Origin of the sequence: Frankia torreyi, assembly GCF_000948395.1 — a bacterium.
In the GTDB taxonomy this organism is placed as follows: Bacteria; Actinomycetota; Actinomycetes; order Frankiales; family Frankiaceae; genus Frankia; species Frankia torreyi.
In genome coordinates, this window is the sequence record NZ_JYFN01000007.1 from 1 (window position 1) to 115,343 (window position 115,343).

General features: G+C 73.4%; 84 protein-coding genes and 6 pseudogenes (1 of these 90 running past the window's edge). 36 read left to right on the top strand and 54 right to left on the bottom strand.

Features of this window, described 5'->3' with window-relative positions:
* Window positions 1-90: 90 nt before the first annotated feature.
* The 7 genes and pseudogenes from FF36_RS06230 to FF36_RS06250 form a co-directional block, all read right to left on the bottom strand.
* Window positions 91-1,047 (bottom strand): Rossmann-fold NAD(P)-binding domain-containing protein, encoded by a 957-nt coding sequence (locus FF36_RS06230; RefSeq protein ID WP_199865334.1) that lies wholly within the window; start codon window positions 1,045-1,047, stop codon window positions 91-93.
* A gap of 224 nt (window positions 1,048-1,271) precedes the next feature.
* Window positions 1,272-1,538: ATP-dependent Clp protease proteolytic subunit (locus FF36_RS37250; RefSeq protein WP_242422340.1), on the bottom strand; the 267-nt coding region annotated here is incomplete at its 5' end.
* Window positions 1,539-1,540: 2 nt separating this feature from the next.
* Window positions 1,541-1,836, bottom strand: a pseudogene (locus FF36_RS37255) (ATP-dependent Clp protease proteolytic subunit); the annotation flags it as partial.
* Window positions 1,837-1,838: 2 nt separating this feature from the next.
* Window positions 1,839-1,898 (bottom strand): annotated as a pseudogene (locus tag FF36_RS39885) (hypothetical protein); the annotation flags it as partial.
* On the bottom strand, window positions 1,895-2,605 hold the full coding sequence (locus tag FF36_RS06240) for an ATP-dependent Clp protease proteolytic subunit (RefSeq protein WP_052680980.1): 711 nt from the start codon (window positions 2,603-2,605) through the stop codon (window positions 1,895-1,897). The gene FF36_RS06240 and the pseudogene FF36_RS39885, both read right to left, overlap by 4 nt.
* 212 nt (window positions 2,606-2,817) lie before the next feature.
* Window positions 2,818-3,375 (bottom strand): MerR family transcriptional regulator, encoded by a 558-nt coding sequence (locus FF36_RS06245; protein WP_044884036.1) that lies wholly within the window; start codon window positions 3,373-3,375, stop codon window positions 2,818-2,820.
* Window positions 3,376-3,751: 376 nt separating this feature from the next.
* Entirely contained in the window at window positions 3,752-4,186 is a 435-nt protein-coding gene (locus tag FF36_RS06250) for a MerR family transcriptional regulator (protein WP_041940731.1), read from the bottom strand.
* A 367-nt stretch (window positions 4,187-4,553) separates the two neighbouring features.
* Here FF36_RS06250 and mce point away from each other — a divergent pair, with 367 nt between their 5' ends.
* Both mce and FF36_RS06260 read left to right on the top strand, forming a co-directional pair.
* Window positions 4,554-4,979 (top strand): methylmalonyl-CoA epimerase, encoded by a 426-nt coding sequence (gene mce, locus FF36_RS06255; protein ID WP_044884037.1) that lies wholly within the window; start codon window positions 4,554-4,556, stop codon window positions 4,977-4,979.
* 35 nt (window positions 4,980-5,014) lie between these two features.
* Window positions 5,015-5,692, top strand: a complete 678-nt coding sequence (locus tag FF36_RS06260) for an SDR family oxidoreductase (protein WP_044884038.1) — start codon at window positions 5,015-5,017, stop codon at window positions 5,690-5,692.
* A 137-nt stretch (window positions 5,693-5,829) separates the two neighbouring features.
* Here the strand turns inward: FF36_RS06260 and FF36_RS06265 are convergent, their stop codons facing one another.
* The 3 genes from FF36_RS06265 to FF36_RS06275 all read right to left on the bottom strand — a co-directional run bounded on the left by FF36_RS06265 (window position 5,830) and on the right by FF36_RS06275 (window position 9,521).
* Window positions 5,830-6,291 carry an LppP/LprE family lipoprotein gene (locus FF36_RS06265; RefSeq protein ID WP_313949807.1) on the bottom strand — a complete coding sequence of 154 codons (462 nt, stop codon included), beginning with the start codon at window positions 6,289-6,291 and terminating at the stop codon, window positions 5,830-5,832.
* Between the two features lie 285 nt (window positions 6,292-6,576).
* Entirely contained in the window at window positions 6,577-8,169 is a 1,593-nt protein-coding gene (locus FF36_RS06270) for an aldehyde dehydrogenase family protein (RefSeq protein ID WP_052680992.1), read from the bottom strand.
* 158 nt (window positions 8,170-8,327) lie between these two features.
* The gene (locus FF36_RS06275) at window positions 8,328-9,521 is read right to left on the bottom strand and encodes a thiamine pyrophosphate-dependent dehydrogenase E1 component subunit alpha (RefSeq protein WP_242422341.1); all 1,194 of its coding nucleotides are present in this window, start codon (window positions 9,519-9,521) and stop codon (window positions 8,328-8,330) included.
* A gap of 434 nt (window positions 9,522-9,955) precedes the next feature.
* Between FF36_RS06275 and FF36_RS06280 the strand changes: the two genes are divergently transcribed.
* The 4 genes from FF36_RS06280 to FF36_RS37260 all read left to right on the top strand — a co-directional run bounded on the left by FF36_RS06280 (window position 9,956) and on the right by FF36_RS37260 (window position 13,767).
* Window positions 9,956-10,471, top strand: coding sequence for a hypothetical protein (locus tag FF36_RS06280; protein ID WP_199865335.1), 516 nt, complete (start codon window positions 9,956-9,958; stop codon window positions 10,469-10,471).
* A gap of 375 nt (window positions 10,472-10,846) precedes the next feature.
* Entirely contained in the window at window positions 10,847-12,061 is a 1,215-nt protein-coding gene (locus FF36_RS06285; RefSeq protein WP_044884040.1) for an RtcB family protein, read from the top strand.
* A gap of 365 nt (window positions 12,062-12,426) precedes the next feature.
* Window positions 12,427-13,655 (top strand): multicopper oxidase family protein (locus tag FF36_RS06290; protein ID WP_242422352.1); only part of this gene is annotated, 1,229 nt, incomplete at its 3' end.
* 1 nt (window position 13,656) lies between these two features.
* Window positions 13,657-13,767, top strand: a complete 111-nt coding sequence (locus FF36_RS37260; RefSeq protein WP_242422354.1) for a multicopper oxidase domain-containing protein — start codon at window positions 13,657-13,659, stop codon at window positions 13,765-13,767.
* Between the two features lie 307 nt (window positions 13,768-14,074).
* On the opposite strand, the gene FF36_RS06295 is transcribed toward FF36_RS37260, so the two are convergent.
* The 5 genes from FF36_RS06295 to FF36_RS06320 form a co-directional block, all read right to left on the bottom strand.
* Window positions 14,075-14,338, bottom strand: coding sequence for a UBP-type zinc finger domain-containing protein (locus tag FF36_RS06295; protein ID WP_044884041.1), 264 nt, complete (start codon window positions 14,336-14,338; stop codon window positions 14,075-14,077).
* 163 nt (window positions 14,339-14,501) lie between these two features.
* Window positions 14,502-15,230, bottom strand: a complete 729-nt coding sequence (locus tag FF36_RS06300; protein ID WP_044884042.1) for a 2OG-Fe(II) oxygenase — start codon at window positions 15,228-15,230, stop codon at window positions 14,502-14,504.
* Window positions 15,227-15,793, bottom strand: coding sequence for a methylated-DNA--[protein]-cysteine S-methyltransferase (locus FF36_RS06305; RefSeq protein ID WP_044884138.1), 567 nt, complete (start codon window positions 15,791-15,793; stop codon window positions 15,227-15,229). Before FF36_RS06305 ends, FF36_RS06300 begins: the two co-directional genes overlap by 4 nt.
* Window positions 15,794-15,848: 55 nt before the next feature.
* Window positions 15,849-17,450 carry an AlkA N-terminal domain-containing protein gene (locus FF36_RS06310; protein WP_082121713.1) on the bottom strand — a complete coding sequence of 534 codons (1,602 nt, stop codon included), beginning with the start codon at window positions 17,448-17,450 and terminating at the stop codon, window positions 15,849-15,851.
* Between the two features lie 749 nt (window positions 17,451-18,199).
* On the bottom strand, window positions 18,200-19,129 hold the full coding sequence (locus tag FF36_RS06320; protein ID WP_044884044.1) for an NAD-dependent protein deacetylase: 930 nt from the start codon (window positions 19,127-19,129) through the stop codon (window positions 18,200-18,202).
* A gap of 186 nt (window positions 19,130-19,315) precedes the next feature.
* On the opposite strand from FF36_RS06320, the gene FF36_RS31405 reads away from it, so the two are divergent.
* A complete protein-coding gene (locus FF36_RS31405; RefSeq protein ID WP_236705828.1) occupies window positions 19,316-19,654 on the top strand; it encodes a HypC/HybG/HupF family hydrogenase formation chaperone in 339 nt (112 codons plus the stop codon).
* Window positions 19,655-19,675: 21 nt separating this feature from the next.
* On the top strand, window positions 19,676-20,701 hold the full coding sequence (locus FF36_RS06330) for a hypothetical protein (protein ID WP_044884045.1): 1,026 nt from the start codon (window positions 19,676-19,678) through the stop codon (window positions 20,699-20,701).
* A 52-nt stretch (window positions 20,702-20,753) separates the two neighbouring features.
* Here FF36_RS06330 and FF36_RS06335 read toward each other — a convergent pair whose 3' ends face one another.
* Window positions 20,754-21,944: a YihY/virulence factor BrkB family protein gene (locus FF36_RS06335; protein ID WP_236705827.1), complete on the bottom strand. Its 1,191-nt coding sequence runs from the start codon at window positions 21,942-21,944 to the stop codon at window positions 20,754-20,756.
* A gap of 335 nt (window positions 21,945-22,279) precedes the next feature.
* Here FF36_RS06335 and FF36_RS06340 point away from each other — a divergent pair, with 335 nt between their 5' ends.
* Window positions 22,280-23,071: a hypothetical protein gene (locus FF36_RS06340; protein WP_044884046.1), complete on the top strand. Its 792-nt coding sequence runs from the start codon at window positions 22,280-22,282 to the stop codon at window positions 23,069-23,071.
* Window positions 23,072-23,175: 104 nt separating this feature from the next.
* On the opposite strand, the gene FF36_RS06345 is transcribed toward FF36_RS06340, so the two are convergent.
* The 7 genes from FF36_RS06345 to FF36_RS06375 form a co-directional block, all read right to left on the bottom strand.
* Window positions 23,176-24,651, bottom strand: a complete 1,476-nt coding sequence (locus FF36_RS06345) for an NAD(P)/FAD-dependent oxidoreductase (protein WP_370657255.1) — start codon at window positions 24,649-24,651, stop codon at window positions 23,176-23,178.
* 408 nt (window positions 24,652-25,059) lie between these two features.
* Window positions 25,060-25,329, bottom strand: coding sequence for a nuclear transport factor 2 family protein (locus FF36_RS06350; protein ID WP_044884142.1), 270 nt, complete (start codon window positions 25,327-25,329; stop codon window positions 25,060-25,062).
* 100 nt (window positions 25,330-25,429) lie between these two features.
* Complete coding sequence (locus tag FF36_RS06355) at window positions 25,430-30,340, bottom strand: FtsK/SpoIIIE domain-containing protein (protein ID WP_044884048.1); 4,911 nt, start codon at window positions 30,338-30,340, stop codon at window positions 25,430-25,432.
* An 857-nt stretch (window positions 30,341-31,197) separates the two neighbouring features.
* Window positions 31,198-31,548 carry a hypothetical protein gene (locus tag FF36_RS06360; protein WP_044884143.1) on the bottom strand — a complete coding sequence of 117 codons (351 nt, stop codon included), beginning with the start codon at window positions 31,546-31,548 and terminating at the stop codon, window positions 31,198-31,200.
* Complete coding sequence (locus FF36_RS06365; RefSeq protein WP_044884049.1) at window positions 31,541-36,622, bottom strand: DUF6531 domain-containing protein; 5,082 nt, start codon at window positions 36,620-36,622, stop codon at window positions 31,541-31,543. Before FF36_RS06365 ends, FF36_RS06360 begins: the two co-directional genes overlap by 8 nt.
* Before the next feature lie 380 nt (window positions 36,623-37,002).
* Window positions 37,003-37,161 carry a hypothetical protein gene (locus FF36_RS06370; protein WP_157871703.1) on the bottom strand — a complete coding sequence of 53 codons (159 nt, stop codon included), beginning with the start codon at window positions 37,159-37,161 and terminating at the stop codon, window positions 37,003-37,005.
* 150 nt (window positions 37,162-37,311) lie between these two features.
* Window positions 37,312-42,228: a DUF6531 domain-containing protein gene (locus FF36_RS06375; RefSeq protein WP_044884051.1), complete on the bottom strand. Its 4,917-nt coding sequence runs from the start codon at window positions 42,226-42,228 to the stop codon at window positions 37,312-37,314.
* 163 nt (window positions 42,229-42,391) lie between these two features.
* Here FF36_RS06375 and FF36_RS06380 point away from each other — a divergent pair, with 163 nt between their 5' ends.
* Window positions 42,392-42,844 (top strand): hypothetical protein, encoded by a 453-nt coding sequence (locus FF36_RS06380; protein ID WP_044884052.1) that lies wholly within the window; start codon window positions 42,392-42,394, stop codon window positions 42,842-42,844.
* A 121-nt stretch (window positions 42,845-42,965) separates the two neighbouring features.
* Here FF36_RS06380 and FF36_RS06385 read toward each other — a convergent pair whose 3' ends face one another.
* On the bottom strand, window positions 42,966-43,244 hold the full coding sequence (locus FF36_RS06385; protein WP_044884053.1) for a hypothetical protein: 279 nt from the start codon (window positions 43,242-43,244) through the stop codon (window positions 42,966-42,968).
* A gap of 480 nt (window positions 43,245-43,724) precedes the next feature.
* On the opposite strand from FF36_RS06385, the gene FF36_RS31410 reads away from it, so the two are divergent.
* The 6 genes from FF36_RS31410 (at window position 43,725) to nhaA (ending at window position 52,031) form a co-directional block, all read left to right on the top strand.
* Window positions 43,725-44,966, top strand: a complete 1,242-nt coding sequence (locus FF36_RS31410) for a hypothetical protein (protein ID WP_052680981.1) — start codon at window positions 43,725-43,727, stop codon at window positions 44,964-44,966.
* Between the two features lie 67 nt (window positions 44,967-45,033).
* Window positions 45,034-45,864 (top strand): vWA domain-containing protein, encoded by an 831-nt coding sequence (locus FF36_RS06395; protein WP_044884054.1) that lies wholly within the window; start codon window positions 45,034-45,036, stop codon window positions 45,862-45,864.
* The gene (locus FF36_RS31415; RefSeq protein ID WP_052680982.1) at window positions 45,861-46,661 is read left to right on the top strand and encodes a hypothetical protein; all 801 of its coding nucleotides are present in this window, start codon (window positions 45,861-45,863) and stop codon (window positions 46,659-46,661) included. The genes FF36_RS06395 and FF36_RS31415 overlap by 4 nt, the downstream gene beginning before the upstream one ends.
* Before the next feature lie 180 nt (window positions 46,662-46,841).
* Window positions 46,842-47,540: a copper resistance CopC family protein gene (locus FF36_RS06405; protein ID WP_044884055.1), complete on the top strand. Its 699-nt coding sequence runs from the start codon at window positions 46,842-46,844 to the stop codon at window positions 47,538-47,540.
* Between the two features lie 2 nt (window positions 47,541-47,542).
* Window positions 47,543-49,987: a bifunctional copper resistance protein CopD/cytochrome c oxidase assembly protein gene (locus tag FF36_RS06410; protein ID WP_063897472.1), complete on the top strand. Its 2,445-nt coding sequence runs from the start codon at window positions 47,543-47,545 to the stop codon at window positions 49,985-49,987.
* Window positions 49,988-50,684: 697 nt separating this feature from the next.
* Complete coding sequence (nhaA, locus tag FF36_RS06415; protein ID WP_236705824.1) at window positions 50,685-52,031, top strand: Na+/H+ antiporter NhaA; 1,347 nt, start codon at window positions 50,685-50,687, stop codon at window positions 52,029-52,031.
* A gap of 67 nt (window positions 52,032-52,098) precedes the next feature.
* Here the strand turns inward: nhaA and FF36_RS06420 are convergent, their stop codons facing one another.
* Both FF36_RS06420 and FF36_RS06425 read right to left on the bottom strand, forming a co-directional pair.
* On the bottom strand, window positions 52,099-54,888 hold the full coding sequence (locus tag FF36_RS06420; RefSeq protein ID WP_044884148.1) for a cation-translocating P-type ATPase: 2,790 nt from the start codon (window positions 54,886-54,888) through the stop codon (window positions 52,099-52,101).
* Between the two features lie 353 nt (window positions 54,889-55,241).
* Complete coding sequence (locus FF36_RS06425; RefSeq protein ID WP_044884056.1) at window positions 55,242-56,120, bottom strand: undecaprenyl-diphosphate phosphatase; 879 nt, start codon at window positions 56,118-56,120, stop codon at window positions 55,242-55,244.
* A gap of 620 nt (window positions 56,121-56,740) precedes the next feature.
* Between FF36_RS06425 and FF36_RS39890 the strand changes: the two genes are divergently transcribed.
* A complete protein-coding gene (locus tag FF36_RS39890) occupies window positions 56,741-56,869 on the top strand; it encodes a hypothetical protein (protein WP_255354284.1) in 129 nt (42 codons plus the stop codon).
* Window positions 56,870-57,331: 462 nt separating this feature from the next.
* Here the strand turns inward: FF36_RS39890 and FF36_RS06435 are convergent, their stop codons facing one another.
* Window positions 57,332-62,479 (bottom strand): cation-translocating P-type ATPase, encoded by a 5,148-nt coding sequence (locus tag FF36_RS06435; RefSeq protein ID WP_044884149.1) that lies wholly within the window; start codon window positions 62,477-62,479, stop codon window positions 57,332-57,334.
* A gap of 10 nt (window positions 62,480-62,489) precedes the next feature.
* A complete protein-coding gene (locus FF36_RS32420; protein WP_242418269.1) occupies window positions 62,490-63,056 on the bottom strand; it encodes a hypothetical protein in 567 nt (188 codons plus the stop codon).
* A gap of 19 nt (window positions 63,057-63,075) precedes the next feature.
* Between FF36_RS32420 and FF36_RS33990 the strand changes: the two genes are divergently transcribed.
* Window positions 63,076-64,317, top strand: a complete 1,242-nt coding sequence (locus tag FF36_RS33990; protein WP_110431422.1) for a hypothetical protein — start codon at window positions 63,076-63,078, stop codon at window positions 64,315-64,317.
* Here the strand turns inward: FF36_RS33990 and mftR are convergent.
* Window positions 64,217-64,828, bottom strand: a complete 612-nt coding sequence (gene mftR, locus FF36_RS06445) for a mycofactocin system transcriptional regulator (protein ID WP_236705820.1) — start codon at window positions 64,826-64,828, stop codon at window positions 64,217-64,219. The two genes, FF36_RS33990 and mftR, sit on opposite strands and share 101 nt — an antisense overlap.
* Window positions 64,829-65,025: 197 nt before the next feature.
* On the opposite strand from mftR, the gene FF36_RS37265 reads away from it, so the two are divergent.
* Both FF36_RS37265 and FF36_RS41425 read left to right on the top strand, forming a co-directional pair.
* Window positions 65,026-65,916, top strand: an 891-nt coding sequence (locus FF36_RS37265; protein ID WP_479686778.1) for an oxidoreductase, incomplete at its 3' end; no start/stop codon positions are given.
* Window position 65,917: 1 nt separating this feature from the next.
* Window positions 65,918-69,210, top strand: a pseudogene (locus tag FF36_RS41425) (mycofactocin system FadH/OYE family oxidoreductase 2); the annotation flags it as partial.
* Between the two features lie 27 nt (window positions 69,211-69,237).
* Here FF36_RS41425 and FF36_RS06460 read toward each other — a convergent pair.
* Both FF36_RS06460 and FF36_RS32430 read right to left on the bottom strand, forming a co-directional pair.
* The gene (locus FF36_RS06460; RefSeq protein ID WP_044884060.1) at window positions 69,238-70,515 is read right to left on the bottom strand and encodes an FAD-dependent monooxygenase; all 1,278 of its coding nucleotides are present in this window, start codon (window positions 70,513-70,515) and stop codon (window positions 69,238-69,240) included.
* Window positions 70,516-70,757: 242 nt separating this feature from the next.
* Window positions 70,758-70,970, bottom strand: a complete 213-nt coding sequence (locus FF36_RS32430) for a keywimysin-related RiPP (RefSeq protein ID WP_082121717.1) — start codon at window positions 70,968-70,970, stop codon at window positions 70,758-70,760.
* 623 nt (window positions 70,971-71,593) lie between these two features.
* Between FF36_RS32430 and FF36_RS06465 the strand changes: the two genes are divergently transcribed.
* Window positions 71,594-72,799, top strand: a complete 1,206-nt coding sequence (locus tag FF36_RS06465; RefSeq protein ID WP_044884061.1) for an aminotransferase-like domain-containing protein — start codon at window positions 71,594-71,596, stop codon at window positions 72,797-72,799.
* 83 nt (window positions 72,800-72,882) lie between these two features.
* Here the strand turns inward: FF36_RS06465 and ddaH are convergent, their stop codons facing one another.
* Window positions 72,883-73,710 carry a dimethylargininase gene (ddaH, locus tag FF36_RS06470; RefSeq protein ID WP_044884062.1) on the bottom strand — a complete coding sequence of 276 codons (828 nt, stop codon included), beginning with the start codon at window positions 73,708-73,710 and terminating at the stop codon, window positions 72,883-72,885.
* A gap of 271 nt (window positions 73,711-73,981) precedes the next feature.
* Between ddaH and FF36_RS06475 the strand changes: the two genes are divergently transcribed.
* The 4 genes from FF36_RS06475 to FF36_RS06490 all read left to right on the top strand — a co-directional run bounded on the left by FF36_RS06475 (window position 73,982) and on the right by FF36_RS06490 (window position 79,276).
* Complete coding sequence (locus tag FF36_RS06475) at window positions 73,982-74,962, top strand: siderophore-interacting protein (RefSeq protein WP_044884063.1); 981 nt, start codon at window positions 73,982-73,984, stop codon at window positions 74,960-74,962.
* Entirely contained in the window at window positions 74,959-75,921 is a 963-nt protein-coding gene (locus FF36_RS06480; RefSeq protein WP_242418266.1) for an ABC transporter ATP-binding protein, read from the top strand. Before FF36_RS06475 ends, FF36_RS06480 begins: the two co-directional genes overlap by 4 nt.
* 187 nt (window positions 75,922-76,108) lie before the next feature.
* On the top strand, window positions 76,109-76,366 hold the full coding sequence (locus FF36_RS06485; RefSeq protein ID WP_041940742.1) for a GlsB/YeaQ/YmgE family stress response membrane protein: 258 nt from the start codon (window positions 76,109-76,111) through the stop codon (window positions 76,364-76,366).
* A 573-nt stretch (window positions 76,367-76,939) separates the two neighbouring features.
* Window positions 76,940-79,276, top strand: coding sequence for a serine/threonine-protein kinase (locus FF36_RS06490; protein ID WP_044884064.1), 2,337 nt, complete (start codon window positions 76,940-76,942; stop codon window positions 79,274-79,276).
* A gap of 61 nt (window positions 79,277-79,337) precedes the next feature.
* Here FF36_RS06490 and FF36_RS06495 read toward each other — a convergent pair whose 3' ends face one another.
* Both FF36_RS06495 and FF36_RS06500 read right to left on the bottom strand, forming a co-directional pair.
* Window positions 79,338-80,414, bottom strand: coding sequence for a glutamate ABC transporter substrate-binding protein (locus FF36_RS06495; protein WP_236705815.1), 1,077 nt, complete (start codon window positions 80,412-80,414; stop codon window positions 79,338-79,340).
* Window positions 80,411-82,267 carry a hypothetical protein gene (locus tag FF36_RS06500; RefSeq protein ID WP_236705814.1) on the bottom strand — a complete coding sequence of 619 codons (1,857 nt, stop codon included), beginning with the start codon at window positions 82,265-82,267 and terminating at the stop codon, window positions 80,411-80,413. Before FF36_RS06500 ends, FF36_RS06495 begins: the two co-directional genes overlap by 4 nt.
* Window positions 82,268-82,481: 214 nt before the next feature.
* Between FF36_RS06500 and FF36_RS06505 the strand changes: the two genes are divergently transcribed.
* The gene (locus FF36_RS06505) at window positions 82,482-83,141 is read left to right on the top strand and encodes an HD domain-containing protein (RefSeq protein WP_082121718.1); all 660 of its coding nucleotides are present in this window, start codon (window positions 82,482-82,484) and stop codon (window positions 83,139-83,141) included.
* Window positions 83,142-83,228: 87 nt separating this feature from the next.
* Here FF36_RS06505 and FF36_RS06510 read toward each other — a convergent pair whose 3' ends face one another.
* From FF36_RS06510 to FF36_RS06535, 5 genes are all read right to left on the bottom strand, one after another.
* Window positions 83,229-84,410: a TAXI family TRAP transporter solute-binding subunit gene (locus FF36_RS06510; RefSeq protein WP_236705813.1), complete on the bottom strand. Its 1,182-nt coding sequence runs from the start codon at window positions 84,408-84,410 to the stop codon at window positions 83,229-83,231.
* A gap of 289 nt (window positions 84,411-84,699) precedes the next feature.
* On the bottom strand, window positions 84,700-85,404 hold the full coding sequence (locus FF36_RS06515) for an alpha/beta hydrolase (protein ID WP_236705812.1): 705 nt from the start codon (window positions 85,402-85,404) through the stop codon (window positions 84,700-84,702).
* Between the two features lie 713 nt (window positions 85,405-86,117).
* Entirely contained in the window at window positions 86,118-86,729 is a 612-nt protein-coding gene (locus tag FF36_RS06525; RefSeq protein ID WP_044884068.1) for a superoxide dismutase, read from the bottom strand.
* Window positions 86,730-87,557: 828 nt separating this feature from the next.
* Window positions 87,558-88,040: a bacterioferritin gene (gene bfr / locus FF36_RS06530; RefSeq protein WP_009737569.1), complete on the bottom strand. Its 483-nt coding sequence runs from the start codon at window positions 88,038-88,040 to the stop codon at window positions 87,558-87,560.
* 402 nt (window positions 88,041-88,442) lie between these two features.
* Window positions 88,443-88,874, bottom strand: a complete 432-nt coding sequence (locus FF36_RS06535; protein WP_044884069.1) for a response regulator — start codon at window positions 88,872-88,874, stop codon at window positions 88,443-88,445.
* Window positions 88,875-89,156: 282 nt separating this feature from the next.
* Between FF36_RS06535 and FF36_RS06540 the strand changes: the two genes are divergently transcribed.
* Entirely contained in the window at window positions 89,157-90,566 is a 1,410-nt protein-coding gene (locus FF36_RS06540; RefSeq protein WP_082121720.1) for a DUF4386 domain-containing protein, read from the top strand.
* A gap of 114 nt (window positions 90,567-90,680) precedes the next feature.
* Here the strand turns inward: FF36_RS06540 and FF36_RS06545 are convergent, their stop codons facing one another.
* Both FF36_RS06545 and FF36_RS06550 read right to left on the bottom strand, forming a co-directional pair.
* Complete coding sequence (locus FF36_RS06545) at window positions 90,681-92,387, bottom strand: CoA transferase (protein WP_236705810.1); 1,707 nt, start codon at window positions 92,385-92,387, stop codon at window positions 90,681-90,683.
* A 79-nt stretch (window positions 92,388-92,466) separates the two neighbouring features.
* Complete coding sequence (locus tag FF36_RS06550; protein WP_044884070.1) at window positions 92,467-93,150, bottom strand: AIM24 family protein; 684 nt, start codon at window positions 93,148-93,150, stop codon at window positions 92,467-92,469.
* Window positions 93,151-93,489: 339 nt separating this feature from the next.
* On the opposite strand from FF36_RS06550, the gene FF36_RS06555 reads away from it, so the two are divergent.
* Window positions 93,490-93,879, top strand: a complete 390-nt coding sequence (locus FF36_RS06555; RefSeq protein WP_236705809.1) for a cytochrome C — start codon at window positions 93,490-93,492, stop codon at window positions 93,877-93,879.
* Between the two features lie 15 nt (window positions 93,880-93,894).
* Here the strand turns inward: FF36_RS06555 and FF36_RS06560 are convergent, their stop codons facing one another.
* The 12 genes and pseudogenes from FF36_RS06560 to FF36_RS06610 form a co-directional block, all read right to left on the bottom strand.
* The gene (locus FF36_RS06560; protein ID WP_199865341.1) at window positions 93,895-94,548 is read right to left on the bottom strand and encodes a DUF5134 domain-containing protein; all 654 of its coding nucleotides are present in this window, start codon (window positions 94,546-94,548) and stop codon (window positions 93,895-93,897) included.
* Between the two features lie 63 nt (window positions 94,549-94,611).
* Window positions 94,612-94,848, bottom strand: coding sequence for a hypothetical protein (locus FF36_RS06565; RefSeq protein WP_044884072.1), 237 nt, complete (start codon window positions 94,846-94,848; stop codon window positions 94,612-94,614).
* A 115-nt stretch (window positions 94,849-94,963) separates the two neighbouring features.
* Window positions 94,964-96,769 carry an L-glutamate gamma-semialdehyde dehydrogenase gene (gene pruA / locus FF36_RS06570; protein WP_063925266.1) on the bottom strand — a complete coding sequence of 602 codons (1,806 nt, stop codon included), beginning with the start codon at window positions 96,767-96,769 and terminating at the stop codon, window positions 94,964-94,966.
* A gap of 38 nt (window positions 96,770-96,807) precedes the next feature.
* Window positions 96,808-96,936, bottom strand: a pseudogene (locus FF36_RS37270) (proline dehydrogenase family protein); the annotation flags it as partial.
* Window position 96,937: 1 nt separating this feature from the next.
* A pseudogene (locus FF36_RS06575) lies at window positions 96,938-97,740 on the bottom strand (proline dehydrogenase family protein); the annotation flags it as partial.
* Window positions 97,741-97,863: 123 nt separating this feature from the next.
* On the bottom strand, window positions 97,864-98,634 hold the full coding sequence (locus FF36_RS06580; RefSeq protein WP_044884073.1) for an ABC transporter ATP-binding protein: 771 nt from the start codon (window positions 98,632-98,634) through the stop codon (window positions 97,864-97,866).
* On the bottom strand, window positions 98,634-99,698 hold the full coding sequence (locus FF36_RS06585) for a FecCD family ABC transporter permease (RefSeq protein ID WP_044884074.1): 1,065 nt from the start codon (window positions 99,696-99,698) through the stop codon (window positions 98,634-98,636). The genes FF36_RS06580 and FF36_RS06585 overlap by 1 nt, the downstream gene beginning before the upstream one ends.
* Window positions 99,688-100,770 (bottom strand): ABC transporter substrate-binding protein, encoded by a 1,083-nt coding sequence (locus FF36_RS06590; RefSeq protein ID WP_044884075.1) that lies wholly within the window; start codon window positions 100,768-100,770, stop codon window positions 99,688-99,690. Before FF36_RS06590 ends, FF36_RS06585 begins: the two co-directional genes overlap by 11 nt.
* A gap of 231 nt (window positions 100,771-101,001) precedes the next feature.
* The gene (locus FF36_RS37275) at window positions 101,002-101,343 is read right to left on the bottom strand and encodes a hypothetical protein (RefSeq protein ID WP_242422343.1); all 342 of its coding nucleotides are present in this window, start codon (window positions 101,341-101,343) and stop codon (window positions 101,002-101,004) included.
* 723 nt (window positions 101,344-102,066) lie between these two features.
* Window positions 102,067-102,426 carry a DUF742 domain-containing protein gene (locus tag FF36_RS06600; protein WP_044884076.1) on the bottom strand — a complete coding sequence of 120 codons (360 nt, stop codon included), beginning with the start codon at window positions 102,424-102,426 and terminating at the stop codon, window positions 102,067-102,069.
* 51 nt (window positions 102,427-102,477) lie between these two features.
* Window positions 102,478-102,894: a roadblock/LC7 domain-containing protein gene (locus FF36_RS06605; RefSeq protein WP_044884077.1), complete on the bottom strand. Its 417-nt coding sequence runs from the start codon at window positions 102,892-102,894 to the stop codon at window positions 102,478-102,480.
* Between the two features lie 77 nt (window positions 102,895-102,971).
* Window positions 102,972-106,718, bottom strand: coding sequence for a nitrate- and nitrite sensing domain-containing protein (locus FF36_RS06610; protein WP_044884078.1), 3,747 nt, complete (start codon window positions 106,716-106,718; stop codon window positions 102,972-102,974).
* Window positions 106,719-107,402: 684 nt separating this feature from the next.
* Between FF36_RS06610 and FF36_RS06615 the strand changes: the two genes are divergently transcribed.
* From FF36_RS06615 to FF36_RS06645, 8 genes and pseudogenes are all read left to right on the top strand, one after another.
* Window positions 107,403-108,743 carry an ABC transporter substrate-binding protein gene (locus tag FF36_RS06615; RefSeq protein WP_044884079.1) on the top strand — a complete coding sequence of 447 codons (1,341 nt, stop codon included), beginning with the start codon at window positions 107,403-107,405 and terminating at the stop codon, window positions 108,741-108,743.
* Window positions 108,744-108,754: 11 nt separating this feature from the next.
* Window positions 108,755-109,309 (top strand): ABC transporter ATP-binding protein (locus FF36_RS37280; RefSeq protein WP_242422344.1); only part of this gene is annotated, 555 nt, incomplete at its 3' end.
* 8 nt (window positions 109,310-109,317) lie between these two features.
* A pseudogene (locus FF36_RS37285) lies at window positions 109,318-109,624 on the top strand (ABC transporter ATP-binding protein); the annotation flags it as partial.
* A gap of 89 nt (window positions 109,625-109,713) precedes the next feature.
* Window positions 109,714-110,547 carry an ABC transporter permease gene (locus tag FF36_RS06625; protein ID WP_082121745.1) on the top strand — a complete coding sequence of 278 codons (834 nt, stop codon included), beginning with the start codon at window positions 109,714-109,716 and terminating at the stop codon, window positions 110,545-110,547.
* A 115-nt stretch (window positions 110,548-110,662) separates the two neighbouring features.
* Window positions 110,663-111,865 carry a hypothetical protein gene (locus FF36_RS06630; RefSeq protein WP_044884080.1) on the top strand — a complete coding sequence of 401 codons (1,203 nt, stop codon included), beginning with the start codon at window positions 110,663-110,665 and terminating at the stop codon, window positions 111,863-111,865.
* Window positions 111,862-113,232 (top strand): amidohydrolase family protein, encoded by a 1,371-nt coding sequence (locus FF36_RS06635; RefSeq protein WP_236705807.1) that lies wholly within the window; start codon window positions 111,862-111,864, stop codon window positions 113,230-113,232. The genes FF36_RS06630 and FF36_RS06635 overlap by 4 nt, the downstream gene beginning before the upstream one ends.
* A 194-nt stretch (window positions 113,233-113,426) precedes the next feature.
* Window positions 113,427-114,059, top strand: a complete 633-nt coding sequence (locus FF36_RS06640) for an RNA polymerase sigma factor (protein ID WP_044884081.1) — start codon at window positions 113,427-113,429, stop codon at window positions 114,057-114,059.
* The gene (locus FF36_RS06645; protein ID WP_236706406.1) at window positions 114,052-114,762 is read left to right on the top strand and encodes a hypothetical protein; all 711 of its coding nucleotides are present in this window, start codon (window positions 114,052-114,054) and stop codon (window positions 114,760-114,762) included. Before FF36_RS06640 ends, FF36_RS06645 begins: the two co-directional genes overlap by 8 nt.
* 69 nt (window positions 114,763-114,831) lie before the next feature.
* On the opposite strand, the gene FF36_RS06650 is transcribed toward FF36_RS06645, so the two are convergent.
* Window positions 114,832-115,343, bottom strand: the final stretch of a protein-coding gene (locus FF36_RS06650) for an alkaline phosphatase D family protein (protein ID WP_044884082.1). Its footprint extends 1,387 nt past the window's final position; only the last 512 of its 1,899 coding nucleotides appear in the window; the start codon falls outside the window, past its right edge; the stop codon is at window positions 114,832-114,834.

The following is a 115,343-nucleotide window of genomic DNA, read 5'->3' on the forward strand; positions in this document are numbered from 1 at the left end:
ACGGCATGACTTGTCCTGACCGGCAGAGGGGACGAGGAAGATCTGCCAACACCAGCCTGCCACACCCCAGAACTAAACAGCGACGGTCTACTAGCCTCGGGTGGCCTTCTGCGCGTCCCAGGCGTCGAGCAGGGAGCGTTCTTCGTCGTCGGTAAGACCTGCTACCGGTTGTGCGGGCGGTGCGCGGAGTCCGTCGAGCAGTGTTTCCGCCAGCGGCCGGCTGACCAGACCGTGAGCACGCGCCGTGGTGTTGTCGAGATCGTTGAACCCGGAATAGTCGGGTTGCCGCAGCCACAAGGGCAGCGATGTCGGCCCGGACCAGGTCCGCACACCGTGCCGGTCGAGCCAGTCGGGAGCGGCCCGCACGAGTGACCCGCGGTGGCCCGTGATCTCGCGGGTGAGAGCGATGTGCTCCTCGAAGGGAATCGAGTCGCCGGTCGCGTTCACAGTTCCGGCGCGATGCTGGCGCGCGGAGTCGACCAGCCAGAACCCGAGATCACGCACGTCGATGACTTGCGTCATGAGGTTCGGTGCATCCGGTACAAGTACCCGACCATCCGGATGCGACGGGGCCGCGAACCGTGAGGGCCAGTAGGTCGTCCGTCCTGACCAGTCACCAGGTCCGCCGATCAGACCGGAGCGAGCGATCAACAGACGGGACGACCCGAACGCGTCGGCCACGACCTGTTCACACGCCACTTTCGCGGGACCGTAGTCGGCCATGGTGGCCATGACGTCGCCGGCAAGCGGCTCCAGCAGGGGAGCGTCGACGGTTTTCCGCAGCGCGGACGGGTCGGCGTACACATTGCCGGTGGACACGAAGATGAAGTGCGAGCAGCGCGGCTCCAGTGCCGCGGCCGCGCTACGCACGTGCCCAGGCTGGCGAGACACGTCCACCGCCGCGTCGAACTCGCCCGGGAGGAGATCGTAGCTGGCCGGATCGCGACGATCACCGCGAACCAGTTGCACGCCCTCGGCGGCGTCACCCGACTCACCACGAGCCAGGCACACCACGCTGTCGCCCGCGTCGCGCGCCGCCTCGGCCACGGCCCGGCCGAGCCAGGCGGTACCGCCCAGAACGAGCAGCCTCATGGCACACATTCCACTGCGCGATGATCCGTACCATTACCAGATTCCGCGGTCGTCGAACGAACGGTCCCTCTCAAGCGCCTGTCACCCCAGCCTACGATCGACCTGGAAACATGGATTCCGCGCACGACCCGGTGATCCGACCTGGTGGGATTCTCAGCGATCGGATCACCGGGTCGAGGTCAGGCGGCGCCGGAGATGCGGGGCGTCGTCGCCTTGCGGCTGGTGATGACGTCGTCGATGAGGCCGTAGGCGCGGGCCTCGGTGGCGCTGAAGATCTTGTCGCGTTCGGTGTCGCGGCGGATCTCCGTCTCGCTGCGGCCGGTGTGCCGGGCGAGCAGGGTCTCCTGCAGGGCGCGGACGCGCAGGATCTCGCGGGCCTGGATCTCCAGGTCGGACGACTGGCCCTCCCCCTGCGCCGACGGCTGATGGATCAGGATCCGGCTGTTNNCCAGCGCGAACCGCTTGCCCGGCGTCCCCGCCGCCAGCAGCACCGCCGCCGCCGACGCCGCCTGCCCCATGCAGATCGTCGAGATGTCCGGCCGCACGAACTGCATCGTGTCGTAGATCGCCGTCAACGACGTGAACGACCCACCCGGCGAGTTGATGTAGATCGAGATGTCCCGGTCCGGATCCTCCGACTCCAGGAACAGCAACTGCGCCATCACGTCGTTCGCCGACACATCGTCGATCTGCACGCCGAGAAAGACGATCCGCTCCTTGAGCAGCTTCGAGTACGGGTCCATCNNGTACTCGCCGCGCGACGTCCGCTCCACGATGTTGGGCAGGACGTGGCGGGCGGCGCTCATCGGGCACCCCCCGCCGGGCCGAAGCCGGTGCGGCCGGCCGCGCGGCGTAGGCCGATGCCGGCGCCGCCGACACCGCTGGGCACCTGGTCGACCCGCTCGACGACGTGGTCGACCAGCCCGTAGTCGCGGGCCTCCTCGGCGGTGAACCACCGGTCGCGGTCGGAGTCGGCCTCGATCTGCTCGACGGTCTGCCCGCTGTGGAAGGCGATGCGCTGCTGCAGCGTCCGCTTCGTGTACAGCATCTGCTCGGCCTGGATGGAGATGTCCGCGGCCGTGCCGCCGATGCCGCCGTGCGGCTGGTGCATCATGATCCGCGCGTGCGGGAGGGCGTACCGCTTGCCCGCGGCGCCGGCGCAGAGCAGGAACTGGCCCATGGACCCGGCGAAGCCGAGCGCGACGGTGGCCACGTCGTTGCCGACGTACTGCATCGTGTCGTAGATCGCCATGCCGGCGCTCACCGAACCACCCGGCGAGTTGATGTAGAGGTGGATGTCGGAGGTCGGGTCCTCCGCGGCGAGCAGCAGCAGTTTCGCGCTGATCGCGTTGGCGACGGCGTCCTCCACCACTGCGCCGAGGAAGACGATGCGGTTCTCCAGCAGCCGGCCGAACACCTGGTCGTCGGCGGTGCCGGCGCCGGCGGCCTGGGCGATCGGGCTTCGCGGCCGGCCGAGGCCGGGCCCCGCGTGCGCCGTCGATATCTCGATCATGAAACGTGTCCTCCCGCCGACCGGGTCGGGACTCGTCGCGTACGACGAGGGGCCGGCCCTTCCAGGGTCACCGGGAAAGCCGCCGCCGGACCGGCGGTCTGCCTGCGGCAGATCTGCTCATGGCAGACAGGCCGCAGACAGGCCACAGACAGGACGCGGCCAGGCCGCGGCGCCGGTCCCCACCGCGGCCAGCGCGCCGCGCGCCCCGCGCGTCAGCGGTCGTCGCCGCCGAGCGGGTCGTCGAGGAAGTCGAGGAACGAGTCGTCCAGGTCCAGCCGACCGCCGGCGAGTCCCGGGGCCGGACCGCCGCGGTCGGGCCCGCCCGCGTCGCCGTCGGTCCGCAGCGACCGGGCCGTGTCGTCCCGCAGGCCGATCATGAAGTCCTCGGCGAGGCGGACCTGCTCCTGCAGCGAGGCGAGCTTCTCCTCGGCCAGGCTGACCCAGGTCTGCAGCCGGTCGTGCAACTCGGCGCGCAACTGAGGAGGCAGCCCCGGCTGCGTGATCCGCTCACGCAGGGTAAGCAGCGAGCGCATCTCCTCCACCGTGAAACCCAGCGGCTTCATCTTCTTGATCAGAAAGAATCGATCGAGGGCATCGTCGTCATAGAGTGGAAAACCACCCTCCGAGCGGCCCACGGCGACAAGAAGGCCGGCCTCCTCGTAGAACCTGGCGGTACGCAGGGACAAGGTCACCAGGGTGGCGACGTCGCCGATCTCGTAGCGCCCGTCGCGGGCGTCGGCGGAAGACCTGGCGCTGCTGGTTGTGGACAATTCAACCCTTATCAGGTGAGCTCGGCGGCTGGTGTTCAGATATCTAGCGTCTACGCGTGGGCAATCCGCGGCTACACACAAGCGGTAAAGATCTGGTAATCCCTGACCGACCGCGCGTCCCCTGCGGATCCGGCTTCCCGAGGCCCCCACGCGCGCCCCTCCCTGCCGGGAGCGGGGCGGGACCACGGCGAGCGTCGGCGGACTCTCCGAACACGGCGAAACCGGGGCCGGGCAGCAGACGACAGAGCCTGCTCCGTCACCTCGCGTAGCCGGCAGGCCCGGCGGGCTGATGTGCCCCACCGACCTACCGTAGCCGGTGACCTGGCACGACACGCCCAGGCGCAGCCGCCGGCCGGAGGGGACGCCTAGCGCTGGGTCAGGCTGACCGGTCGGCGTCGCCGTGCAGGCCGATGACGAAGTCCTCGGCAACGCCGGCCTGCTGGCGCAGGGTGGCGAGCTTCTCCTCGGCCAGCACGACCCAGGTGCGCAGCAACTCGCGCAGCTCGGCCCGACGGGCATCGGAGATCTTCGGGTCAGACAACTCGTCGCGGACGGACAGCAGCGAGCGCATCTCCTCGAGGGTGAACCCGAGGGATTTCATCTTCTTGATGACCAACAGCCGGTCGACGGCCTCGTCGCCGTAAAGGCGGAATCCGCCGGGGGTACGGCCGGCGGTCGTGAGCAGCCCGGCCTCCTCGTAGTACCGGACCGTGCGCAACGAGAGCCCGACCCGCTCGGCCACCTCACCTATCTGATACGTGGTTCCGCGGGCCGCACGGAGCGCGGATGGATCGCGACGCGTCGTGGACAAGGTGACCCTCACGTTAGTGGCTCGACGCCGGGAGCAAGGCTGATAACAGACGACTCTACGACGTTCCGGACAGCGGGCCGATACGGGTCGCTTCGGCCCACCGTGCGCCCTCGGACGATCCTCCGACCCGGTGCGGAAGGTGACACCCCGGCCGGGCGGGCGTCCGCGGACCCACCGCGACCGCCGTCACCTGCGCCACCTGCCCACATCGGTCGACGCGGGGATCGCGAACGGGCACTCTCTTCCTCGAGGCCGAGGTCTGCGGCGGGGCGGAGCTCGGCGGCGGAGCCGAGCCCGGACGCCGCCCGTCTCGGCCGCCATCATCGGCAGGATCCAGCCGCCGGGCCGGCGGAGCAGGGAGAGCGTTGTGCTGACCAGGATCGACCATGTCGGAATCGCGGTGGCTTCACTGGCCGAGGCGATTCCGCGCTACGAGGAGGCGTTCGGCCTCAAGGTCGTGCACCAGGAGGACAACGACCGCCAGGGCGTGCGCGAGGCGATGCTGCTGGTACACAGCGGCGAGGCCGGCAACTCCTACGTCCAGCTCCTCGAGCCGCTGCGCGAGGACAGCCCGGTGGGCAAGTTCCTGGCCAAGCGGGGCCCCGGCATCCACCACATCGCCTACGGCGTCGCCGACATCGACAGCGCCCTGGCCGCGCTGACCACCACCGGCTTCGACCTGGTCAACTCCACGCCGGTGCACGGCACCGCCGGCAGCCGGATCGCCTTCGTCCATCCCAAGGGGCTCGGCGGGGTGCTCACCGAGCTGGTCGAGGCCGCAGAGGGACACTGAGCCGACGGGCGCGGAACGGCTGGGAGGAGCAACGGGTGCGGATCGTGATCGCGGGGGCACACGGCCGGATCGCCCGGCTGCTAAGCCGCCGGCTACGCGGGCAGGACGCGACGGTGATCGGACTGATCCGCAACCCCGACCAGCGCGACGACGTCCGCGCGGCGGGCGCCGAGCCCGTCGTCGCCGACCTGGAGTCGATCGACGCCGCGGCATTGGCGCAGCACGTGCGCGGCGCGGACGCCGTCGTCTTCGCGGCCGGCGCGGGACCGGGTAGCGGCGCGGCCCGCAAGGACACCGTCGACCGGGCCGCGGCGGTACTGCTCGCCGACGCGGCGCAACTCGCCGGGGTCCGTCGCTACCTGCTGGTCTCCTCGGTCGGCGTCGACGGACCGCCGCCACCGGGCACAGACGCGGTGTTCGCGGCCTACCTGCGGGCCAAGGCCGCGGCCGAAGAGGCGATCCGCGGCCGCGATCTGGACTGGACCATCGTCCGCCCGGGCCGGCTGACCGACGACGACCCGACCGGCCGGGTGCGGCTCGCCGCCGGGGTGGACCGCGGGGAGATCTCCCGCGCGGATGTGGCCGCGGTGCTCGCCGCCCTGCTCACCACCGCCGGCACGGCCGGGATCACCGCCGGGCTGGTCAGCGGCGAGACGCCGGTGGCGCGGGCAGTCGCCGAGCTCACCTCCGCCGGACCCGGGCGCCACGCCTGAAGCAGGCGCCGGCACCACCAGCGCGTCCGGCCTCGCCGCCCCTTGCCTTGCCCTTCCAGGGGGTTCCGTGTCCGATTCATCCCTCTGGAAGGGCAAGGCACCCACGGGGCTGGCGCGCCGCGGGCACCGGAGAACGGTCAGCGGCGGCCCGCCGGGGCAGCGAAGGCGGCGCTCGGGATCGGGTCGAGCGGCGTCACCGACGAGCCGTTCCACTGGTAGCGGACGGTGGCCCCGCCGGCGGTCGGGCAGCACATCGGATCGCCCGGCTTGTACAGGTCGTACTGCAGAGCCACCACGCGGTCGGTGGACCAGATCCAGCGGATCGTCGCGCTCGACTGCTGCGCGTCGTTGCCGATGTACGCCCCGCGGTGGAAGAAGAACGCCCGCTGCGGGTGCCCGTCCGCGGAGGTCGAGCGCAGCCCGACGATCACACTGAGATCGCTGTTTTGGTCGAAGCCGCCCAGCGAGATCGGCGTGTAACCGGCGGCGCGCACGACCGACGACGCCTTCGCGACGCTGAGCGCGGGCGCTCCCGCCGCACTCGGCGCGGCCGAGGCGCTGCCAGCGAGTCCGCCTACCAGTACGAGTGCACCGATCATCACTGAAACGGCAAGTCCGCGACGTAGAGTCATGAGACCCCCCAAGTTCCGTGTTGACCCGACCACGCTAGATGCCCTCTTCGACGGCCGCCGCCCCGGCAGGGTCTATGGGCGCTATGTCGCCCGGTTCGACCGCAATCGCCCGGCAGCCGGCCAGTCCGGCCTCGCGGGACGGGTTGTCTCGGAACGGGCTTCTCGGGACGCGGGCCTCGGGACGCGGGCCTCGGAACGGGCTGTCTCGGGACGCGGGCCTCGGGCCTCGGGCCTCGGGACGCGAGCCTCGGGTCAGCGACCGCGGCGGGCGGACGGGCCGCGGCCGTGGCGGCGGCCGGCGACCCAGCTCACCGCGGCCAGCAGCCCGGGCGGGCGCTGGAAGGTGGTCAGCGTCATGCCGGGCAGCGGCAGACGCAGCGTGGCCACCGAGCGGGGGCGGGCGAACTCGCGCAGCCCCTCGGCGCCGTGCACCCGGCCGAACCCGCTCTCGCCGCTGCCGCCGAAGGGCAGGGCGGGAATCCCGGCGAAGGAGAGTACGGCGTTGACGGACACCATGCCGGCGTCGAGCCGGCGGGCGATCTCGTCGCCGCGGTGGCGGGAGAACACGGTCGCCCCCAGCGCGTACGGGGTGCCGTTGGCCAGGGCGACGGCCTCGTCGACGTCGGCGACGGTACGGACGGTGACAACGGGACCGAAGGTCTCCTCCTGCACGGCGGGGCTGTCCTCGGGGACGTCCACGAGGACGATCGGGGCGATGAACGTCTCGCCCACCGCGTCGACGCCGCCGAGCAGGGCCGTCGCGCCGCGGGCCAGCGCGTCGGAAACGTGGCGGCGCACGACGGCGGCCTGGCCGGGCATCGTCATCGGGCCGTAGGAGGCGCCGGGACCGTCCCCCGGCCGCACCGCGGCCAGAGCCCGGCGGACCTCGGCGAGGAACTGCTCGGCGACGGCCGCGGTGACGTAGATCCGTTCGACGCCGGCGCAGGTCTGCCCGGCGTTCGCCATCGCCCCCCAGACGGCCGCCCGGGCGGCGGCGACCACGTCGGCGTCGTCGGCGACGATGCACGGATCCTTGCCGCCGCACTCGATGACGACCGGGGTCAGCGACTGCGCGCAGGTCGCCATGACCATGCGGCCGCTGGCCGCGGAACCGGTGAAGGCAATCTTGTCGACGCCCGCGGCGCAGAGCGCGGCGCCGGTGTCGGCGAACCCGGTGACCACGCCCAGCACACCGGCGGGGGCGTCCGGGTTCGCTGCGGCGAAGGACTGCGCCAGCCGACTGCCCAGCGCCGGGGTGTACTCGCTGGGCTTGAACACCACCGGGTTGCCGGCGGCGAGGGCGTAGGCGATCGAGCCGACCGGAGTCAGCAGCGGGTAGTTCCAGGGACCGATCACCCCGACGACCCCGAGCGGGCGGTACTCCACCCGGGCGGTGTAGTTGGCCAGGAACGGGCCGGGCAGGACCCGACGCGTCCGCAGCACCCGCCCGGCGTGGCGCGCCGCCCAGCGGATGTGCTCCAGGGTGAGCAGCAGCTCGATGCGGGCGTCGGCGGCGGTCTTGCCGTTCTCCGCATGCAGGAGCTCGACGAGCTCCCGGTCGTGGCGGGCGAGGTGAGCCGCCCAGCGCAGCAGGTGATCGCGGCGCGCGGCGGCGCCGAGCCCGGCCCACCAGGGGGCGGCGTCGCGGGCCGCCGCCACCGCGGCCGAGACCCGCCGCGGGGAGCACACCGGGAAGTGGCCGACGACCGCGCCGGTGACCGGGTTCGTGGAGGCGAACGTCGAGTCGGCAGCCGCGGCCAGATCAGCCGCGGCGCCTGGGAGCACGCCGGCGGCGGCGCCGGCACGAGAGGTCGAAGCGCCGGCCGCGGCCGGCTGGCCGGGCACCTCCGCCGCCTGCGCCCCGTGGCCAGCCACCTCACCCGGCTCACCCGGCGAGGTCGACACAGGCTGTCGCACCGCATGCCCTTCGGGGGTCGTCACGGACCTTCCCTGCTGGGAAGCCCATTCGAACCAAGGATAGGTCGCCCGTGGGCCGAGGTCGACTACAGGAAGGAGTCCCGGTAGGCGGTGAACCATTCCCGTTGGGCCCGCTGGTCGGCCGTCTCGTCCGCGTACACGTTGTCGAACATGGTCACCGGGGCCGGCGGGTCCATGGCGAGGCATGCTCGGCGCAGGTCGGCGGCGGCGTCGTCGGCGTGCTCGCGGACCTCGTCGAACCAGCCGGCGGCCACGTCGGCGGCCAGCAGCAGCCGCAGTCGCTCGATGGGGTCCCGCGCCCGCCAGACGGCGAGCTCCTCGGCCGGCTGGTACCGGGTCGCGTCGTCCGACGTGGTGTGCGGCGCCATCCGGTAGGTGTTGGCCTCGATGAGCACCGGGCCACCGCCGCCGCGGGCGTGCTCGAGCGCCCAGGTGGTGACGGCGTGCATGGCGAGCACGTCGTTGCCGTCGACGCGCACGCCGGGGAAGCCGAACCCGTCGGCGCGCCGGGCCAGCTGCATCGTCGACTGCCGCCGGGTCGGGGTGGAGATCGCCCACTGGTTGTTCTGGCAGAGGAACACCACCGGGGCGCCGAAGCTCGCCGCCCACACGAACGCCTCGTTGGCGTCGCCCTGGCTCATCGCGCCGTCGCCGAGGTAGACCAGCACGGCGCCGTCGCGGTCCGGATCGCCGCTGCCGACCGTGCCGTCGAGCACCATGCCCATGCCGTAGCCGACGGCATGCAGGGTCTGCGACGCGAGGACGATCGTGTAGTTGGCCATGTTGTGCTCCGCGGTGTCCCAGCCGTCGTGGCTCACCCCGCGCAGCAGGCGGATGACCTCGGCGGCCGGCACCCCACGGTGCCAGGCGACGGCGTGCTCGCGGTAGCTGGGGAAGATGAAGTCGCGCGGCCGGACCGCCGCCGCGGATCCGACCTGCGCCGCCTCCTGTCCGCGCAGCGGAATCCAGAGCACCAGCTCACCCTGGCGTTGCAGGGCCGTGGCCTCCTCGTCCAGGCGGCGCGCCAGCACCATCGACGAGTAGAACTCCCGGCACAGGTCGTGGTCGGCGAGGACGGCGAAGCGCGGGTCGGTGACCCGGGTGCCGTCCGGCGCGAGCAACCGCACACCGGAGTCGGCCGGCTCCTGTGGTGGCGGCGGCACCGCCGGGGGTGCGGCGACGGCCGCAGCCGGTTCCGGTGGCCGTGCCGGCCGCGCCGGCCGCTCCGCGATCAGCCCCGGCCCGCGTACGACATTCATACCGAGTACCTCTCCCCCACCGGAAGATCGCAGGACGTCCTACGATCGGAAACCATCGAAAAAAAGACCGGTATACCGGTAAGAGAGTACGCGGTCCGGGTTCGACGAGAACGCCGGATCCCCATGCTTCATTCACGTCGTACTCCTACCCGGCCGGCGGCCCGCCGATTCCAAGGACGTCCTACGATCGGAAACCATCGAGAGGAAACGGTCACCGTTGTGAACTCGACCGAAACCCGAGTGGCCGTTACGGCGCCCGCAGGTTAGGAGAACATTTCGGCCGCAGCCCTGAGCTCCGCCCGCCGGCGATCCACCAAGGGCCGTCCGACCGACCGGAAAGGGGCCCGCTGGTCGGCCCGATCGGCCCGCCGGACCGGACCGGTGGACACCCGATGCGGGGTGGTCGCCGGCCCGCGTCGGCGCACAATGGCCCCATGGCTGGCAAGGCGGAACGTGTCCGGGTGGTGTTGGAACGGTCCGGCGGGCTGCTGGGACGGCCGGTCCGGCGGGGGCTCGACAGCGCCGATCTGCCCGAGCCGGAGGCCGCCCGGCTGCGCGAACTGGTGCGCGGAGCGGTCTCACCGGGCAGCGCGCCAGCCCGGCGGGCCGGCGGGGCAGGAGGCGCAGGCGGGACACGCTGCGCAGGCGGCGCAGGCGGGACAGGCGGCGCAGGCGGGGCCGCGCCGCGGGGCGAGCCGGCCGACGACGGACGGGGCGGGGGCGCGGACCGCTTTGTCTACACCCTGGAGATCGACTACACCCCCGAGATCGACTACACCTCCGAGATCGACCGCACCCCCGAGGTCGACCGCGCCCCGCGGGTCGACCAGCAGGGCGGACGCACCGTGCGGACCTTCTCCGAGCCGGTCCCCGAGGACCTGCGGCCGCTGCTGGCCCTGCTGCGGGCCGCCCCCCTGCTACCGGCCGGCGGCCGCGACACGCCGCGCTGACCCGCCGATGTGTCGACCCGCCGACCCCACCCGACGGACTGCCGAACTGGGACCGGAAAATCATTCGCCGGGCGGCCGTGGACCGGGCATCCTGAACAGGCGGAGCGGAACGGTTTCGATGCGGACTTCCGGACCGGGCGAGCACCTTCGCTGAAGACGGTGGCAAGGGCACGGCGGAACTTGCATGAATACACAAGGCCGGGGATGCCGTGGCCGGTGAAATCCATCCGTCGGCTTGTTCCAGCGCCTCCGGCGACGGGCGGGACGGGGAACTTCCGACGCGAGGCCCTGATTCCGGGCCGCCGCGATGAATGCGTTCGGTCGGCCAGAAGTGAACAGCACGTACCCACCCCCGTCGAGCGGAGGAACCATCCGATGAGCCCCGTCGCAACGCTCGGCGCAGCGGCGCATCCGATCTGGCTGTGGACTCGGCCCGAGGAGGTCGAGAGCGCCGCGCTGGACCAGTTGCGCAATGTCGCGTCCCTGCCCTATATCCATCATCACGTCGCGGTGATGCCCGACGTGCACCTCGGCTACGGCGCGACGGTCGGCTCCGTCATCGCCCTGCGCGACGCCGTCTCCCCCGCCGCCGTCGGGGTCGACATCGGCTGCGGGATGGCCGCGGCGCGGACCAACCTCACCGCGGCCGACCTGCCCGACGATCTCGGTCCGCTGCGGGCCGCGCTGGAGGCGGCCGTCCCGGTCGGGATGACCAGCCACCGGGAGCCGACCGCGCGGGCCCGGCGCCAGGACGACCTGTGGAGCGCGTTCGGTGCGCTGCACCCCCGCGTGGCCGGGCGGCTGGCGAAGGCCATGAACCAGCTCGGCACCCTCGGCTCGGGCAACCACTTCCTCGAGGTGTGCCTGGACACCGACGACGCGGTCTGGATCATGCTGCACTCCGGTTCGCGCAATGTCGGCAAGGAGCTCGCCGAGGGCCACATCCGCGTCGCCAAGCAGCTCGAGCACAACGCCGGCCTGGCCGACCGCGACCTCGCCGTGTTCCTCGCCGGCACCCCCGAGATGGCCGCCTACCGCCACGACCTGGACTGGGCGCAGACGTACGCCCGGCGCAACCGGGACCTGATGCTCGCCGCCGCCGTCGAGGCGCTGCGCGGCCCGCTGCCCGGGCTGCGCGTGCCCACCCCGCCGGCCGACGGCCCGCATGCCGGCGACCGCGACTTCGCCCTCGTGAACTGCCACCACAACTACGTGGCCGAGGAGCACCACTTCGGCGCCGACGTGCTCGTCACCCGCAAGGGCGCCATCTCGGCCCGGGACGGGGAATACGGCATCATCCCGGGTTCGATGGGAACCCGGTCCTACCTGGTCCGCGGGCGGGGAAACCCCGCCTCGTTCCATTCCGCCAGCCACGGCGCCGGCCGCACGATGAGCCGCAACCGGGCCCGCCGGACGTTCACCGTCGACGACCTCGCCGCCCAGACCCGCGGGGTGGAATGCCGCAAGGACGCCGGCGTTCTCGACGAGATCCCCGCGGCGTACAAGGACATCGACACCGTCCTGGCCCGCCAGAGCGACCTCGTCGAGATCGTCGCTCAGTTGCACGCCGTCCTCTGCGTGAAGGGCTGACCTCCACGCCACGTGCGCGGAGGCCGTCGGATCGGACGGCGGCCTCCGCGGGGGTGTCCGACGAACGTGGACGTGCCTCGGCGGGCTCGCCCGACCGATGTGGGAGGAACAGCTCGCATCAGCGCATACGTCGGTCTTTCAACCCGTCCGCGCGCACGGGTGATTCGACCGTCCCGTCCATCCCGGATTATCGGTGGCCGAAGTCGGGTAAAAACAATCCGACCGATCCCGACGACATCCGACCGGGGCGGTGGCGTCCGCGTGCGCCGCTGGGGGGCGTGATGCTTTCTCGACACCGAGCCGCACGACTCACGATTGCGGCATTGATTGGTGCCATTGTGATGGTCGGCGCCAATCAGCCGGGCATGTCCGTGCCGACGGCGGCGCCCACGCCGCCGTCGGGACAGCCGCTTCGGGAGCCGCCGCAATACGTGAGTGAGGACGGCGTCCTGCGGGTCCGTATCGTCGTGGAGCGCCGCCAGGTCGAGCTAGCCGGCCACCGGCTGTGGGCGCTGACCTACAACGGCCTGTACATGCCGCCGACGCTGCGATTCCGGCCGGGTGACCGGCTGGATCTGACGATGGTGAACCGCGTCCGTCCTTACACGAACCTGCATATCCACGGGCTGCACGTGTCGCCGGCCGGAAACTCCGACAACGTCTTCATCCACATCCATCCGGGCGAGACGTACCACTACGTATACCAGTTCCCTCGGACCCTGACGCCGGGGACCTATTGGTACCATTCCCATGGGCATCCGCATGCCGCGTCGCAGGTCGCCGGAGGGATGTCGGGAACCATCATCGTCGACGGCCTGCAGCGGTACCTGCCGCCGAATCTGCGTCACATCACCGAGCACGTCGTCGCCCTGAAGGACTTCCAGGTCCAGGGCGACGCGATCCGGACCGAGGACCTGCACATCGGAGCGGCGACGAACCGCACGGTCAACGGCCAGCAGAACCCGACCATCCAGATCAGGCCGGGCGAGACCCAGCTGTGGCGGCTGGCCAACATCAGCGCCAACATCTACTACCGACTGCGGCTGCCGGGGCAGCGGTTCCACGTGATCACGCAGGATGCGAGCCCCGTCACCCGGGTCTGGTCCGCGGACTCTCTCGTCATTCCGGCCGGCGCCCGCTATGACGTGCTCGTGCAGGGCGGCCCGGCCGGCCGCACCGCACTGGAAACCCTCGAATACAGCACCGGACCGGCAGGCAACAGTTTTCCCCGACAGACCCTCGCCACCGTCGTCTCCAGCGGTCCGGCGATGCGACCGGCGGTGTTGCCCACCACCTTCGACCCGAGAACACGGGTGGACCTGAGCCGCGCTCCCATCGCCGCGCGCCACACCATCGTCTTCTCGGAGAAGAGCACCGGAACCCAGTTCTACATCAACGGTCGGACCTTCGACGAAAACCGGGTCGACATCCGGTCCAGGCTCAACACGGTCGAAGAATGGACTATCCGCAACGAATCCGACGAGCAGCACTCCTTCCACGTGCACACCAACCGCTTCCAGGTGATGAGCATCGACGGCGTACCGCATCACGCACTGAGCCTGCAGGACACCGTGAACCTCCCCGCGCGGGGAGANGTGGTCGTGCGGATCCATTTCACCGACTTCACCGGAAAGACGGTCCTGCACTGCCACATCCTCAACCACGAGGACATGGGCATGATGGCCGTCCTCCAGATCGTGAGATAGGCCGCCGCACGATGATCGTCACGACGAAGGACCGCAGGAATGCGCCCGACGGCGTGGTGCGATCAGGCGGCATCGTGGAAGATCAGACCGAGGGTGTGGCTCGACGGCGCAGGGCGGCCTGCGGCTCTGGGACGAGGCTATCCAGCTGGGGGCGGCGTTTCACCTGGCCGGCTTCCGGCAGGTCATCGCCACCCTGGGTCCGGTGGAGGACCAGACCCTCCAAGTGGTCCACCTGCATCCACGTCGGTCCTTGATCTACGGTGCGGCGGCGGTGTTGGGGGGCGGGGCGGGCCGCCCTGGGGACTCGTCAGACGAACGCCTCGTCGACGTAACACCAGCGCCAGTCCTCGCCCGGTTCGAACGAGCGGACGATGGGGTGGCCGTGGTGGGCGGCGTGGGCGCTGGCGTGCCGCGCCGGCGAGGAGTCGCAGCAGCCGACGTTGCCGCAGGTCAGGCAGAGCCGCAGGTGTACCCAGCGGCCGCCGGTGCGCAGACATTCGCCGCAGCCCTGGTGCGTCGCCGGCTCGACGTCGCGGATCGCCGACAGGTGAGGGTCCTGGATGGTGGTCATCGGCCGCTCCGATCGTCGTCTGGCCGGCACGCACGAGGGGGTGCACGCCGACGTCGACTATGCCCGGCTGGGAGCCCTGACACATCCTGGCCCGGGTGGTCGGCGTGCCCCGGGTGGTCGGCTGCGGCCCCGCGCTCGTCGCGGACTGCACCCGGGAGTCCGATCAGGCGGCATCATGGAAGATCAGGCCGAGGGCGTGACGCCGGCCCGATCGGACGGTGCTGACTCCGTGCCGCATGGGCGAGGCGGACCAGCCGCGCGCGGAGGGGACCGGCCGATCCCGGGTGGTGAAGATCAGGGCATGCCCGCGCCGGAGGGTGAGGGCGGTGCCCCGGGACTGGGCCCGCATGCGCTGCTCGACGAGCAGGAACTCGCCACCGGTGTAGTCCGCGCCGGGGGTGTCGAGGCCGATGACGACCTGCAGGGGGAAGACCAGCTCGCCGTACAGGTCGCGGTGCAGCGCGTTCCAGTCGCCCGCCCGGTAGCGCAGCAGCAGCGGCGTGGGCAGGCACTGCCCGCTGCGGTGGCAGTCGGCCAGCCAGGCGTCGAGGGTGTCCGGCCACGGTGCGGACCGGCCCAGCCGGGCGGCCCACCGCCGGGCGACGGGCAGCAGGAACGGGTAGAACGCCGCGCGCAGGGCCCGGACCGGCGGGGGAAGGGGCTGATCGAAGTAGCGGTATTCCCCCGACCCGAACCGGTGGCGTCCCATGTCCACGGTGGACCGAAAGCGGGCGGGCTCCTCCAACAGACGCACGAGGTCGCGGCACTGCGTCCCGGTGAGCACCGCGCCGGCGAGGGCACAGCCGGTGGCATCCAGCTCCGCGCCGATCGCCGCCCAGTCCATGGCCCGTACGCGCTCCTCGGCTCCGGCGACCGGCTGCGGTGCCGTCATCCGAACCCCACGGCCGGGCCGGCCGGTGCGCTCGCCGCGGTGGCCTCGCCGGCGAGGTCCAGCGTCGGTGCGAGCGCGCCCTCGTGGCGCAGCAGGAACTCCTTGCGGTCCAGCCCGGCGGCGAAGCCGCGCAGCGTGCCGTCCGCGCCGATCACCCGGTGGCAGGGTCGTACCAGCAGCAGCGGATTCGCACCAACCGCCGCGCCGACCGCGCGCACCTCGCCGCGCCCGACTCCGACGCGGGCGGCGAGCTGGCCGTAGCTGATCGTCGCGCCGTAGGGAATCGCCTCCAACGCCCGCCACACCCGCTCCTGGAAGCCGGTGCCGCCGGTCCGCAGGGTGAGGGTGAACGCGTGCCGTTCACCGGCGAAGTACTCCTCGATCTCCTCGGCGGCGGCGGCGAAGAGTTCGGGGGTGCGGCGCCAGTGCGGCGCGGGTACCGCTGCGCCACGCTGCCTTGGCATGGACAGCGAGGCCAGGGCGAGCCCGCCGGGGGCCTGGTCCGTTGCGGCCCCCACCAGCAGCAGCTCGCCCACCGGGCTGGCCAACGTCGTGTAAAGCATCACCGCTCCCCTTCCGATCCGATCCCATCCTTCGGGACTGCTTCGACGCGCGTGGTCAACCCGGACCAGGAACCGGGCCCGCAGCCGGCTTCCGCCGCGTGCCGGCTCGGCGGGCACGGCCGGCGTGCAGACCCGCGCGGGTCATCGTGGGTGGGTCGCCGCGGGTGGCTGCGGCAGCCCACACGTGGTGCGCCGCGTAGCTGCGCCAGGGCGCCCAGGCGGCGGCGCGACCCAGGTCGACGTCGCCGCGGCGGTCCGCGGCGCGCAGGGCCGCATCGCCCGGCGGGAGCACATCGGGGTCGCCGAGGGCTCGCATCCGCAGGTAACCCGCCGTCCAGGGCCCGATGCCGCGCAGCGCCAGCAGCGCCCGTCGCGCCTCGTCGCGGTCCACCCCGGCGTCGAGGACCACGGAGCCGTCCGCAAGCGCGCCGGCAAGCGTCCGCACGGCGTCCCGGCGCACGGCCGGCATCCCCAGGTCCGCCAGACCGGCCGAGGCGAGGGTGTCGACCCGGGGGAACAGCAGGGTCAGGCCGCCGCTCGGCGTGGGCAGCGGATCGCCGTAGGCAGCCAGCAACACCGCGCCCAGGCGCCGCCCGGCGGCCACCGACACCTGCTGGCCCAGCACGGCCCGCACGGCGAGCTCATGCGGGTCGGCGGCACCGGGGGCGCGTAGTCCGGGTAGGCGGCCCACCTGCGCGGCCAGGGCGGGATCGCCGGCGAGCCGGTCGGCGACGGCGAGCGGATCGGCGTCGAGGTCGAACAGCCGACGGAGCCGGCTGACGGCGCTGCCGAGGTCCCGCAGGTCGCTCAGGATCAACCGGCAGTCCAGCCAGCCGACGTCGTCGCCGGCCGGGCGTTCGGCCACCTCCGCCACGCCGTGGCCGCAGGCCAGGCGCAGGGTGCGCCGGTAGGTTCGCCGTCCTCGCTCGCCCACGACCTCCTCCGCCCCGGGCAGGGCCCGGTCGGCGAGGTAGTCGAACAGGTGACCCGCCTCGTAGGGCCGGCGGTAGCCCAACCGGAGGGTGAGGCCACCCTCGTCGGGTCGGCCGCCCGGACCCGCCCCATCGCCGCGGCTCGGGCCGGGCGGGACGGTCCGCGGCGGCCGTGGACCACGCAGCTCGAGAGGCGTCGCGGCATAGACCGTTCGGATGGTGTCGTTGAACTGACGAACGCTCGCGAAGCCGGCGGCGAAGGCCACCTCGGTGGCGGGCAGCGCGGTGGTCTGCAGCAGCAGCCGCGCGGTGTGCGCACGCCGCGCTCGGGCCAGGGCGAGCGGCCCGGCGCCCACCTCTGCGGTCAGGTGCCGGTGGAGCTGGCGCGCGCTGTAGCCCAGCCGCGCGGCGAGGCCGGCCACGCCTTCCCGATCGACGACACCGTCGCCGATCAGGCGCATCGCCCGGCCGACCACGTCAGCGCGGATGTCCCACTCGGCGGAGCCGGGCACCGCGTCCGGCCGGCACCGCCGGCAGGCCCGGAAGCCGGCACCGTGCGCCGCCGCGGCCGTCGGGAAGAACCGGACGTTCGTCCGCTTCGGCGTCACCGCCGGGCAACTTGGACGGCAGTAGATGCCCGTGGTGGTCACGGCGAAGTAGAAGGCGCCGTCGAATCGGGCATCCCGGCTGGCCACCGCCTCGTAGCGGCCCTCGTCCGTCCTCATGCCCCCACTTTCGGCGCGACCGCCTCCGGATGCTGGCGGGAATCGGACGTCGTGCCCGCTCGCCGGATCGGCGACGTCAGGCCAGCGGCTTGCGCAGGACGATGAAGTAGAGGTCGGGCCGCAGCGGCCGACCGAACCGCTCGTCGGCGTACGGAAACGGTCGGGTGGCGGTGGTCGGGAGGTATCCCTTGCCGCGGTNCCAGCCGATGAGTTCGCTCCGCTGGGCGATGACCTGCATCTCCATCCACGACGCCGACCACGCGGTGACGGCGTGCCGCTCGGCGAGCCGCAGCAGCGCCCCGCCCACTCCGGCCCCCTGCCGGGTGGGGCTGACGGCGAACATGCCGAAGTAGGCCCCCGTCACCGCGGTGATCCCCGCTGCGGTGGTCCCCTCGTCCTCGCCCGGCTGGGCCACCAACTCACCCGTCTGGACCACACCAGCTCCGCCATGCGCCCGCGGCTCGATCCGACGCTCCACGTGGCAGCAGCCCACGAGGAGACCCGAGGGCTCCTCCGCGAGCAGGACTGTCCCGTGTGGGGCGGTCAGGGCGGCACGCACCTCCTCGACATCCGTGCGCTGGCCCCCGACCAGGTCCGCTTCGGTGGTCCACCCCGCCCGGCTGGACTCCCCCCGGTACGCGGATTCGACGAGAGCGACGATCGCCGCCGCCTCGGCGGCGCTGTCGGTGGCACGACGAAACGCCAGGTTCGCGGGCTGGGGGCGGGAGACCGATCGCATCTCCCCATCCTCACAGCTCAGCGGGCGAATCCCCCGACAGGGCCAGGGACGGCACGGTCCGTGACGGCGCGAGCGTTCGTTCGCCGCTGGTGACGGCGGCAGCCAGCCGCGGCAGCAGCGTCCCGAGGGGGGCGTCGACACGGACCGTCGCCCGGCTGTCCCCACGGGTGGGCCCCTGGTTGACGATCGCGACCGGGATGTCGAGCTCGGCCGCCCGCAGGACGAACCGGTAGCCGGACATCACCGTCAGCGACGATCCCAGGATCAGCACCGCACGCGCGCTCTCGACCAGATCGAATGCCTGCGCCACGCGGGGTCGCGGCACAGTGGCGCCGAAGAACACCACGTCCGGTTCCAGCCGCTCACCGCCGCAGCCACGGCAGTCGACCATGACGAAGCGGGCGACCGCCTCCGCCGAGAGGGTGACGTCACCGTCCGGATTGGTGGGGGCTCCGGAGATGCGGAAGCCCGGGTTCGCCGCGGTCAGCCGCTCGTCGAGGTCGAGGCGCGGGCTCACCTGCCCGCAGTCGCCGCACACCACGCGGGAGAGGCTTCCATGCAGATCGATGACATGGCGGGAGCCGGCGCGCTGGTGCAACTCGTCGACGTTCTGGGTGATGATGCCGGTGACCAGTCCCGCCTGCTCCAGGCGGGCCACCGCGCGGTGGCCCGGGTTGGGCTCGGCCCGGGCGACCTGCCGCCAGCCGGCGTGGCTGCGCGCCCAGTAGCGGTGACGAGCCCCCGGTTCCTTGGTGAACTGCTGGTAGGTCATCGGGGTGTGGCGGCGCAGTGCCCCGTTCGGGCCCCGATAGTCGGGGATGCCGGAATCGGTCGAGATCCCCGCCCCGCTCACCACGGCGACGCCGCCTGCCGCGACGAGGGCACACAGCCGGTCGAACGCCTCGCCGTCGTTGGTCGTCTTTACTCCCACCGCTCCCATGCTGCCCGATCGCGCGGCCGCGGACCCGTCCGAGCCGACTGGTGACCTCAGAGCGTGGGTCGTACCGTTGCGCCGGGTAGACCTGTATCGAGGTGATGACCGATGAACGAGCAGGTCAGACGCGCCAGCAGACCGCCACGTCGGCGGCGGGACACCCCTGGTCCCGCCGTGGCGTCTGGTACCGCCGTGGCGTCCAGTACCGCCGTGGCGTCCCCCGAACGGCGCACGCCGCGCGTCACCGATGCGGGGGACGAAGCCGCATGTACGGGAGCCGAGCGGCTGTCAACGTGGGAGGCCGCGCAGGCAGCGGCCCATCCGGGCCCCGAGGCGCCGGTGTGTGGCGCGGCGGGGCAGCTCGCCGGACCGGAGGAGACGATCGAGGCCGAGATCGTCCGGTGCCTGCCGGGCGGGGTCGCACTTGTCCGGACAGCGGCCGGCACCGAGGAGATCGGTCTCGCCCTCGTCCGAGCCCGGGCGGGCGACGCGGTGCTGGTCCACGCCGGGGAAGCGATCAGCGTCCTCTGACCAGCGTGAAGGAGGCCAGCGATGAGGACGGTTCAGGCGCGGCTGGACCGGGCGGCGGCGATCGCCGACGCGACGATCTACCGGCACGATCCGGGCCATCGCGTGCGGCCCGGTCGGGGCGGATCGGGCGGACTCGTCGGGGTGCTGACCCCGGCCGCCTACGCCGCGCGCCATCCGGCTGACCGAGCCTACGTCCACGCGGAGTGCCTGTTGGAGGCGGGCCCCGACGCCGTGCTGACCGCGCAGGTCCGCTGGCTGCAGATCACGACGCGGGAGCAGCAGGTCCTCCGATCGGGCGGTGCCAGCGTCGGGCCGGAGGTGGCCTTCGACGCCGACCCCGACGACCAGGCCGAGTTTCTGCCCCACGAGGTCGATGAGGACGTGACGATCGCGGATCTGCTCGCGGCGGGCCCCGGCCCGATCACTCATCCCTCGACTCCGTCGACCGGAACATGGCCTCGCGGCTGGCTACCTCATCTCAGTGCCCCCCGCCCGGCCCCCTGGGAGCCGGCCGGCGCGGCGGCGGGCGGGCCGGGTGTGGCCCGGTCGGGGGCGCACACGGTGCGGCTCAGTGCGCCGTCCGGCCGTCAGGTCCGGACCGTGGATCACGGTGGGACGGCGCCGACCAGGATTACCTGGGACACCTGGTTCGCCCGGGCGGAACTGCGACTGAGCGCTGGGCTTTATCCCGGTCCACACCCGCTGCTGCGCCTGCGCGCGGAGCTGGTCAACATCTCAGGCTGGCCGCCCCACGCCGACGAGGCCCACGGACGGATCCCGGTAGGGTGGGCCGCCCGGGCCCCTCACGGGCAGGCATTGCGCCATGCGCTGATCGGGGCACACGTGATCCTCGGCATCGACCGGGGCCGGTTCGTCTCCCTGAGCGCGCCCCCCGCCTGGGCTGCCGCTGTCGCACGGGACTGCGTCAACGACGGCCTGTGGCCTGCGGTGGTCGGCGGGCCGGGCGGCGACCCCACCGCCGTGCTGCTCGCGCCGGTCCGGATCCCGGACGATCCGGGACCGCGGCCGACACCTTCCCCGGCTTGACGGGCCATCCGGGCGGTGTCGCGGCGGCGCCCGGACTCCTGGCCGAGATCCACTAGGGCAGATGGCCGCGATCCACATCCGCCGACGGACCGGGAACCCTGTCGGCCGACAGATCGGGGACGGCCTCGGCGGACGGATCGGGGACGCCCTCGACGGATGGATCGGGGTCCGCGGCGGCGGTCGGGTCACGACCCACGCCCGGGATCGCCGACAGCGGGTCGCTCGCCGGGCGCTGCTGGTCGGGCAGGTCGGTAAAGGTGACGTCCACCTGCTGGAAGCTCTTGAACTGCTCCGCCTTGGCGTAGGAGGTGTAGGCCCGCCGGTCGGAATCGGTCAGCTCGACGTCGTCGGTGAACGGGGTCAACAGCGCCCGCGGGTAGAGTCGGCCCGCCCGCACCGCGTTGATCTCCATGGCGACAACCACGACGACGGCGAGGAAGTACAGCCAGGTCATCAGCCCGAGAACGAGCCCGAACAGCCCGTAGACCTGGGTGGAGCCCTTGAGCTGGTGGGCGATGTAGTAGCTGCCCAGGGTCTGCACGAGCTGCCAGCCGAGCGCCGCGAACACCGCTCCGGGCAGGATCTCGCGCACTCGGACGGACCGGGCGGTCAGGACCTTGAAGGCGACGAGGACCAGGCCGGCGTTGCCCGCCGTGGAGATCGCGACCGCGAGCACCTGGAACCCGGCGGCCAACCGGCCGAACGCCGAGGCCCCGGTCGTGACGCTGGAGAGCACCGTCGTCATCAGCACACCGAGGCCGAGCAGGCCGATGAGGCTGAGGCTGCGCAGCCGGGCGAAGAACGGGTTCGGTCGGGCCCGGCGCGGCACCGCCCAGACGGTGTCGAGGGCGTTGCCGATCGCCCGGGCGACGCCGAGGCTGCCGGAGATGGCGCCGAGGACGCCGACGGCGACGGCGACGCCGCTGCCCTTGAGTGCCTGCACGTCGTCGCGGAGCTGATCACCAATGATCGGAAACTGGCTCAGCGTGGAGGTCACGACTTGTTCCTGCAGGTCAGGATGGCCGTGCAGGACGAAGCCCAGCCCGGTCGTGAGCAGCAGCAACAACGGGAACAGCGACAGGAAGGCGTAGAAGGTGATCAGGGCGGCGAGGTAGCCGCCCTGATCGTCGGCGAACTTGTAGATGACGGCGATGACGAAGCCGACCCCACGGTTGCGTTGCTGGGCCCGGTCGATGCGGCCACCGAGCGCCATCCCGCGCCTCCCCAGGCCGTCCATCGTCATGAAGCTATCCCCCGTCCGGGTGGGCCGCATACCCGCTGACCTGCCGGTAAAGCGTCTCGACCGGCCGACAACGGACCTCCCACCGCAACGCGCCCACATCGCCGCCGCGGCTGGCCCGATCGGGTGATGTGCCGGCTGCGCGGCCGGCCTTCACCCGCATCCCCCGATCCGGGTCCACCCGTATCCCCGATCCGGGCGGCGCCGCGGCGGGCTCCCTCCACCGGCTCATCATCGCGTTGACGGATGGGCGCGCATGGCCTTGGCTGATGCCGCCACCCTACGCACCTGATCGATCACGATGCAGCCACGGTCCACCGCCCGAAAGGAGTCCGCGGATGCGACGAGGTCTCAGGGGGATCATCCCGGGAATCGGCGTGGGCCTGCTTCCCCTCGCCGTCCTCCCGGTCCTGGCAGTATCCGGCCCGGATGGGGCAGCCCCGGTCGGCGCAGACAGCATCGGTGCGGACAGCATCGGTGCGGACACCGGCCACCCGCTCGTGCCGCCCGCCGACGCGGCCTCGACGCCGCACGGACGAGGTGACACGCCCGCCGACGGGCCGACCTACCTGATCGCCGACCTCGGACCGGTGAACCGATCCGGCGCGAGCGGCACAGCCACCGCGACCCTGCGGGGGAACCTGCTGAGCATCCGGATCGTCACCCACGGCTTGGCTCCGGGACTGCCGCACCCCCAGCACATCCACATCGGCGGCAGCCATTCCTGCCCCGCCCCGGACGCGACGGGCACCGGCGCGAGGGGCCAGGTCCGTTCGGGCGACGCGAAGAAGTCGATCGGTGCCATCGCGGTGTCGCTCACCACGACCGGCGACACCGGCCCGGACAGCTCCTACGCGCTGGACCGCTTCCCCGTCGGCGACGCCGGCTACGAGCGCACCATCACCGTCTCCCCGACGGTCGCCGCGGAGCTGCGCGGCGGCGAGGGCGTGATCGAGCAGCACGGTGTCGACGCGAACCACAGCGGCCGCTACGACGGGGCGGCCCGCAGCGACGTGAAGCCCGAGCTGCCCGAGGAGGTCTCCAACTCGGCCGCCTGCGGCCGGCTCGTCACGAGCCCGACCGCTGTCCCGGTGGGCGGGGTGGCAGCCGGCGGCGGCGGGACCGCCTGACCCGATCGGGCCGGGGGCCGGGCCTGATCCGCTCGGACCGGCTGCCGGGCCTGATCCGATCGGGCCGGCTGCCGGGGGAAGGGGGCGCGGAACACCGGCCCGGTTCATCGTCCCGCGACGCCGCCCACCGCACGGCCCGGATGCGCCGGGGAGTCGCTCGGGGCAACGTCGACGCTCGCCGGTCCCGACGCCGCGGCCGGGTAGATGCCGGTCTGCTCGGTGGCGTCGATCGTGGGTGGCCGCCCGTCAGCGAAGCCGAGCTGCACGATCTGGTGCGGGATGACCAGGTCCAGCGCCCAGTCCGTGACCACCCTGACCCGATTGGACCCGTTGTTCAACGCGTACGCGTGGTACGCCCGGGTGACCACGGCCGCGGGCAGTCCGTGCAGGGTGACCCCCAGCGGGTTGGCCACCGCGTCCCGGCCGCCTAGATCGACCACGAACCCGAGATCGTGGTGCCGGTACGGCCGGGCGGTGCCGTACCCGAGGGACGCCGCCACGTTGCGGGCGGCGGCCCCGGCCTGGCGCACGGCGTGCTGGGCGGTCTGACTGGCGAGGGCGCCCGAGCGGGTCACGTCCGGCACGGCGGCGGCGTCGCCCAGCGCGAACAGGCCATCCACCTCGGGGACGCGGAAGCAGTCGTCGACGACGAGGCGCCCGTGCGTGGTGGGCAGGCCCAGCTTGGCCACGAGCGGGCTCGGGGACACCCCCGCGCACCAGACCACGGTGTGGGTGTCGATCGTCTCGTGCTGGTCGGGGGCCTCCGCCTGGCCCAACCGGACGGTGCGCTCGGTGACCTCGTGCACCGCCGTCCGCAGCCGCAGCTCGACGCCGCGGGCGGTCAGCACGTCGGCGGCCCGGCGGCCGAGCGTCGGCGCCAGTTCGTGCAGCAGGCTCGGCGCGTGGTCGACGAGCACCCAGCGGACCTCCTCGGCCCGCACCCGCGGGTAGTTCGCCACCGCGCGCCGGCTGAAACGGGTCATCTGCGCGGCGAGCTCCGTGCCCGTGTACCCGCCGCCGACGATCACGAAGGTGCACAGGGCGCGCCGGCGAGCGTCGTCGGTGGTGGTGGCATCCGCCCGCTCGAACTGCCGCAGCACATGGTCGCGCAGGTGGACGGCCTCGGCGAGGTTCTTCAGGCCGATCGCGTGCTCGCGCACGCCGGGGATGTCGAAGGTCCGCGTGACGGACCCGGGGGCCAGCACAAGCCGATCCCAGCCCAGCTCGTCGACCGTGCCGTCGCTGCCGAGCACGGTCACCGTGCGGGCCCGGGTGTCGACCGCCACCGCATGGCCCAGGCGCAGCACGGTGCGGCGCAGCGCCCCCCGGGTGGCCACCGCCAGGTGCCGCGGCTCCACCGAGCTCGCGCAGACCTGCGGCATCAGGGAGGTGTAGAGCAGATGGTCCACCGGCGAGACGACGGTGAGCTCCGCCGCCGACGCCGGCAGCAGACCCTCCAGCCGCCGCAGCAGCCGCAGGCCGGCGAATCCGCTGCCCACCACGACCACGCGGGACGCTGCCGCCCCGGACCCGGCGGCGGACGCGGGTGCCGGGCGATCGGCTGCCCTGTCGGCGGGCAGGAATCGACGCAGGGACGCCGGCAACGACCATGCTGCGGGCACGTTCCACCTCCGGAGGCCGCACAAGGCGGTAGCGGTCGGGCGGCGGCAGGACGCGGGTGCGCAACCGCTTGGGGTGCGCGGACCGCGCCGGCCGCCTTCCTCTGCGTGCCCGGGTAGGCCGCCGGGCAATCGCTCGCCGCAGCGGTATCGCTTCACGTCCAGTCGATTCTCATGATCGCGATCGTGGAATCACGTCAACGGCGTTGATTATCGGACATCCGCCGCCGTCCTGGCGGACCTCGCCGGTCAGGGCCTGACCGGCGCGTCACCGCGGGGGACGCCCAGGTCACCGACCCGTGGACGCCAGGCGTCGAAGAACTCGCCGCTGGTCAGCCGGCCCTCCAGGTCAATCCCGAGGTAGCGACTTCAGGCCCGCACGCTCCCGTCCTCCTGGAGGAGCAGGGAGGTGTGGACAGTGTGATGGTCGGGCGCCGCCGCGCTCCTGGAGCGGACGTAGTCGGCGAACTCCCCGAGCCCGTGGTAGGTCCGGCTCGGGCCCGGCCCGATGTCGACCCGGACGTCGGACGTGCACGCGAGCCCCAGCCCCGCCACATCGTTGTTGTCGAAGACATGCGCGAACAGCGCCAGGATCTCCCGGATCGCCAGCGCGTCACCCTGGGGAAGGACGGCCGCCATCTCGTTCTTCCCTCCGCCCGCCGCTTACCGTTGGGCCCTTCCAGGATGGTCGGCCTGCCACCACCGGAACACCCCATTCCATGTGCATCGGGGTGCTGGTTCAGGTCTGGACGAATCGGGTGCCGCTTGCGGAGAGCAGGAAGCCTCGGCCGCGGCCTGGTCCGCTCGGCGGGTAGGTGAGGTACCGGCCGCTGATGGGGTCGGACTCGCCGGGTTCCGGTTCGAGCACGAGGCGGGTCGGCGCCGACTTGAGCCGGCTCGCGGTCGAGGTGTAGTCGGCCGTGCGCAGCTCGCCGACGCGGGCCGTCGCAACCAGGCGGACGCGGGGGTGACGCTCCTGCAGGAAGGCGTTCAGGCTGTCGCCGAGCCGGGTCACGTCGTCGATGAGCAGCAGGGCGGGGCGCTGCTCGCCCGCGGCCCGCTGGGCGAGGGTCACCGCCGTGTCGAGCTCACGCACCCGGTCCGCGGCCGGGCAGCCCGCGAGCGGCGAGTCGGCGGGGGCTGCCGCGTAGATCGCCACGGCGTCACCCAGGCTCGCCCGAGTGAGCTCCGCGAGTCGGCGCAGCAGCGTGCTCTTGCCGCAGCGAGGTGGCCCGTACACCAGGGCCGGGCTGCCTTCCGCCAGGTCAAGGCACACCTGCACGACCGCGCCGTCCTGGGTGGCGAGGCCCACCGGGATCACCAGCACGTCGTCGTCCAGGCGGGCGCCCCCGTCCGCGGTGAGCTCGTCCGGCTCGATCGTCGCCGGCAGGGCCCGGATGCGTCTGGGTAGGGACGCGGCGCGGGCGCCGTCCGCCCAGGCCCACCGCGACGACCGGCCAGGCCCGTCGGCGCCGCCGAGCAGGGCTGCGGGCACATCGGTGGGCAACGCTGCGGGCGTGGACTCGCGCGTGGCCCCGGTCGGGGAGACGGCGTCGGGGGTGGCGACCTGGACCTCCATCAGCAGGTCGTTGCCGGTGGTCCACAGGCCCCGGCCGGGCACACCGCGTGGGATCGAGCGTCGTTCGACGGTGAGGTCGGTGTAGGCGTTGCGGTCCGGTAGGCGCAGGATGAGCCGCTGCGGCGCGCGGGCGGCGACCTCGTTGCGCACCCGGGTGCCGACGACGGACGCGGCGACGGCCACCTTCGACGCGGGCCCCGCGCCGATCACCGCGGCGAAGTCCTCCAGCACCGCGATCCCCTGTTTGGAGCTGACGGCCTCGTACGCGTTCATGAAGCCGGCCAGGTTGTCGATCAGCAGGATCGACTGGGCCTCGGCCGCTCGGGCCGCCGCGTCCAGCGCCCCCAGCCGGGCGATCCGGGCCCGCAGGTAGGCCAGCAGGTTCACCTGCCGCTCCCGCTCGTCACCGAGGATGACGTTGCCGGCGCAGTGCGGCAGCGCGGCGAGCCCCTGCAGGTCGCCTCCGGCGAAGTCGAGTGCGTACAGGTGCAGCTCGGCCGGGGACAGCGAGGCGGTGAGACTCGTGGCGAGCACGGTCAGCGCGGTGGTGGCGCCGGCGCCCGGAGCGCCGAAGACGAGCAGGTTGCCGGCGTCGAGATGCCAGGCGACCGCGGGCTGGCGGGCGTGCTCGGACTCGTCCGGACGGTCCGCGCGGCCGAAGTACGCCGCGAGCCCGGCGGGACGCCCGGGGATCACCTCCCCCGCCCGGGCCTGGGCCACGACCTCGCCCGGTGCCAGCGACACGGGCAGTGCCGGCGGCCAGACGTCCGCGACGGGCCGCAGCTGGCGCCTGCCCAGCGCCGACCGGTAGGCACGCCGGACTCCGGCGATCAACGCGCCCAGCTCGGTCCGCTCCCCGGCCTCGACACTCTCGTCGTCCTCGACACCCGTGCCGTTCGGCAGGTCGTCCACCTGCCACCAGGGCTCGTCCAGGGCTGCGATGCCCGCCAGGTTCGCGCCGCCGGACATGGACGTGACGACGCCTGCGGCGCCCACGACGTCCGCGGTGGCGACGACGGCCGCGCCGGGTGGGACGGCCGAGGCGGCGGTGGCGACCGCACTGGGCGTGACGGTCCACCTGTCGTCGTCGGGGGCGGCGGCGGGGAGCAGCGTGAACGGTTCGAGGCGGATCGCGTCGTCCGCGGACGCTTCGACTGGGCCGGACGGGTAGCCGGCCTGGAAGGCGAGCACCTGGTTGTCGACCCGGGCCAGCCCGCGGCCGGGCACGGTGAACCGGGCGGCGTCCGGCAGGTCGATGAGGCGCACCGAGTCCTCGACGTCGAGGAGCTTGAGGGTCATCCGCAGCTGGGTGTTGCGCTTGATCTCGTCGTAGTTGCGCACCGAGGCGGGGCTCTGCGTGGCGAACAGCAGGTGCACGCCCAGGGAGCGGCCCCGCTTCGTCAGGTCGATGACGGTCTGCAGCTCGTCGGGGAGCTCATCGGCGAGGATCTGGAACTCGTCGATGATGACGATCAGTCGGGGCAGCTCACCGGCGATCTGCTCGATCTTCGTCGCGCCGCGGGCGAACAGCAGCCGTTCGCGGCGCAGCAGCTCGGTGCGCAGGTAGCGCAGCGCCCGCTCGGCCTCGTGCAGGTCGGTGTCGCTGACCAGGCCGACGCAGTGCGGCAGCCGGGTGAGCTCCTGCAGGGACGTGCCGCCCTTGAAGTCGAACAGTCCGATGATCACCTCGTCGGGTGAGTACCGCGCGGCGAGCCCGGCCACGATCGTCTTCAGCAGCTCGCTCTTGCCGGATCCCGTCGCGCCGCCCAGGAGCCCGTGCGGGCCATGGCGGACGAGGTCGAGCTCGAACGGCCCATCCTCGCCGACGCCCACCGCGATCGTGAGGCTCCCGGGGTCGTGGCGGGCCGACCAGTGCCCGCGGATGGCGTCGGCAAGCTGGTCGGACGGCTGCGCCAGGTCGAACGGGACGAGGTCGGACAGCCGCACCCCGGCGGGCAACGGCACGTCCCGCTCGGCCACGAGCGGATCGTCGAGCCGCGCGAGCATCCGCGCGCAGCGGTCGGCGTCGTCGGCGTCGAGCGCCGCCGGGCTCGCGCCGTGGACGACTTGGCCGGTCCTGGCGTCGGCCTGCGTGACCGTGCCGTCGGGGCCGAACTCGACCAGCGTGGTGGTCAGATTGGGGGGTGGGCCGTCGACGACGATCGCCGACGCGTCGGCCGCGAGCGCGCGGCGGAAGGCGAGGCTGGACCCGGGCCGCAGCCGCGGGCCGTCGACGATCAGCAGGGTCCGGACCGCCTGCACCCGCTCGGGGGACGCGGCGGCCGGCAGGCCGAACGCGGGACCCCCGCCGGCGCCCCGGCCGCCGAAGCCACCGGAGCCACCGAGGCCGCCCGATCCGCCCGGCCGGCCCGATCCGCCCGGCCGGCCTGGTCCTCCCGGTCCTCCTGCTCCGGCGGCGCCGGCGGCGGCGAACGCGTCCGCGGCTGTCAGCCAGGCGGCGGCCTCGTCGACGGCGCGCTGCGGGTCTGCGGTGGCGTCGATGCGCCGCACCCGCAGTTCCCCGCTGGCCTCGTCCCGCAGGTGCGGGAGCCACTTGAGCCACTCCCAGTCGGCGGTGTCCTCGACCAGCAGGCCGATCCGCAGATGGGCGGGCCCCTGCGCGCAGCACGCCTGACAGATCGCCGCACGGACCAGGCCCAGCACCTCCGGCCGCGGGCCGCGCAGCGTCACGAGCTCGCCGCGGTCCAGACTGAGGGTGAGCGGGACGGGTGAGAGACCCCCCGAACGGGCCACCCGTTCCCTGACCTCGGCGCCGGCCTGGTCCACCCGCTCGACCGCCGGACGCCACTGCAGGTGCCCGACGGCGACGAAGACGTCCAGGAAGTCGCGGTCGGTCGGACCGCGTTCCCACAGGGTGGCGCCCAGCTGGTCGGCGGCGCGCACCCAGTCGGCCGCCGTCGGCGTGACGTCCCAGCGGCGCCGCAGCTCCTGGCGCCTGGCCTCGGCCAGCCTGGTGTCGAACGCGGCGAGTTCCGCCGCCCGCTCGGCGGCGCCGCGGCGCACCTCCCGGCGGCGGCGCAGCCGGCTCTCCACGAACGAGAACACCACGATGATCGCGCCCATCGCGGAGAGGAGCGCGTACGTGAGCTGCCTGGTCATCGTGAACAGAAGGCCGGCGAGGACCAGCGGAGCGCCGAGGGAGGCCCAGTTGAACGGGTTCGCCCGGCCCGGCTCCCGGGGCGTCGGCGGCAGCGTGACCCCGTCCGGCGCCGGCGGTGGCACCGGACGGGCGGTGCGGTGGAACGGCACGGTCGGGCGATGCTCGGCCGGCACGCCCAGTGCCTGGCCCGGTCGGGCCAGCCCGCCGCCCGCGCGGGCCAGGCGTGCGGTGCTGCGCCCGACGGTGAGCACCGCGGCGGGGCGCAGGACCTGATCGTCCGCGGGAGCCTCGCCGTCCACGGTGAACTCGGCCGCCGCCCACCGGCAGGTGACCGCGTCGTCGGCCACGGTGAACTCGGCCACCGCCTCCTCAACGCCGCCGCGTTCGAGCAGCGGCCCGTCGAACGGGTCGACGAGCAGCGAGACCGCCTGCCCCACCGGCACGGGCAGCCGCCACCCAGCACCCGGGCCAGCGACGACCACCAGCTCCCACCCGCCGGGCTGCGACCCCGCCGACGACCAGGGCAGTACGTCAGACAGTTCGGCGTGGTGGGCCGGGGCCCACCAGTCCGCCTCCGTATCCGACGCGACCGCCTCGAAGCCGCTGGGTTCCGGCGCAGCCACGGGCTCCCACCAGGCATCGGCGTTGTCTCCCTGCGAGGTGTCGTCTCCCCGCCAAGCCGACGGTCCCGGCGCGGTGAGCCCACCGCCAGACCCGGACCAATACCCGTCCACGGATTCGGCCGGGGCCACCTCGACGCCGTCGACGATGCCGCAGATCGCCACCGGCACCTCAGGCTCGAACGACTCCCCCTCCACCACAAGACCGAACTCGCCCGCCGGGCCAAACAGGCGAAGACCCAGCTCCCGCACAGTCGCGTCCGCCCCGACCTCCACCGACCAGTCCCGCACCCCGCCGCCCCCGGCGACCGCGCGCACCCTGACGATCATGAGGTCCGAGACCGCGGACTGCGCCCCGCAGGACCGGTCGGAAGTGTCATGAGCTCGGCATAGACGGGCTCGGGCCGGGGAGCCTCGTTACCACGCCACCGTCCGACCAACGGGCCGCCACCGTACCTGAAGGTGACCAGGCCGGCTGAAGGGACGAAATCCACCACGACGATCTGCACCACTTTCCTGTCAATGAGGCGAGCCGGACGACATCATCCCAGGTCGGTGAAATTTCTAGGCTCCGACTCGGGCGGCGGCCACCATGGACACGGAAGTAGGCCGTGCCGTTGAAGGCTGCGGGTTCTCCGAGCTGTTGTGATACTCGAGTGGGATCTCCGTTAGCGGCACCTCGCGTCCAGTCGATGACCGCCTCGCCGCGGCGATGCCGACGTAGGGCCGCGGCCCCGGGCCAGTCTGTATCCAGGCATCCACAGGAACCTCCACGTTGCCCCAAGGGTGGGCGACGGTAACCAGGACATCCGGGTACTCCTCGAGAGACAACATCAGCGCCCTCCGCGACGGTGGCCAAGTTCTGAACTTCCCAGTCCCCGAAGTCGCGGCGCACCATCACCGGCTCCCACCACGGGAGTCCTCGCCTGGCGCACTCCGCGCGCGATTTCCCTGGCATCCTCCCCGCTGATGTGGCTCTTCGACAGGAACAGGCATCGCGCAAGTCGGCTCATCGCTCATCCTCATAGATTCCGTAACCAGCAGCGCCGACCCCCGACCGCTCCGCACCCAGCCAGTGACCTTCACGTAGCCATCGGCGATCGGGAATTCAAGGCCCTGCCGCAGGCTGCCCGTGGCACAAGTCTTGGCTGTGGCCTCCGCGCGTCTCCGCCGCTACGCGTCGAACGCTATTCTCCCCATTCAATAAAATCCTCGACAGCCCGCCGGAACCAGGCGTAGAAATTGACGAAGGCATTTTCCCGGTGGTATCCAGGGCTGGCGAAGTCGTGTACGACGGTGATACCGCCGGAGTCCAGATCCCAACAGGCGACGTCATCGTTGTCCTGCCGCTCCGCGAACGGTACAAAGCAGTCGGCGGGGTAGCGGCTGCGCAGGCCTAGGTGTCGGCGGAACAGAATTTCCCCATCCATGATCCACCAGGGTTCGAGGTTGGTCAGTCCGAGCTCCACCACTCGGAGAAATTCCGGTGGATAGGTGAAGTCCCGAGGAAGATCGACGGTGGATATCAAGTTACTCATCCCACCCTCCATTCCAGCTGGTTATGGGCGATCCCATCGGATATGTCTGACGATAGATTGCCTTCTGCCCTCGCAATCGGTTCTCCACCGCCTCCCCCCAGGTGTCGGGCGAAATCTTCTTCGTGTCTCTGAACCGGCCGGCGAAATCGGATGGTATGGGGTCGCTGTACCGGTGGATGTTCGCCTGGATCCGGGTGTTCGTGATCTTTGCCGCGAGCACCCGCCGGTTGTCGACACTCGTCAGTCCGCCGTCGGGCATCCGCACGACGTCGATCCGGTCGCCAGCCCAACCGTTCGCCCGCATGCTGGCGACGTACTGCGGGACTCTCCTGCCGACCGACCCCTGGCTGAACCGCACGTCGGCCGGCTTGAGAGTCGGCCGGAACAGCATGCGGCTACCCGCTCCGCCGAGCCCACCAGTCGCCAGGCCGAATGCGACCTCGCCGAGATCAAGATGCCCCGGGTGGGCTACCTGCTGTTCGGTGACATCCCCGGCAGCCCCAGAGATTGCGCCCGATCCGGCCGCGACCAGATAGCCCTCCCCCGTGACGAGTTTTCCGGTGGCGGCGCCGACACCGCCGCCGACACCCCCGGCGATACCGGAAAGCGCGACAGCCGTGGGATCGAAGTTGCCGGTGACGAGACCCAGGCCGGCGGAGCTCCCGGCGCCGATGAGGATGCCGGCACCGATCGCCTGCCCTCCCGGCACGAACATCAGCCCGACTCCAGCGGTGATGACCGCGGCGGCGGCCAGGCTTCCCCACGGGTCCTTCTGGATGTTGTGCCAGGCCTTGCCGAACATGTTCCTGGCGGACTGCGACCGATAATCCTCGTACGCGTCGTCGCTCAGTGGACGCAACCCGGTCGGGTCCAGCATTCCGACCGGGTTGTTCCACGCCTCGTGGTAGGGGTTCGCCGCACCCGGCATGCCGGGAACGTGCTCGAGCGGATCCGGGGACAGGAAGGAACGCGCCTGGGGGTCGAGAACCCGGGCGCGCTGCCAGAGCAGGCCGTTGAAGGCGAGTTCGCCACGGTAGCCGAGCCCAACCGAGACCCTGGCATCCGGGGACGAGCCGCGAGCAGCCTCTCCGGCGTCGCGGGTGGGGAACCGCCCTCCCCACGGGTCATGGCCGCCGAACGAGCCCTGCCAGTCGGTGTCATGCCAGCGCCCACGCCCCGCGTCCTCTCCCTGCCCGTCCGCGCGGGCATCCGGCGTCGTGGGGCCGATCACACCGAGGGCCGACTCGGCGCGGACGTAGGTGGTGTCGCCGAGGCCCTGGACCTGCCCCGGCCAGGTCACCGGGTCCCAGCGGACCGCGGTGCCGTCGATCTGCAGCAGCTCACCGAGTGCATCGGTGACCAGGCGAGTCGTCCGCTCCTCCGGCGCGTCGCCGCCGACGGCGCGGGACGGGATGCGGCTGACCTCGGTGAGCCGGCCCAGGGCGTCCCAGCCGTACCTGGTGCTACCGGTCGGCCCGTCCTTCGCCACGCGGCGGCCGGCCGTGTCGTACCGGTAGCGGGTCGGCCCGGCCGCCCCGAGGCGGCGTTCGACGAGCTGGCCGGCGGCATCATAGGTGGAACGCAGGACGCCGGCCGGGTCGCCGCGGTCCTCGGCGACGAGGCGTCCGCCCAGATCCCAGGTCAGGGTCTGGGTCCCCCACGGCCCCTCGGCGGTGACCAATTGGCCGGCGGCGTCGTAACCGAAGCGCAGCTCGCGGCCGCCGTCGACGACCCGGGTGATCCGACCTACGGCGTCGCGTTCCACCGTTCTGCCCGGTGCGCTGATCCGCCCGTCGGCGTCCCGGTCGATCCGCCGCACGCCGAGTATCGGGTGCTCGACGGAGCGCAGGTAGCCGTCGTCGTCGTAGTCGTGGCGCACCGGCGGCGAGCCTGCCTGGCCCAGCCGGACGCAGCGGTCGTCCGCGTCGTACTCCCAGGTGAGCCGGCCCGCCGCGGTGGTGCGGGAGACCAGCCGACCGGCCGCGTCGTAGGTCAGGGAGACGCCCCGGTCGGGTCCCGTCGCATCAGCCTGTGCCGTGGCACTGATCAGGCGACCGGCGGCATCGTGGTCGAAACGAGTCCGGGGCTCGGCATCGTCGAGGAGACCTTCGCCCACCAGTCGGCCGGCCGCGTCCCGCCACCACCGTTGGCCGACGCCGTTCGCACCACGCCAGGCCTGGACCGCGCCGTCGCTGGCCCGGGTGACGGTGGTGGTGCGGCCGAGGGGGTCGGTCGTGGCGGTCAGTCGGCCGACCTGGTCGTGGCGCAGTTCGTGGCGGCCGCCCAGCGGATCCGTCCAGGCGGAGAGCTGGCCGCGGGCGTTGTACTCGTAGCGGGTGACGGCGCCGAGCGGGTCGGTGGCGCTGGTCAGGGCGCCGCGGGCGTCGTAGGTGTAGCGGCGGGAGGCGCCGGTGCCGTCGGTGACGACCACGGGCAGACCGAGCGGGTTGTGCTCGATCGTCGTGCGCCGCTCGCCCGGGCGGGTGACCGCGACGACGCGGCCGTACGCGTCGTACTCCCAGGTCGTCTCGCGGCCGGCGGGGGTGACGAGTGCGGTCAGCCTGCCCGCGGCGTCGCGGCGGTACAGGGTGCGCGCCCCGGACGGGGAGGTGGTCTGCACCCAGCGGCCGACCCGGTCGTAGCCGTAGGTCTCGCGCCGGCCAAGGGGCGTGGTGACGGCGGCGAGGCGCCCGCCGGGAGTCCACTCGAGCGTGCGCCGCCCGCCCAGCGGGTCGGTGACGGCCACCACCCGTCCGCGCGGGTCGTGCTCGTAGCGGGTGACGGCGCCCGCCGGGTCCGTTTCGGCGATGACGGCGCCGGCCGGGTCGTACGCGCGCTGCCAGACCCGCCCGTCCGGGCTGGTGCGGCGCACCGGGCGGCCGGCCTCGTCGTACTCGGTCCGCCACTCGTGGCCCTCGGCGTCGGACTCGACGGTCGGGCGGCCGTCCGGGTCGTAGCCACGGCGGAACGTCGCGCCGGCGGGATCGCTCAGGGCCACCAGCCGGCCGAGGCCGTCGTGGTCGAAGTGGAACTTCTGGCCGTCGGGGGCGACGATCAGCGCGGTGTTGCCGAACAGGTCGTACTCGAAGCCGAGCGTCGAGCCCAACGGGTCGGTGACCTGCTCGACCCGCCCGTGCGGGCCATACGTCGAACCCCATCGCCCGCCGGCCGGGTCGACGTAGCCGTCGGGACGGCCCGCGGCGGTGTAGTGGTACTCGCTGCCTGCCCCGTCCGGGCCCTGCTCGCGCGTCACCCGCCCGGCGGCGTCGTTCTCCCATACCCGGGTCTGCCCCACCGGCCCGGTGATCCCCACCAGCCGGCCGGCCGCGTCGTAGCGCAGCCTGGTCCGCCCGCCGCCGGCGACCCGCACGTCGATGAGCTGGGCGTCGTCGTCCCAGCGGAACCTCGTCGTGACGCCGTCCGGATCGACGACGCAGGTGGGCAGGTCGTCGTCGTTCACGGTGATCCGGATCAGCGCGCCGGCCGCGTCGACGATCTCCACCGGGGTGCGCGCGGTGCCGGCGTAGACCCATCGGGTGAGGTGGCCGCGTGGGTCGGTGTAGCTGGTCAGGCGGCCGAGGGTGTCCCATGACCAGCGCTCGGTGATGCCGCACGGGCCGGCGCGGTGGACGAGGTTGCCCTCGTCGTCGTAGTCCATCGTCCAGCGCGCGCCGGAGCGTTCCTCGATGCCGCGCAGCCGGCCGGCGTCGTCGAACACCCGGTAGAGGGGACGGTCCGCGTCGTCCACGACGCCGACCAGCCGGCCGGCCGAGTCGTGGCGGTACTCGTTGATGGCACCGCCCGCCGCGTCGGTGACCAGAGTGCGGTGGCCCTCCCGGTAGGCGAACTGGACGAGACGGCCCTCGGGGCTGAGCTGGGTCAGGACCCGGCCGGCCTCGTCGTAGGTGGTGCGGGCCAGCGTCACGCCGTCGGCGTCGACGAGCTCGGTCAGCAGGCCGGCGGTCGCCCCGGCGTACCGGAGGCGGCGGGAGCCCTGGGGGCCGCCGTCGACGGCGACCAGGTTGGCGTACTCGTCGTAGGAGTAGCGCACCTCCCGGCCGTCGCTGGCCCGCACCGCCGTGACCAGGACACGCTCGTCGTCCCATACCAGCTCGACGAACCGGCCCGAACGGGGATGCGACAGCCGCCTCAGCCGGCCGCCCGACCAGGCGAGCAGCAGTTCCGTCCGGTCGACGCGCACCCGCACCGGCCGACCGGCCTCGTCGTACCACCAGGTCTCCCCCGGCCCGCGGGTGAAGCGGAAGCCCGCGCCGTCGGCGTGCAGGGTCGCGCCCAGCAGCGGCAGCTCGGTCGGCCGGTCCACGCCGGGGCGCGCCAGCAGACAGCACGCGCCGTCCGGGGCGCGCCACTCGATCTGCTCGGCGCCCTCGACCCGCTCGGCGCCCTCGACCCGCTCGGCGCCCTCGACCCGCTTGGCGCCCTCGACCCGCTCGGCGCCCTCGACCCGCTTGGCGCCCTCGACCCGCTCGTCACCGAGGTCCAGGGCGGTGTCGGCCCAACTGGACCACCCGCGCCCGTGCGCGCCGAGCCGCTCATGAGCGCGGGAGTTGTAGGTCCGCCGCCAGCCGGCCGGCGCCGCCCGGCCGGGCAGCGGAAGGTCGAGTTCCTGCTCGACGAGGTTGCCGTTCGCGGTGCACACCGGGTCTGCCGCGAAGCCGCTGTCCGGCGGGTGGCCCAGCAGCTTCGGGTCGTCGACGGTGAGAGTGGCCGTCGGAAGTGAGCCGATGCCGGCTGCCTTCAGACCGGCAGCGATCCGGCCGTCGTCGACCGTGACCGGGCCGGCGGCCGTGCCCGCGGAGCCACTGTCCGCGGCGACGAACGCGTCCTTCACCGTGGCGACGAAACGGTCCCGCTCCTCGGCGTCGCTCAGGTGCGAACCTAATTTCGCCCACAGATCCGGATGCGAAAGACTGTACTGCGCCCCGAACCGGGCGACCACGTCGTCGTAATAGGCCCGCACACCGCTCGCCGCCGCCGCCAGCGTCGTGCGGGCCGCGGTGGCGTCCGTGACGTAGGTGCCCAGGTCCTCAGGATCCGCGGAGCTGGTGGCCACAACGGTCTTCCTTTCTCCCCGGCCTTCGCGGAGCCAGATCCCGCTCCGCCAGCCGACGGCCCGGATCCGAACAATGTCTCGGCGAAAGGTCACCCGTCGCCGAACGAATTTGCGCGAGTGTCGACGAGATTTTGATCATCATCGTGGCATTGGCCCGAAGACACCCCCGACGGCCCCGCTGCCTCCGCCAACGATCACCCGAATGTTTCCGCCGCGGTAATTGGCGTTAGTCCATACTTCCCAGTCCCCGAAGTCGCGACGCACATTCACGGGCTCCTCCCAGGTAAGGCCGCGCAAGGCGCACTCGGCTCGCGCGATCTCCCTGGCATCATCCTTGCTGATGGTGCCCTTCGACAGGAACAGGCATCGCGCAAGTCGGCTCATCGCACACCCTCGTAGATTCCATAGCCGGCAGCGCCGACTCCCGCCAGCTCCACGTCCAGCCAGTGCTCCTTATCCACCGCCAGCCCGCGGTCGCCGGGCGGTCCGAACAGGCGAAGGCTCAGCTTCCGCACGGTCGCGTTCGCCCCGATATCCACCGACCAGCCCCGCACCTCGCACCTCTCAGTGACTATCCACACCCTGATGATCACCATATGATCGCGCCGGTCCCATGCTGCTCCTACGCATCCGAGACGCCATCGGCGCGGGCGGGCGACCACACCCAACCGATACGTGAAAGATCTGGGCTAGGGCTCTGACTTGGGCGGCGGCCCCCACGGGCACGGAAGTAGGCCTTGCCGTTGAAGGCTGCGGGTCTCCGGGCTGTTGTGGTACTCGTGCGGGATCTCAGCCAGCGGCACCTCGCACCCGGTCGATGATCGCCTCGCCGCGACGATGCCGACATAGGGTCGCGGCCCCGGGCCAGTCTGTATCCAGGCTTCCAAAGGCACCTCCAGGTTTCCCCAGGGGTGGGCGACGGTAACGAGGACATCCGGGTACTCCTTGGGAGACAGCATTCGCCACCCTCCTCTGAACGGATTTGCGCGAGTTTCCACAAGATATTTGATTAGATCGTCCCCTTGAAAGAGGTACTCCCCTTCGGAGATGGACAGAGCGTTCGACGGTGCGACGAGCCGGCTGGCCGGAACGCTGAACTCGCTGAGATGAGGCGCATTCTTCACGATCCCTTGCAGCCACCAATCGGTTGTAGCCGCCGCGGCCTCCGGGCTGTCGGTCACGCTGACGAAGGGGCTGTTCTCAACGAAACCCTGCATATGAGCTTCGGCAAGTCTGGCCACCTCAGCCGGGGACTCCAGCTGCGACATTACCTTTGCCTGCACATCCGGCGCCGCGGATTCCAGCCGGGACACCAGCGAGGTCGGATCGCTCGCGTCGTGGAACCGGAAGACGGTCTTGAACGCCGCCCCTGCATCCTCCACGGCGGTGGCGTCGGCGCCGACGATGTCGGCTCCCGCGGCGGTGGCGCCGCCGAGGGCATCGCCGATGCCGCCGGTCGCGCCGCCGAGCATGCCGGAGACGGCGATCGATCGGGGGCTGACGTGGCCGGTGACAAGGCCGATGCCGGCGGAGGTTCCGGCGCCGATAAGAATCCCGGTGCCGATCACCTGGCCGCCGGGGACGAACATCAGGCCGACGCCGGCGCCGATGACGGCGGCGGCGAGGCTCCCCCAGGGGTCGTGTCCGATGTTGTCCCAGGCCTTGTCGAACATGCCTTTGGCGGCCTGGGTCCGGTAGGTGTTGTATTCGTCGTCGCTCAGCGGGCGTAGTCCGGTGGGGTCGAGCAGGCCGACCGGGTCGTTCCAGGCGTAGTGGTAGGGATTTGCCGCTGCGGGCATGCCGGGTAGGTGGTCGAGTGGGTCGGGTGACAGGAACGACCGGGTCGCCGGGTCGAGGACGCGTGCGCGTTGCCAGAGCAGGCCGTCGACGGCGAGTTCGCCGTGGTAGCCGAGCCCGGTGACCGGCTCGTCCGGACTGCCTGTCGGGCTGTTGGAGCTGCTCGGGATGGGCAGGCCCCAGGGGTCGTAGCTGCCGGGCGAGCCCTGCCAGTCGGAGTCGATCCAGCGGCTCTGCCCGGCCTGACCTGGTCGGCCCTCTGGAAGCTCGCCGTCGATGACACCGATGGCCGATCCGGCGCGGGCGTAGGTCGCCGTGCCGAGCTGGTGAACCTGCCCGGGCCAGGTGACCGGGTCCCAGAGCACGGGCACACCGTTGATCTGAAGCGGGGCACCGAGCGCGTCCACGGCGAGCCTCGTCGTGCGGCCAGGCGCGCTGGTCTCGCCGGTCGGGCTGTGGTGGATGTCGGCGAGCCGGCCTGCCGGGTCCCAGTGGTAGCGGACGGTGCCGGCTGGTCCGTCGGCCGTGATCCGGCGGCCGGCCGGGTCGTAGCTGAACCGCAGCCGGGTGTCGTCGTGGTCGATCTGGACAATTCGCCCGGCGGAGTCGCGATGCACGGTGCGGCCGGGGATGACTGGGCGGCCGTCGGCGTCGCGGTCGAGGAGGCGGCGGCCGAGCGCGGGATGCTCGACCGACCGCAGGTGACCATCGGCGTCGTAGTCGTAGCGTAGTGGCGCCGAGCCAGCGCGGCCCACGGAGACAACCTGGCCGTCGGCGTCGTAGCCCCAGGCGAGTCGTCCCGCCGCGGTCGTGCGGGCAACGAGGCGGCCCAGCTTGTCGTATTCCAAGGCGACCGCGCCGCCCAGCTCCGGCCGATCGGGAGCCGGGCTGGCCGGGTCAGCTCTGGTGAGCCGACCAGCCGGGTCGTAGCTATACCGCACCTGTGGCTGCTCGCTGCCGGGCAGGCCCCGTCCGATCAGCCGTCCGCCGGGGTCGCGCCACCACCGCAGCCCGGTGCCGTCCGCGTACCGGAGGGTGTCAACGGCACCGTTACGGTCGCGGGTGACGGTCGTGGGCCGCCCCAGCGGGTCCGTCATCCCGATCTGCCGTCCGACCTGGTCGTAGCGCAGCTCGTACCGCCCGCCCAGCGGGTCCGTCCAGGCCCGCAGGCGGCCCCGGACGTCGTACTCGTAGGACGTGACGGCGCCGAGCGGATCGGTGGCGCTGGTCAGTGCTCCTCGGGCGTCGTAGGTGTAGCGGCGAACCGCACCGTCCGCGTCGGTGACCGTCACCGGCAGCCCGAGCGGGTCACGTTCGATCGTCATCCGCCGCCCGTCTGGGCGGATCACCGCGCTGACGGCGCCCTGCGGGTCGTGTTCCCAGCGGGTTTCCCGGCCGGCGGGGGTGACCAGCGCGGTCAGCCGGCCCGCCGGGTCGTGCCGGTAGACGGTCCGCGCTCCGGACACCGACAGGGTCTGGGCCAGCCGGCCGGCCCTGTCGTAGCCGTAGGTCACCGTGCGGCCGAGCGGCGAGGTGACCGACGCGAGCCGGCCGCCCGGTGTCCAGGTCAGCGCGCGGCGTCCGCCCGCCGGGTCGGTGACCGCGACGACCCGGCCGCGTGGGTCGTGGTCATAGTGGGTGGTGGCACCTGCCGGGTCGGTCTCCGCGATGACCGAGCCGGCCGGGTCGTAGGCACGGTGCCAGGTCCGCCCGTCCGGGGCGGTGCGTTCCGTCGGCCGGCCGGCCTCGTCGTAGGTGATCTGCCAGGCGTTCCCGTCGCCGTCGGTTTCGAGGGTCGGCCGCCCGTCCGGGTCGTAGGCCCGGCTGAAGGTCGCCCCCGCCGGATCGCGGGCTGCCACGAGGCGGCCCAGGCCGTCATGGTCGAAACCGAACGTCTGCCCGTCCGGCGCGACGATCCCGCTGGTGTTCCCGAACAGGTCATAGGAGAAGCCGACCGTCGAGCCCAACGGGTCGGTGACCTGGGCGACCCGTCCGTGCGTGCCGTAGGTCGAGCTCCACCGACCCCCCGCCGGGTCGACGTAGCCGTCCGGGCGCCCCGCGGCGGTGTGGTGGAACCGGCTCCTCGCCCCGCCCGGGGCCTGCTCCAGCACGACCCGGCCAGCGTCGTCGGTCTCCCACCGCCGGGGATCACCGTCCGGGCCGATCATCTCGACGAGCCGGCCCGCCGCGTCATATCGCAGCCTCGTGCGCCCAGCGCCGGCAACGGCCACCCTGGTGAGCTGACCGTCGCCATCCCAGGCGAAGCGGGTCGTGACACCGTCCGGATCCGCCACACAGATCGGCAGATCGTCATCCGACACTGTGATCCTGGTGACCGCACCGGTCGCGTCGACGATCTCCACCGGGGTCCGGGCCCCGCCGGCGTAGAGCCACCGGGTCACCTGGCCACCTGGGTCGGTGTGCGAGGTCATCCGGCCGTGGTCGTCCCAGGTCCACTGCTGTCTGATCCCGCACGGACCGGTCCGGGAGGTCAGGTTCCCCGCGTCGTCGTAGTCCATCGCCCAGCGGGCACCGGAGCGTTCCTGGATGCCGCGTAGCTGGCCCGCGTCGTCGAACACCCGGTGAAAGACCCGGTCCGCGTCGTCGATGACACAGATCAGCCGGCCGGCCGCGTCATGCCGATACTCGTTGATCGCACCGGCCGCTGCGTCGGTCACCAGCGTGCGGTAGCCCTCGCCGTAGCCGAACCGAACCAGCCGTCCCTCCGGGGCCAGCTGGGTCAGCACTCGGCCGGCCTCGTCGTAGCTGTTGCGCGCGAGCGTCACCCCGTCCGCGTCCACGATCGCCACCAACATCCCGCCAAGGCAGCGGTAGCGGCGTGGACCGTGCGGGCCGCCGTCGACGGCCACCAACTGCGCGTCGTCGTCATAGCAGTAGGACACGGCCCGGCCATCGCTGGCTCGCGCCGTGGTGATCAGCGTGCCGGTGTGGTTCCACTCCAGCAGCACCGACCGGTCCGACCGGGGATGCCGCAGCTGCACCAGCCGGCTTCCAGCCCACTCCAGGGTGATCTCAGAGGGGCCGGTCCGGACCCGCACCGGCCGGCCCGCCTCGTCGTACCACCAGGTCTCCGCCGGGCCGCGTTCGAACCGGAATCCCGACCCGTCGGCGTGCAGCATCGCGCCCAGACGCGGCATCGCCGTCGGCCGCCCGGCACTCGGCCGCTCGACCAGCAACTCCGCCCCGTCCGGCCCACGCCACCCGACCAGCTCCGCGCTCAGCTCCAGCGCGGTATCCGCCCAGGAGCACCACCCTGGCCCGTGTGCCCCGACCCGGTCATGACCGCGGGAGTTGTACGTCCGCCGCCACCCCGCCACACCGGCCCGCCCCGGCAGCGGCAGGTCGAGTTCCTGCTCGACGAAGTTGCCGTTCGCGGTACACACCGGGTCGACCGCGAAACCGCTGTCCGGCGGGCGGCCGAGCAGCACAGGATCATCGACCGTCAGCGTCACCGTCGGCAACGCGCCGATCCCGGCGGCCCTCAGTCCGCTCGCGATCTGACTGTCCGCCACCGTCACCATGCCGCCCGGCGAGCCGCCGTCCGCGGCGACGAACGCGTCCTTCACCGTGCCGACGAAACGGTCCCGCTCCTCGGCGTTGCTCAGGTGTGAACTTAATTTGGCCCACAGATCCGGATGCGAAAGACTGTACTGCGCCCCGAACCGAGTGACCACGTCGTCGTAATAGGCCCGCACACCGGTCGCCGCCGTCGCCAGCGTCGTGCGGGCCGCGGTGGCGTCCGTGACGTAGGTGCCCAGGTCCTCGGGGTCCGCGGAGCTGGTGGCCACGATCGTCTTCCTTTCTCCCCGAACTTCGCGGGCCGAGTCCCCATCCGCTGACCGAGGACTCCGCGGATCCGAACAAAGTCTTCCTCGGTCGTCCGGGCACATCCCATTGCCGGGGGCCCTACAATGCCCCGAACGTTCCGCTGATTCCCGGGGGAGGCCCAGGATGGGTGTTCACGGCGGCCAGCACGTGGTCTTCGACTTTGCGGGCGCACTTGAGCTGGCCAGACGGCTGTGGGGCCTGGCCGACGGCGTCGACACCTTCCGCGGAAAGCGGGACACCGCCGCGACCACGGCCCTGCGCCATTGGCAGGGCCGTTATGTCACGGAGTTCCGCAGTAGTGTGACCGCCGAACAGGGCAGTGACACACATCTCAGTACCGCGATGCGGGACGACGCCCGCACCCTGGCCGCCCTGTGGAGCCAGGCGATGGCGGAGGAGGCCAAAGTCCGATACGCCGACCACGTCACCGAGAAAAAGCAGCACAGGGGCTTCTTCCATCGCATCGAGGACGCGGTGTTCGGTTCCGACGACGACTACGGACCCGAGCCCGGGCCGTTCGCCGTGCCGCAGCCGCCCGCCTTCACCGCGACGGGCAGCCTCCCGGTCTACGACTAGGAACCGCACCCCGGGCCGGCGGCCTTCGGCGGCCGCATCTCCCAGGAACGCCTGCCGCGCAGGGCGCCACCGGCACCGGCTCGTTGCCTCGCGGCGGGGCGGGCGGCCGTCGGCACGTCGCTCAGTTGCCGCCCGCATTCATGATGTCCGTGTTGATCTGACTGACCTTCTGCTGCAGCGCGCCAAGCTGGGTGACCGCGTTGTCCAGCGCCGTCTTGGTCTGAGGCCAGATGTCGGCCCGGAACTGGACGGCGAGGCCGCCGTCCCAGTTGTTCGGGTCACTCAGCAGCTGACCTTCGCGTTCCAGGTTCTGGATCTCCTGACTGAGCCCGGAGTTGATGATCTGCTGCATACGCCCGATCGCGTCGCGCGCCGTGTCAGTGGAGACAACCCGAGCCATCGATCCTGATCTCCCCGCAAGTCGATTCTGCCGCCGACGCCATCATCATAGCCACACCCATCTCCACGGGCGGCACCCCGACCTGGCGGCGCCATATCTTTCCTGTTGAACGGCACCACAGCCCGGACGGACGCCCGCGCCGGCCACCGAGCAGCTGATTGCGAGCGGACAAACGTCGGTAGCGGGTTGCCCGTCTCGATGACCTTGGCGGCCGCACCCAGGATTCATCAGCGTTCGAACGGTGGACGTTCTCGCCGGCGCCCGGCTATAGTCGGGCAGCAATGGTGTTGGCCGTTCCCGCGCTGGCCCGGTAGCGCGGGAACGGCCCGGGTGAATATGTGTTATACGGGCAGCTCCGGCCGCCGGCCGCCACGAGGCCGGGTTTTCCGACGACGTTGCTTCCAGGGTCGGCGCGCATTCGGGCGTCGCCGCTGCCCGCTGTTCGCTGTCCGCTGTCCGCCGCAGACAATGGTGAGTGGTGTGCGTATCTGGCCGGATGACGGACGGTTCGAGGCGGCGGTCACACGCGGCTCGTACTGGCATCCGCGCCTGACCGGCGTCACCTTCGACCGGGAGGGCCCTGCCGGGCCGGGCCGGGCCGATGCCGGCGGCGACGGGTCCGGGCCGCTGCTGCACGCGCTCGGCGCGTCGGCGGTCGTCTTCTTCGGCCGTCGCGGCCCGCAGGGCGTGGCGCTGCGCTGCCCGACCCGGGACCTGGGCGCCGGTGCGACCCGTCGCTACGAGAAGCTCGCTGCCCGGCGGGCCGCCCATCCGTCCCTGGCCGCCGCGCTCGCCGAGGCGGAGTGGATCGACCAGGGCGTCGAGATCGACGGCACCTGGTGGCCGGTGATCGTCATGGAGCGGGTGGAGGGCCGGTCACTGGCCGGCGAGGTGGAACACGTGCTCGAGAAGGACCCGGCCGGGCTGCGCGGCCTGGCCTGGAACTGGGCCGAGTTCGTCGCCGCGCTCGGGGCGGCCGACGTGGCGCACGGCGACCTGCAGCAGAACAACATCTTCGTCACCGGGGACGGGCAGCTGAAGGCAGTCGACCTGGACGGCGTCTGGCTGCCGGCCGTCGCCCACCTGCCGCCGGACGAGACCGGTCATCGGCACTACCAGCATCCCCGGCGGCGGCGCGGCGACTGGGGCCGTACCGTCGACACGTTCTCCGCCCTGGTCATCTACCTTTCCCTACGCGCGCTGGCCGTCGAGCCGGACCTCTGGGGGCTTTACCACAACGGCGAGAACTTAGTGTTCACCGACGACGATCTCGCGCATCCGGACCAGACCCCGCTGTGGGACCGGCTGAACAGCAGTCCCGGCCAGGACGTCCGTCGGCTCGTGGCGCTGCTGCGGGAGCTCTGTCACGGCCCGGCCGACTCCGGCCGGGACCTGGCCGGCCTGCTGGACGGGTATCGCCGGACCCGGTCGGAGGGGCTCCTGCGGCCGGCATCGTTCCTCCGCCCCGCCGGGCACGACGACGTCAACCGCTGGTGGGACGAGCCCGCGGCGGCCCCGCCGGATCCCGACGCCACCTGGTCCTGGCCCGGCGAGGCGGACGTCGGCGCCGGGCTGGCCGAGCACAGCGACGCGAACGAGGGTGATGGCGCGGCCCGGTCGGGCCCGGCGCGCGCGCTCGTCTACGTCGCCGTGTTCCTCGCCGTCTTCGGTGTCGTCTTCGTCGTGTACCGCACCGGACTACTGCGGGCACTGCTCTCGTGAGGACCGCCCCGCCCCTCCACGACCCCCGCCCCTCCACGACCCCTGTCCCACCGCTAGGAGCCGGTCCGTGCCCTATTCCCAGTCGATCGACCGCACCACCCCGGGTTGCGTGATCTTCCTGTTGGACCAGTCCGACTCGATGAACCTGCCGGTCGGCGGTCGCCCCAACGTGTCGCGGGCCGAGCTGCTGGCCGACATCGTCAACGACACCATCGCGATGATCATGCGGCGATGCCGGAAGGTCCACACCGAGCCGACACCGCGGGCCTACTACGACCTGGCCGTGCTCGGCTACTGCGGGCAGGAGGTGCGCTCGCTGCTGGGCGGTCCGCTGACCGGACAGTGGCTGGTGTCGATCCCGGAGCTGTTCTCCTCGGTGCTGCGGCACGAGGAACGGGACGGACGTTCCAAGCCCGTCTGGGTGGAACCCTTCGCGTCCGGTCACACACCGATGTGCCTGGCTCTCAACCAGGCCGGTCGGCTGGCCAGCGGCTGGGCCTCGGGGCACCAGCGGTCCCACCCGCCGATCATCATCAACATCACCGACGGGATGGCGACCGACGGGGACGGCGACGAGGTGCGCACCTGGGCCGACCGGCTGCGCTCGCTGCGCACCCGGGACGGGGACCTGCTGCTGTTCAACGTCAGCCTCTCCGACGGACTGTCAGCCTCGGTGCGTTTCCCGGCCAGCCCCGCGGAGCTGCCCGCGGGCGACGACTTCCTTCGCCTGCTGTTCGACACCTCCAGCGAGATCCCGCCGGAGATGCGCACACGGGCGGAGTCCACCACCAACGTCAGTCTTTCCGCCGGGTCCCGCGGTTTCGTGGCGAACGCGGCCCCCGACGACCTCGTGCTGGCACTGCGGGTCGGCACCAGCCTGACCGACGACCGGCGGTGACCACCAGCCGGCGGGACCCCGCGCGCCCGCAGGCGCCGCCTCGGTGCAGTGCGCGGATCCTGCGGCTGCCGAAGAACGAGATCGACCCGATCGAGGACGGCGCGGCCGCGAGCGAACGCCACGGCCGGTTCGCCGTCGCCGACGGCGCCTCGGCCGGACGCGACGTGCACCTGTGGGCGCAGGCGCTGGTCCGCGCCTACGTCCGCCAGCCGCCCCCGGCGCAGGCCAGCGATGCCGACCTGCGGGAATGGTTCCTCGCCGTGGCCAGGCAGCACGCGGCCACCCTTCCCCCGGCGGTCGGGCCCAGCTGGCTCGACGAGGGTCCCGGCGCGGTGACCAGCGCCTACGCCACGTTCCTCGGGCTGCAGCTCCTGTTCGACGATCAGGGCCGCGCACGCTGGAAGGCCATTGCCATCGGTGACTCCTGCCTGCTGCAGGTAACCGCCGCCGGTGTGCTCACGGCCTTCCCACTGGACGCCCCGGAACAGTTCTCCGACACCCCGCGACTGGTGCCGGGCCAGCCCGACCTGCTCGCGGCCAGCATGGACGCCGCCGTGGTGGAACGGGCCTCGGGCCCGGTGGCCGCGGGTGACACCCTGCTGCTCGCCACGGATGCCGTCGCCCGCTGGCTGCTTACTCTGGCCCTCCACGACCTCGCCGGGCTACATCGGATCATCCGCAGCCCGCGCGACGACCTGCGCGACCATCTCGCCGCGCAGCGCGCCAACGGCGCGGTGGACACCGACGACCTCACCCTCCTCACCGTCCGCCTGCGCACCAGTCCACGCAGCCGGTGAGGTGGTGGCACTTCGCGATCCGCATCTCCCGTGGCACCGAGTTGGTGCCAGGAACTGGCGCCAAAGCGGGACGAGAACCTGCAACGGGGACACGTTGCCCCTGCTGGTGCGCGAGTTCCGCCCGGCAGTGCCCACGATGTACGTTCTACCGCGCGTAGAATCTGGCCGGTGCGACGACAGGTGCAGACGGCTTCCGCGCGTCGCGGCGGCGCCCGACGGAGCAGGCTCGCCGCCGCGGTCGGCGTCGTCGCCGCGATCCTGCCCGCGCTGCTGCTGGCCCTGGCAGCACCCGCCGCGGCGCACTCCCGGCTCGTGGCCACCACACCGGCCGCGGACAGCGTGCTGCCCGCCGCGCCGAGTGAGATCATGTTGACCTTCAACGAGTCCGTCTCGTCCCGCTACACCCACGTCGCCGTGACCAGCGCCGACGGCACGAGCGTGACCGGCGGCGCCACCGTGGTCGAGGGCGCCGCCGTCCGCCAGCCGCTCACCGCGCTGGCCGGCGGGCGCTATACGGTCTCCTACCAGGCCGTCTCCGAGGACGGCCATCCCGTCGGGGGGACGTTCACGTTCACCGTCGCCGGGCGGGCGGGCCCGCAGGGCGGCGGCGCCGGTTCCGCGTCGCCGGCCGGAAGCGGCGCCGCGGCCCCCGGCCTCGGCGCGGCCACCGCGGCGCCCGCCACGACCGCGCCTGGCGCGGGGACCGCGGCGGTCCCCGGCGGATCCGCCTCGACCGCGCCCGCCACCGGCGCGCACGATGGGGACGGCGGGGGTGTCGGCGGGGCCATCTTCGTGGTGATCGCCGCCGTTGTCGTCATCATCGTCGGCGGCCTGCTCGTCTTCCTGATCCTGCGCCGTCGTCAACCCGGAGCGCGCTGACCATGGACATTTCCGCCTCGGCGGGCCCGCCCACCTCGACCGACGACCCCGTCGCCGCGGAGGTCCGCCCGCCGGGGGACGCCTTCCCGGCGCAGGCGCCGACGCCGGGGGCCACCCGGCCCGCGGGTGCCGTCGCCCGCGCGCTGCCCGTCGCGGTGCTGGCCGGCTGTGCCGTGCTGGCTCTCGTCGTCGGTTTCGGCCCGGGTCCGCTCCGGCTGCCCGGGCTGCCCTCGTCGGGTGAGGGCACCTACTGGGCGTTGCCGTTCGCCCGGCTGGTGGGCCGGATCGCCTCGGTCGCCACGCTCGGCTGGCTGCTTGCCGCCGCGGTCCTGCTTCCAGCCCGGCGCGTCCCCGTGCGCCGCGACCGCGAGCCGTCCAGCGCGGACGCGACGGCAACGCGGGCCGGCGACGCGGCGACGCGCACAGGGGCTGCGGCGACGGCTCGCGCGGGTGACGCCCTGCCGGAACGCGCGGCCGGGTCCCGCCAGCGGCCGTTGACGTCGACCGCGCGCCGCTGCGGGCGGTACGCGGCCGACGCCGCGGTGGTATGGCTGATCGCCACGCTGGCGGAGCTGGTGTTCACCCTGTCCGACGTCTCCGCGCAGCCGGCCGGGGACGTGTTCGACCTGCACGCGCTGCGCTCGTTCGTCGCCTCGACCGAGCAGGGCCGCGCCCTGCTCACCGTCGCCGCGCTCGCCGCCGTGGTGGCGATCGTGGGCCGCACGGTGACGACGACGACCGCGGCCGGCGTGCTGCTCGCCCTCGCCGCCATCGGGCTGCTGCCGCCCGTCCTCGCCGGGCACGCCGCCACGTCTGGTGACCACGCGATCGCGGTGGTGGCGCTCGCCGTGCACATCCTCGCCGCGTCGGCGTGGGTGGGTGGGCTGCTGGGACTGCTGTCCGCCGTGCGGCTGCCCGCCGGTTCCTTCGGGCCGGCGCTGCGGCGGCACAGCCGGTTCGCGGCCGGCGCGGCGGCCGTGACCGCGGTCAGCGGGATCGGCGGGGCCGCGCTGCGGCTCGGCGGATTCGCGCCGCTGTGGGAGACCCGCTACGGCCTGCTCGTCACGCTCAAGGCGGTGGGCCTGATCGCCGCGGTCGTGCTGGGCGGTCTGCTGCGCCGCCACGTCGTCGCCCGGCTCGCCACGGCCACCCCGCAGACCACGACGGCGGCCGGGACGGCGGCGGGGGCTGGGGCCACGGCAGAGGCCGGGACCACAGCAGGGACGGTCGGTCGGTTCATCCGCCTGGCGGGCGTGGAACTGACCGTGCTGACGGCGACGTTGGGGCTGGCCGTGGGGCTGTCCCGCACGGCGCCGCCGGTGGACGACGCCCTCGTCCCCGCCGACCCGACCCGGGCGCTGCTCGGCTACCCGATGCCGCCGCCGGTGACGGCCGTCCGGCTGGCCGCCGACTGGCGGATCGACTGGGTGTTCCTCAGCGCCTCGGTGATCGCCGCCGGGCTGTACCTCGCCGGGCTGCTGCGGCTGCGCGCCCGGGGCGTCCGTTGGCCGGTGGGGCGCACCATCGCCTGGCTGTCCGGTCTGGCCGTCGTCGTCTTCGCCACCTCCAGCGGGCTCGGGCGCTACGGGCCCGTCCTGCTCAGCGTGCACATGACCCAGCACATGCTGCTGAGCATGCTCGCCCCGATCCCCCTCGTCCTCGGCGCGCCGGTGACCCTGGCGCTGCGGGCGATGCACCCCGCACGGGCCCCGCACCCCAGCGGGCCGCGGGAGTGGCTGGTGGCGCTGCTGCACTCCTGGCCGGTGCGGGTGCTGACCCATCCGGCGTGGGTGACGGCGAACTTCATCGGCAGCCTCTACGCGCTGTACCTGACGTCGCTGCTGACCACGCTGATGCACAACCATCTCGGCCATCTGTACATGAACGTGCACTTCCTCGCGGTCGGCGTGTTGTTCTTCGAGCTGCTCATCGGGGTCGACCCGTTGCCGCGGCGGCTGCCGCATCCGGGGCGGATCATCATGCTGCTCAGCGCCGTTCCGTTCCACACCTTCCTCGGAATAGCGATCATGAGTGAGTCGTCGCTGCTCGCGGCCGGCTGGTACGGCCGGCTGGTGCGGCCGTGGGGGGTGAGCGCGCTCAGCGACCAGCACACTGCCGGCGCCATCGTCTGGGCGTTCGGGGAGCTGCCGACGTTCGCCGTGCTCATCGTGCTGGTCATCCAGTGGTCGCGGATGGACGACCGGCGCACCCGGGCCCGTGAGCGCCGGATCGCCGCCGCCGGCGACGTCGACGCGGAACTCGACGCGTACAACGCCTACCTCGCCCGGCTCGCCGGCGGCCCGACCCGCCGCCGTACCGCGGCGACGATCGGCCCGGCGGTCACGGCCGCCGGGGGGCCGATCACCACCACGCCTCCCGCGCCCCGGGACGCCGCGGACGACGACGAGGGTGGCGGCGGGCGCGCTTCGGCCGGGGGCGGCGGCTGACGGCGCCCACGACGGCGTCTCGCCAGCCGGGCCGGCGACGATACCGCGCACCGCCGTCACGTTCGCATCGCGGCGGTCGACCACCGCCGGGTTCTCGCCGGGTTCTCGCCGGGTGCCCTGCCGGGCAGACATTCGCCGCCACCCGTCGCCCCGGCACCCGTTTTCCGCCGAAAGTGGTGCGTGCCGGCACGGGCGCGTAAGCGTGCACGGAATAGAACATCGCCGGTTCCCGCCGTATTGGCAGCCCATTTCCCGGCAAATCCCGGGCCGAGGCAGGTCACCGGCGGAATGTCGGCGGAGCCGATGGCCCGTCGCCTGGCTGTACGCCCGGACTTGCCACGACCCCCGGAAATGCCCTCGACAACGGGTCCGGACGTGGCGTCATCGCCATCGACACCACAGCAGAAGGCATTCCTCGTTACGATCTACCAGGCGGCCGGAAATCCGCCGCCGATCCGCAGGTGCCGTCGCGCGGCGGCCGCGACGGAGGAGCAGTCACGTGTCGCAACCGCCCCCTGAACCGGGCCCAGTCCGCCGCCGAACTGCACAGAAGCAGGCAATTGTCCCAGGCCAGAAAAAAGATCCGGCCCGGTGGCCGCGACGACTGCACGGCGGCACTCGAGGGGCAGATCGCGACCGGTTCGCCGGGTTCCTGCGGGCGCAGACCACCGGCGGGCTGCTCCTCGTCGGTGCGACGGTGGCCGCCCTGGTCTGGGCGAACGTCGCACCCGGCGCCTACCACGCGGTGTGGTCCACGCCGGCCGGTCTCGGCCCGGCCTGGCTGCACCTGGCCGACCTGCACGTCACCGACTGGGTCGCCGACGCCCTGCTCGCCGTCTTCTTCTTCACCGTCGGCCTGGAACTACGCCGCGAACTGACCGTCGGCGCCCTGGCCGACCGCGCCAGCGCGGCACTGCCCGTCGCCGCCGCGGCCGGCGGCATGCTCGCCCCCGCCCTGATCTGCCTGGCCCTCACCCACCACACCCCTGGCGCCGGACGCGCCTGGGCCATCCCCGTGGCCACCGACATCGCCTTCGCCCTCGGGGTGCTGTCCCTGGCCGGCGACCGGGCCCCGGCGGGGCTGCGCACCGTGCTGCTCGGCCTCGCCGTCGCCGACGACCTCGGCGGCATCCTGCTCATCGCCGTCGGCTTCAGCAACGGCATCAACCCCGGCTGGCTGGCCGCCGCCGCCGCCCTGCTCACCGCCACCGCCCTCGCCCACCGCCGGCGCTGGGGCTCACCACTGCTGCACGTCCCACTCGCCGTGGCCACCTGGGTCAGCGTGCACGCCGCCGGCCTCCACGCCACCGTCGCCGGCGTCGCCCTCGGCCTGCTGGTGCGGGCCCGACCCGACCCCGGCGAACCCGAGGCGCCGGCCATCCGGCTCGAACGGCACCTCAGCCCGCTCTGCGCGGCCGTGGTCCTCCCCGCGTTCGCACTGTCCTCCACGGGGGTGTCCCTCGCCCCCTCGGCCCTGCTGCACGTCGTCACCGACCCGATCAGCCGAGGGGTGGCCATCGGGCTCATCGCCGGCAAGCTCCTCGGCGTCCCCGCCGGGGCGTGGCTCGCCGTGCGCCTCCACCTCGCGCGGCTGCCCGACGGCGTCCGCTGGCGCCACCTCGTCCCCCTCGGCCTGCTCGCCGCCATCGGCTACACCGTCAGCCTGCTCCTCGCCCGCCTCGCCCTCCCCGACCCGGCCGCGGTCGAAGGAGCAGCCACCGCCATCCTCACCGCCTCCGCCGCGGCCAGCGCCCTCGCCCTCGCCGCCCTGCGCACCCCGCTCGCGACCGTCGGCGCCCCGGGCACCCGCGGGTCGAGCAGGCCGGCCAAGCAGGCCGGCGGCCTGGCCGGACCGATCCCGCAGACCCGACGGGAGTCGGACGGCGGCCCGGCCGGCGGGCAGGAGCCGCCCCCGGCGAGCCGGCTGCCGACACCGCTGCCGACGCAGCCGTCGACGCAGCCGTCAAAGCAGCCGCCGAAGCCCGCGACGGGGAAGGCTGTCACCGGGAGGTCCGCTGCCCGAGCCGCCCGTCCCCGGTTCTGACCGGCGCAGCGGCGCCCACGGGCCAGCGCGCCCCCTCCCGTCCCGCCCTCGCCTCGCGGCGCACGTGTCAGGCGCGAGCCCCCGGCGTCCCTCCCTCCGCGGTGACCTCACCCCGAGCCTCGGGTTGGGCGTCCGCGCCGAGCCCGGCGCTCGGCGCGGCGGGCTGGGCACCGGGCGCCGACGGCGCCGGCAGGGTCCGCACGTTGCTCTGCGTCGTCGACGGGCGTCGCGCCGCGGCCAGCTCATCCCTGGAGGCCGCGATCGACAGGTGCCGGCGGGTCAGCAGCCAGACGAGTTCGAGCAGGATCGCCGCGCCCGCGGCGATGCCCACCCCGATCCACGGGCCGGTCGTTCCCACCAGCGACAACTGGAAGAACTTCTGGCCGAACGGGATCACCAGGACCAGCACGAAGGCGACCGCCATGGTCAGGACCAGGGCGATGCGCCACCACGTGTAGGGGCGGGCGACGATCGCCAGCGCCCACAGCGCAATGAGGAACAGCGTCAGGGTCGCCATCGACGTCTCGGCGTTCAGATCGTCGTAGATCGACCGCGCCACCAGGTAGGACGCCATGGTCGCCACCGCGGCGAGGATCCCGGCGGGCAGCGCGAAGCGCAGCACCCGGCCGACGAAGTCCGGGCGGGCCCGCTCGGCGTTCGGGGCGATCGCGAGGAAGAACGCCGGGATGCCGATCGTCAGCGAGCCGAGCAGCGTGAGATGCCGCGGCAGGAACGGGTAGGGCACGCGGGTGACGACGACCAGGATGGCGAGCAGCACCGAGTAGACGGTCTTCGTCAGGAACAGGTTCGCGACGCGTTCGATGTTGCCGATGACGCGGCGTCCCTCGGCGACGACGGACGGCAGCGTCGCGAAGCTGTTGTCGAGCAGGACGATCTGCGCGACGCCGCGGGCGGCCTGGCTGCCCGAACCCATCGCGACGCCGATGTCGGCGTCCTTGAGGGCGAGGACGTCGTTGACGCCGTCGCCGGTCATCGCGACCGTGTGCCCGCGTGACTGCAGCGCGGCGACCATCGCCCGCTTCTGCTGCGGGGTCACCCGCCCGAAGATCGAATGGGTTTCCAGGGCGTCGGCGAGGCCGACGGGATCGGTCGGCAGCGTTCTCGCGTCCACGGGCGAGTCGGCGCCGGGCAGGCCCAGGGAACGAGCGACCGCGCCGACGGACAGCGCGTTGTCCCCGGAGATCACCTTCGCCGCGACGTTCTGCTCGGCGAAGTAACGCAGCGTGTCCGGCGCGTCCGCCCGCAGCCGCTGGGCGATCACGACGAGCGCGACCGGCACGACGGCCGCCGGGACGCTCGCCGGGTCGGCCAACGCCTCGTCGAGCGGGGCGTTGAACCGGCCGAGCAGCAGCACCCGCAGCCCGCGCGCACCGTAGCCGTCAACCTCGGTGAGCACCGGGTGGCCGGCGGGCAGCAGCACGTCCGGCGCGCCGAGCAGCCAGGTGGCGACGGTGCCGGCCGGGTCGGCCAGGGTGGCACCGCTCCACTTGCGGGCCGAGGAGAACGGAGCGTCCGCGCGCACCGTCCATCCCACCGGCGCCGGGTAGGCGTCGATGATCGCCTGCATGCTGGGGTTCGGCCGGGTGTCGGCCGCGCCGAGCACGCCGAGCACCTGACGGGCCGCCTCCGTCGCGGGACCGCCGTCGGCATCGGTCGCCGCGGTCGCCGCGGTCGCGTCGACGATGCGCAGCTCGGCGACGTCCATCGCCGCCTCGGTCAGGGTGCCGGTCTTGTCGAGGCAGACGACGTCGACGCGGGCCAGCCCCTCGATCGCCGGCAGCTCCTGGACGAGGCACTGGCGGCGCCCCAGCCGCACCACCCCGACCGCGAAGGCGACCGAGGTGAGCAGAACGAGCCCCTCGGGCACCATCGGTACCAGGCCCGCGACCATCCGGCGGATCGCCTCGGGCAGGTCGTCATTGTTGACGAAGATCTGACTGATGATCAGCGCGACACCGGTCGGGATGATCATCCAGGTCACGACCCGCAGGATCGTGCTGACGCCGGCGCGCAGCTCGGAGTGCACCAGGGTGAACCGGCTGGCCTCCTCCGCGAGCTGCGCGGCGTAGGCCTCGCGGCCCACCCGGGTCGCCCGGAAGGCACCCCCGCCCGCGACCACGAAGCTGCCGGACATGACCTGGTCGCCGGGCAGCTTGTGCACCGGGTCGGCCTCGCCGGTCAGCAGCGACTCGTCGACCTCCAGGTGTTCGGCCTCGACGACGACGCCGTCGACGGGGATCCGGTCGCCCGGCCCGAGCTCGATGACGTCGTCGAGGACGATCTCGGACGCGGCGAGCGGCGCCACGACCCCGTCGCGGCGCACCAGCGGCCGGGACTCCCCGACCACCGCCAGGCGGTCCAGGGTGCGCTTGGCGCGCAGCTCCTGGAACAGCCCCACCAGGGTGTTCGCGACGATCACCCCGCCGAACAGGGCGTCCTGCAACGGCCCGACGACGAGCACGAACGCCAGCAGAACGCCGATGATCGCGTTGATCCGGGTGAACACGTTGGCGCGGACGATCTGCCCGAGGGTCCGGCTGGAGCGCAGCGGCACGTCGTTGACGTGGCCGTCGGCGATCCGCTCGGCGACCTCGGCGGCCGTCAACCCGGCGGCGGCGACGGATCCCACGGTCGGGGCGGCGGCGCCGGCCGGATCACCTGTCGCGGCGGCCTCGGCGGGGTCCGCCGGATCACCTGTCGCGGCGGCCTCGGCGGGGTCCGCCGGGTCACCGCCCGCCGCGACCTCGCCACCCGCCGCGACCTCGCCGGTCGCCGTGTCCGGGTCGTCGTGCCGTCCCGGAGACGGCCGCGCTCCCGCGACCCCTGGCCGATTCATGGCGTCCTCCACGCTCCGTCGCGGCCGCCACCAAGAGCTCGGCGGCGGCGTCGGGCATCGCCTGCTGGGCCCGGGTCCGGCAGGCGGTCGGCGCGCGCACCGCGGATCCATGCGCGTGCCCGGGGACGGCCACGTCCCGGCATGCCGCGTCCCCGCGGCGCAGTGTCTCCTCGGCGCCGTGTTTCCTCGGCGCCGTGTTTCCTCGGCGCCGTGTTTCCTCGGCGCCGTGTTCCCCGCCACCGCGCCGAGCAGGTACCCCGCACCCCCGCCCACCGCGCGTCGCGTTCCATACGCCGCATGGGCTGCGAGCCCACCGTAGTTGACGCGACCGCGGCAGGTCCGTCCGCGGGTCGTCAGTCGGTCGCGGCACCCGCGTCCGCGCTGATCGCGCCCCCGGCGAGCAACGCCAGCAACAGCAGCCCCAGCGCGACCCGGTACAGCACGAACGGCGCGAAACTGCGGGTCGAGATGTAGCGCAGGAACCAGGCGATGGCCGCGTAGCCGGTGGCGAACGCCACGATCGTGGCGACGATCGTCGGCCCCCAGGACACCTCTTCGCCGTCACCGCCGATCGACTTCAGCTCGAACACGCCGGAGGCGAGCACCGCGGGCATCGCGAGCAGGAACGAGTAGCGCGCGGCCGCCTCCCGGGTGTAGCCGAGCAGCAGCCCGCCGCTGATCGTCGCCCCCGACCGGGACACGCCCGGGATGAGAGCGGCCGACTGCGCCAGCCCGTAGAGCAGGCCGTCGCGCACCGACAGATCGGGGAGGGTCTTGCGCGGCCGCGGCAGCGAGTGCCGCCCGCGCGGGCGGCCCTTCGAGGCATACCAGTCCGCGCCGCCGAGGATGAGACCGAGCACGATCAGCGTCGTCGCGATCAGGCGAAGGTCCCGGAACGGGCCCTCGATGGCGTCCTGCAACGTGACGCCAAGCAGACCGATCGGGATCGTGCCGAGGATGACCAGCCAACCGATGCGGGCGTCGGTGTCCTTGCGCATCTCCCGGCGGGTCCACGACAGCGCCCAGGCCCGCACGATCCGCGCGATGTCCCGGCGGAAGTAGATCAGCACCGCGGTCTCGGTGCCGATCTGGGTGACCGCGGTGAACGCGGCGCCAGGATCGTCCCAGCCGGCCAGCGCGGCGGTGATCCGCAGGTGGGCGCTGGAGGAGACGGGAAGGAACTCGGTCAGCCCCTGGACCAGCCCGAGAACCGTGCCCTCGAAATAGTTCATGGGCGCCGGTCGGGGCCCGCGGGCCCGCTGCGCCCGGACTGCAGTCCGTGCCTGGGCTGCATGCCGGTCAGCGGGTCATTCGCGCGTCGGGTCCGGTCTGGTCGCGTCATCCGTCTGCACCCCTCCACGCGCCTCACGCTAGCGGAGCACGAAGCACGCCTTCAGGGCGGGGAGCACGGCCACCATCGGGCCCGTGACCGCGGCGACGCGCCCGAATCGCCCGCATCGTGCCTGGTAGGGTGCGTTGCAACTCGCCGTCCGGTTTTCCGCCGTCGTGGCAGGTGTGGGCGGCGGTCGTTGACGCGTTCGCCGCGCGTCGGCGGCCCGGACGGTCGCCGCGTCGGCGTCCATGCCGCGGGCTGGACGTTGCCGGGGCTCGTCACCCCGCCGGATTCGCGCCCGCTGTGCGCTGTGGCCCGCGGACGCATCCATGAATCTTTCTCACGACGACGACGCCGTCCCCCAGAGGCGCCCCTCCCCCAGGCCGGCCGAGCCGCCCGTTCCGGCAGGCTCGTCGCCCGTTCGGACCATTCCTGCACCGCCAGTGCCGGCCGTGGCGCCCACTGCCCCCGACAGCCCGGCGACCCGCGGCGGTCAGCTCGCCACTGTGCGGAATGGTCGTGGACGCCGCCGGGGCGCGGCCGGCGACCGTCGCCATCCCGATCTCGGCCGGACTGGCCGCCGTCGGCGCGCTGCTCGCAGCGCGGTCCGACGCCGCGCGCTCCGCCGTCCCGGACCCGACCGGCTGACTCGGTCCCTCCGCCGCCGTCCGCGGGCGTTCACCGCGGACGGCTTCACCATCACGTCACACCGTCGAACGGGGAATCTCGCCTTCCGTTCACCTTGGGACCGCATGGTGTCATCGGAGCGCGGGGTCCGTCGACGCATGCCCTGATCCGCGTCGACCCGGGCGGCCAAGCCGCTCCGACGGACTCGGATCCGCGCGTGCGGCACGTCCACGGCAGCTACGGGAGGTCCGATGATGAACCATCTGCTCGCAGCAGTGATCATCGAGGTGGTCGGGACAGCCGTCATCCTCGTCCTGACCACCCTGGTCCGCCGCTGGCTCGGTGTGCCGGCCGGCCAGCAAGCCTGACCCGGCCCGGCCCGGTCGGGTCGAGTCCAGTCGGGTCGGGCCCGGTCGTAGGGAGGGCGGGCGCCGGGCGGGCGGCACACCCGCCGTCTCGGCCGGGCCAGCCAGCTCCGGCTGGTTAACGCGGGCCCGGCGGCATCTCGGAACCCTGACGCCTCGCCGCCTGCCAGGCCACGAAGGTGGCCGCGCCGGCGGCGCCCAGCGCGATGCACCAGCCGACCGGCCCGACCGGGCGGGACCCGAACAGCGCGCTGAGCACCGGTGTCTGTACCAGCACGGCGAGCACGACCACGCTGGCAATCGCCGTCGTGATGACCAGCGGATCCCGGCCCGCGAGGGTCAGAGTCTGGCCCAGTTGGGCCCCGACGAGCGCGAGCAGCGCGACGGTCGAGGCGCGCCGCCGGGTGCCGGTCACCCGGGCGAGCAGCCAGGCGGCGCTCGCTCCGCCCGCGGTCGCCCCGCCTCGGATCAGCAGGATGCGTCGCAGCGGGCCGGTGAGCCAGTCGGTCGCCGCCACGCCGCCGCGGCGGACACCCCCCTGTCGGGCGGGGCCGGTCCCGGGCAGCGCCCGCTCGACAGCTCCGCCCGACCGGGCGGACTCGGCGCCGCCGACGGCGGAGGGCCGCCCGCCCCGCGGTGCGCGCCCCCGGACGGCGAGCGCCATCGCCGGGGCCATGTCGGTCAGCAGGTTGACGAGCAGCAACTGGCGCGGATTCAACGGCGCCGTCCCCCCGAGCGCCGTGCCGAGGACGGTGAACGCGACCTCCCCCGCGTTGCCGCCGACCAGCACGGACACCGCATCGGTCACCGCCTGTGACATGCCTGCGCCCTCCTCGAGAGCGTCGACCAGGCGGGTGACATCGGCGTCGGTGAGCAGGAGGTCGGCGGCGCCGGTGGCCGCCGCCGACCCGTGGCTGCGGACGGCGACGCCGACGTCGGCGGCGCGAATGGCGGCGGCGTCGTTCGTGCCATCCCCGGTCATGGCCACGACGTGGCCGCGCCGGCGCAACGCGAGGACGAGGCGCACCTTCTGCTCGGGGGAGATGCGCGCGAACACCGTCGCCTCCTCGACCCGACGCGCGTACTCCTCGTCGCCCAGCGCCGCGAGCTCCGCGCCGGTGACGATGTGATCGGCCCCCGGGACGCCGAGCTCGGCGGCGATCGCGCCCGCGGTCACCGGGTGGTCTCCGGTCACGACGAGCACCCGGATCCCGGCCTCGACCAGCCGGCGCACGGCTGGGGCCGCCGACGGTCGGGGCGTGTCGGCCAGGCCGAGGAAGCCGACGAGTTCCAGACCGCGGAGCTGCTCCGCGCCCACCGGGCTCCCCCCGCCCGAGCGCGGGTGCGTGCCCGGGGGCCACGACCTGTCGGGTGGCGTCGGTTCCGGCGACGTCTCGTCGGGAAGTGTCCGCTCGGACGAGGTCCGCTCGGACGATGGGTGGTCCGCCCGGGCGACGGCGAGAACTCGGAGCCCGCGTCGGGCCAGGTCCTCGGCGACCGATGCCGCCGCGCGCCGCCGGACGGACCCCAGCCCGCAGCGGTCGAGCACCACCTCCGGGGCGCCCTTGACGGCGAGCGCCTCCGTCCCGTCCGGGCCACGCAGCAGCGTGGCCGCGTATCCACGCGCGGTCTCGAACGGCGTCTCCGCCAGGCGTTCCCCCAGCGGAGCAAGCCCATGGGCGGCGTCGAGCACCGCCCGGTCGGTGGCGTGCGGCACCGGTCCACCCGGCGCGGGACTGGCCGCGGCCGCGAGCCGGTGAACCGCCGCTGCGGCCGGGTCCGTTGCGGCGACCCGCCGCCACCGGGTGCCGGGCCCACCCGCGGCACCGCCCGACCTTCCTCGCGCCACAGCCGCGCGGACCACGACGTCACGCAGCACCAGCCGCCCCTCGGTGAGGGTGCCGGTCTTGTCGAAGCACACGGTGTCGACGCGGCCGAGGGCCTCGACGGTGCGGGAGGAGCGGACGAGCACTCCGAGCCGGGCCAGGCGGCGCGCCGACGCCATCTGCGCGACGGTGGCGACCAGCGGAAGCCCCTCGGGGACCGCAGCCACAGCCACGGCCACCCCGGCGTTGACGGCGGACCGCAACGATGTGCCGCGCAGCCAGGACAGGCCGGCCACGGCGACCCCGCTGATCGCGGTGAGCGGCATCGCCAGCCGGGTCAGGTCGGCGAGCCGGGCCTGCACACCCTGCGGCCGGTCGTGGCCGACCGCGGCCTGCCCCGCCCGACCGGCCTCGGTCGCAGCGCCGACGGCGACCACCACCGCCCGACCGGACCCCGCAAGCACAGTCGTCCCTTCATAGAGCATGTTGCGCCGCTCGGCGAGCACGGCTCCCGGCGTCGGGGCGATGTCCTTCACCACGGGCACCGACTCCCCCGTCAGGGAGGACTCGTCGACCTCCAGGGACTCGGCGTGGACCAGCCGGGCGTCCGCGGGCACCACGTCGGCGGCACGTACCTCGACGAGGTCTCCCATGCGCAGGTCACCCGCGTCGACGACCAGGGTCCCCGCCGTCGTCACCAACCGGGCCAGCGGGGTGTGTCGGGCCACCAGCCGGCGCATCACTGCCTCGGCCCTGGCCCGCTGCGCCCCGCTGACCACCGCGTTGGCCACCGACACGCCCGCCACGAGTGCCGCGTCGACCGTCGACCCGAGCACCGCGCTCGCGGCGGCCCCGACGAACAGCACCGGGATGAGCGGATCGCGCAGGTCCGAGAGCACGGCGCCGGGGAGCCCACGGATGCTGGACACCATCGAGCCCAGGGCCCCTCCGGGGGTCGGGGAGTCGATGTTCCTCGCGGCCGGCTGGCCCGCCGACGATGGACCGGCGGACGGCGCCTCCACGGGCATGGTCCCCTCGGGCGGGACCGGCCGTGCGGAGTCCGGTTCGGCGGTGCGGGAGACGGCCAGACCCGCCGGGTCCCGCGCAGCGGCAGCCAGGCGGCGTCGCACAGTGTCCGCCGACAGGGCATGCCAGTCGGTGCGCCATGCGGGCGCCGGAGGGCTTCGCCGGTCGGCGCGGCTCGCGCTGAGCGCGCCGAGGGCCATCGCGGCGAGCGCGGCGGCGTTGACCGGCCCGCCGCGCAGGAGTGCCGCGGGCCGGATCAGCGCCGCCCGGCCGTGGCCCACATCGGCGTCCCCGCGACCCAGCCCGGCGATGGTGGTGAGGACGGCCAGGGCCGACGCGGAGTGAGCGAGGGTCGCCGACCGACTGCTGACCGCCGCGGCGACCGGCGGAAGCTGCAGGATCCGCCAGGCATCGGCCAGCCCGTCCGCGCAGATCAGATCCGCGGACCAGGGCGGCCGGGCACCGGGAGCGTCCACCCCGATGGCGACGTCCGCGCGGAACATCGCGTCAGCGTCGTCGGCGACCGCCAGCGCCTCCGGTCGCGCGCCCCCGGCCACGGCGGCGACCACCCGACCGGCCGCCTGCAAACGCCAGACCTCGGTGTCCGCGGCCGTGCCCGCGGGCAGCACGGTGTCGACGAGTGCGGCGAGCTCGGCCGTGCTGGCGTGGGCGGTGAGCACGACGGTGCCGCAGGACCGGGCCGCGCGCAGGAGCGCCTCGGCAAGACCGTCGAGTTCGGTGCCGACGACGGCACGCGTCCGGTGGCGGCCGGCGCGCAGCTCGACGGGTAGCCCGGATGGGTGCAGCGCCGACCGCGGTCCGTGAGCGTGCATCGCCACCACCCGGGCGGCCCCCTCCCGCGCTATGACGTCGCCCGGGTGGAACACCCGCCGCGGGTCCACCTCGTCGAGCAGCCGGTCCGCCCGCGACCAGGTGGCCGCATCGGCGGCGGACAGCACCCGCATCCGCTGCCCCAGCAGGACCGGTGCGCAGACGACGACAGCATCGATCCGATCGAGCCGGCGCAGGCTGGCGGCATCGAGGGTCAGCACGTCCCGAGCGGACAGCCGCCGCGCCGCCGTGGCCGCGAAGACCTCCCGGCCCAGTCGGGCCGCTCGCGGTACGGTCGCCAGCACCAGCTCGCCGCCCATGTGCGGAGAGCCGGTCGCGAGCAGGCCGGCCGCGCCGACGGCGAGCCCGACAGCGGCCATCCGCTCGGCGCTACGCTCGATCGGGCCGGCGGGAAGCGGGCGGGGCCGGCGCTCCCGCGCGCGGGCGCCGAGCTCGCCGGGTAGTCGGGACAGGCCAGGCAGACCGCCGGGCGGCTGCCCCGATGCCGTCGGCTCCGCGGCACTCGGCGGCTCCACGGCACTCGGTCGGTCCACCGGCGGCAGGGCGTCCGGGAGGGCTGGCCGGTCGGGGACCGCACGGAACGGCTCGGACGGAACCGCGGGCGAGGCGAGTACCTGGTCCGCCTGGGCGGTGCGGCGCAGCAGGTCGGGCTGCCGGCGGATGAACACCGCCCGTTCGGCGAGCAGCTCGCCGACGGCCGCCGCCCGGTGGGCAACGCTGACGACGAGGATGTCCGGGCTCTGGGTCACCGCACCCGCGCCCGCGCCGAGCAGGCCGATCATCAGATCGGCGCCATGCTGGCCAAGGCGGCGTTCGGCCGCCCGCCGGACCCACGGTTGATGATCCACGAGCGCCACCACGGCTCCCGCGGCGCGGGGCACGGCGGGCACCCGACAGACTCGGGCGGCCACGGCGACGCCGAGCGCCGCGGTGTCCACGCCGAGTCCGATCATCGCGGCCGCCACTGGCCCCGGATCCCCCGGATGCGCGGCCCGCCCGGGGGGCATCATCCGCCCGTCACCGTCCCAGTCATCGGCCCCCACGGCGGCCGCCGTGGCACCTCGCTCGGCGCCGGCACCCGACTCTTCCGCGCCATCCCGATCGCCCTCGGCGCCATCCCGCTCGCCCTTGATGCCGGTCCGCTCGCCCTCGGCGTCGGCCCGCGCGCGCCCCCCGTCCGGGTCCGGCTCGCCGAGGGCACCCTGGCGCAGGCCTGCCTCCGCCGCGGCGACGGCCTCGACCAGCTCTGCCACGTCCACCCGATCGGAGTCGAAGCTGACCAGGACCCGCCCCAGGGCCTCGTCGACCTCGGCCCAGTCGACGCCGTCCAATCGATGCAGCGCGGCGACGACGGCGCGGTGCAGTCGGCGCCGGTGGACGTAGGCGACCGCCGGATCCGGCTGCGTGCCCTCGGACCACGGCGGATGAACCTCGATGTGCGCGTCGCCGTCCCGCGTCCATACTCGCCGCGGTCGCCGCTCCGGCCGGGTCAGCTCGGCGCTCAGCATCCGGACGAGCACCGCCGCCGCGGACCTGGCCGCGGCCGGGCCGGGCAGTCTCACGCGCGGGGGGTTATCCCCGAAAGCGAGGCCGAGCGGCGCCGCCGCCGAGACCGTTGTGACCAGGTCGCTCAGAACCAGGTCGCTCAGAACCCGGCACCGTTGAACCACGCCCCCCGGAACCACGCTCGTGGCGGCCATTCCCGCTGTGGCCGTTGCGGTCGGACAGCCCGCCGAGCCCGTGTTCGGCATGCCGGAACCGACGCCACAGCCCACGCGGGCCAAGGCCGATGGGCAGCTCCGCGCTGATCTCGACCTCGGCCTCCCGCTCCCGCGCAGGAGCAGCCTGCGGTCCCACCGCATGCCCGGCCACGTAGGTGCCGGCCGCGATGGCCAACGCCACCGGCCACTCGATCAGCTCGACCACGGCCAGAGTGCCCAGGCCCAGGTAGTAGGCGGTGCGACCCGGGGTGGGCAGGCTCAACGGCCCCAACCGGACCTGGCCGCCCGGCGCGGGTGGCGGGGAGACCTCGAAGTGGGCGGTGACAAAGGGCAGTCGCAGAGTCGCCGTGCGCAGCTCGGTTGGAGTGTCCCCGCGACGACGGATCTGCGCCGCACCCCCCGCAGGGGTGGAGCTCACCCGAACGGCGGAGGAGGCCGTGACCCGGCTGCCCCCGGCCTTCCGGACGGTGCCGCGTCCGCTCACGGCCCGGCCCGACGTCGTCGCAGTGACCCGGCCCGACGCCGGCCTGGTCGCGGAGACCCGCGATGTCCCGGGACGCGTCGCCGCGGCGGCCCGACTGCTTGCAGCCCGGCTCGTGGTGCTCCGGCCGGCCGCCGCCGACCGGCCGGCGGTGGCCTCGCCCGACGCCGACCTGTCCGTGCCTCGGGGGGCGGCGGCCGAGGCCGCGGTGCCGCGCCCGGATGCCGCCCGGGTCGGCGTCGATCGGCTGGCGGGGCCCGTTCGGGCGGCTCCCGCCCGCGCGGTGGTCGACGGGGTGCCCGCGGCCCGTCCCGCAGTCCCGGTGGTCGTCCCGACGGAGGCCGATCCTGTCGGCGCCGCCGAGGCGGCGGACCGGCGGCCCGAAGCTGCCCGAGTCGTGCTCGCCCGGGTGGAGCTGGCGCGCGCGGAGGCGGACTTCGCGCTCGCCGGCCCCGACTCTCCTACCTTCCCGGTGCTGGACTTGGCCGCGGTGGACTTGGCGGTGCTGGACTTGGCCGCGGTGGACTTGGCCGCGGTGGATTCTTCGGTGGCGGTCCTGCCGGTGCCGGTCTTCGCGGTGCCGGTCTTCGCGGTGCCGGTCTTCGCGGTAGACGTCCTGGACGCACCAGAGCCGGACGTGGCGGGCCCGGACGTGGCGGAGCCGGGCGTGGCGGAGCCGGCGCCGGTGGTGCCTGCGCTGGTGGTGCCGGGGGACGTGCCGGTCGAACCGGCCTGCGATGCCGATGCCCCCGCGGACGCCGGGCCCGGCCGCGAGCCGCCGTCGCCCGACGACGAGGCGCCGCCGGCAGGCGGCTCCGAGGGAGACAGGGAGGTCGCCGAGGTCCCGGCGATGGTGCTCTCGCGCGTACCAGCGCTGCTCGGCCCGGCGCCGTTCCTGGAGCTCGTGCTTGCCATGAAGCGCTTCCTCCCCGTCAAGCAGCCGGCCGCCAACTCCGAAGAGTCATCGGACTGCGTCGATGGGTGCACAGCCTCGCAGCTTCCGCGCCGAAGCGCTACCGCTCACCGCAATGATGCGACTACTTTTTGTCGCGACGCGCGCGGGCGGATCGCCGCCGGGTGGTGCGGCCGCCCAGCCCTCAGAAGGCCGCGAAACCGGTCGCAAGCAGCCCGAGCGCCTCGTCGAGGATCGCCACCAGGTCCGTGCCCTCCTCCCGCAGCCACTGCTCGTACGCGGTGACCGCGACCCCCAGGTGCGCGGCTGCGACCGCCTGCGGCGTCAGGGCATCCGCCGGTTGGCCGACCCGGCGGGCGACGAACTCGGCGATGACGCCGCGCCAGCTCGCATAGCGCAACGTCGAGTGCGCCTGCAGGGCCGGGGTGCGCAGGATGAGCGTCATCCGTCGGCGCAGCCAGGCGCCCTCCGCAGGCGGATAGGTGTTGAAGTCGAGAATCGCCCGGCGCAGCACGGCAACCGTCGGTTCGCCCGCCGCGGCGGATGCCAGCGACGCGCGCATGACCTCGAGCTGGCCGTCGAAGTCGCCCCAGGGGACGTCGTTCTTCGAGGCGAAGTAGCGGAAGAAGGTGCGCCGCCCGATCCCGGCCGCGCGGGCGATGTCGTCGACGGTGGTCTCCTCGAACCCACGCTCGGCGAAGATCTGCAGGGCGAGGTGCTCGAGCTCCGCCGCACTGGTGGCGGGCCGGCGGCCGGTGCGTCGACCATCGGCGCCCATGGTCACAACGGGGGGCATCACTTGCCCCTCACCCCACTTCACTTTCGGCACCGAGTGCCATTAGTGTCCGAGGTGGCGGGCGACGCCCGGTCGGCCCGCGTCGCCGGCACGCCGGACCTGCTGCCCCCGGGCCGCACCCCACCTACTACCCACCATCACCGTAGAGGAGATCGATGCGGCCCGGGGAACCGGCGGGTGCACCGCCCNNCCGCGCGATGGTCCCACCCACCGGGCTGAGTCAGCCGATCGTCCTGCGCGGCGGGCGGCGGGCGCCTTCCCGAGTCCTGTTCGGACCGCACGAGACCAACCTGGGCCGGGGACGGGCGCTGTCCGAACGCCATGTCGCCTACTACGGGCGGCGGGCGGCGGGCGGCGCCGGCGTGATCGTCACCGAGACCGCCTCGGTCACCCCCGACGACTGGCCCTACGAACGGGCTCCGCTTGCTGCCGACTGCGGGTCCGGGTGGGCGGCTGTGGCCCAGGCGATCCGCCCGCACGGGACTGTGCTGCTCGCCGGCCTGGGCCATGCCGGCGGGCAGGGGTCGAGCGCATGGTCGCAACAGCCATTGTGGGCCCCCTCCCCGGTGGCCGATGTGGTGAGCCGGGAGGTACCCGCCGAACTGGACCAGAGCGCGATCGCGGGCATCGTCGCGGGCTTCGCCGCCGGGGCCGACCGGGCGGTGGCGGCCGGGCTCGACGGAGTGGAGATCGACGCCGGGGTGTTCTCCCTGCTGCGGCAGTTCCACTCGGGGTTGACGAACCAGCGTGCCGACGACTACGGCCGGGACCGGCTCCGCCTGACCCGGGAGGTCCTCACGGCGGTCCGCGCGGCCATCGGCGACGCGCGGATCCTCGGCCTCCGGCTGTGCTGCGACGAGCTGGCGCCCTGGGCGGGCATCACCCCGGACCTGGCGGCCGGCCACGTCGGCGCGCTCGCAGGCCTCGTCGACCTGCTCGTCGTCGTCCGTGGCGGCCCGTTCGCGACGGGCGCGTACCGGCCCGATGCGGCCACCCCACCCGCCTTCAACACCGATCTCGCCCGCCGGATGCGCCGCGCCGCCGCCGGCCGGGTGCCCATCGTCCTGCAGGGCAGCATGGTGGACGCCNCCGACGCCCAGCAGGCCCTCGACACCGCGGCCGCCGACGTCGTGGAGATGACGCGCGCCCTCATCGCGGAGCCGGACCTGGTGGTTCTGGTCCGCGCGGGCCAGGGCCACCGCGTGCGTCCCTGCGTGCTGTGCAACCAGGCCTGCCAGGTCCGGGATGTCCGCAACCCGGTGGTGAGCTGCATCGGCGAGCCCGCCAGCGGCCACGAGACCGTCGAACCCCGGCCCGACGGACGCGCCGCAGCGCCGGTGGACGTCCTCGTCGTCGGCGGCGGCCCGGCCGGACTGGAGGCCGCACGCGTGCTGGCCACCCGCGGGCACCAGGTCCGACTCGCCGAGCGCGGCGCCCGGCTCGGCGGGACGCTGCGGATCGCCGCCCGTGGGCCCGGGCGCGACCGGCTCGCCGGGCTGGCCGACTGGTGGGCGGCCGAGTGCCGCCGGCTCGGGGTTCGGATCTGCCTGAACACCGACATCGGCATCGAGGAGATCGACCGGCACCGGGCGACCGGCGGCGCCGTGCTGCTCGCCACCGGCTCGGTCCCGGCGCCGCCCGCCGCGCGGACCGACCTGCCCGCCCCCGACGCCGAAGCGATGATCAAGGTCCTCGACGTGGTCCACGTCCTGACGGCGGGGCCGGCGGTCCTGCCTGCGGGGCCGGTGGTCGTGCATGACCCGCTCGGGGGACCCGTGGGGGTGGCGACCGCGCAATGGCTGGCCGAGCTCGGCCGGCCGGTCACGATCGTGACGCCCGACCCGGTGGTGGGCGCCCGTCTCGCCGCCGGCGATCTCGCGCCCGCGAACGTGCGGCTGGCCCGCGCCGGGGTCCGGCGGCAGGCGCGGTCCCGAGTGTGCGAGATCGGTCCGGGCGGTCTGGTGCTGGAGGACGTGTGGACGGCCGAGCGGCAGATCCTCGGCTGCGCCGCCGTCATCGACTGCGGTCCCCGGCTGCCGCGGGACACCCTGCACACCCACCGCCCGGACCTGCCCCGAGCGGGGGACACGATCGCGCCACGGACCATCCTGGCGGCCGTCCTCGAAGGCCGTCGGCGAGCGCTGGAGATCGGCGCCGGCCGGCCCGGCTCCCCCCGGGTGGACCATGGCATCCCCCGCCCCGACCATGATCGGCCCGCCTGGGCGGATGACGCCCCGGGCGGCCCGCAGAGGTCGCCGAGGCCGCCGAGGCCGCCGAGGTACGGGCCCGCCGGGCCTGGCGGCGCGGGGACAGGGGAAGATCCAGGACTGTTCACCCCACAGCAAATCGGGCCATTGACGCTGCGCAACCGGATCGTGTTCTGCGCACACCTGACGAACTACGCCGACGAGGGTCTGCCGAACGCACGCCACGCCGCCTACTACGCGGCCCGGGCAGCCGGCGGAACCGGGATGGTCATCACCGAGGAGCTCACCACCCATCCGGGCGACCGCCCCTACGAGAAGATGATCCGCGGTTTCGACCCGGCGGTAATCCCCGGTCTACGGCGGATCGCCGACGCGGTCCACGCGCACGGGGTACCGGTTCTCGCCCAGCTCAACCACAACGGCGGGCAGTCCGCCTCGACCTACACCCGGCTGCCCGTCTGGGCGCCAAGCGCGGTGGCGGACCCGATGTTCCGCGAGATGCCCAAGGCACTGACAGAGTCCGAGATCGCCGACGTGGTCGCCGGTTTCGCCCGCACGGCCGCACACGCCGTGGCAGGCGGGTTCGACGGCGTCGAGGTGCAGGGTTCGCACAGCTCCCTCATCCGTGGGTTCCTGGCCCCGGCGACGAACCGGCGCACCGACCGCTACGGCGGCCCGCTCGCGAACAGGGCTCGGCTGCTGCTGGAGATCATCGAGGCGGCACGGGCCGCGATCGGCCCCGGCCGGGTCCTCGGCGTACGGCTGTGCGGAGACGACGGGATCGAGGGGGGCATCACCCTCGACGAGGCGGTCGCCGTCGCGGCGCTGGTCGAGGCCACCGGTGCGGTCGACTACCTCAACACGGCCATCGGTGTGGCCACCTCGACGCTGCCGCTGATCATACCGAGCATGCAGGTCCGCCCGGGCTACGCGGCGCACATCGCCGCGGCGATCCGGGCGGCGGTCGACCTGCCGGTCGTCGCCGTCGGCCGGTTCACCGACCCGGCGCAGGCCGAGCAGGTCCTGGCCGCCGGTCAGGCAGATCTCGTCGGGGTGGTCCGCGGCCAGATCGCCGACCCCGCCTTCGCCGCGACGGCCCGGGCAGGGGGGCACGGCCGGGGCGGAGGCGAGCAGGGCGCAGGCGACGAAGCCGGCCAGGGCGAGCGGCGCGAGGGCGGCACCTGTGTGGCCTGCAACCAGGAGTGCGTGGGCCGGACGGGCCGCAATCGCTGGCTGGGCTGCCTGGTCAACCCGCGGGCGGGCCGGGAGGCGGTGCCGCTGGCACCGCCTCGCCGGCGCGGACGGCGGGTGTTCATCGTGGGGGGCGGCCCTGGTGGCCTGCGGGCCGCTGTCACCGCGGCCGGACGCGGGCACCGCGTCACCATGGTCGAGCGTGGCGACCGGCTCGGGGGCCAGGTGCGCCTCGCCGCGCGGTTGCCGGGCCGGGGCGGGCTACGCGCACTGGTCGACGACCTCGCCGCCCGCCTCGACGGGCTCGGCGTCGAGGTGCTGCTGGACACCGTCGCCGACACCGATCTGCTGCACACTGCCGGCCCCGACGCCGTCGTCCTCGCCACCGGATCCCGGCCGGCCCGGCCCGACTGGGCGGGCGACGATCCACGGATCGTCGGCGTGCGGGAGGTGCTGACCGGCGCGGCCCGCCCGCGCGGGCGGGTGCTCGTGGTGGACAGCACGGGGTTCCACCAGGCCCCATCGGTGGCGGAGCTGCTCGCCGCCCGCGGCGCCGACGTGACGGTGATCAGCGACGCGATGGTCGTCGGCCAGGATCTCGGCCTCACTCTGGATCTGGAGCGGTGGAACCGGCGAGCGGCCGCCCTCGGCGTCCGACAGGCCGGCGACCTCGTCGTGACGGCCGTCGGCGACGCCGACCCGGATCCGCACAGATCCGCTCCGCCCGATTCGCCGGGTACGTCCGGCCGCTCCGGGCGTGCAGACGGGCTGACGGTGAGCGTCACACACCATCCCACCGGGGCAGTGCGGCGCCACGCGGTGGACTGGGTGGTCCATACCGAACCCTCCCGAGCGGAGGACGCTCTGTGGTCCAAGCTGCGGGTGGATGCCCCGTTCGAGCTACATCGGGTCGGTGACTGCCTGGCCCCACGGCGCGCGCACGCTGCCATCCTCGAGGGTGACCGGGTGGCTCTCCTACTCTGAGTTAGCCCAAGGCGACCAGGCAGGTCCTCATCGAGCCGCCCGCTCGGGCCGCTCGGGCCGCGACTGCGCGGGTTCCCCCCGGCGGCGGGCCAGACACCACCGGCTGCCCGAGTGCAGGCCACGCATCGCCCGGCGGACCGCCGGGACCTGGGTGGCACGGTGCACTCGGTAGCGCCACGGCGGCTGCGGACCGTGGCGCCCCGCCATCGCATAGGCGAAAGACACCGCGCCCCGGTCGCCGTCCCGGCTGCCCTCCTCGTTGCCCTGCTCGTCGCCGTCCCGGTCGAGGTAGCGGTCCGCCTGCTCGAACCAGGTCATGCTGGTCCGCGCCGCCGCCTGCACCGGGCGCAGCGCCAGCCGACCCCGGGCGTCGAAGGACCGCAGCGCGGCTGTCAGATCGTCGTCGTTGTCGTCGAGGATCTGCGCGAGCATGACCGCGTCGACGATCGCCAACGCCGTCCCGGATCCCAGGGTGAAGTGGGTCGTGTGGGCGGCGTCCCCGAGCAGCACGACATTGTCGTGGTACCAGCGCTCGTTGGAGATCTCGGTGAAGCGCTGCCAGCGCGCGGTCCGGCCGCGGCACTGGCTGATGAGACCGTGGCCGTCCAACGGCTCGGCGAAGATCTTCTCCAGCTCTCGCAACGTGTCGGCGTCGCCACGCTCGTCGAAGCCGAGCCCCTCCCAGGTCCGCCGGGTGCATTCCACGATGCACGTGCTCAGGCCCGCGCTGGACGGGTAGGCGTGACACCAGATCCAGCCCGCGGGGGTCCGCTCGAAGTCGAAGGCGAAGGTGTCGAAGAACCTGTCCGTCCCCAGCCAGATGTAGGGGTTGCTCCCGGTCGCGACGCGGGTCCCGAACGGGTTCCCGCCCCCCTGGCGCATCCGGCTGTTGGCGCCGTCGGCGGCCACGATCAGGTCGGCGTCGGCGTACGGACGCGGATCGGCGACCTCGTGGCGGTAGGAGATCCTGACCCCGAGTTCGACGGCGCGCCGCGCGAGGATGTCGAGCAGCACCGCCCGCTGCATGCTGAAGCCGTATCCGGCCAGGTAGGCCGCGCCCGCCCCCGCGACGCTGATGCGCTGCTCCTGCCAGAGGGTGGACTGCGCCCGGATGCGGCGCGCGCTGGGGGGATCGTTGCGGAAGAAGACGTCCAGCAGGTTGTCCCAGTAGACGACCCCCCAGCCATAGGTGGCTCCCGGCGGGTCGCGTTCGATCACCGTGACCTCGTGTGCGGGATTGCGCAGCTTCGTCGAGATTGCGAAGTACAACCCCGCCGGTCCACCACCCACGCAGACGACGCGCATACCAGTCCTCCCGATCCGCACCCCCTGATCCTCGGTGCCCTGCCGCCGCCCGAAAACGACGAAATGGCGACGGCCGACCGATACGGAGCGGTTCGTCGCCACCTCGTTCCCGGATGAACAGAACACTGATGGTGGGTGTCGTGTGGTGGGTGTCGTGACAGTTGGTCGGAACGTTGCCGGACTACCGGCGATGGCCTGGCCGGCCGGGGGACCGCCGCAGGTCGCGGCGAGTCAACCGAGGGCTACCAGCCCCAGCCCCAGCCGCCTCCGCCACCCCAGCCACCCCAGCCGCCTCCGCCACCCCAGCGGCCCCAGCGACTCCAACCCCAGCCACCCCAGCCACCCCAGCTGCTCCAGCCCCCGCCCCAGCCGCCGACGAAGAAGCCGACGAAACCGGTCGCCTGCCGGAACGATCCCTGAGCCTGAAGGGCCGGTGCCTCATATGTAGCCTTCATGCCGGGTTTCCCCCCGTCTGCACTCGGATGCTTTCTCTCGGGTATGCCCGGCCCTCGGTATTCCTCGTTCAAGGCCGGATACACGACCTTCGACCGAGCAACTTCCATTGTGCTTCTTCCGGGTCCACTAGGGGTTCATCGACGGTTCGTTGCAGCCGGTTGCAACGGCATCTGCGGGTCTCGCCGCGCCGGGCCGGCCTGGCGCCGTCCGGCGGACCGGCCGGGAGTCAGACCGGCCGGGAGTCGGACCGGCCGGGAGTCGGACCGGCCGGGAGTCGGGACGGCCGGGAGTCGGGACGGCCGGGGCTGCGCGAGGGCCGGCGGGGTTACCATGGAGAAGTCCACCATCTGGGAGATCCAGCCCAGATGGTGGGACACCTGCCGGGAGAGGCCCCTGAGGGGACACCCCCGTCGGTGTCCCCGGCGGCCCGAGACAGTCGGCCGGCGTCGGGGACCCTGACGTCCCGCCCGCCGCCGCGACCCGGCCTGGCGGGCGGGCCGTCGACCCCGACACCCGCCATCCCGCCGCACCTGCGACCACCCGCGCACCCGACCGGGCGGCGGCCTGACCGCACGCCCTGCGGGCGGATCACGGCCGACGCAGAAGGAATCGAGAAGCCGCCATGACGACCGCCGCCGCCCCGCCGCAGCTCGCCGCCCGCGCCCGCGCGGTGCGCACCTCCCCGGTGCGCGAGATCCTCGCCCTGACCGCCCGGCCCGAGGTGATCTCCTTCGCCGGCGGTCTGCCGGCCCCCGAGCTGATCGACGCCGAGGGCATCCGACGCGCCTACGACCAGGTGCTCACCGACGAGCCCCGGCGGGTGCTGCAGTACTCCACCACCGAGGGGGACCCCGACCTGCGGGCGGCGGTCGCCGCCCGCCTGGCCCGGCGCGGCCTGCCGACCGAGCCCGACCACCTGCTGGTCACCACCGGCTCCCAGCAGGCCCTGACGCTGCTCGCCGCCGCCCTGCTCGAGCCCGGGGACGTCGTCGTGGTGGAGGACCCGACCTACCTCGCCGTGCTGCAGTGCTTCGGCTTCGCCGGGGCCCGGGTACTCGCAGCCCCCACCGACGACGAGGGGATCATCCCCGACCGGCTGGCCGACCTCGTCGCCCGGGAGCGCCCCCGGCTGCTGTACCTGGTGCCCACGTTCCAGAACCCCACCGGACGCACCATGGCCGCGGACCGCCGGCGTGCCGTCGCCGAGGTCGCCGCCCGGCAAGGCCTGTGGATCATCGAGGACGACCCGTACGGCGAGCTGCGCTACGAGGGGACGGCGCAGCCGTGGATCGCCTCGTACCCGGCTGCGGCCGACCGCACGGTGCTGCTCGGCAGCTTCTCCAAGACCATGGCTCCGGGCATGCGGCTGGGCTGGCTGCGCGCGCCGGCGGCGCTGCGGCGCGCGTGCGTGATCGCCAAGCAGGCCGCGGACCTGCACACCTCGACCGTCGACCAGGCGGCCGCCGCCCGCTATCTGGCCGACGCCGACCCCGACGCCCAGATCGCGCGCATGTGCGCGGTGTACCGGGAGCGGCGTGACGCGATGCTCGACGGGCTCGCCGGGGCGCTGCCGGCCGGCAGCTCCTGGAACCGGCCCGAAGGCGGCATGTTCGTCTGGGCTCGCCTGCCCGCGGGTTACGACGCCACCGCCCTGCTGCCCGCCGTGGTCGCCCACGACGTGGCCTACGTCCCTGGCGCCCCGTTCTTCGCCGGCGCGCCGGACCCGGCGGCGCTGCGCCTGTCGTTCACCACGCACGCGCCCGCACGCATCGCCGAGGGGATGGCCCGCCTCGCCCGCGCCCTCGGCGGCCAGGCCGCGACCGGGTGAGGGCACCCCCGTCCCGCCGGGTGCCGGCCAGACGGGTGCCGGGACGGGTGGCCAGCCAGCCGGGCTGCGGCGTGTGCCCGCGCTCAGGCACGGATCTCCAGGGTGGCGCACTTGATTCCACCGCCGCCGCGACGCAGCTCGTCGAACTCGATCCCGATCGGTTCGAACCCTCGGTTGCGCAGTTCGGCGGCGAACCCCTCAGCGGCGGCGGAGAGCACCACGTGCCGCCCGTCGCTGACGGCGTTGAGCCCGAACACCACCGCGTCGGCCTCGCTCACCCTGATCGCGTCCGGGAACAGGGTGGCGAGCAGCCGGCGGGCGGCCTCGTCGAAGGCCGTCGGCAGGTAGGCGACGAGATCGTCGTCGAGGACGCACAGCGCGGTGTCGAGGTGGTAGAAACGCGGGTCCACCAGGGTCAGGGAGTGCACCGGGCGGCGCAGGACACGCGCCGCTTCGGCATGCGCGGCCGGCTCCGACCGGAATCCGGTGCCGGCGAGGATCATCTCGCCGACGGGCAGGAAGTCGCCCTCGCCCTCGTTGCAGAACGCCGGGCGGTATGCCCCGTCCGGGGCCAGCCTCGCCAATCGCCGCAGGTAGGGCGCCTGCTCCCCGCGCCGTTCGGGATGGCGGAACCGGACCCCCAGCGCCCGGCCGCCGACGACGAGCCCGCCGTTGGCCGCATAGACCATGTCGGGCAGGCCCGGCAGCGGATCGATCAGCTCGACGGTGTGCCCGAGATCGCGGTACAGCGCACGCAGCGTCTCCCACTGCGCGCAGGCCCGCGCGGTGTCGACCGGGCGGTGCGGGTCCATCCACGGGTTGATGGCGTAGCGGACGTCGAAGTAGGTCGGCCGGCACATCAGGTACCGGCGCGTGCGGGCCCGGCGACCCCCGGCACACGACGACGTCATCGGCGACTCCCGGGCCCGACAGGTGCGCTGTCCACCGTCCGGCTCAACGCGCCATCGCCTGGTGCCGTTCCGCCGACCGGATCGGTTCGTGGATTGCGCGAGCACGGCGGGGCCGAAGGGACAGCAGCCACCCCGTTCGGGCTAGGCAAGTAGGTTCGTCCGGAGTGGTCGCCACCGTGCGCGACCGCACGGCGGCCGCGCCGGTCGTGGCGCCGGGGCACGCGGACCCCCGTCCGATCCCCCGCGGTCAGGAAGGCAGGACACGAGGGCGATGTCGACCTCCGAAGCGGAACCGTCCGGTTCCGCCACCTCCGGCGCGCCGGGCTCGCGACGCACCCGCCCCGCCCCGCGGCGTCTGCAGGTCGTCCGGGTGGCCCCGCTGGCGGACGACATGGTCACCGTGACCCTGGGCGGCCCCGCACTGGCCGGGTTCGCCCTGCCCCGGCCCGCGCATCACATCAAGATCTTCCTTCCGGTCGACGGACAGCGGGAGCCGACCGTCCCGGCCTGGGCACCGGACGGGCGGCCGGTCTTCCCGGCGGGGCAGCCCCGCCCGGTGGTCCGGACCTACACTCCGCGACGGTTCGACCCCGACGCCCTTGAGCTGGACATCGAGATGCTGCTGCACGCGGGGGGCCCGGCCGGGCGGTGGGCGGCCGCGGCCCGGCCCGGGAACCATCTCGCCATCGCCGGTCCGGGGGGTGGCTATGAGGTCCCCGCCGGCGCGGCCCATCACCTGCTCGCCGCCGACGAGACCGGCCTGCCGGCGCTGGCGACGATCCTCGAACGGCTGCCCCCGGCGGAGGGCGTCACGGTGCTGGCGGAGGTCCGCGACGCGGGGCGCCGCCGCGAGCTGCCGGTGAACGCAGCGGCCACGGTCACCTGGTTGCACCGCGGCACGCGGGTCGCCGGCGAGCTGCTCGCCGAGTCCGTCGCGGCGGCGAGCCTGCCGGCGGGCACGGCGGCCTGGGTCGCCTGTGAGGCCTCGGCGGTGCGCCGGATCCGCCGCCAGTTGCTCGGCTCCGGACTGGACCGCGGCCGGATCTCGACCCGCGGCTACTGGCGGCTGGGAGCGGCGGACCATCCCGACCACGACTTCGGTGAGGTGGACCTCGCCGACGTCGCCCGGGGCGGCGGGGGCCGCGGGGACCGGCTGCGTAGCACGCTCGGGCCGTTGAAGAGCCGCGCCCGCAACGCCGCCAGGGAGGTGCGCGCCGCGCTACGCGAGCGCGGCGACGGTCGGACCCGATGACCACGGCCGACGCACCGCTGAACGGCCACGTCCCCGCCGGCAGCACCCCCGTCGGCAACACTCCCGCCGCCGACGTCCTGACCAGCGGCGCCCTGACCAGCGACGTTCTGACCAGCGCGGCGCCTGCATCGCGGTCAGCCGTCGACGCCGTGATCGGCTCGCGGTCGGGACCGCCGGTGCTTCGTTGTGCGGGCGTCGCCCTGGTGCGCGAGGGCCGGGAGCTGCTCGCCGACGTCGATCTGACGGTCCGTCCCGGCGAGCACTGGGCCCTGCTCGGCGCGAACGGGGCGGGCAAGAGCACGCTGCTCGGCCTGTGCGGCGCGGTGCGCCACCCCACCCGCGGCAGCGTGGATGTCCTCGGGCACCGGCTGGGCCGGGTCGACGTCCGGACGCTGCGGGGCTGGATCGGGCACGTCGACCCCCGTCATCCGCTGCGTTCGCCGCTGACCGTCGAGGAGGTCGTGCTGACCGGGGCGACCGGCTCGATCGAGCCCGTTCCGCGCTGGCAGCCCACCGAGGCCCAGCGGCGGCGGGTGGCGGAGCTGCTCGGGCTGCTGGGCATCGCCGCGATCCGGCACGCACGCTGGCCGACGCTGTCCCAGGGCGAACGGGGGCGGGCGCTGATCGCGCGGGCGCTCGTGCCCCGGCCGCGGCTGCTGCTGCTCGACGAGCCGGCGACGGGCCTCGACGTCGCGGCCCGCGAACGGCTGCTGACCAGCGTCGAGACGCTGGCCGGGGAGTTCGGTGAGCTGGCGAGCGTGCTGGTGACCCACCATCTGGAGGATCTGCCGGTCACGACGACCCATGCCATGCTGCTGCGCGGCGGGCGGGCGCTGGCGACCGGCCGGGCGGACGACGTGCTGACCACCGAGCTGGTCAGCACCTGTTTCGACCATCCGATCGCGGTCCGCCGCCAGGACGGCCGGTGGTCGGCCCGCGCGCCGCGCCGTACGGGGTGACCAAAAGGTTCGACCTCACTTACCTGCGGGCGCCCGGGAACCTTTTGCGAAATCGGACAGTTTGACGGGAGCCGCACCGGGGATACCACTCGCGATCACCCCGGCGAACAGGAAAGCGGCGCACCCCGGCACCGCCGCCGGCCACGGCAAAATTGCGGAGGCTCTCGTGCTCTGGTTCATCCTCACCATGATTCTGCTTGGGCTCGTCGCTGGCGCGGTCGCCCGCCTGGTGGTTCCGGGTCGCGATGCGATGAGCATTCCGGCGACGATTGTCCTGGGCCTTGTAGGTTCCTTCATCGGTGGTTTCCTCGGTTACCTCCTGTTCGGCCATGACTTCGACGAGGGTGCGTTCCAGCCCTCCGGGCTGATCGGCTCCATCATCGGTGCGATCATCGCGCTGCTGATCTACCGGGCCGTGCACGGCCGTCGGCCGGTGCACCACTGACCTCTGCCGAGCCGGAGCCCGACGACCCCGCCCACCAGCGGCGTCGCTCCGGGTCCGGGAGCTGCTTCGAGGGCCGACCGGGCAATCCGGTCGGCCCTCGGGCGTGTGTGGATCCGACCGCGAACGATTCCCCGCGCCCGATGCGACCGTGGCCGTCCTGGCGCGGCGGCCGTCGATTCCGGCCGACCGGGGCGACCGGCCGGAGGACCGCGCCGCCGGGAAACAGGGTCCTTGGTCCCGGTGAACGGTCCGCCGGGCACCCGTCGGCCGGAATCCGGGTGGAGCGGTGGGTATCCCACCGGTCCCGGTTCTCTTCACCGCCGAACCCCACGCACGCAACCGGGAAAACACCAGGCGAGGTCCAGCCGACGAAGCAGGACATGCCCGGGTCACCGCCCAGAAGGCCGTCAGCATACGGCCGACCTCTGGGGCAGAGTTGCACCGCCGCGACCGAACCGTCCGTGTCAGGAGCAAAGGGAGCTCCACCACGACGGATGGACGGGCCCGTGGCAGGCTGACGGCACGGCACGGCAGCGCCCCAGCCGGGCCGCGGACGTCGGCGGAGAGGCACCCATGGCGCAGGACGACGCGACGCTGCCCGACGGGGACCATCGCGGGGACCGGTCGGACTCGTCGAGGGACGGCCGTGTCGGCGGCGCGGCCGGGTCCACCCGGTGGCTCGAACCGACCGAGCCCACCCGGGCCCGCTTCACCGGTTCGCCCCGCCCCGGCGACGGCGACGAGGACGGCCGCGAGCGGGCCGTGGGCGCCGGTGCGGTGCCGGGCCCACGGACGATCTCCTCCCCCCGCCGGGGCCCCGCGCCCGGTGTTCCCCGCGACCCGCTGCGGCTGCCCCGCCGGATCGGACCACCGCCCGGTGCCACCCCACCGCTGCTGGAGGCGCCGAGCGTGCCCGTGGGGCTGCGGGAGTGCGCCGGCTGCGGCGCGCCGGTGGCCCGTCCGGGCCAGTCGGGAACGGTCGCACTCGAGGGCACGTGCGGGGGGTGCGGCCACCGCTACTCGTTCACCGTCAAGCTGCGCCCCGGCGAGCGCGTCGGCCGGTACACCGTGCACGGTGTGATCGCCCACGGCGGCCTCGGCTGGGTGTACGCCGCCACGGACGACAACCTCGGCGACGACGACGTACAGGCCTGGGTGGTGCTCAAGGGCCTGCTCGACGCGGCCAACCCGGAGGCCCGGCGGATCGCGGAGGGCGAGCGCCGCATCCTCACCACGGTGTCCCACCCGGCGATCGTGAAGATCCTCGACTACGTCACCCACGAGGGCGAGGACTACATCGTGATGGAGTACGTGCCCGGGGTCTCCCTGACCGGGCTGGCCGACGCCGGGCCACCCGGTCCGGACGGGCGGCCCGCCCCACCACCCCCCGCGGACGTGCTGCGCTATCTGCTGCGGGTGCTGCCCGCGCTGGGCCACCTGCACCGGATGGGCCTGGTCTACTGCGACTTCAAACCGGACAACGTGATGGTCACCGCGTCCGGGGTGAAGCTCATCGACCTCGGCGGGGCCCGTCGCCAGGACGACATGGTCTCCGGGTACCTGTCCACACCGGGCTACCGCGCGCCCGAGCTCGACGACGACGGCGAGCGCCCCGGCGGCGTCGAGCGGGCCGCGCCGTCGGTGACGACGGACACCTTCGCCGTCGCCCGGACCCTGGCCCGGCTCGTCCTCGGCCGCTTCCCCGGGTTCGTCGACGCCTACCGGCACGTGCTGCCCCCGCGACGCGCCCACCTACCGCTGCGGGAGTTCGAGTCGCTGGACCGGCTGCTGCGCCGGGCCACCGCGACCGACCCGCAGCGGCGCTTCCAGAGCGTCACCGAACTGGCCGACGAGCTGGTCGGCGTGCTCTACGAGATCGTCGCCCGGACGGAGGGGCCGGTTCCGCCGCTGGCGAGCCGATGGTTCGACGCCGCCGGGCATCCCACCGGGGAGGCCGGCCCGACCGGGCCCCCCGCCGCCTGGGAGGTGCTGCCGGACCTGCGGGTCGATCAGGACGACCCGCGCGCGCCGGCGCTGACCGCCGGCCCGGAGGAGGACCCGGCGGCACTCGCCGCCCGGCTGGCCGCGATCGTCCCGGTGACCACGGAGGTGCGCCTGGCGCTGGCCCGGGCGAGGATCCGCGCCGGGCAGCTCGGCGAGGCGGCCCACGCCCTGGACGCCGCGACCTCGGCGGCCCCCCGGGAGTGGCGCATCGACTGGTACCGGGGACTGGCCGCCCTGGTCGCGCGGCGGCCGGGGCTGGCCGCGGCGGCCTTCGACCGGGTGTACTCGCAGGTTCCCGGGGAGCTCGCCCCCCGCCTCGCCCTCGCCACCGCCCTCGCCGACGTGGCGACCACCGCCGGCTCGGCGCGGGAGCGCCAGGCGGCCCGGGAGCGCGCGGGCGAGCTGTTCGACGTCGTCGGCGCCATCGACCCCGGCGTCACCAGCGCCGCGTTCGGGCTGGCGCGCTGCCGCACCGACCCGACCGGCAAGATCGACGCCTACCAGCGGGTGCCCCGTTCCTCTTCCGCCTACACGGCGTCGCGGGTCCGGATGATCGGCGTCCTGGTCGCCCGCGTCCCCGGGACGGACTCCCCGGCGGTCGGGTCCGCGGCGCTGCTGCGAGCCGCGGCGCTGCTGGCCGACCCCCTGCTCGACCTCGGTGAACGACGCCGCGCCGAGCTGCGCCGCGACATCTTCACCGCCGCCCTGACCCTGGTCCCCGCGGGCCACCCGCCACCCGACTCGCCGCGGCCCCCGACCCTGCTCGGTCGGGCCATGGTCGAGCGCGAGCTGAGGTTCGGGCTGGCCGAGACCTACCGCGAGATGGCCCGGCTGACCCCCGATCGGGCCAGCCGCGTCCGGCTCGTCGACCGGGCGAACCATGCCCGCCCCCGCACGCTGCTCTGACGCTCGGACCCGCGCCAGCCCGCCCGGCCGATCCGGCTGCCCGGTCTGGCGCCCGTCGGACTCAGGAGGTGTCGGCGCCGACCAGCGGCGGGCGGCCGGGGACGCGCAGCCCGGGCCGCAGCCACTCGTCGTACAGCCGCGACCAGGTGCCGTCGAGCATGATCTGGCGCAGCACCCCGTTGACGAACGCCACGAACCCGTCGTCCCCCGCGGTGTCACCGGTGATCGGCATCGCGATGCCGTAGGGCTCGTCGAGTCGCCCGCCGGCGGCGAACGCCGCCCCGAACGCCTGCGGGCCGAGCACCGTCGTGTAGGGATCCTGGGCGGCGAGCCCGGCGAGCAGGACGTCGTCACCGACGATCGCGTCGACGTCGCCGTGCTGGAGGGCGACCAGGCAGTCGGCGATGCGGGAACGGGTCACCACCCGCGGGGCGGGCGCCGGCAGCCGCGCGAGCTTCTCGCTGGCCGTGCTGCCCGCCGACGTGCACACCGGCCGGCCGGTGAGGTCCGCGATGTCGGTGAAGCCCGCCTCCTGGCGGACCAGCAACCGCAGCGTCGATTCGTAGTAGACGCTGGAGAACCGGACCTGCCGTTTGCGCTCGCAGGTGATGGTCATCGTCGCGACGAGCATGTCGACCATGTTGGAACGCAGCAGGTCCTCCCGTTCCGACGTGGTGACCGCCCGGAACTGGATGTGGTCGTCGACGTCGCCCGGTCCGAAGATCGCCGCGGCGACGGCGCGGGCGATGCCGACGTCGAACCCCTCCAGCCGCAGGGTGCGCCAGTTCATCAGCCCCGCGGGCGGTGCGTCGGTGACGATGCCGACCCGCAGGTAGCCCCGGTTCTGGGCGATCGCGCGCATCCGGCTGCCGGCCGGCATGCGCCCCGGTGCCGGCAGCGGGTCCAGCGGCGGCTGCGTCGAGCGCACCGGCCGGCCGTCCTGGCGGCAGGTGCCGTCCGGATTGACCGCCCCGGCCGGCGCCGACGTCGGCTCGACCGGCGGCGCCGGGGAACGCGGCAGTGGGCCGGCCTCGATCGGCAGCGGGCTGCGCGCCGTGCTGCAGCCGGCACCGCCCAGCAGGGCCAGGCAGCAGGCGAGCCCCGCGGCGACCAGCCGGACGCGGTCGCGGGGGCTCACAGGAACTCCCGCAGTCGCGGCCACATGCCGGCCGCGGCGGCGACGATGGCGGCGAGCACGAGGGCCGGGCCGGCCAGCCGCAGGGCCCGCAGGGCGTCGGCGGCCCGGCGCACGTCGCCCTCGAACCGACCGCGGGCGGTGTCGACGGCCACGTCCAGCTTGCCGAGAAAGCGGGTGAACGCGGCCGTGTCCGGCCCGAGCGTGCGGGTGACGGCCTCGCCGAACGTGTCGGACGAGCGCGGATCCCCACCGGCGGAGCCGGCGTCCCCGGGTCCGTGGGCGGCGGCCACGACCGAGTCGGGCGAGGAGGCCAGCAGCTTCACCACGGAGTCGCGCACCCGCAGCCAGGAACGCAGGTCCGCCTCCAGCCCGGGTGGCAGGTCCGCACCCTGATGGCTGTCGAGAGCCACGACGAGGGATCCGCGGCGGGTGACCGGTTCGGGCGGCAGCCGGTCGCCGGCCGAGTCGAAGCCCAACCCCCGGGTCACCCAGGCGAAGTGCTCGTCGAAGCGGACGCCGTTACCCAACGCGGTCAGCGACAGGTTCTCGTCGACCCGGGCCTCCAGCGCGAGGGTCTTCGACCGCGCGAGCAGCGTCATCTGCCGATAGCCGGCATCGCGCGCGGTGTCCAGGCGGGTCTGCTGGGTGCCGAACGCCACCGCCGTCCACACGACCGCCGTCAGCACCGCGCCGGTCGCGACCACCAGGCCCGGGTTGATCAACCGATTCGTCCGGCGCACCAGCAGCAACTGCACACCGACCAGCGAGCCCAGCGCGAAGCCGGCGGTGATCACGATGGCCCATTCCCCCTGCGAACCGGTGGCCCGCTGGTAGGCGAGGTCGACGGCGTCGGCGTAGCGGGCGACGAGGACCTCGGTCGAGGGGAGGATCTCGGTGCGCATCATCGTCGAGGCGGCCCGCAGATTGGCCTCGCCCACGGACAGGCCCGCGCGGTTGTTCGCCCGGGCCCGCTCCACCATCCCGTTGTAGACGGGGATGCCCTGGGCCAGCAGGTCCAGAGGGCACGCCACGGACGCCACGCCCCCCGACGAACCGCCCGGCGTGCCCCCGGCTCCCCCGGCTCCCCCGGCGCCGAGGCCGCCCGCCCCGCCCGCCGGACGCACACCACCGGACGCATCCGCACCCCCCGGGGCGGACCAGGGTGGTTCCATCCCGCCGGCCTGATCCGAACCGTCGACCAGCCCGTCCGGGGCGGTCGTAAGGTCATCGTCGTCGCTGCCGTCGCCTTCTCCCGCCGCGGCGACCGGATCGGGAGCGGCCGCAGCGGGGACGGGGGGGCCGAGTCGGGGATCCGGAGCCGTGGCGCACAGCCTCGGGTCGAGGCGGCGCAGGTCGAGGACGTCGCGGGCCGCCTCGGCCACGCTTGCCTCGAAGGGCTGACCGGCCTTGATCCCGTCGTAGCGGGCCCGCAGCTCCGCCGCCGGCTCACCCTTGTCAACCAGCAGTTCGACAGGGGCGAACAACTCGGCGGCTGCGGCGGCGTCCGCCTGGGACAGCGCGGCACGCAGCTCCTGGGCCGTGGCCAGCGCTCGCCCCTGCCGGGTGACCAGATCGTCGGTGGCGTCGAGACGGTGGGCGACGACACCGCGCAGGGTCAGCCCGAACAGGGCCAGGGCGACGACGAGCACGCCGAGCAGCCCGACCAGCCGGACGCCGGCATCGCAGCGCGCGGCGACGGTACGCGCCAGCCGCGCGGCCCGGCGGAACCAGCCGGGGCCGGGCGGGACCGGCGCCCCGCAAGCCCCACCCTCGCGCCCTCGCCGGACACCCCCGCGGCGCCCGGAATCCGGCCCCCCGCTGGGAGCAGGCGGCGGCGACGCTACAACCGTCACGGTCACCGAGCGTATATGTATCCCACGGATCCCGTTACCTCGCGCGGTGATTTCACCCGACCCGAGCCGGCGAGGCGCCATGCCCGGCCGCCCGTCCCGCCCGTCCCGTCCGTCTGGGAGGATCGGGTCGAGCCCGTGACCCCCGATCGGGCGGCGCCGCGACGGGCGGCGGCCATGGCGGGGCACCGGGAGAGGAGCAGGCAGCGACGTGTCGATGATCCCATCCCCCTCCCGCGACGAGCCCGCGGGTCCGGTGGGACGGCCGGTCGAGCCGCCCCCGGGAATCACCGACGCGCGCCTCGCCCGGCAGATCGCCTTCCTGCTGGAGATCGACCAGCTCAAGTCGGTGCTGCGGCAGAGCCACCTGATCGACCGGTCCCGCCGGGAGAACGACGCCGAGCACTCCTGGCATCTGGCGATGCTCGCCGTCGTCCTCGGCGAGTACGCGGCGGCGGAGGTCGACCAGGCGCGCGTCGTGCGGATGCTGCTGATCCACGATCTGGTGGAGGTCTACGCGGGCGACACGTTCCTGTACGACACACAGGCCGCGGCCGGCCAGGCCGAACGCGAGCGGGCCGCCGCCGATCGGCTGTTCCCGCAGCTTCCTGGTGACCAGGCGGACGAGCTGCGGGCGCTGTGGGAGGAGTTCGAGGCACGGCGCACCCCCGACGCCCGGTTCGCCCGGGCGCTCGACCGGGTGCAGCCGCTGCTACTGAACTTCTACACCGGCGGGAGCACCTGGCGTCCGCACGGGGTGACCAGGGCGGACGTGCTGAACCACCAGAAGACGATCGAGGACGGATCCCCGGCGCTGTGGGAGTACGTCCGCGTCATGATCGACGAGGCGGTGCGCCGCGGGTACCTGCGCGCCTGACGGCCCACCCGGGCCACGGCGGGGCCGCCCGCTCGGAGGCGGCCATGCGAAGGCGGCCATGCGAAGGCGGCCGTTTGAAGGCAGCCGTCAGGACAGCCCGCAGTGCTGCTGCGAGGTGTACTCGCGCAGCGCGGTCGCGACGGCGGGCAGGACCGGCACCAGGCAGAACACCGGATTGCGCCAGAGCTGGCGGTACTCGCTGCCGCCCGCGTCGGTGTCGGATTCGAGCGCGTCGCTGTGGGCGTGGGCGACGGCGGCGGGTGCCGCCTGGCCCAGCACGCCCGCGAGCCACGACCGGTCGGCCATGATCCTCGCCGCGGCGACGGCGAGCCCGGGGTCGACGGAGTCGCGGACCACCAGGCCGTTGGGAGCGCCGATCGTCGCCGTCGGCTGGTTCACCCCGCTGTAGGTGCCGGCGGCGATCGTCCGGTCGGCGAAGATGCCCGGCGCGCCGTCGCGGCCGACGAATCCGGCGCCGGCGACCCGCCCGTAGTACCGGTCCCAGTGCGTGCCGAAACCCTCCCGATACTGGTCGATCGGGAGGAGCTGCAGGTCGCTGGCGGCGCCGCCGAGCCGGCGGATCCGTTCGTCGAGGATCCCCGACGGCGCCGCCACCCACACCACCGCCCGCACCGGGTCCGTGGACGATGCCGGATCGGTCAGCGAATCCATCGCCTCACCGAGCGTCTGGTAGACGACGTGGGGCAGCGGCAGCGCCGGCGGCGTGAGCGCGCACACGTTGTCGAACAGCACGTCGTTCATCTGCAGGGAGCCGGACAGCTCCAGGCCGCCGGAGACGGTCTTGCCGCACAGGTCGCGCAGGCTCGACACCTCGCCGCGGCGAACGATGACGTGCACGAGGTCGAAGTAGGCGGGTCCGAGCGTGCGCAGCCGGTTGACCTGGTTCAGGGTGCCGCGGCGGAACCGGGCCGCACTCTGGTAGTCGAACTGGTAGATACCGAAGGTGGCGTCCACGGCGACGTTGAGCTGGGTCAGCGCGAGGGAGCACGGCGCAGCCCCGTCGCCCTGGAGCCGGTAGAGGTTGTCGGCGCTGCCGTCGGTGGCGACCGGGTCGACGGTCAGCCCCCAGCCGGGATGGCGCCGGACGAGCTCGCGGCCCAGCTCCTGGGCGACGACCCAGTACGGGGAGTTCGCCTGCCCGGTGTAGATCTTCACCTTGCGACAGCGCGTCCCCGGATCGTGGGAGCTCCCGCGCCCCGGTACGAGCAGGACGATGAGCAGCGACGCTCCGAGCAGGCCGACCGCCACGAGGGCGGCCGACCGCGACCGCTGCCGTGGCCGTGGCGGCGACGATGACGACACCCCGCTACCCCCGCCTCTCCCCGATCCCCGGCCCCCACCGCGACGACCGCCGCGGCGCAGGCGGGCCGATGTGCGCTCAGTATGCCCGACATATGCAGGCACCTTCACGCTGGGAGACCGGCCAGCGTCACCGCGTCGGCGCGACCGGCATGCTCACCGGACCGCCCCGCACGGGGGCGCGGAGCGGGGGCGCGGGATGGGAGCCGGCGGTGGGGAGCCGGGAGTGGGAACGGGCTCAGGCGTCCAGCAGGGACTCCAGGAACAGCACGGTGCGCGCCGCGACGCTGCGCCGTCCCGATCCGGTGAGCACGTCGTGACCGCCGAGGACCACGTCGAGTTCGGCGCGCGGCGCGGTCCGGGTCGTCATCCGCACCAGGGGCAGCGGGCTGATCTCGTCGTCGGCGCCGTGCAGCAGCAGGATCGGCAGGTCGGGCAGGGCCCGCGGCGAGGGCTCCTCGACGGGCAGGCCGGCCACGGGCAGGTGCAGCAGCGGCAGGCCGAGCAGAACCAGGCCATCGGGACGCACGGCGGGCGAGCCGACCATCGCCAGCGCCGCCAGCGCGCCGGTGTCGGAGCCGAGCAACACGAACGGCGTGCCCGGGACCCGTCCCTCGACCAGGGCGGACACCCGGTTACCGCCGTCGGGGACGACCGTGAGCAGGTAGCCGTCGAGCGCCAGTCGGTCGGCGAGCGCGTCGAAGATCGCCGGGTCCTCCCCGCGGCCGGGCAGGGCAGCGATCGTGGCCCGGATGTCCCGGCGGGCGACGGTGGCGCGGGCGCGGGCGGGCGGCCGCACGGGCGTTGCCGTCGCGACGGGGCTGCGCGGGGCGGGGGTCGCGGTGGAAGCGACGAGCGGGCGCACGGAGCGTGGCGCCGCGACGGCGGGATACGTGCCCGCCTGCCGATCGGCGAGGGACAGAGGCTGGAACGGCGACATCATCGGCGCCTGGTCTCCTTTGGAGGAAACGGATCGCCGCGGCCTGATGGACCGGGCGTGCCGCGGACGCGGCGGGAGCAGGTCGTGCGTCGGGTAGCCGGTGGGCGGGTCACGGCCGGTCGGGCGGGTCGCGCGAGTGGGCGTCCGGGCGGTGGACTGACCCCCGCCTGTCCCAACGCCGAACGCGACGGCGCCGGTTCCCGGGACACGACCAGCTCACCGGCCGAAGGACGAAGCGGCGCCGGCACGCCAGAGGAGCGCGGCCGCGGGGGAAGGCGGGTAGGTCTCTCGGCGGTGGCCCGCCCTCGTCCGACGGATGAGGGTTCGGCGACGGGCCGAAGGTCGGGCGAGGGCTCCCGGCGGATCAGCTCAGCGACAGCGCCATGAGGAGGATGACGGCGACGGGGAGACCTCGTGCCCGAGTCGAACGGACTGACGTGCGTCCACAGACATGCCTACTACCCTTGGTAGTCGTACCGCCATCCGTCAACTGGTTCTTGCTGTGCCCTACATCACTTCCGCGGATCACGAGGCGGCGGAGCGCGCAACGACGGCAAGGGCACCACCCGAGCGGGTGATGCCCTTGCCGTGACTCGCCCACGACGCCGCGACGGGGCTCACCCCCGCCGCGCGCCTCGGCCCGCGTCCCCACCAGCCCGGGCCCGGCGGACCGGACTCGGGCGGGCGTGGACCCCGGGCGGTGCGTGGTGCTGCGATCAGGCGGCCGCCGCGGCCTTCGCCTTCGCGAAGCGCTCGGCGACGTCGGCCCAGTTGACGATGTTCCACAGGGCCGCCGCGTAGTCCGCCTTGACGTTCTTGTACTGCAGGTACCAGGCGTGCTCCCACGCGTCGAACACCAGCAGCGGGGTGTTGCCGACACCGATGTTGCTCTGGTGGTCATACACCTGCTCGATGAGCAGCCGCTGGCCGGTGGCGTCGTAGGCCAGCACCCCCCAGCCGGAGCCCTGCACCGTCGTGGTCGCCGCGTTGAGCTGCGCCTTGAAGGCGTCGAAGGACCCGAAGTCGGCGGTGATGGCCTCGCCGAGCACGCCGTCCGGCTTGTCGCCGCCGTCCGGAGAGAGGTTCTCCCAGTAGATCGAGTGGAGAATGTGCCCGGAGAGGTTGAACGCGAGCGTCTTCTCCAGGCCGACGATGGCGCCGAAGTCGCCCTTGTCGCGCGCCTCCGCGATCTTCTCAAGGGTGTCGTTCGCACCCTTGACGTAGGTCGCGTGGTGCTTGTCGTGGTGCAGCTCGACTATCTGTCCGATGATGGACGGTTCCAGTGCACCATAGTCGTACTTCAGGTCGGGCAGCGTGTACGTCGCCACTAGAGCACGATCCTTTCCATTCGCAAGGGATTTTTCGGGGGCACCCCCGCGGGGGCTCCCGACGGTTCAGGTGGGCGGTTCCGGCGACGTCGGCGGCCACCGGCCGGGCAGCCGGGGTCGGCGGGGCCTGGCGATGCCCATCGACCCTCTCCTCCTCCGGCGAGCCGCCGAGACGGCACCCTGTGGACGTCGACGTCAGGTGCTGCGAACGCCCGCCTGGACACTATCGCCAGAAGGATCGGTCCTGCATAGCGAGACCGGACACCGCCACACGGGAAGGATCACCCATAGCTCCGACCAATAACAGCCGGTGACGGCAACGAGGAGGAGGGCGGGATTCGGTGACCCACCGAACAGTCGAGCGCGCCGGCCGGGGTGCCACCCCGTACGAACGTCCCGCGCATTCTCGGTGCCGCCCGTCCGGCCCCGCCCGCACGTGCGCGGCTCGGCCGGACGGGACGCGATAAGGAGCCGCCGGGCCGCCCCCCGGACTCCCCAGCCAACCGGCTCGGCGTCGTGAGCCCTCAGCGCCGACACCCGCCCTGCCGGCATCCTCGGCGCCGCGCCCTCGCACGCCTTCCCGGCCTCGCACGCCTTGCCGGCCTCGCACGCCTTGCCGGCCTCGCACGCCTTGCCGGCCTCGCACGCCTTGCCGGCCTCGCACGCCTTGCCGGCCTCGCACGCCTTGCCGGCCTCGCACGCCTTGCCGGCCTCGCACGCCTTGCCGGCCGCCGCGCCGCGGTGCCCGGGCGACGGCGACGCCCCCGCATGCCCGGGCGTGGCGGGGCGCCGCGTTCGGCACCGCGGGCGGGGTGACCCGCGGGAGTGTCAGTCGTCCTCGTGGATCTGCTGGCTGAGGTAGTTGGCCGCGCCAAGCTGGGAGATCAGCTCGAGCTGGGCGTCGAGCCAGTCGATGTGCTCCTCCTCGGAGACGAGGATCTGCTCCAGCAGGACCGCCGAGCCGATGTCGCCGCGCTCGCGGCTCAGCGCGATGCCGCCACGCAGCACGTCGACGGCCTCGAATTCACCGGACCGGTCGATCTCGAGCTGCTCGGGGACCGTCTCGCCGATGCGCAGCGTATGCAGCCGCTGCAGGTTCGGCAGACCGCCGAGGTAGAGGACACGCTCGATGAGCTGGTCGGCGTGCTTCATCTCGTCGATGGACTCGTGGTAGTAGTGCTCCGCAATCCGCCGATAGCCCCAGTTGCGCTGCATCCGGCTGTGCAGGAAATACTGGTTGATGGTTGTGAGCTCGTTCGTCAGCACACTGTTGAGCAGTTCTATGATTTCCGTGTCGCCACGCGTCGCCATCGGTTCCACACCTTTCCGTCGGCTGTTTCCAGCCGGACGTCCCACACCGCGCCGGGGCAGGGCGGGGCGGCTGCTCCGGTCACCCCGGCGGCCCGCGACCGGACACCGACCATCTGCGACGACGGGGACACAGATCGACCGGACCGGGCAGGCTTACGAACCTCGAGGCACCAGCAAATCACAAGGATGCGTAATTCGCAGCGAGCCGACACTCCCGACCCGTCACAACGATCGGAACATCGATACAGGTAAGGCTGCCCGAAGTTAGGAGAAGCTACCCGTAGGTGGTGCGCACGGCGGGGACGATCCACCGCAATCACAGCCGGGTTCACCGCCGGGCGACCTCCGGGAATCGGCCTGCGATGCCCCGCCGCGCCCACCAATACGGAGGATGGGACGAGCTCAGCTTCCGGGCAGACGGACCAGGCCGAGATAGAAGTCGTCGATCCGGTGGAGGGCCAGGATGAAGGCGTCGAAGTCGACGGGCTTGGTGACGTACGCGTTCGCGTGCAGGCTGTAGCTGCGCAGCACGTCGGTCGGGGCGTCCGAGGTCGTCAGGACGACCACCGGGATGGTCAGCAGGGCCGGATCCTCCTTGACCGACATGAGGACCTCCCGGCCGTCCATCCGGGGCATGTTGAGGTCGAGCAGGATCAGGTCCGGCCGGGGCGCCGCGGCATCGCGCAGGAAGCGCATCGCCTCGACGCCGTCGGCGGCCACGTGCAGCTCGTGGTCGAACCCCCGGTCCGTCAGCGCCTCGGTGACCATGAGCGTGTCACCGGGGTCGTCCTCGACGAGCAGGATCCGGAACGAACGAACGGCGGTGGCGGGCACTGGTTCGCCTCTCCTGGCAGTCGTCGGCCCGGGTGAACCGGCGCGGGGTCGGCGCTCACGCGCATTCGCCCACGATATCGCCGGGTGCCCGGTTCGACCGGTCCTGTCCGCGGGCCATAGCCGGGCTGGCCCGGGCGGGCGGCGGGCCACCCGTCTCCGCAGGTCACGCGGTGTAACAATCCCGCCACGACCTCCGCCGCGCGGAGGGGGCTGGTTCGCGCGGCGGGTGCCTGCCCGGCCGCCACCCCGCCAGCTCGGGCCGGTCGGGAGGAGCCGCGTTCGATGTCCACGGGCCAGCGCGCCACCGCCGTCCTGTTGCTGGTCTGCGCGGTGTGCGGCGCGGTCGGCCTCACCGAGCTGCGCCATACGCTCGACTACCCCGAGGTGCTCAGCGCACCTCCGGCCGACACCCTCGCGGTGGTGCGAGAGCACTGGCTGGCGATCGGCGTCGGTGTCGTGCTTGCCGGCGTCGCCGCGGGTCTGCTGCTGCCGATCACCGTGGGAATCGTCCGTCTGCTGCCGCGCGGCCCGCATCGCCCCCTGCTGACCGTGCTGGGGGCGGCGGCCGGCGGCGCGCACCTCACCGGCCTGCTGTTCTGGCTGATCACGGTGCCGGCGCTGGCCCGGCGCGCGGCGATCCCCGCCCAGGCGGACCATGCGTCCGCCGTCTTCGACACCGCACGCACCCTGTTCGGGGTGATGATCGGTGAGGTCCTCGCCTGCCTGCTGACGGCGAGCTGGACGGTCGTCCTGCTGACGCGCGCGGCGCGGGCCGGCATGATCCGGCGGCCGGCTGCCCGACCCGCGTTGCCGAGAGTCGCCGCCATCGCTCTCACGGGCTGGGGCGGCCTCGCCGCGGGGGGTGTGCTCGGCGGGGTCCTGCTGCCGTTCGGGGTGGATGCCGCGGTCACCGGGCGCGTCGTCGGGGAGTTTCTGTGGTACCTGTGGCTCGTCGGGCTGGCGGTCGCCGTCGGGCATCTCGATCCCGGGTTGCTCGCGGCGGACCCGACCGCGGTGGCAGCGGCCGGCGGCCCCGCGTCGCCCACCGAACGGAGGGGTGACGACGGGGCCCATCCGGGCGGGGGCGTCTCGGGCCTGCCCGTCGGCAGCGTGCCCGCCCGAGCCGCCCACTACCCCGAAGGTGTCCCCTCGCCCCCGATTGCCCTCCCCGCCGGGGGCCCGACCCCCGCCGCGGCCGTCGCCGGGCACGACACTCGACTTTGCGAGCCGAGGTCGGCCGGCGACGCCTTCTTCGACGCGGCCACCGAGATCTCCTGGGAGGACCCGCCCGCCGTCGACGGCGACGGAGTCCGCCTGGACCAGGCGGACGATGGGGGCACCCATCGGGAGGATCCCGGCGGCTCCGGCCCGGCTGATCGCGCGCACGCCGGCGACATCGTCGACCCCGACCGCCGACCGCTGCGCGCCGCCACCCAGCCGGCGGGTCGGCTGCTCGGCGACGACGCACCCACCGACCCGGCGGTCGACGTGCCCGCCGGCGAGCACCCCGACCGGGCCACCCGATCAACACCGCAGGATCGCCGGACCCGAACGGGCGAGAAGGGCGGGTCCGGCGAGGCGGGCGAGGCGGGCGAGACGGGCGAGACGGGCGAGACGGGTGGGACGGGCGAGACGGGCGTGGCGGCCCGAGAGGCCACAGGATCGAGAGGCCCCCGAGAGGCCACAGGATGAGGCGTCTTGTCGGCGCGACCGGTCAGGGTGCGTGCCCGCGTTCGGCCGCCAGCGTGGCAGGGCCGCGAGAGGGCTGGACGACCGGGGCGGCGGCCGTGGCGAACCCCGTGGCCGTCACCCCAGGCACAGCGCGTCGACGACGGCGCGAGTGTCCGTCCCCGAGGCGGCGGCCCGCGCCCGGCCGGTCTCCCTCGCGCCGGTCCCCACCTGCGGGGGACGCGGTGGCAGGACCCGCTGTGTCCGTCCCGCCTGGTGCACGGTCCAGCCGTCCCGATCGCAACCGGTGACCGTCCACGGCACCGGCCCGGTCGGGTCCACCTCCCCGTCGGGCGGGTCCATCCCCTGGTCGGGCGGTGCGGCCACCCAGGCGGCCACGTCCCGCATCGCGACGTCGAGCAGATGGCCACCGCCGCCGAGCACGGAGGCGGCCGCGGCCAGCGCGGCGAACAGGCCGGTGAGCGGGTCGGCGATGGCGTCGCCGCAGAACACCGGGCTCGCGGTGTCGCCGCCGGAGCGGTCCCACGCGACGAGACCACCCGCCACCGCGGCATCGTCGCCGAACGCGACGGGGTCGGGGCCCGGATGGGCGCCGGCGTAGGCCCGCCCGTAGCCGGTGATGCTCACCCAGGTGCGCCCCGGTCGGGCGGCGACGAGCTCCGCGGCGTCGAGCCCGAGCTGGGCCAGGGCACGCGGCCGCGACGACTCGATGACGACGTCGGCGCGCTCCACCAGGCGACGCAGCATGGCCCGACCGCCCGGGGTCGTGAAGTCCAGGGCCACGCTTTCGTGACCGGCGTGCAGCCAGTCGTAGAACTCCGGGTCGCCGCGGCGTGCCCCGTCTGGTCTATGCACGCTTTCGACCTTCACCACCCGCATCCCGGCCTCGCCGAGCAGGTGCGCGCACAGCGGACCCGCCCACATGGCGGACAGGTCGATGACCAGCGGTGGTTCGGCGCCGACGCCTGCCGCGGCCCCGATCAGGGACGATGTCGGCGCAGACGACGTAGCCCGGGTGGCCCGAGTCCGCCGGGAAACCCCCGTCGGCCGGGAATCCCGTGTCGACCGGGAAACCCCCGTCGGTCGGGAAACCCGTATCGGCAGGGTCCGAACCGGCCTGGGCCGGCGGGGGCCGTCCAGCTCACCGGCCGGGATGGCGAGCAGCCGTGCGATGTCGACCACGTCCGCGGCCGGCCGGGCGGCCACCGCCGCGCTCAGTGCCGTCCACGCCTGCTCGACGGGATGCAGGCACGGGTCGGCCGACACGAGTCCGATCTGATCCCCGAGCGCACCGACAAGGGCGTCCACGGCGTCCACGTCGTGCGGCCGCGCGAGGTTCACGGCGATCCAGCCGTCCGCGGCCGGCAGCAGGCGGCAGCTCCCGTTCGCCGACCAGGTGCCGCGGCGGTGCAGCCCCAGCAGCGCGGCCCGGCCGCCCAACAGCGTGGCCACATCGGGCCGGACGGCCCGGCCGAGCTGCCGGGACAACTCCGTGAACAGCCGGGCCGCCGCCTCGGCGCGGCCGAGCACCGGCCCGTCGGGAACCAGCGGGGGCCGTCCGGGCGGCCCCGTGAGCCACATCAGCCCGCTGGCCGCCCAACCCAGCGCGGCGGGCAACCCGGCTGTCCCCCCGGCTCGGGCGGTGTTCGGCGCCGGCGGGTCGACGGCGACCGGCAATCCCTGGCCGGCGAGCATCGATCGCAGCTCGTCGAGCAGCACGCCGGGTGCGGATTCGACGAAGCCCGCCAGGCGAGTCCCCCGTCCGGGCCATCCGGCTCGTCCGGCCAGGGCGGCGCCCGCCGGAGGCGTTGCTGGCGACGACATCTCGGCTCCCTGCACAATCACGATTCCCTGCGCGCCGGTCCTACTCTGCGGTGCGTGCGCGGCGGTACAGGCAGGCGGGTCAGTGCCTCTCCTGGGTCGTGCCGGCCGCCGGAGTCTCGCCGCACTGGACGACGACGAAGCCCCCCCGACCGGAGTACTCGATCTGCGCGAGCTCCCCGGAGCTGCGACCCACGAGGTTGCCCATCTTGAAGGTGGACACGACCCGGGTGCGCACGCCCGCGGTCCAGGCGACGGCCGCGTCCCGGTCGACGCACACCGGTTCGTCCGTCGGAAGTACCAGCGGGGAACCCAGGCAGAGCACGGCCACTCCGCCGGTGCCCGAGACCTCGGTGTTGAACACCCCGCCGGCGATCATCGCACCGAGGCCGCCCGAGGTCGTGGTCACCTTGTAACGCACCCCGGACTCGAGCGCGAGCAGGCTGCGGCCGTTGACCGTCAGGCTGTCGTGGTCGAGAGTGAAGATCGAGATATGGCTGCCCGACTCGGCGAACCAGACGGTCCCGCGGCCGGTGACCTTCATCAGGTCCTGGCCCTCGCCGGTCACCGCCCGCCGCAGGAAGCCACCCACGCCCTGGCCCTTGTAGGCGAAGTCGAGCCGCCCCCGGTAGGCCACCATCGACCCCTGCTTGGCGTACGTCTGCCCACCGTCGAGGTGGACCCGCAGCATCCGGTCGCCCTCCTCGAGGGCGAACGGTGGGCCCGCGGGCTGGCCGTTCGCGAAGTGTCCCAGCGGGTGTGTCATGCCTCCATTGAACGCCCCGCCCCCCTCCGTTCGGGCGGTACGTCCCGATGCCGGACGCCTTTCCCTCCCCGGCTGGAGCGGCATCGGCTCGGCCGACGGGACCGTGCCCACCCCGCCCAGGGCCGGCTGCGGCGCCACACCTCACCGTTGACCGAGCCCAGACCGTGTGCAAGGCACCGCAACGAGCAATCCGCACCGGCAGCTGCCCACCGGCTCAGCACACGACGGCTCAGCACACGACGGCTCTACACACGACGGAATCAGTCGCGTCGGTGGTGTGCGCATCCCGGAACGAGGGGAGAAACGGGATATCAAGTTCCTTCGATGAAACGGTGTGCTATGCGAGCTCTGGGTGCGGTGGCCGCGTTCTGTACCGTCCTGCTCGTCGGGGCCGGGATCGTCGGCCGGGCGGCCGCCGCGGACGGTCGGTGGGGATACGTGGTGGTGGTCGTCCTCGCCGCGCTGGCGGCCGGACTCGCCGCCCGCCTGATCCCCGGCCGCCATCATGGTGCCGTCGAGCTGGACTGCCCGCGTTGCCGCGGCGAGGGGCAGGCCTTCTACGGCGTGGGGCGCGAGACCTACCGGCGCCGCTGCCGGGTCTGCCATGGTCGGGGCTCGGTGGGGCGTGGCCAGGCGGGTGCGACCCGTTGGCCAGTGCCGGAGACGGCCGGGGACCCGCCCACCCTGCCGATGGCGGAACCGGAGCTGAGCACGACCTCGGCGCGATGAGCGCGGACCTCGTCGTCAGACCAGCATGAGCAGCATCCCGCCGGCCATGATCAGCCGGGACGCGGCGGGGGTGATCGGGGCGGGGGCGGCGTCCCAGGCCGGCCGGGCCCGGCGCAGCAGCGGGCCGCCGACGGCCGCGACCGCGGCGACGGCGAAGACGACGGCGAACCAGCCGGACAGGTCACCGAGGTCACCGAGGTCGCCCACCGGCCACCGGCCCGCGCGGGCCATGCACGCCATCGCCAACGCCTCGACGACCAGCATCGAACAGCACGACCAGCGAGCCGGCTCGCAGCAGGCGGGGTTCGTCAGGACGAGGACGAGGAACACCCCGGCGAGGGCGAGATAGGTCAGGGCGAAGGCCCCCGAGGACGCCACTCCGGACGGGCCGACGAACATGACCGCCATACCCACCGCGACGATCGTGTGACCGATCTCCACCGGCACGAACGCGGCCGCCCGGCCCCGCAGCACCTGGCGGACGAACGCCGGGACGTGGTGCGCCCGGCCCTCGTCGGTGACGATCCGGGTGGCGTGGAACAACGCGACGATGCCCATCGCGACAGCGGCGACGAACGCCACGGCCGTCGGAAGTTGCTGCGAGGACAGCGCCGCGGGGTGATGGTGCGTCACCGCGGCGGGCGGCAGGTGGCGGACACCCGGCCGCATGCCCGGACGGTGCCCCGGCCCGCGACCCACCCGCTCCCCCTACGGGGCAGGCCGCCGGGCATCTCAGCCCACGCCCAGGGCGAGTTCCGCGTCGACGAGCTCGGTGATGCGGCCGGCGCGCGCCTCGTCGACGATGACCTGGAGCTGCTCGACGCTCATCTGGATCCGCTGCCCGAAGTCGTCCGTCAGCACGATGCGGCGCTCGGCGGACGCGGTGTGGTCGACGAACAGCTCCGGACAGCCGCAACTGCACTTTCCGCAGAAGGTCAGGACGTGGCGGGAGTTCTCGACTGCGGGCATGTCGACTCCTGGATCGGAGGAGGGAGCGATGGCGCCAGTTTAGAGATCCACAGATCCAGTTGTCCTTACGTTCATCAGGTTTCCGGCAGTTGTCGTTTTGTTCACTAACGTTTGCTCATGGACAGCCGCCGCGCGTGTCGGCGGGCGGATCGGCGCCGTCCGGGCCGGGCGCGCGGTCCGCGACGCCACCACCACCGCCCGACCCACCGCTCGACCCACCGCCCGCCGCGCGGCCCGCTGCCCGGGCCGTCGCCGCGAGACCCGAGGCGACACCACCGCCGCCCATGTGCGGATAGTCGTGCACGACCGGCGGGCACAGGTTCTCCTTGACCACTCGGGAGCTGACCCAGCGCAGGAGGTTCTGGGCGGAGCCGGCCTTGTCGTCGGTCCCCGACCGGCGCGCCCCGCCGAACGGCTGGCGTCCGATGACCGCCCCGGTCGGCTTGTCGTTGATGTAGAAGTTGCCGGCGGCGAAGCGCAGCGCGTCCTCGGCGCGGGCGATCGCGGCGCGGTCGGTGGCGACGACCGCGCCGGTCAGCGCGTAGGGGGACGTGCGGTCGACCAGGCGCAGGACGTCGTCCCAGGCGCCCGGCCGGGAGTCGTCGTAGACGTGGACCGACAGGATCGGGCCGAACAGCTCGCGGGTGAACCACTCCCGGCCCGGGTCGGTGCCGACGAGGATCGTCGGGCGCACGAACCAGCCGACCGCGTCATCGCACTGGGCGCCCGCGAGCACGGTGACGGTGGAGTCGCTGGCGGCGCGGGTGCAGGCGGCGGCGAGCCGGGCGTAGGCCCGGGCGTCGATGACGGCGCCGGTGAAGTGGTCGAAGTCGTTGACGTCGCCGACGGACAGGGCCTCGGTGGCCGCGGCGAGCTCGGCGTCCATCCGCCGCCACAGGCTCGCCGGGACGTACGCCCGCGACGCCGCCGAGCACTTCTGCCCGCTGTACTCGAACGCGCCGCGGACCAGCGCTGTGCGCAGCACGTCGACGTCGGCCGAGGGATGCGCGACGACGAAGTCCTTGCCCCCGGTCTCCCCGACGATCCGCGGGTAGGAACGGTAGCCGTCGAGGTTGTCCGCGACGGCCCGCCACAGCCGGGTGAACACGGCGACGGAGCCGGTGAAGTGCACGCCGGCGAGGTCGGGGTCGGAGAACACGACGTCGCTGACCGGCTCCCCCGAGCCGCCGACGAGGTTGATGACCCCGGGCGGCAGGCCGGCCGCCTCCAGCAGCCGCATGAGGAAGTGCGCGGCGAACGCCTGGGTCGGCGCCGGCTTCCAGACGACCGTGTTGCCCATCAGCGCGGGCGCGGTCGGCAGGTTCCCGGCGATGGCGGTGAAGTTGAACGGCGTGACCGCGTAGACGAATCCCTCCAGCGGACGCAGGTCGAGCCGGTTCCACTCGCCGGCGGCACTGCGCGGCTGGGCGTCGTGCAGCTCGGCGGCGAACATGACGTTGAACCGCCAGAAGTCGATCAGTTCGCAGGCGGCGTCGATCTCGGCCTGCTGGCAGGTCTTCGACTGGCCGAGCATGGTGGCGGCGTTCACAGTGTCACGCCAGGGTCCGGCGAGCGCGTCGGCCGCACGCAGGAACACCGCGGCCCGACCGGTGAAGCCGAGCTCACGCCACGGCCCCGCGGCCTGCTTCGCCGCGGCGACGGCGGCGGCCGCGTCGGCGTGGGTGCTCTCCCGCAGCGTGCCGAGCACCCGACGATGCGCGTGCGGCTGGACGACGTCGCGCGGCGGGCCGCCGCCGGGACGGTGATGCCCCCCGATCGTGTTGGTCAGGTCGAGGTGGTCACCGCCCAGGCGGAGCAGGGCCCGGCGCAGCCCGGCGCGCTGCGCCGACCCCGGGGCGTAGGTGCGCACCGGTTCGTTGTCGGCCACGGGCACCGACCCCGCGCTCACGCCTGCCAGCACGGCTGTCTCCTTCCCCCCGCCCGCCCGGCGCGGCGGCGTCACGAACCGTGCCGGCTGCCCAGCGCCCGCACGGCCAGCAGCAGGTTGGCGGGCTTCTCCACGAGTCGCCGCGTCAGGTAGGGCACGCTGTCCGGCCCGTACGGCAGGTACACCCGCACCGTCGCCCCNCCCGCCGCGAGCCGCCGCTGCTCGCCGGGACGCACCCCGTGCAGGAGCTGGTACTCGTAGGTCGCCGGCGCCCGCCGCAGCTGCGCGGCCAGCCGGCCGGCGACGCCGATCAGCGCCGGGTCGTGGGTGGCGATCATCGGATATCCCGGCCCGGCGAGCAGGATGCCCAGGCAGCGCGCGTAGGCGACACGGACGGCCGGCCGCCCGCAATGCACGGTGCCGGCCGGCTCCCGGTAGGCCCCCTTGCACAGCCGGACCCGCGAACCGGCCCGGGCCAGGTCGCGGCAGTCGCCCTCGGTGCGCTGGAGCTGGGCCTGCAGCACCGCGCCGACCGACGGGAAGTCCCGGCGCAGCTCGACCACCGTGTCGAGCGTCGCGTCGGTGGTGGTGTGGTCCTCCATGTCGACGGTGACGGTGGCGTTCACCGCCGCCGCCCGGGCGCAGATCTCCGCGGCGTTCTCGTAGGACAGCTTGCGGCCGTCACGCGGCACGGCCTGGCCGAGGGCGGACAGCTTGACCGACACGTCGAGCCCCGCGCCGATGCCCGCCCGGTCGGCCAGGTCGAGCAGCCGCAGGTAGGCCAGGACCGTGGCGAGCGCGTCGTCCGGCCGGGTGACCCCCTCGCCGAGCAGGTCGACCGACGCGCGCAGGCCGCGATCGGCCAGCCGCGCGGTGGCGGCGACGGCGTCGGCGTCCGTGGGGCCCGCGACGAACCGGTCGACGATGCCGGCGGCGATCGGTCCGCGGGTGAGCAGGACGCGCGCCGGCGGACTGGCGACCAGCCGGGGAACGAAACGGCGCATCACCCCCACCCCCGATCCCAACAACAGGTGATGACAAAGGTACGGTCAGTAGCCTTGCTCAGGCCGCGCGTCCTGTCCAACCGGCGGGCGGCGGACTCAGAGCCGGGCGTGGAACGGGACCGGTCATTGCGGCTTTGCGGCGAGGGCGATGTGCGGGCGTCCGGTGATGGGATGCGGTCCGATGTGCGCCCGGACTCCGAACACCGTCTCGATGAACTCGGGGGTCAGCGTCACGAGCGGCGGTCCGTTGCCGATCACGCGGCCTTGGCTCAGGACGACGACGCGGTCGCAGTGGGCAGCCGCGTGGTTGAGGTCGTGCAGTGCGGCCAGCAGGGTCAGGCCGAGATCGTGGACCAGATCCAGCAGGCCGAGCTGAGCCCGTACATCCAGATGGTTGGTCGGCTCGTCGAGGATGAGCAGGGGCGCCTGCTGAGCCAGGGCTCGCGCGATCAGTATCCGTTGACGTTCGCCGCCGGAGAGGGTCGAGAACAGCCGCTCGGCTGCGGGAAGCATGTCCACCCGCTCCAGGCAGGCTCGGATGATCTCGCGGTCGGTGTCGTCTTCCCGGTCGAGGAGACGTTTGTGGGGCCCGCGCCCCATCGCGACGATCTCGCTGACCGTGAACTCGCCGTCCACGCCGCCGTGCTGGGTCACGACGGCACGGTGCCGGGCCGCCCGACGGGCGGAGATCTTCCACAGGTCCTCGCCGCCGAGTGACACGACCCCGGCGATCGGGCGCAGCGAGCGGTAGATCGTGCGCAGCAGGGTGGACTTCCCGCTGCCGTTCGGGCCGATCAGTCCGACGAACTCGCCCGGCTCCGCGATAAGGTCGATGTCGCCGAGGATGGGCAAGCCGTCGATCTCGACATGGACACCGGCGATGGCGAGTCGCATCAGGTTCCCCGTCCCGCGCGGCGGCGCAGCAGCCAGAGGAAGAACGGCACCCCGAGCACCGTGGTCACGATGCCGACCGGCAGCTCGTTGGGCCGGTCGACGGTCCTCGTGATCAGATCGACCAGGACCAGGAACACCGCCCCGAGCAGCATCGACACCGGCAGCAGCCGGCGGTGGTCGGCGCCGACGGCGAAGCGGGCCATGTGCGGCACCATCAGCCCGACGAACCCGACCCCGCCGACCACGCTCACCACGGTGGCCGTCAGCAGTGAGCCGACGACCAGCAGCGTGATCCGCAAGGAGGCGACGGAAACCCCCAGACCGGCTGCGGCGTCGTCGCCGGCCATGAGCGTGTTGAGGTTGCGGGCCTGCAGCAGGAGGTAGCTCATGCACATCGCGATCACCGCGGTCGGCAGCCCGAGATCCGACCAGGTGGCGCCGGCGACGCTGCCCATCAGCCAGAACATCATCCCCTGCAGCTCGGTCGGGCTGATCTGAAGCTGAACGTAGCTGGTGGCCGCGGCACAGAGGTAACCCACCGCCACCCCGGCCAGGACCAGCCTCGAATCAAGCAGCCGCCCGCCCTGCTGCGCCAGCAGGTACACGGCGAGGATGGCGAGCAGCGCGGCTACGAACGCGGCGCCGGACACGCCCAGCCCGCCCAGCGCGCCGGTGCCCAGGGCTGCTGCCAGCACGGCACCGAGAGACCCACCCGAGGACACCCCGAGAATGTAGGGGTCGGCCAACGGATTGCGGACCAGCGCTTGTAGGACCACACCGGCCACGCTGAGGCTGGCCCCGCTGACCGCGGCGAGCAGCACCCGCGGCGCGCGGATGTCCCACACGATCTGGTCGTCAAGCGCGCTGGTGCTGTCGCGGCCGCTCACGTGGGCCGCGATCACCCGCCACACCGCGGTCAGCGGCAGGGTCACCGAACCGGTCGACACGGCCACCAGGCAGGCCACAACCAGCGAGACCATCAGGCTCAGCAGGAGAGCCCCGGTCGCGTGACCCGAAACCAGATGCGGGCCGCGCGAGCGGGCGACGCGCGTCTCACCCACCATCGTTGACCGCCTTGGCGATCTTCTCGACCGCCCACGCGTTCATCGGTCCCAGGTATGCCCCGTCCGACACGGTGGTGTAGGTGTGCGTACGTGCCGCCGCCCACTGCGGGAACTGCGCGAACAGCCGCCTGGCCTCGGCGGCGGGATTCTCACCGGGCTCGAACGCGCCCACGACGAGGACGTCGACGGACGCCGCGGCGAGCTGCTCGGTGTTCAGGGTGGCTGTCGTGTCCGCATTCCTGCCTACGAAGGTGTTCACGCCACCCGCCGCGCGAATCACGTCGTCGTAGATGCCGCCGGTCATCACCGCGGGCAGGCCGTTGTCGTTCATCATCGACATACCCGGGAAGGCGATCAGCACCTTCTTACCAGCAGCCCTGGGCTGGGAGGCGCTGACTGCGTCGATGCGTGTCCGAAGCTGCCCGACCAGCGTCGCGGCCCTGGACTGGACGTCGAAGATTCGGCCGAGCAGAGTGATGAACTCGAACGACGACCGAATCGACTGTTTCGCGTAGGCGTCCTTCTCCTCCCGCGAGGCATCCGGTTTGCCGTATGCGCAGTTCACGGGGTTGACCAGCGAGTTGATCCCGGCCTTGGCCAGTTGGGCGCGGGTCGCGAAGCCGCTTCTGGCCGCGAAACCGCCGGACCAGGTGGACACGACGAGGTCCGGTCTGGCGGCGAGTACCTGCTCCGCCGGAACATCGAAGTTGTTGTTCGTCCGCAACCCACCCGTGCGGATTCGGCGGATGGCTGCCACCATGGTCGGATCGTCCGACACGCCGTAGGACTGCGCGTTGGCCAGGATGCGGTCGGTCAGGCCCAGCAGCACGAAGCTCTCCACCTCACCCACGGACGTGCCGTTGAGGATGAGCACCCGCCCGGGTGGCCGGGTGAACGTGACCTTCTGACCGCAGTTGTCGATCGTGAACGGGAAGGTCGTCCGGGTTGGTGACGCCACGCTGGCCGCCGGAACCGGGTCCGACGACGAGCCCCCGCAGGCGGTGACCACCGCGACGAGGGCGAAGGCGACGACACAGGATGCAGCGCGCCGGGAAGGATGGCGTGATCTCACAGGTGCCTCCAGGGGGAGCAAACGACGTCCGCGAACCGGCCGCGGGGCGACCAGATCGCCGGGGGATGGCGCCGCGCGGACGAGCGGGGCGCGAGGGGATCGACCGCTTCGACCTCGGGGCGTAGCGGTCGCGTCAACCTGACCGACCACCGAGATGACTGCCGGGCAGCGGTCATCGCCCCGTGCCGCTGGATCCGAGCACGGGTACCGAAGGCGATGTGATGGAGGCGGTCAGGCCGGTGCGCCGACCGGCGGACCTCTGTGGACGACCACGTGGCGGAGAAGGCTGGGGAGCCGGTTGCACCCTCGACGAAACGTCGGCTGCACCCCGGTGATGGTGATCGGGCCCCGTGCCGATCCGCGACGCCGCAGACACCGGGCCAGCCTCCGCGCCACCGCGGCGGTGCGGCGTACGACTGTCCAGAGCAGCCGCTCACCCGCGGCCAGCCACCAGGCGAGGACCAGGGCGGCGAGCAGATGTGCCACGGCCATCGCCGGTCCGCCCGGAAGCAGGTCGCGCCCCGCGGACATCGCGCCTTCGGACATCGAGGCCGCGTTTCCCGGATGGCTCATGCCCGGCACCTGCGAAACCGGGGTCGGATGGCCGGCGGAAGTGGACACGCTGAACGCACAGTGCAGGCCGGCCTGGATCGAGAGAACCAGACCGACCAGCCGCCGTCGGGACATACGTTCGGAGGTCGATCCCCAGCAGACGCGGCCGGCCAGGGCCGTCCCAACCGCAGCCACCGGGATCGACGGGACCATGCCGCAGGCGATGACGTGCGCGGCTACCGCGAGGGCGGCCGCCAGACCCGCGGCGACCACGGTGCGGGTTCCACGCCCCACCGGCGTCGCGGCCCAGCTCGCCCGGACCGGCCTCGGCTCGACGGGCGCGGCCGGCGGAGCCATCGCGGCGCGCCCGGAGGAGGACCGGCGGGCGAGCGCCGTCGCCTTCACCTCAACACGCCGGTCACGTCTACGGAACGGCGTGGCCGACGTCGCCGGTCAGCATGATGCGCCGCTCCGGCTGCGCATCATGGCCGATGAACAGCTCCGGGCACCCGCAGTAGCACGTGCACAGAACGCCAGGACGTGACAGATGGTTCCGGACTCGGCCATACGGCTCCCGGGGCGGAGGCAATGATCCAACAATGTGGACTCGACCTGGCCGGTCTGCGGCTCGGAGGGCTCGTCCAGTTTCAGACCGTAAAGCCTCTACAGCTTGTCGGAGAAGCAGATTTTTTGAAATTTCTCCCGCTGGCCGGGGGGAGTAGTAACTCGACGAGGCCTGACGGATCAGAGGCGACGAAGGTTTGTCAGGACGCGGTCGAGCAGCGCCATCTCGGGCGCGCCGGTGGGCATGGTCAGTTGGGAGATGTCGACGAGCCGGTCGGCCGCCGCATCGGCGACGAGGACCCGCACGACGCCCACCGGCAGGCGCAGCGCCGCGGCGATCTCGATCACCGACTGCGGCTGCACGCACATCGCGACGATCGACTTCTGTTCCAACAGCAACGCGGGCAGTCGCGCCAGGCCGAACGGCGTCGTGGTCACCATGGCCTCGAGCGCCAGCAGGCGGGACGGCCGCGCCCGGCCGCGGGTCGCCGTGTACGGCCGGACGAGCTCCCCCGACGGCTCCACCGCGTCCCCGTTCATCCATTCACCCGCTTCCCCGAGGCCGTGGCTGTCACCGGCGGCCGGTCGGCGTCAAACGCTCTCGCGCGTGTCGGCTCGCCGCGCCGGGGTCAGCGCCTCCCGGGTGCGGGCGACGAGCACCGTCATCTCGTACCCGACCAGCCCGATGTCGCAGGTACTCGTGGCGAGCACCGCCAGGCAGGATCCCTCACCGACGGCCATGAGCAACAGCGACCCCTGCACCATCTCGACGACCGTCTGGGTCACCGAGCCGCCCTCCACGAAGTCCGCGGCCGCCAGGGTCAGGCTGAACAGCCCCGAGGCGATGGAACCGAGTTGCACCGCCCGCTCGCGGGGGAAGCCGCTGCACACCGCGAGCAGGTGACCGTCCGAGGACGCGACGATCGCATTCGCCACACCGGGCACGAAGTCGACGAAGTTGTTGATGAGCCAGTCGAGTGAGGGGATGTCCGGATCAACGTCGGTCACGGTTGTCCTCCAGGCTGCGGGTTCGAGTGGACGGGGAATCGGGGTCAGGGTTCGTTCGGGCGGGGTTTCGGCCGGGCTCAGCCGCCCCCGCCGTCGTCCTCCGCGGCGGGTCTGGTCCCCCGGGCGTGGTGGATGCCTTCGTAGAGCCGACTCAGCCGCCCGCGGATCCGCTCGGGTGCGACGCCCGGGTCGGGCATCGCCGACGACGGGGCGGCGGAGCCGAGGAACACGCTCGGGCCGGCCGGGCCGCCGGCCGACCCCGTCGGCGGACCGAGCGGGATCTGCCCCGGGATGGGCACGGTCTTCGGGGTGCGGATCGGCAGCCCGGACGCGGTGGTGGTCCGCCGCGGCCCCGCAGTCGGCCCGGCAGTCGGCCCCACACCGGGTCCGGCGCCGGGCCGGGGAGAGGACAGCCCGGGCTTCGACGCGGCGAACGGCCCCGTCCCGGCGGCCTGCTCGCGCGCCGGAACGGCGAACCGCCCCGGGTTCGCAGCCCGCGCCACGACCGACTCGGGCACCGCGACCGGTTCGGGCACCGCCGGCGGCTCAGGCACCGCCACCAGCCCGGGCCCCATGAAGGGATCGGCAGTCCCGGCCGAGCCGGGGAGCGGTCGGGAGCCGGCCAACGGTCCGGCGTCGAATACGCGGGGCGCGGCGAACGGCTCGGGGGCCCACCGCTCGACTCCGTTCACCCGGCCGGCGGCCGGGATCGCCTGGCCAGGCGCCACCGCCAGCTCATCCCGGACGAACCAGTTGAACGGCTCGGCCGACTCGTCGAGGACCGGCGACTGTAACCCGGCGGCATCGGCGAGCTGCGCCCACAGCCCGGCGGGTGGCGGTCCTGCGGGCGACACGGCGGCGGGCGATGCGGCGGCTGCGACGACGGCCCAAGCCGGATGGTGCGTCGGGGCCGGCACCGCCGGGAACGCCGGCAGGCGGGTGGCGGGCATCGCGAGGTCGGCGCCCACGTCGGACCCGTCTGGAGCGGACGGAGCGGCGGGCTCGGCGGCGGTGCCCCGAGTCGGCTCCGCGGCGGTCGACGCGTCGGCGGCGGTGGCAGTGGCGGTGGCAGTGGCGGTGGTGGCGGCGGCGGTGGCGGCGGCGGTGGCGGCGGCCGGGGCCAGTTCCGCGGCGGTCGACACCTCGGCGGGGGCGGTCGCGGTGGCCGGGGCCGGCTGGACCGCGGGCGCCGCGTCCTCGGCGGCACTCGGGTCGGGCTGCGCCGCGCCGGCATGCGCACGCCCGAGGGCCGCCCGTTCGCGTCGCCGGTCGAGCGCGGCGACGGCCTGGGCGATCGAGGGCAGCCCCGCCCCGTCCCCGGCCGGCGGCGTTGCGGCAGGTCCCCCCGCTGAGCTGCCGGTGGGCTGGTCGACACCGCCGCGGCCGGCGAGATCCGCGAGATCTGCGAGGTCCTCGTTGGTGAGATCGATGCCCCGCGGCCGGAACCACTCGCCGGTCGGCGTGTACGGGGCGAAGCCGTCCGACGCGGACTCCTCGCCGGACGCGGGGATCCGGCCGAAGCCGGGGCCCGCACCGAACGAGGACGCGTCGCTCGAGGGTGACGTGTCGCCGAAGGCGGCGGAGCCATCACCGAAGGCGACAGAGCCGCGACCAAAGGCAGCAGAGCCGTGACCAAAGGCAGCAGAGCCATCGCCGAAGGCGGGATTGCGGCCGTTGCGGACGGCGCGCCGCGGCAGCGGATCGGCGGAGCCGTCCGTGATCGTGCCGTCGATCAGGGGGGTGCCCGGATGAGGCGCCGGCGCGGCGAGGGGAGCGCGACGGGACGTGACGGGCGGGAGGTCGGCGAGCGGTGCCGGCGGCGCGCCGGGCAGGCCGAGGCGGGTCAGCTCCGCGCCGAACAGCGCCGTCCCGGGTAGCTGCTCACGCCGCGCCGGTGCGGGCGGGCGGGCCTCGGCGGCGGAGCCGGGCGCCACGAGCAGCGCCTCGGGCAGCCGCACGGAGGCCCGTACCCCGCCGGCATCCGAGCGGCTCAGCCGCACCTCGATGTCGTGGCGGTCGGCGAGCCGGGCGACGACGAACAGGCCGAGGCGCTGGGCGATGGAGAAGTCGAACAGCGGCGGGTCGGCGAGACGCTGGTTGACCGCGACGAGCTCGCGCTCGGACATCCCGAGCCCGCCGTCGTCGATGGTGATGAGCACCCCGCCGTCGTCGAGGGCGGCCGCGAGGTCGACGGACAGGTACGGCGGCGAGAACTGCGCGGCGTTCTCCAGGAGTTCGGCCACCAGGTGGACGACGTGGTTGACGGAGTCGGCGGCGATCCGCGCGTCCGGCACGTCGATGATCTGGATCCGCTCGTACTGCTCGATCTCGCCGAGGGCGGCCTGCAGCACGTCGCCGAGCGGCACCGGCCCGGCGCGGCGCCGCCCCGGCCCGGTGCCCGCGAGGACCAGCAGGTTCTCGCTGTTGCGGCGCATCCGGGTCGCGAGATGGTCGAGCCTGAACAGGTTCTCGAGCTGCAGCGGGTTCTCCTCGGCGGCCTCCAGCCGGTCGATGAGGGCGATCTGCCGCTCGATGAGGCTCTGGCTGCGCCGGGAGAGGCTGAGGAACAGGGTGTTGACGTTGCGGCGGAGGCTTGCCTGCTCCGCGGCGAGGCGCACCGCCTCCCGCTGCAGTTCGTCGAAGGTTCGCGCGACCTCGCCGATCTCGTCGCGGGAGTCGACGCCGATCGGCCGGATCGTCGTGTCGACCTGCTCCGGGTTCGCCGTCTGCAGCTCGGAGATCAGGCGCGGCAGGCGCACCTGGGCGACGTCGAGGGCGCCGCTGCGCAGGCGGCGCAGCGGGACGGTCATCGTCCGCGCGATCAGCAACGTCCACCCGATCGCGCCGACGATGATCACGAGGATGAGTGCACCGATCAGGGCGGTGCGCTGCCAGGCGTCGGAACGCAGATGCCGCGCGGAGTGGGTGACGTTGTCGAGCAGGTCGGACTCGACGGTGCGCAGCAGTTCGATGTGGGTCGTGCTGGCCGCGAACCACTGGTCGGGATCGATGTCGAGGTCGGTCAGCCGCTGGCGCTGGATGGCCCGTTCGGAGATGCGCTTGACCGTCAGCACCGCCTGACCGTTGACGATCTGGTCGAAGCGGGCGCGGTCGTCGGGGCGGGCGGCGGCGCGGAAGCCGTCCTGTGCCGCCTGCTCCTGGGCGAGCAGCCCGGCGAGCCGATCGGAGGCGCCGAAGGCGAATTGCTGCGCGAAGCTCGTGGCGAACAGCTCGCCGCGGATCTCGGAGTCGATCTCCTTCAGCGTCGACACGTCGTTGAGGACGGTCGCGGCGTAACGCAGGTCCTCGTCGTCACGGTCCTGCCCGATGCGGTCGTCGAGGCCGAGCAGGTCGGTGATCGTGGTCGAGTACTGATGGAAGATCGCATCCGTGGACAGGCCGCCGGTCTGCACGGACCGGCGCAGCGCGGGCAGCCCGGCGAGGTCGCCCTCAACCCGGTCGGCCACCCGCCCGGTGCCGGCGCCGAGGTCGCCGACGGAGGAGCGCAGGGTGCCGCGGAACCTGCCCACGGCCGCGTCGACGGCCCGCTGCTGGCCGTCGAGCCGGCCGGTGAGCGAGGTCTCCGGATCCGTGCCGCGGCCGCTGCTGATGAACCCGGCCGCGAGGTCACGTTCCAACTGGAGCTCGTGCACCGTCGCCGTGACGTCGCGGCCGAGCTTCGCCGCGGTCACGTCGCGGCCGTAGCTGGCGGCGTTGGACAGCCAGGTCGTGCCCGAGAGGATCCCGAGCGCCAGGAACGCCGCCGTGGGCACGGCCAGCGCGGCGAAGAGCTTCCCGCGCACGGGCAGGTCGCGCAGGCTCACCCGTCGGCGCCGCCGCGGCCGGGCACGCCGGCCACCCGTCCCCGGACCGCCGGGGCCGGCCGATGGCGGCGCGGAGCGAGCCGGGCCGGGCCTGGGCCCGGGCCCGGAGCTGGGGCTGGGGGCGGGGCTGGGACCGGGGGCCAGCGGACCGGTGGCGGCGGTCATCGCGCCCGCCGCGGCACCTGGGCGGGCGGCGACGGGCCGCGCACGGCCGCCGGCGCCATCCCGGCCCCGGTCGAGACCCTGCACCACACCCGGACCCTGAACCCCGTCTGGACCCTGAACCCCGGCGAGATCCCGGCCCCCGTCGAGGACCCCGCGGGAGGTGTCCGGCGGCTCTCCCGTCACGTCCCGCCCCTTTCTGGCTCGATCACGCGCCCCGTACCTCTCCGCCTCTCGAACGCCCGAATCCCGACCCCGGAACCCCGGGCGGCGCCTGGGGAGCGCCGCCCCTGCGCGGGGCCCTGCGCACCCGACCGCATGACGGTCAGCGTCGCCGCGGCTGGCGAACCAAAAGGCTATTTGCGCACCGGACACGACTGCCAGCGGGGTCACTTGACGAACGGGCGCGCAATCGTCCGGGATGAGCCAACCCCGCTGCGCTTGACCGGCGTCAAACCACTAGTGTCGTCGCGGTCGCTGTAGCTTTCACCCCTCACTCCAGCCGGGCGCACGGGGAGCGTGATGATCCACGGTTTTCGAAGGGCGGGCGCGGCGGGTGTTGCGCTGCTCTGCATCGCCGCACTCGCGGGCTGCGGCGGTGGCGACAATCCCGGGCCGCCCGCGGTTTCCGGCGAGGTCAAGATCGGCCTTCTCGCCCCGTTGACGGGTGGGAACACGGAAGCCGGCCGTGACGCCCAACGGGGAGCGGAACTCGCCAGCCGTCTCATCAACACCGGAGAAGACTGGTCCGGATACTCGGCCGGGCGAATCTGGGGGCCCGCCGGTCACGCCCGACTATCGATTGTGACGTTGGACACGAAAAGCGACCGCCAACGCGCGGCGGACGGTACGTCGACCCTGGTGAACGACGACGGCGTGGCCGGCATCGTCGGTGCGTTCGGCGCCGAGGCCACTTTGGACGCCAGCCAGCGGGCCGAGCGACTGCAGACCCCGTTCCTCAGCGGCGACGCCGCGTTCACGGCACTCACCGAGCGCGGGCTGAGCTGGTTCTTCCGGGCCGGACCCGACGCCGCGGACTACGGCGGCGCCTTCCTGTCCCTGCTGCACAACGCCGAACAGCCTGGCCAGGAGCGTCGACGGGTGGCTGTGCTCTACAGCAACGACGCGACCGGCACCGACCTGAACTCGATCATCGCCGAGTACGGCGAGGAGGCCGGCTACCAGATCGTGGCGAGCGCGCCCTACGAACCCGGTGACACCGATCCCACCGCCGCGGTGGGGGCGATCCAGACCGCCGCGCCCGACGTCGTCCTGGTGGCGACGGCCTCCGGCGCGGGGGAAAGGCTCGGAAACGCGTTCCAGGCCACCGGGTATACGCCGCCTGCCGTCGTCGTTTACGGCGCCCCCGCGGACGCCGCCCGGCTCGCCGCAATCCCCGGGTTCGCGGGCCGGGTGAGCAGGCAGGTTCCGTGGTCGCTGCCCATCACCCGCGCCAACCCGCTCGCCGCGGCGGTCACCGAACGTTATCAGCACGACTTCGGGGCGGCGATGACGGCGGAGGCGGCAACCGCCTTCACCGCGGTGGCAATCTATGCCCAGGCAATCGAGGACGCCGACAGTTCCGCACGGGAACGGATACGCTCCGCACTTGTCGCGATCGATCTCCCGGGGGCCGCGACCATCATGCCGTGGAACGGTGTCCGTTTCGACGGAACCCACCAGAACACACTTTCCGCAACGGCCGTCGAACAGGACACCGATGGAACCTTCGCCGTCGTCTATCCGCGCGACCTGGCCACAACATCGGTCAATTGGCCGCCGCCGGGAAGCCCCGCACCGACCACCCTCTCCTCGGCCGGATCGGGAACACGGGCGGCATCCACCGGAGCACGGAACGGTTAGGCCCACGGGTCATGCGGCATCATATTTGGACATACAGCAACGAATCGCGCGAGGCCGGCCCAGGCGGGGAGGCCGGGGCGGTCCAGGACGTCGGGACGGTCCAGGAGATCGGGGCAGCGGGCGGAGCGGCGGGCGACCTCCCGCCGACGCTGGTGACGTTCACCGGCGTCGAGAAGCGCTACCCGGACGGCACCCAGGCCCTCGCTCCGGTCGACCTGGCGGTCCGTGACGGCGAGTTCGTGAGCATCGTCGGCGCGTCCGGCTGCGGCAAGAGCACCCTGCTGCGGCTGGCGTCCGGCCTGACCGAGGCCACCGCCGGCACGGTGTCGCCGTCGACCGACCGGATCAGCTACGTCTTCCAGGATCCGACCCTGCTGCCCTGGCGCAGCGTGCGGCGCAACGTGGAGACGCTGGCCGAGCTGACCGGCGTGCCCCGCGCCGAGTACCGGCCGCGGGCCGCCGAGGTCATCGATCTGGTGGGGCTCGGCGGGTTCGAGCGGCACCGGCCCCGCTCGCTGTCCGGCGGGATGCGGATGCGGGTGTCCCTCGCCCGCTCGCTGGTGCTCNCCCCCGNCCTGTTCCTGCTGGACGAGCCGTTCGGCGCCCTCGACGAGATCTCCCGGGAGCGCCTCGGCGGCGAGCTGCTGCGACTGTTCGAGCTGCGCCGCTTCGGTGCCGCTCTGTTCGTCACCCACTCGGTCGCGGAGGCGGTGTTCCTGTCGACCCGGGTCCTGGTGATGTCGCCGCGCCCCGGCCGGGTGGTCGCCGAATTCACCGTCCCGTTCGGCTTTCCGCGCCCGGCGGAGCTGCGCTTTCGGGACGACTTCACCCACCTGACCGCCGCGGTCTCGCGCTGCCTGCGCGCCGGGGAGCCCGCGTGAGTGCGCCGGGGGTCGTCGGCGGGCCGACGACCCCCGGTCAGGGAGGCGGACCCGTGCCCGCGCCCGACGGACGGCGCGGCGCGGGCCGGATGGCGGCCCTGGTCCGCGGCGGGAGCCGGGCGCTGCGCACGGGACGGCCACGGGCGACCTGGCGCGACCGCCTCGCCCCGCTCGTCCTGTTCGCGGTCATCATCGGCGTCTGGTACTTCGTGAGCCTCGTGGTGCTCGACCGGGACCGCCGGTTCCTGCTGCCCAGTCCCGACTCGGTCGTCCGCGTCGCCTTCCTCGACGGCCACAACCTCGCGCAGCTTCTGCGGGCGCTGTGGCTGTCGACGTCGGTGGCGCTCATCGGCCTCGGGGTGTCGATCGGGCTGGGCATGGCCGTGGCGATCGCGATGAGCCAGGCCCGGTGGATCGAGAAGTCGGTGTACCCGTACGCGGTGATCCTGCAGACCATCCCCACCCTGGCGATGGTGCCGCTGATCGGCTTCTGGTTCGGCTACGGCTTCCTCAGCCGGGTGATCGTCTGCGTCCTCATCGCCCTGTTCCCGGTGATCAGCAGCACGCTGTTCGGCCTGCGGTCGGTCGACCAGAGCATGCTCGACCTGTTCCGGCTGCACCGCATCCCCCGCTGGCGCCGGCTGGTGTCGTTGCAGCTCCCGGCCGCGATGCCGGCGACGTTCGCCGGATTCCAGGTCTCCGCCGGGCTGTCCGTCGTGGGGGCGGTCGTCGGCGACTTCTTCTTCAAGCAGGGCAAGCCGGGGATCGGCGTCCTGATCGATCTTTACCGGGCGCGACTGCTCTCCCAGCAGCTGTTCGGCGCGGTCATCCTCGCCTCGCTGCTGGGAGTCGTCGTGTTCACGTTCTTCGGCTGGCTGAGCCGGCTGGTCACCGGTCGCTGGTACGCCGCCGAGACGCCCTGACGCCGCGGGTGGCCGCGTCCGTCGATCCCGGCGGCACCGGCGGCCCGCGGAGCTGTGTCACACCCGGCCCGCGGGGGGTTCCACGAGCCCGGGGGTCTTCACGAGAAGGAGCAACATGGGACGTTTCCGACGAGGAGCCGCCGTCGCCTTCGGCACGGCGCTCGCCCTGACCCTGACGGCGTGCAGCGGGGACTCCGGCGGCGGGTCCGCCGCCGGGTCCACCGGCGGGGGGTCCACCTCCGCGGCGCCGGCCGTCGCGTCCGGCGGCGCACTCGACCTGACCGGCGCCTGCCCCGCCACCGTCGTGGTCCAGACCGACTGGTTCGCCGAGTCCGAGTACGGATTCCTGTACAACCTGATCGGACCGGACGCGAAGGTCGACACCGGCAAGAAGCGGATCACCGGCTCCCTCGTCTCCGGCGGCAAGGACACCGGGGTCAACATCGAGGTCCGGTTCGGCGGCGCGGCCATCGGGTACGAGCAGGTCAGCGCCCAGATGTACGTGGACAAGTCGATCAATCTGGGGATCGTCTCCACGGATGAGGCCATCCAGAACTCGGCCTCCCAGCCGACCAGGGCGGTGTTCGCGCCGTTCGAGGTGGCCCCCATGATGATCATGTGGGACAAGAGCAAGCATCCGAACTTCACGACGCTGGTCGACATCGGGCAGACCGACACCAAGGTCCTCTACTACGAGACCGACGCCTACATGCAGTACCTGCTCGGCGCCGGCATCCTGCGCCAGGGCCAGGTCGACGGCAGCTACGACGGCTCCCCGTCACGCTGGGTCGCCGAGGACGGCAAGATCGCCGAGGCCGGCTTCGCCACCTCGGAGCCCTACATCTACAAGCACGAGCTCGGTGACGGGCACAGCTACGACGTCAACCTCCAGCTCGTCAACGACACCGGCTACCCGGTGTACGGCCAGGCCCTGTCGGTCCGCACCGGCGACGAGGCGAAGCTCGCCCCGTGCCTGAAGAAGCTGGTGCCGATCGTGCAGCGCTCGCAGGTCGACTTCCTCGCCCACCCGCAGACGGCGAACGGGCTCATCATCAAGGCGGTCAAGGCGGACGCCGCCTCGGTGTGGAACTACTCGCCGGGGCTCGCCGCGTACGCCGTGCAGACGATGAAGGACCGCGGGCTGGTCTCCAACGGGTCGAACGCGACGATCGGCGACATGGAGCAGAGCCGGGTCAACCGGATGATCCAGATCCTGACCCCGATCTACGCCGGCCAGAAGAAGCCGGTGCGCAGCGGACTCACCCCCGCCAGCCTGTTCACCAACCAGTACATCGACAAGACCATAGGCCTGAAGTGACTGATCCCGCCGCCGTCGAGCCGACCACCTTCGTACTGCGGGCCCGGCATGTGCTGACCATGGGCGCGGCCGGGCACGTGCGCGACGGTGCGGTCGCGGTGGTCGACGGGCGCATCGCCGCGGTCGACGGGTACGCCGCGATCGCGGCGCGGTTCGCGGACCTACCGGTCCTCGGCGACGGCGGCGGGATCCTCACCCCCGGCTTCGTGAGCTGCCACGGGCACTTCTCGGAGGGCCTGGTCACCGGCATCGGGGAGACCCACACGCTGTGGGAGTGGTTCGTCCACGTGGTCGAGCCGATCGAGGCGCACCTGACCCGGGACATGGCCTACGTGGGCACCCTGCTCAAGGCGACCGAGATGGCCCTGTCGGGGGTGACGACGGTCGGGGACATGTTCTGCTCCGCGCCGGGCACCCCGGCGATCACCCCCGGGATCGTCGACGCGCTCGACGTCGTCGGGCTGCGCGGGGACGTCTCGTTCGGCCCGGCGGACGTCCCGCACGGCTACCCGGTCGACCGGATCGTCGCCGAGCACCACGCACTCGCCCAGGCCGCGGCGGCCTCCCGACGCACCCGGTTCCGGGTCGGCCTGGCCACCATCCCGTCCAGCAGCGACACGCTGCTCGCGGCCACGCGGTCGCTGCTGGCCGAGACGGACCGGCTGCACGTCCACCTGCACGAGGTGCGGGAGGAGGTGACGGCGTCGCGCACGGCCCGCGGGGCCAGCTCCATCGAGGTCGCCGCCCGCCTCGGCCTGCTCGACGCGCAGACCGTCGCCGCGCACTGCGTCTGGCTCTCCGACGACGACGTCGCGTTGCTGCGCCGGCACGCGGTCGCCGTGGCGCACTGCCCGGTGTCGAACATGATCCTGGCCAGCGGGGTATGCCAGGTGCCGCGGCTGCTGCGGGACTCGGTGCCCGTCGGCCTCGGGGTGGACGGCGCCGCCAGCAACGACAGCCAGGACATGCTGGCGACCGTCAAGACCGCGGCCCTGTTGCAGAAGGTGCACCACCAGCAGGCCGACGTCCTGACCGCGCCGGCGGTGCTGCGGATGGCGACCCTCGGCGGTGCCCGCGCGCTCGGCCTCGACGACACCGTCGGCAGCCTGGATGTGGGCAAGGCCGCCGACCTGGTGCTGTTCGCCGAGGCGAGCCCGTCGATGGCGTTCGTGCACGACCCCTACCAGGCCGTCGTGTACTGCGCGGGTACGCGGGACATCGCCGGCGTGTGGGTCGACGGCGAACGGATCGTCGCCGGCGCGCAGATCCTCACCGCCGACGTCCCCGCGATCCTGCCGCACGCCCGCGAGCTCGCGGTCGAACTCGCCACCCGCGCCGGCCTCGCCTCGGAACTCGCCGTCACCTAGACACTCCTGGACAAGCAGGTCCTTCGCACAGTTGCGGCGCGCGTTGCGGTGCGACACGCACGGCCTACAGGGTTCAGACCGTGCAGCACGCACCGCAACCGCCGGCTGGTCGCCCGCCGGGCTGCTGTGCACTTCTCGTGGGGCTGCGGGAACCGGACGGCGCCGGGCGGACACATAACCGGTATGGGGCAGCGATGACGGGTGAGTCCGAGTCGGACGAGGCACTGCTGGCGCGGGCCGCCCGCGGGGACGGCGCGGCGTTCGGGCGGCTGTTCAGGGCGCATGCGGGCGTCGTGCACTCGTACTGCTTCCACCGTCTCGGGTCGTGGGGCGAGGCTGAGGACGCGACGTCGGTGGTCTTCCTGGAGGCGTGGCGGCGGCGGTCCGACGCGGTGGTGGTGTCGGGGTCGTTGCGGTCCTGGCTGCTCGGTGTCGCGACGAACGTGATGCGCAACCAGCGGCGCGCCGCCCGTCGGTACGACGCGGCGCTGTACCGGCTGCCGCCGGCGCGCGCGGAGCCGGACCATGCCGACGACGTCGTATCGCGGCTGGATGACGAGCGGCGGATGCGGGCGGTCCTGGACGAGCTCGCGGTGCTGGATCGCGGGATGCGGGAGGCCGTCGTACTGGTGGCGATGGAGGGTCTGACCTATGCGGAGGCCGCGGTGGCGCTTGGTATCCCGGTGGGGACGGTGCGGTCACGGTTGGCGCGGGCGCGCGGCCGGCTGAAAAAGGTGCGGACGGCGGCTGACTCCTGGGATCTCCCTGCCGGTGTAGCCGGTCCGACGGGAGACCTACCCGGTCAGGAAATGGCGCGAGATGTCTGATCTGGAGTTTGGGCAACTTCCGCCGCCGCGGTCGATTCCCGGGGAGCGGCTGGAGCAGCGTCGGATTCTGCTCGAACGTTACGTCGCCGCTTCGCTGCGGTCGTCGCCGAAACGGTGGTGGCGGCGACGGCGGGTGCTGCTCCCGGGCACTGTGGTGGTCGTCACCTGCCTAGCCGCGGCCGGCTGGGGCCTGCGACCGGGTGGCCTGGCCGACCGGGCGAGCGCCGTTGGTTGCTATTCCGCCGTCAGCCTTCAGAGCGATACCGCTGTCATCGGTGGTGCTGCCGCGGCCGATCCTGTCGGTGCCTGTCTCGAGATGTGGCGGCGCTCCGGGCTCGAGTCTGGTGGCGATGCAGCCGCCTGCCTGCGCGACGACGGGGGAATCGCCGTGTTCCCGCGCAAGGACGCCTGCGGATCCCTGGGACTGCGACCGTTCGCGGGTGTTTCTGACCTGGGGCGGCGGTTCGCCGCCTTCCAGCACGACGCGGTCAGCCTGGTAGCGGCGGATCGCTGCCGTCCTCGCGCGGAGATCGTGGCCGATCTCCGGCGAGCACTGGATTCCTACGGGTTTTCCTCATGGTCGGTCGACGACAGCGGATTCGGCCGGCCATGGGCGCGCGGTCTGCCCTGCGCCAGCCTCGCCATCGACCACGACCGGTCAGCCGTGGTCGTCGTGCCGTTTCCCGATCTCCGCCAGAAATGAGGGTGGGGGTGGTCGGCTCCCCTCGGGCGACCACCACCCAGCAGCCCTTCCAGGGTCCAGGGGTGAGGGTCACGGGGTGAGGTCGGCGACGAGGACGGGGTCGAGGCCGCCGGGGGTGCCGTCCGGCTCGGTCTTCGACACGGTCAGGCGCGCGGTGCGGCCCTCGAGCTCCAGCACGGCGAGCTGGCTGTCGAACCAGGGGCCGTCGGTCACCGTCCAGCGCAGCGCCCGCCGGGGCACGCCGGCGAGTCGCGCGACCGCCCCCGACGCCACGGCGAACGGGGTCCGGCGGGACAGGGCGTCGATCCGGCGGATCCCGGGGCCGAGCGGGTTGCGGAACGGCGAGCAGACCGCCTGCCACACCGGCACGTCGACCCCGGCCGGCCCGACCTTCGACAGGTCGGCTCGGGCGAGGTAGGCGTGGTGCACGTCGCCCGACAGCACGACGACGCTGGCCGGGGCGGGGCCGTGCTCGCCGGCGCTGACGGCGCGCAGCAGCTCCGTCATCGCGTCGAAGGACGCGCCGAACGCCGCCCAGTGTTCGAGATCGAGCGCCTGGCGCAGCCGCTCGGCCACCTCGG

What these genes read in the sequence shown, in the direction of transcription:
- FF36_RS06540 (WP_082121720.1), top strand. Translation starts at nt 89,157, where the DNA reads ATGTCCACGGGCCAGCGCGCCACCGCCGTCCTGTTGCTGGTCTGCGCG.
- FF36_RS06615 (WP_044884079.1), top strand. Translation starts at nt 107,403, where the DNA reads ATGATCCACGGTTTTCGAAGGGCGGGCGCGGCGGGTGTTGCGCTGCTC.
- ddaH (WP_044884062.1), bottom strand. Translation starts at nt 73,710, where the DNA reads ATGACGTCGTCGTGTGCCGGGGGTCGCCGGGCCCGCACGCGCCGGTAC.
- mftR (WP_236705820.1), bottom strand. Translation starts at nt 64,828, where the DNA reads ATGCCCCCCGTTGTGACCATGGGCGCCGATGGTCGACGCACCGGCCGC.
- FF36_RS06640 (WP_044884081.1), top strand. Translation starts at nt 113,427, where the DNA reads ATGACGGGTGAGTCCGAGTCGGACGAGGCACTGCTGGCGCGGGCCGCC.
- FF36_RS06420 (WP_044884148.1), bottom strand. Translation starts at nt 54,888, where the DNA reads ATGAATCGGCCAGGGGTCGCGGGAGCGCGGCCGTCTCCGGGACGGCAC.
- FF36_RS06560 (WP_199865341.1), bottom strand. Translation starts at nt 94,548, where the DNA reads ATGCGGCCGGGTGTCCGCCACCTGCCGCCCGCCGCGGTGACGCACCAT.
- FF36_RS32430 (WP_082121717.1), bottom strand. Translation starts at nt 70,970, where the DNA reads ATGAAGGCTACATATGAGGCACCGGCCCTTCAGGCTCAGGGATCGTTC.
- FF36_RS06585 (WP_044884074.1), bottom strand. Translation starts at nt 99,698, where the DNA reads ATGGTGGGTGAGACGCGCGTCGCCCGCTCGCGCGGCCCGCATCTGGTT.
- FF36_RS06280 (WP_199865335.1), top strand. Translation starts at nt 9,956, where the DNA reads ATGGCTGGCAAGGCGGAACGTGTCCGGGTGGTGTTGGAACGGTCCGGC.
- FF36_RS06515 (WP_236705812.1), bottom strand. Translation starts at nt 85,404, where the DNA reads ATGATGTCGCCGTTCCAGCCTCTGTCCCTCGCCGATCGGCAGGCGGGC.
- FF36_RS06580 (WP_044884073.1), bottom strand. Translation starts at nt 98,634, where the DNA reads ATGCGACTCGCCATCGCCGGTGTCCATGTCGAGATCGACGGCTTGCCC.
- FF36_RS06300 (WP_044884042.1), bottom strand. Translation starts at nt 15,230, where the DNA reads ATGACGGCACCGCAGCCGGTCGCCGGAGCCGAGGAGCGCGTACGGGCC.
- FF36_RS06600 (WP_044884076.1), bottom strand. Translation starts at nt 102,426, where the DNA reads ATGAACGGGGACGCGGTGGAGCCGTCGGGGGAGCTCGTCCGGCCGTAC.
- FF36_RS06385 (WP_044884053.1), bottom strand. Translation starts at nt 43,244, where the DNA reads ATGGCTCGGGTTGTCTCCACTGACACGGCGCGCGACGCGATCGGGCGT.
- FF36_RS06330 (WP_044884045.1), top strand. Translation starts at nt 19,676, where the DNA reads ATGAGGACGGTTCAGGCGCGGCTGGACCGGGCGGCGGCGATCGCCGAC.
- FF36_RS06275 (WP_242422341.1), bottom strand. Translation starts at nt 9,521, where the DNA reads ATGAATGTCGTACGCGGGCCGGGGCTGATCGCGGAGCGGCCGGCGCGG.
- FF36_RS06555 (WP_236705809.1), top strand. Translation starts at nt 93,490, where the DNA reads ATGCGAGCTCTGGGTGCGGTGGCCGCGTTCTGTACCGTCCTGCTCGTC.
- FF36_RS06630 (WP_044884080.1), top strand. Translation starts at nt 110,663, where the DNA reads ATGGGACGTTTCCGACGAGGAGCCGCCGTCGCCTTCGGCACGGCGCTC.
- FF36_RS06545 (WP_236705810.1), bottom strand. Translation starts at nt 92,387, where the DNA reads ATGTCGTCGCCAGCAACGCCTCCGGCGGGCGCCGCCCTGGCCGGACGA.
- FF36_RS06465 (WP_044884061.1), top strand. Translation starts at nt 71,594, where the DNA reads ATGACGACCGCCGCCGCCCCGCCGCAGCTCGCCGCCCGCGCCCGCGCG.
- FF36_RS06625 (WP_082121745.1), top strand. Translation starts at nt 109,714, where the DNA reads ATGGCGGCCCTGGTCCGCGGCGGGAGCCGGGCGCTGCGCACGGGACGG.
- FF36_RS06410 (WP_063897472.1), top strand. Translation starts at nt 47,543, where the DNA reads ATGGACATTTCCGCCTCGGCGGGCCCGCCCACCTCGACCGACGACCCC.
- FF36_RS06240 (WP_052680980.1), bottom strand. Translation starts at nt 2,605, where the DNA reads ATGATCGAGATATCGACGGCGCACGCGGGGCCCGGCCTCGGCCGGCCG.
- FF36_RS06550 (WP_044884070.1), bottom strand. Translation starts at nt 93,150, where the DNA reads ATGACACACCCGCTGGGACACTTCGCGAACGGCCAGCCCGCGGGCCCA.
- FF36_RS37275 (WP_242422343.1), bottom strand. Translation starts at nt 101,343, where the DNA reads ATGAGCCATCCGGGAAACGCGGCCTCGATGTCCGAAGGCGCGATGTCC.
- FF36_RS06645 (WP_236706406.1), top strand. Translation starts at nt 114,052, where the DNA reads ATGTCTGATCTGGAGTTTGGGCAACTTCCGCCGCCGCGGTCGATTCCC.
- FF36_RS06485 (WP_041940742.1), top strand. Translation starts at nt 76,109, where the DNA reads ATGATTCTGCTTGGGCTCGTCGCTGGCGCGGTCGCCCGCCTGGTGGTT.
- FF36_RS06460 (WP_044884060.1), bottom strand. Translation starts at nt 70,515, where the DNA reads ATGCGCGTCGTCTGCGTGGGTGGTGGACCGGCGGGGTTGTACTTCGCA.
- FF36_RS06310 (WP_082121713.1), bottom strand. Translation starts at nt 17,450, where the DNA reads ATGAGGACGGACGAGGGCCGCTACGAGGCGGTGGCCAGCCGGGATGCC.
- FF36_RS06480 (WP_242418266.1), top strand. Translation starts at nt 74,959, where the DNA reads ATGACCACGGCCGACGCACCGCTGAACGGCCACGTCCCCGCCGGCAGC.
- FF36_RS06565 (WP_044884072.1), bottom strand. Translation starts at nt 94,848, where the DNA reads ATGCCCGCAGTCGAGAACTCCCGCCACGTCCTGACCTTCTGCGGAAAG.
- FF36_RS06490 (WP_044884064.1), top strand. Translation starts at nt 76,940, where the DNA reads ATGGCGCAGGACGACGCGACGCTGCCCGACGGGGACCATCGCGGGGAC.
- FF36_RS06305 (WP_044884138.1), bottom strand. Translation starts at nt 15,793, where the DNA reads ATGCTTTACACGACGTTGGCCAGCCCGGTGGGCGAGCTGCTGCTGGTG.
- FF36_RS06355 (WP_044884048.1), bottom strand. Translation starts at nt 30,340, where the DNA reads ATGATCGTCAGGGTGCGCGCGGTCGCCGGGGGCGGCGGGGTGCGGGAC.
- FF36_RS06320 (WP_044884044.1), bottom strand. Translation starts at nt 19,129, where the DNA reads ATGGGAGCGGTGGGAGTAAAGACGACCAACGACGGCGAGGCGTTCGAC.
- FF36_RS06360 (WP_044884143.1), bottom strand. Translation starts at nt 31,548, where the DNA reads ATGAGTAACTTGATATCCACCGTCGATCTTCCTCGGGACTTCACCTAT.
- bfr (WP_009737569.1), bottom strand. Translation starts at nt 88,040, where the DNA reads ATGGCGACGCGTGGCGACACGGAAATCATAGAACTGCTCAACAGTGTG.
- FF36_RS06505 (WP_082121718.1), top strand. Translation starts at nt 82,482, where the DNA reads ATGATCCCATCCCCCTCCCGCGACGAGCCCGCGGGTCCGGTGGGACGG.
- FF36_RS06265 (WP_313949807.1), bottom strand. Translation starts at nt 6,291, where the DNA reads ATGATCGGTGCACTCGTACTGGTAGGCGGACTCGCTGGCAGCGCCTCG.
- FF36_RS06295 (WP_044884041.1), bottom strand. Translation starts at nt 14,338, where the DNA reads ATGACCACCATCCAGGACCCTCACCTGTCGGCGATCCGCGACGTCGAG.
- FF36_RS06380 (WP_044884052.1), top strand. Translation starts at nt 42,392, where the DNA reads ATGGGTGTTCACGGCGGCCAGCACGTGGTCTTCGACTTTGCGGGCGCA.
- FF36_RS06335 (WP_236705827.1), bottom strand. Translation starts at nt 21,944, where the DNA reads ATGACGATGGACGGCCTGGGGAGGCGCGGGATGGCGCTCGGTGGCCGC.
- FF36_RS06285 (WP_044884040.1), top strand. Translation starts at nt 10,847, where the DNA reads ATGAGCCCCGTCGCAACGCTCGGCGCAGCGGCGCATCCGATCTGGCTG.
- FF36_RS06475 (WP_044884063.1), top strand. Translation starts at nt 73,982, where the DNA reads ATGTCGACCTCCGAAGCGGAACCGTCCGGTTCCGCCACCTCCGGCGCG.
- FF36_RS06340 (WP_044884046.1), top strand. Translation starts at nt 22,280, where the DNA reads ATGCGACGAGGTCTCAGGGGGATCATCCCGGGAATCGGCGTGGGCCTG.
- FF36_RS06425 (WP_044884056.1), bottom strand. Translation starts at nt 56,120, where the DNA reads ATGAACTATTTCGAGGGCACGGTTCTCGGGCTGGTCCAGGGGCTGACC.
- FF36_RS06350 (WP_044884142.1), bottom strand. Translation starts at nt 25,329, where the DNA reads ATGGCGGCCGTCCTTCCCCAGGGTGACGCGCTGGCGATCCGGGAGATC.